The sequence below is a fragment of the Citrobacter sp. C13 genome, from assembly GCF_014596815.2.
Lineage (GTDB): Bacteria > Pseudomonadota > Gammaproteobacteria > Enterobacterales > Enterobacteriaceae > Citrobacter > Citrobacter portucalensis.
This window is the reverse complement of record NZ_CP115027.1, coordinates 1-91,270: the sequence shown is the minus strand read 5'-3', so window position 1 is coordinate 91,270 and position 91,270 is coordinate 1. Positions and strand designations below refer to the sequence as shown.

General features: G+C 53.0%; 72 protein-coding genes and 19 pseudogenes. 59 read left to right on the top strand and 32 right to left on the bottom strand.

Going from position 1 to position 91,270, the window contains the following annotated elements; genetic code table 11:
* Positions 1–750 precede the first annotated feature (750 nt).
* Positions 751–1,917 (top strand): plasmid-partitioning protein SopA, encoded by a 1,167-nt coding sequence (gene sopA / locus IB222_RS26095; RefSeq protein ID WP_000523812.1) that lies wholly within the window; start codon positions 751–753, stop codon positions 1,915–1,917.
* The gene (locus IB222_RS26090) at positions 1,917–2,888 is read left to right on the top strand and encodes a ParB/RepB/Spo0J family plasmid partition protein (protein WP_004206785.1); all 972 of its coding nucleotides are present in this window, start codon (positions 1,917–1,919) and stop codon (positions 2,886–2,888) included. The genes sopA and IB222_RS26090 overlap by 1 nt, the downstream gene beginning before the upstream one ends.
* Positions 2,889–4,170: 1,282 nt before the next feature.
* Here the strand turns inward: IB222_RS26090 and IB222_RS26085 are convergent.
* The 3 genes and pseudogenes from IB222_RS26085 to umuC all read right to left on the bottom strand — a co-directional run.
* Positions 4,171–4,476, bottom strand: coding sequence for a hypothetical protein (locus tag IB222_RS26085; protein WP_008325193.1), 306 nt, complete (start codon positions 4,474–4,476; stop codon positions 4,171–4,173).
* Between the two features lie 53 nt (positions 4,477–4,529).
* Positions 4,530–4,781: a plasmid stabilization protein gene (locus IB222_RS26080; protein WP_004118488.1), complete on the bottom strand. Its 252-nt coding sequence runs from the start codon at positions 4,779–4,781 to the stop codon at positions 4,530–4,532.
* A 78-nt stretch (positions 4,782–4,859) separates the two neighbouring features.
* Positions 4,860–5,912, bottom strand: a pseudogene (gene umuC, locus IB222_RS26075) (translesion error-prone DNA polymerase V subunit UmuC); the annotation flags it as partial.
* Positions 5,913–6,156: 244 nt separating this feature from the next.
* Between umuC and IB222_RS26070 the strand changes: the two are divergent.
* The gene (locus IB222_RS26070) at positions 6,157–8,295 is read left to right on the top strand and encodes an AAA family ATPase (protein ID WP_065945181.1); all 2,139 of its coding nucleotides are present in this window, start codon (positions 6,157–6,159) and stop codon (positions 8,293–8,295) included.
* Between the two features lie 317 nt (positions 8,296–8,612).
* Entirely contained in the window at positions 8,613–10,046 is a 1,434-nt protein-coding gene (locus IB222_RS26065) for a DNA cytosine methyltransferase (RefSeq protein WP_065945180.1), read from the top strand.
* Positions 10,047–10,079: 33 nt separating this feature from the next.
* Here IB222_RS26065 and IB222_RS26060 read toward each other — a convergent pair whose 3' ends face one another.
* Both IB222_RS26060 and IB222_RS26055 read right to left on the bottom strand, forming a co-directional pair.
* On the bottom strand, positions 10,080–11,294 hold the full coding sequence (locus IB222_RS26060; protein WP_148661854.1) for a type II restriction endonuclease: 1,215 nt from the start codon (positions 11,292–11,294) through the stop codon (positions 10,080–10,082).
* A 176-nt stretch (positions 11,295–11,470) separates the two neighbouring features.
* Positions 11,471–12,168 (bottom strand): IS1-like element IS1B family transposase gene (locus IB222_RS26055; RefSeq protein WP_095033700.1). Its coding sequence is split into 2 segments (ribosomal slippage): positions 11,471–11,919 and positions 11,919–12,168, totalling 699 coding nucleotides; the frame shifts between segments, so codons are not numbered across the junction.
* Positions 12,169–12,244: 76 nt separating this feature from the next.
* On the opposite strand from IB222_RS26055, the gene IB222_RS26050 reads away from it, so the two are divergent.
* The 11 genes from IB222_RS26050 to repA all read left to right on the top strand — a co-directional run bounded on the left by IB222_RS26050 (position 12,245) and on the right by repA (position 25,557).
* A complete protein-coding gene (locus IB222_RS26050) occupies positions 12,245–12,676 on the top strand; it encodes an entry exclusion protein (RefSeq protein ID WP_008324118.1) in 432 nt (143 codons plus the stop codon).
* 74 nt (positions 12,677–12,750) lie between these two features.
* Complete coding sequence (locus IB222_RS26045; protein ID WP_065945171.1) at positions 12,751–13,425, top strand: tetratricopeptide repeat protein; 675 nt, start codon at positions 12,751–12,753, stop codon at positions 13,423–13,425.
* A 133-nt stretch (positions 13,426–13,558) separates the two neighbouring features.
* Complete coding sequence (traD, locus tag IB222_RS26040; protein ID WP_149385136.1) at positions 13,559–15,733, top strand: type IV conjugative transfer system coupling protein TraD; 2,175 nt, start codon at positions 13,559–13,561, stop codon at positions 15,731–15,733.
* On the top strand, positions 15,733–20,973 hold the full coding sequence (traI, locus tag IB222_RS26035) for a conjugative transfer relaxase/helicase TraI (protein WP_023307204.1): 5,241 nt from the start codon (positions 15,733–15,735) through the stop codon (positions 20,971–20,973). The genes traD and traI overlap by 1 nt, the downstream gene beginning before the upstream one ends.
* Position 20,974: 1 nt before the next feature.
* Positions 20,975–21,712, top strand: coding sequence for a type-F conjugative transfer system pilin acetylase TraX (traX, locus tag IB222_RS26030; RefSeq protein ID WP_008324912.1), 738 nt, complete (start codon positions 20,975–20,977; stop codon positions 21,710–21,712).
* Positions 21,713–21,778: 66 nt separating this feature from the next.
* Complete coding sequence (gene finO / locus IB222_RS26025) at positions 21,779–22,498, top strand: fertility inhibition protein FinO (protein WP_008324922.1); 720 nt, start codon at positions 21,779–21,781, stop codon at positions 22,496–22,498.
* Positions 22,491–23,282: a DsbA family protein gene (locus tag IB222_RS26020; RefSeq protein ID WP_008324924.1), complete on the top strand. Its 792-nt coding sequence runs from the start codon at positions 22,491–22,493 to the stop codon at positions 23,280–23,282. The genes finO and IB222_RS26020 overlap by 8 nt, the downstream gene beginning before the upstream one ends.
* A gap of 147 nt (positions 23,283–23,429) precedes the next feature.
* Positions 23,430–23,975, top strand: coding sequence for a phospholipase D family protein (locus tag IB222_RS26015; RefSeq protein ID WP_008324931.1), 546 nt, complete (start codon positions 23,430–23,432; stop codon positions 23,973–23,975).
* A gap of 151 nt (positions 23,976–24,126) precedes the next feature.
* On the top strand, positions 24,127–24,405 hold the full coding sequence (locus IB222_RS26010) for a replication regulatory protein RepA (protein ID WP_008324932.1): 279 nt from the start codon (positions 24,127–24,129) through the stop codon (positions 24,403–24,405).
* A 218-nt stretch (positions 24,406–24,623) separates the two neighbouring features.
* Positions 24,624–24,701: a RepA leader peptide Tap gene (gene tap / locus IB222_RS26005; protein ID WP_011201829.1), complete on the top strand. Its 78-nt coding sequence runs from the start codon at positions 24,624–24,626 to the stop codon at positions 24,699–24,701.
* The gene (repA, locus tag IB222_RS26000; protein ID WP_085952537.1) at positions 24,682–25,557 is read left to right on the top strand and encodes an incFII family plasmid replication initiator RepA; all 876 of its coding nucleotides are present in this window, start codon (positions 24,682–24,684) and stop codon (positions 25,555–25,557) included. Before tap ends, repA begins: the two co-directional genes overlap by 20 nt.
* A gap of 1,165 nt (positions 25,558–26,722) precedes the next feature.
* On the opposite strand, the gene IB222_RS25995 is transcribed toward repA, so the two are convergent.
* Together IB222_RS25995 and araD are read right to left on the bottom strand one after the other, a co-directional pair.
* Positions 26,723–27,420, bottom strand: a protein-coding gene (locus tag IB222_RS25995) for an IS1 family transposase (RefSeq protein ID WP_223216367.1) whose coding sequence is annotated in 2 segments (ribosomal slippage) — positions 26,723–27,171 and positions 27,171–27,420 — 699 coding nt in all. Because the reading frame shifts where the segments join, the coding sequence is not laid out codon by codon here.
* A gap of 470 nt (positions 27,421–27,890) precedes the next feature.
* A complete protein-coding gene (gene araD / locus IB222_RS25990) occupies positions 27,891–28,586 on the bottom strand; it encodes an L-ribulose-5-phosphate 4-epimerase (RefSeq protein ID WP_058670805.1) in 696 nt (231 codons plus the stop codon).
* Positions 28,587–29,025: 439 nt separating this feature from the next.
* Between araD and IB222_RS25985 the strand changes: the two genes are divergently transcribed.
* From IB222_RS25985 to IB222_RS25955, 7 genes are all read left to right on the top strand, one after another.
* On the top strand, positions 29,026–29,835 hold the full coding sequence (locus IB222_RS25985; RefSeq protein ID WP_058670806.1) for a DeoR/GlpR family DNA-binding transcription regulator: 810 nt from the start codon (positions 29,026–29,028) through the stop codon (positions 29,833–29,835).
* A 276-nt stretch (positions 29,836–30,111) separates the two neighbouring features.
* Positions 30,112–31,116: a substrate-binding domain-containing protein gene (locus tag IB222_RS25980; protein WP_058670807.1), complete on the top strand. Its 1,005-nt coding sequence runs from the start codon at positions 30,112–30,114 to the stop codon at positions 31,114–31,116.
* Between the two features lie 67 nt (positions 31,117–31,183).
* On the top strand, positions 31,184–32,698 hold the full coding sequence (locus tag IB222_RS25975) for a sugar ABC transporter ATP-binding protein (RefSeq protein ID WP_058670808.1): 1,515 nt from the start codon (positions 31,184–31,186) through the stop codon (positions 32,696–32,698).
* Complete coding sequence (locus IB222_RS25970; protein ID WP_058670809.1) at positions 32,691–33,677, top strand: ABC transporter permease; 987 nt, start codon at positions 32,691–32,693, stop codon at positions 33,675–33,677. The genes IB222_RS25975 and IB222_RS25970 overlap by 8 nt, the downstream gene beginning before the upstream one ends.
* Before the next feature lie 13 nt (positions 33,678–33,690).
* On the top strand, positions 33,691–34,737 hold the full coding sequence (locus IB222_RS25965) for an ABC transporter permease (RefSeq protein WP_058670810.1): 1,047 nt from the start codon (positions 33,691–33,693) through the stop codon (positions 34,735–34,737).
* The gene (locus IB222_RS25960; protein ID WP_058670811.1) at positions 34,737–35,630 is read left to right on the top strand and encodes an L-ribulose-5-phosphate 3-epimerase; all 894 of its coding nucleotides are present in this window, start codon (positions 34,737–34,739) and stop codon (positions 35,628–35,630) included. The genes IB222_RS25965 and IB222_RS25960 overlap by 1 nt, the downstream gene beginning before the upstream one ends.
* Entirely contained in the window at positions 35,627–37,105 is a 1,479-nt protein-coding gene (locus tag IB222_RS25955; protein ID WP_058670812.1) for an FGGY-family carbohydrate kinase, read from the top strand. Before IB222_RS25960 ends, IB222_RS25955 begins: the two co-directional genes overlap by 4 nt.
* Positions 37,106–37,145: 40 nt before the next feature.
* Here the strand turns inward: IB222_RS25955 and IB222_RS25950 are convergent.
* The 3 pseudogenes from IB222_RS25950 to IB222_RS25940 form a co-directional block, all read right to left on the bottom strand.
* Positions 37,146–37,303, bottom strand: a pseudogene (locus tag IB222_RS25950) (IS1 family transposase); the annotation flags it as partial.
* 67 nt (positions 37,304–37,370) lie between these two features.
* Positions 37,371–37,529: pseudogene (locus IB222_RS25945) on the bottom strand (IS1 family transposase); the annotation flags it as partial.
* A gap of 277 nt (positions 37,530–37,806) precedes the next feature.
* Positions 37,807–38,809: pseudogene (locus tag IB222_RS25940) on the bottom strand (IS110-like element IS4321 family transposase).
* Positions 38,810–38,934: 125 nt separating this feature from the next.
* On the opposite strand from IB222_RS25940, the pseudogene IB222_RS25935 reads away from it, so the two are divergent.
* Positions 38,935–39,648: pseudogene (locus IB222_RS25935) on the top strand (IS6 family transposase).
* Between the two features lie 45 nt (positions 39,649–39,693).
* On the opposite strand, the pseudogene IB222_RS25930 reads toward IB222_RS25935, so the two are convergent.
* From IB222_RS25930 to tet(D), 3 genes and pseudogenes are all read right to left on the bottom strand, one after another.
* Positions 39,694–40,116: pseudogene (locus IB222_RS25930) on the bottom strand (alpha/beta hydrolase-fold protein); the annotation flags it as partial.
* A gap of 21 nt (positions 40,117–40,137) precedes the next feature.
* Positions 40,138–41,247: an S-(hydroxymethyl)glutathione dehydrogenase/class III alcohol dehydrogenase gene (locus IB222_RS25925; protein ID WP_000842134.1), complete on the bottom strand. Its 1,110-nt coding sequence runs from the start codon at positions 41,245–41,247 to the stop codon at positions 40,138–40,140.
* Positions 41,248–41,341: 94 nt separating this feature from the next.
* A complete protein-coding gene (tet(D), locus tag IB222_RS25920; protein ID WP_001039466.1) occupies positions 41,342–42,526 on the bottom strand; it encodes a tetracycline efflux MFS transporter Tet(D) in 1,185 nt (394 codons plus the stop codon).
* Positions 42,527–42,621: 95 nt separating this feature from the next.
* Here tet(D) and tetR(D) point away from each other — a divergent pair, with 95 nt between their 5' ends.
* The 6 genes from tetR(D) (at position 42,622) to IB222_RS25890 (ending at position 47,288) form a co-directional block, all read left to right on the top strand.
* Complete coding sequence (gene tetR(D), locus IB222_RS25915) at positions 42,622–43,278, top strand: tetracycline resistance transcriptional repressor TetR(D) (protein WP_000113282.1); 657 nt, start codon at positions 42,622–42,624, stop codon at positions 43,276–43,278.
* A gap of 11 nt (positions 43,279–43,289) precedes the next feature.
* A complete protein-coding gene (locus tag IB222_RS25910; protein WP_060579418.1) occupies positions 43,290–43,994 on the top strand; it encodes an IS6-like element IS26 family transposase in 705 nt (234 codons plus the stop codon).
* Between the two features lie 5 nt (positions 43,995–43,999).
* Complete coding sequence (locus IB222_RS25905; RefSeq protein WP_001044210.1) at positions 44,000–44,140, top strand: hypothetical protein; 141 nt, start codon at positions 44,000–44,002, stop codon at positions 44,138–44,140.
* A 485-nt stretch (positions 44,141–44,625) separates the two neighbouring features.
* Positions 44,626–45,363 (top strand): recombinase family protein, encoded by a 738-nt coding sequence (locus IB222_RS25900; protein ID WP_001446887.1) that lies wholly within the window; start codon positions 44,626–44,628, stop codon positions 45,361–45,363.
* Complete coding sequence (locus IB222_RS25895) at positions 45,360–45,584, top strand: hypothetical protein (protein WP_000743213.1); 225 nt, start codon at positions 45,360–45,362, stop codon at positions 45,582–45,584. The genes IB222_RS25900 and IB222_RS25895 overlap by 4 nt, the downstream gene beginning before the upstream one ends.
* A gap of 210 nt (positions 45,585–45,794) precedes the next feature.
* Positions 45,795–47,288 (top strand): IS91-like element ISVsa3 family transposase, encoded by a 1,494-nt coding sequence (locus IB222_RS25890; RefSeq protein WP_001120888.1) that lies wholly within the window; start codon positions 45,795–45,797, stop codon positions 47,286–47,288.
* A gap of 235 nt (positions 47,289–47,523) precedes the next feature.
* On the opposite strand, the pseudogene glmM reads toward IB222_RS25890, so the two are convergent.
* Positions 47,524–47,766, bottom strand: a pseudogene (glmM, locus tag IB222_RS25885) (phosphoglucosamine mutase); the annotation flags it as partial.
* Between the two features lie 86 nt (positions 47,767–47,852).
* Entirely contained in the window at positions 47,853–48,668 is an 816-nt protein-coding gene (gene sul2, locus IB222_RS25880) for a sulfonamide-resistant dihydropteroate synthase Sul2 (RefSeq protein WP_001043260.1), read from the bottom strand.
* Positions 48,669–48,997: 329 nt separating this feature from the next.
* On the opposite strand from sul2, the pseudogene IB222_RS25875 reads away from it, so the two are divergent.
* Positions 48,998–49,084 (top strand): annotated as a pseudogene (locus IB222_RS25875) (Arm DNA-binding domain-containing protein); the annotation flags it as partial.
* A gap of 271 nt (positions 49,085–49,355) precedes the next feature.
* Here IB222_RS25875 and IB222_RS25870 read toward each other — a convergent pair.
* Both IB222_RS25870 and IB222_RS25865 read right to left on the bottom strand, forming a co-directional pair.
* Positions 49,356–50,360 carry an IS110-like element IS5075 family transposase gene (locus IB222_RS25870; protein WP_000427614.1) on the bottom strand — a complete coding sequence of 335 codons (1,005 nt, stop codon included), beginning with the start codon at positions 50,358–50,360 and terminating at the stop codon, positions 49,356–49,358.
* 78 nt (positions 50,361–50,438) lie between these two features.
* Positions 50,439–53,423, bottom strand: coding sequence for a Tn3 family transposase (locus IB222_RS25865; protein ID WP_149385151.1), 2,985 nt, complete (start codon positions 53,421–53,423; stop codon positions 50,439–50,441).
* A 159-nt stretch (positions 53,424–53,582) separates the two neighbouring features.
* Between IB222_RS25865 and IB222_RS25860 the strand changes: the two genes are divergently transcribed.
* The 4 genes from IB222_RS25860 (at position 53,583) to IB222_RS25845 (ending at position 55,975) form a co-directional block, all read left to right on the top strand.
* Complete coding sequence (locus IB222_RS25860) at positions 53,583–54,167, top strand: recombinase family protein (protein WP_039544742.1); 585 nt, start codon at positions 53,583–53,585, stop codon at positions 54,165–54,167.
* Positions 54,168–54,351: 184 nt separating this feature from the next.
* Positions 54,352–54,909, top strand: a complete 558-nt coding sequence (locus tag IB222_RS25855; protein WP_039544743.1) for an OsmC family protein — start codon at positions 54,352–54,354, stop codon at positions 54,907–54,909.
* 141 nt (positions 54,910–55,050) lie between these two features.
* Complete coding sequence (locus IB222_RS25850; protein WP_149385150.1) at positions 55,051–55,632, top strand: TetR/AcrR family transcriptional regulator; 582 nt, start codon at positions 55,051–55,053, stop codon at positions 55,630–55,632.
* A 4-nt stretch (positions 55,633–55,636) separates the two neighbouring features.
* The gene (locus tag IB222_RS25845; protein ID WP_000888080.1) at positions 55,637–55,975 is read left to right on the top strand and encodes a carboxymuconolactone decarboxylase family protein; all 339 of its coding nucleotides are present in this window, start codon (positions 55,637–55,639) and stop codon (positions 55,973–55,975) included.
* A gap of 29 nt (positions 55,976–56,004) precedes the next feature.
* Here the strand turns inward: IB222_RS25845 and IB222_RS25840 are convergent, their stop codons facing one another.
* Positions 56,005–56,334 (bottom strand): thioredoxin family protein, encoded by a 330-nt coding sequence (locus IB222_RS25840; protein WP_031591986.1) that lies wholly within the window; start codon positions 56,332–56,334, stop codon positions 56,005–56,007.
* Positions 56,335–56,546: 212 nt separating this feature from the next.
* On the opposite strand from IB222_RS25840, the gene IB222_RS25835 reads away from it, so the two are divergent.
* From IB222_RS25835 to IB222_RS25825, 3 genes are all read left to right on the top strand, one after another.
* The gene (locus tag IB222_RS25835; RefSeq protein WP_006687059.1) at positions 56,547–57,653 is read left to right on the top strand and encodes an alkene reductase; all 1,107 of its coding nucleotides are present in this window, start codon (positions 56,547–56,549) and stop codon (positions 57,651–57,653) included.
* Positions 57,654–57,718: 65 nt separating this feature from the next.
* Positions 57,719–58,420, top strand: a complete 702-nt coding sequence (locus tag IB222_RS25830) for a DsbA family oxidoreductase (protein ID WP_042111095.1) — start codon at positions 57,719–57,721, stop codon at positions 58,418–58,420.
* A gap of 65 nt (positions 58,421–58,485) precedes the next feature.
* The gene (locus tag IB222_RS25825) at positions 58,486–59,259 is read left to right on the top strand and encodes an SDR family oxidoreductase (RefSeq protein ID WP_149385149.1); all 774 of its coding nucleotides are present in this window, start codon (positions 58,486–58,488) and stop codon (positions 59,257–59,259) included.
* A 185-nt stretch (positions 59,260–59,444) separates the two neighbouring features.
* On the opposite strand, the gene IB222_RS25820 is transcribed toward IB222_RS25825, so the two are convergent.
* Together IB222_RS25820 and IB222_RS25815 are read right to left on the bottom strand one after the other, a co-directional pair.
* Positions 59,445–60,668 carry an aminotransferase class I/II-fold pyridoxal phosphate-dependent enzyme gene (locus IB222_RS25820; RefSeq protein ID WP_042111096.1) on the bottom strand — a complete coding sequence of 408 codons (1,224 nt, stop codon included), beginning with the start codon at positions 60,666–60,668 and terminating at the stop codon, positions 59,445–59,447.
* Between the two features lie 133 nt (positions 60,669–60,801).
* Positions 60,802–61,671 (bottom strand): DMT family transporter, encoded by an 870-nt coding sequence (locus tag IB222_RS25815; RefSeq protein WP_100848988.1) that lies wholly within the window; start codon positions 61,669–61,671, stop codon positions 60,802–60,804.
* A gap of 241 nt (positions 61,672–61,912) precedes the next feature.
* Between IB222_RS25815 and IB222_RS25810 the strand changes: the two genes are divergently transcribed.
* The 5 genes and pseudogenes from IB222_RS25810 to IB222_RS25790 all read left to right on the top strand — a co-directional run bounded on the left by IB222_RS25810 (position 61,913) and on the right by IB222_RS25790 (position 64,932).
* Complete coding sequence (locus IB222_RS25810; RefSeq protein ID WP_000734115.1) at positions 61,913–62,665, top strand: alpha/beta hydrolase; 753 nt, start codon at positions 61,913–61,915, stop codon at positions 62,663–62,665.
* A gap of 26 nt (positions 62,666–62,691) precedes the next feature.
* Positions 62,692–63,005: pseudogene (locus IB222_RS25805) on the top strand (Tn3 family transposase); the annotation flags it as partial.
* Positions 63,006–63,104: 99 nt separating this feature from the next.
* A pseudogene (locus IB222_RS25800) lies at positions 63,105–64,108 on the top strand (IS110-like element IS4321 family transposase).
* 277 nt (positions 64,109–64,385) lie between these two features.
* Positions 64,386–64,600, top strand: a pseudogene (locus IB222_RS25795) (EamA family transporter); the annotation flags it as partial.
* The gene (locus IB222_RS25790; RefSeq protein WP_348926060.1) at positions 64,597–64,932 is read left to right on the top strand and encodes a protein secretion chaperonin CsaA; all 336 of its coding nucleotides are present in this window, start codon (positions 64,597–64,599) and stop codon (positions 64,930–64,932) included. The pseudogene IB222_RS25795 and the gene IB222_RS25790, both read left to right, overlap by 4 nt.
* A 96-nt stretch (positions 64,933–65,028) precedes the next feature.
* On the opposite strand, the pseudogene IB222_RS25785 reads toward IB222_RS25790, so the two are convergent.
* Positions 65,029–66,266: pseudogene (locus IB222_RS25785) on the bottom strand (IS110-like element ISEsa2 family transposase).
* Between the two features lie 379 nt (positions 66,267–66,645).
* Here IB222_RS25785 and IB222_RS25780 point away from each other — a divergent pair.
* The 4 pseudogenes from IB222_RS25780 to IB222_RS25765 all read left to right on the top strand — a co-directional run.
* A pseudogene (locus tag IB222_RS25780) lies at positions 66,646–67,665 on the top strand (IS110 family transposase).
* A 1,044-nt stretch (positions 67,666–68,709) separates the two neighbouring features.
* Positions 68,710–69,039: pseudogene (locus IB222_RS25775) on the top strand (type II toxin-antitoxin system RelE/ParE family toxin).
* Positions 69,020–69,302: pseudogene (locus IB222_RS25770) on the top strand (helix-turn-helix transcriptional regulator). Before IB222_RS25775 ends, IB222_RS25770 begins: the two co-directional pseudogenes overlap by 20 nt.
* A 277-nt stretch (positions 69,303–69,579) precedes the next feature.
* Positions 69,580–69,831 (top strand): annotated as a pseudogene (locus IB222_RS25765) (transposase); the annotation flags it as partial.
* Positions 69,832–69,847: 16 nt separating this feature from the next.
* Here the strand turns inward: IB222_RS25765 and IB222_RS25760 are convergent.
* Positions 69,848–70,544, bottom strand: a protein-coding gene (locus tag IB222_RS25760; RefSeq protein WP_001390281.1) for an IS1-like element IS1B family transposase whose coding sequence is annotated in 2 segments (ribosomal slippage) — positions 69,848–70,292 and positions 70,291–70,544 — 699 coding nt in all. Because the reading frame shifts where the segments join, the coding sequence is not laid out codon by codon here.
* 252 nt (positions 70,545–70,796) lie between these two features.
* Here IB222_RS25760 and IB222_RS25755 point away from each other — a divergent pair.
* The 5 genes from IB222_RS25755 to IB222_RS25735 are packed head-to-tail and all read left to right on the top strand — an operon-like array spanning position 70,797 to position 75,829.
* Positions 70,797–73,238, top strand: coding sequence for a DMSO/selenate family reductase complex A subunit (locus IB222_RS25755; protein ID WP_050488533.1), 2,442 nt, complete (start codon positions 70,797–70,799; stop codon positions 73,236–73,238).
* A gap of 13 nt (positions 73,239–73,251) precedes the next feature.
* Positions 73,252–73,878, top strand: a complete 627-nt coding sequence (locus tag IB222_RS25750) for a DMSO/selenate family reductase complex B subunit (RefSeq protein ID WP_044268520.1) — start codon at positions 73,252–73,254, stop codon at positions 73,876–73,878.
* Positions 73,871–74,644: a DmsC/YnfH family molybdoenzyme membrane anchor subunit gene (locus tag IB222_RS25745; protein ID WP_044268517.1), complete on the top strand. Its 774-nt coding sequence runs from the start codon at positions 73,871–73,873 to the stop codon at positions 74,642–74,644. Before IB222_RS25750 ends, IB222_RS25745 begins: the two co-directional genes overlap by 8 nt.
* Positions 74,645–74,687: 43 nt before the next feature.
* Positions 74,688–75,284, top strand: coding sequence for a molecular chaperone (locus tag IB222_RS25740; RefSeq protein ID WP_044268514.1), 597 nt, complete (start codon positions 74,688–74,690; stop codon positions 75,282–75,284).
* Complete coding sequence (locus IB222_RS25735) at positions 75,281–75,829, top strand: 4Fe-4S dicluster domain-containing protein (protein ID WP_072011106.1); 549 nt, start codon at positions 75,281–75,283, stop codon at positions 75,827–75,829. Before IB222_RS25740 ends, IB222_RS25735 begins: the two co-directional genes overlap by 4 nt.
* Before the next feature lie 33 nt (positions 75,830–75,862).
* Here IB222_RS25735 and IB222_RS25730 read toward each other — a convergent pair.
* Both IB222_RS25730 and IB222_RS25725 read right to left on the bottom strand, forming a co-directional pair.
* A pseudogene (locus IB222_RS25730) lies at positions 75,863–76,567 on the bottom strand (IS6-like element IS26 family transposase).
* Positions 76,568–76,613: 46 nt separating this feature from the next.
* Positions 76,614–77,195, bottom strand: coding sequence for a hypothetical protein (locus IB222_RS25725; protein ID WP_149385166.1), 582 nt, complete (start codon positions 77,193–77,195; stop codon positions 76,614–76,616).
* Between the two features lie 685 nt (positions 77,196–77,880).
* Between IB222_RS25725 and ccdA the strand changes: the two genes are divergently transcribed.
* From ccdA to IB222_RS25705, 4 genes are read left to right on the top strand one after another with little or no spacing between them, the layout of a single operon-like run.
* Positions 77,881–78,099, top strand: coding sequence for a type II toxin-antitoxin system antitoxin CcdA (gene ccdA, locus IB222_RS25720; protein ID WP_032934863.1), 219 nt, complete (start codon positions 77,881–77,883; stop codon positions 78,097–78,099).
* A 1-nt stretch (position 78,100) separates the two neighbouring features.
* On the top strand, positions 78,101–78,406 hold the full coding sequence (gene ccdB / locus IB222_RS25715; protein ID WP_008322213.1) for a type II toxin-antitoxin system toxin CcdB: 306 nt from the start codon (positions 78,101–78,103) through the stop codon (positions 78,404–78,406).
* 1 nt (position 78,407) lies between these two features.
* Positions 78,408–78,722 (top strand): hypothetical protein, encoded by a 315-nt coding sequence (locus tag IB222_RS25710; protein ID WP_008322211.1) that lies wholly within the window; start codon positions 78,408–78,410, stop codon positions 78,720–78,722.
* Positions 78,712–79,503, top strand: coding sequence for a site-specific integrase (locus tag IB222_RS25705; RefSeq protein WP_008322208.1), 792 nt, complete (start codon positions 78,712–78,714; stop codon positions 79,501–79,503). Before IB222_RS25710 ends, IB222_RS25705 begins: the two co-directional genes overlap by 11 nt.
* A 198-nt stretch (positions 79,504–79,701) precedes the next feature.
* Here the strand turns inward: IB222_RS25705 and IB222_RS25700 are convergent, their stop codons facing one another.
* From IB222_RS25700 to ltnD, 5 genes are all read right to left on the bottom strand, one after another.
* Positions 79,702–81,069: a GntP family transporter gene (locus IB222_RS25700; protein ID WP_008322207.1), complete on the bottom strand. Its 1,368-nt coding sequence runs from the start codon at positions 81,067–81,069 to the stop codon at positions 79,702–79,704.
* A gap of 85 nt (positions 81,070–81,154) precedes the next feature.
* Positions 81,155–81,931 carry an HPr family phosphocarrier protein gene (locus IB222_RS25695; RefSeq protein ID WP_008322204.1) on the bottom strand — a complete coding sequence of 259 codons (777 nt, stop codon included), beginning with the start codon at positions 81,929–81,931 and terminating at the stop codon, positions 81,155–81,157.
* 4 nt (positions 81,932–81,935) lie between these two features.
* Complete coding sequence (locus IB222_RS25690; protein ID WP_008322203.1) at positions 81,936–82,574, bottom strand: aldolase; 639 nt, start codon at positions 82,572–82,574, stop codon at positions 81,936–81,938.
* Positions 82,571–83,833, bottom strand: a complete 1,263-nt coding sequence (gene otnK, locus IB222_RS25685; RefSeq protein ID WP_008322201.1) for a 3-oxo-tetronate kinase — start codon at positions 83,831–83,833, stop codon at positions 82,571–82,573. Before otnK ends, IB222_RS25690 begins: the two co-directional genes overlap by 4 nt.
* Positions 83,830–84,738 carry an L-threonate dehydrogenase gene (gene ltnD / locus IB222_RS25680; protein ID WP_008322199.1) on the bottom strand — a complete coding sequence of 303 codons (909 nt, stop codon included), beginning with the start codon at positions 84,736–84,738 and terminating at the stop codon, positions 83,830–83,832. Before ltnD ends, otnK begins: the two co-directional genes overlap by 4 nt.
* 193 nt (positions 84,739–84,931) lie before the next feature.
* Here ltnD and ygbI point away from each other — a divergent pair, with 193 nt between their 5' ends.
* Positions 84,932–85,726, top strand: coding sequence for a DNA-binding transcriptional repressor YgbI (gene ygbI / locus IB222_RS25675; protein ID WP_008322197.1), 795 nt, complete (start codon positions 84,932–84,934; stop codon positions 85,724–85,726).
* 86 nt (positions 85,727–85,812) lie between these two features.
* On the opposite strand, the gene IB222_RS25670 is transcribed toward ygbI, so the two are convergent.
* Together IB222_RS25670 and IB222_RS25665 are read right to left on the bottom strand one after the other, a co-directional pair.
* Positions 85,813–86,751, bottom strand: coding sequence for an Rpn family recombination-promoting nuclease/putative transposase (locus IB222_RS25670; protein ID WP_008322195.1), 939 nt, complete (start codon positions 86,749–86,751; stop codon positions 85,813–85,815).
* Between the two features lie 255 nt (positions 86,752–87,006).
* Positions 87,007–87,704, bottom strand: a protein-coding gene (locus IB222_RS25665; protein ID WP_095033700.1) for an IS1-like element IS1B family transposase whose coding sequence is annotated in 2 segments (ribosomal slippage) — positions 87,007–87,455 and positions 87,455–87,704 — 699 coding nt in all. Because the reading frame shifts where the segments join, the coding sequence is not laid out codon by codon here.
* A gap of 45 nt (positions 87,705–87,749) precedes the next feature.
* Here IB222_RS25665 and IB222_RS25660 point away from each other — a divergent pair.
* The 3 genes and pseudogenes from IB222_RS25660 to IB222_RS25650 form a co-directional block, all read left to right on the top strand.
* A pseudogene (locus tag IB222_RS25660) lies at positions 87,750–87,866 on the top strand (IS110 family transposase); the annotation flags it as partial.
* Positions 87,867–87,882: 16 nt separating this feature from the next.
* Positions 87,883–88,191 (top strand): annotated as a pseudogene (locus IB222_RS25655) (integrase core domain-containing protein); the annotation flags it as partial.
* Positions 88,192–88,821: 630 nt separating this feature from the next.
* Positions 88,822–89,562, top strand: coding sequence for a tyrosine-type recombinase/integrase (locus tag IB222_RS25650; RefSeq protein ID WP_001515717.1), 741 nt, complete (start codon positions 88,822–88,824; stop codon positions 89,560–89,562).
* Positions 89,563–90,259: 697 nt separating this feature from the next.
* On the opposite strand, the gene IB222_RS25645 is transcribed toward IB222_RS25650, so the two are convergent.
* Complete coding sequence (locus IB222_RS25645; RefSeq protein ID WP_000200070.1) at positions 90,260–91,270, bottom strand: RepB family plasmid replication initiator protein; 1,011 nt, start codon at positions 91,268–91,270, stop codon at positions 90,260–90,262.

Sequence of the window (91,270 nt, the reverse complement as noted above, 5' to 3'; positions counted from 1 at the left end):
CTTGATCCTCAACGGTTATCCACAAAAGGATGTAGTAATACGTATCGCAGTCAACGGATATACATACCTCAGTAAATACCGTTGCATATCACAGTATTAGATTATGCATATAACAGTCAACATTTTACATTCCACAGTCGATCCAGACAGACGTTAAAGCCAGTTACAGCGCATGCTGGAGCGATCCGGGGATCTCTTTTGGATCTCATTATGATCTCCTTGGGATCAATTATTGGATCGAGACCATGAATAACCCAGATACAAGCCCGGAAGCGCCACACCAGATATCCAGAACCCTGGCCTTATTTTCCTGAATACGCTCTGGAAGATTGAGATCTACAGGTACAACAATGAAACATTGACTGCGGTATGCTGAGTCGTCTTTCCTCTTCCTCGACACAGATGCGGTAAGCATCATACCATAGTCAATATATTACATACCGCAGTCAATTTCATTATAACTGGCTGATCCCGAGCCATCTTTAGCAACCCGACGTACGTGCAATCTGTGAATTCTGTGATTTTCCGCTTCCTCGCCGCTTTCTCACTGTGTGAGATCGCTTACTGCGGCGAGCGGCAGTGATTAATATTGACTGCGGTATGTACTCTTTTGTAATCCCCTGCGTTCTTTCATTACCCAATGTGGTTCACTTTGCACTTTTTCGTGCACTTTGCGATTTTATTGTTGCTTTGCAATAAATTCCAAGATTTAATAAAATAATGCAAAGTGATGATTAAAGGATGTTCAGTATGGGACTCATGGATACACTCAACCAGTGCATAAGTGCTGGTCATGAAATGACGAAAGCAATCGCCATTGCACAGTTTAATGATGACAGTCCGGAAGCCCGGAAAATAACCCGGCGCTGGAGGATTGGTGAAGCGGCAGATTTAGTTGGCGTGTCATCTCAGGCTATCAGGGATGCCGAGAAAGCTGGCCGGCTGCCGCACCCTGATATGGAAACCCGTGGGAGAGTTGAGCAACGCGTTGGTTATACCATCGAACAAATCAATCACATGCGGGATGTATTTGGTACACGACTGCGCCGTGCTGAAGATGCGTTTCCGCCGGTGATTGGCGTTGCAGCTCACAAAGGTGGTGTTTACAAAACCTCAGTATCCGTTCACCTGGCTCAGGATCTTGCTCTGAAAGGACTCCGTGTTCTGCTTGTTGAAGGCAATGACCCACAGGGAACTGCTTCTATGTATCACGGATGGGTGCCCGATCTTCATATTCATGCTGAGGACACTCTCCTGCCCTTTTATCTTGGGGAAAAGGATGACGCCAGCTACGCTATAAAGCCCACCTGCTGGCCTGGCCTTGATATCATCCCGTCCTGTCTGGCACTGCACCGCATTGAAACCGAGCTGATGGGGAAATTTGACGAAGGCAAATTACCTGCTGACCCGCACCTGATGCTCCGTCTGGCCATTGAAACTGTCGCTCATGATTATGACGTGATAGTTATCGACAGCGCACCCAACCTTGGTATCGGTACGATAAATGTTGTATGCGCTGCTGATGTTCTGATTGTCCCTACTCCGGCAGAGCTGTTCGACTACACCTCCGCACTGCAGTTTTTCGATATGCTTCGTGACCTGCTTAAGAACGTGGATCTTAAAGGCTTCGAGCCAGATGTCCGTATTCTGCTTACCAAATACAGTAATAATAATGGCTCGCAGTCCCCGTGGATGGAAGAACAAATTCGGGATGCCTGGGGAAGCATGGTCCTTAAAAATGTTGTGCGCGAAACGGATGAAGTCGGCAAAGGTCAGATCCGTATGAGAACCGTTTTTGAACAGGCTATTGATCAACGTTCTTCAACCGGTGCCTGGCGTAATGCCCTCTCTATCTGGGAGCCTGTTTGCAATGAGATTTTTGATCGTCTGATTAAACCACGCTGGGAGATTAGATAATGAAGCGTGCTCCTGTCATTCCAAGACATACCACACATACTCAATCGACTGAAGATACTTCATCACCGGCGCCGGCCGCGCCGATGGTGGATTCATTAATTGCGCGCGTGGGTGCTATGGCCCGCGGTAATGCAATCTCTCTTCCGGTAAGTGGACGGGAAGTAAAATTTACCCTTGAGGTGCTCCGGGGAGACTCTGTTGAGAGCGCTTCACGCGTATGGTCAGGCAATGAGCGCGATCAGGAACTACTTACCGAAGATGCTCTGGATGATCTCATTCCTTCATTTTTACTGACCGGTCAGCAGACTCCAGCTTTCGGCCGCCGGGTTTCTGATGTCATAGAAATTGCAGACGGCAGCCGTCGCCGTAAAGCCGCAATCCTGACGGAAAGTGATTATCGCGTTCTGGTTGGTGAACTGGACGATGAGCAGATGGCTGCATTGTCCCGACTGGGTAACGATTATCGGCCGACGAGTGCTTATGAACGTGGCCTGCGTTATACAAGCCGGCTGCAGAATGAGTTTGCAGGAAATATTTCTGCGCTTGCCGATGCGGAAAACATTTCTCGTAAGATCATTACCCGCTGTATTAATACGGCCAAACTGCCTAAATCCGTTGTTGCCCTGTTTGCACATCCTGGAGAACTGTCTGCCCGGTCAGGTGAAGCCCTTCAGAAGGCTTTTGCAGATAAAGAAGAATTACTGAAGCAGCAGGCTGAGACTCTCCACGATCAGAAGAAAGCGGGACTAATCTTTGAAGCTGAAGAGGTCATTAGTCTTTTAACATCCGTACTGAAACAATCTCCCGCATCAAGAGTTAATCTGAGCTCACGTCATCAGTTTGCTCCAGGGGCAACAGCATTGTATAAGGGCGATAAAATGGTGCTTAACCTGGATAAGTCCCGCATTCCTGCGGAGTGTATAGAGAAAATAGAAGCCATTCTTAAGGAGCTTGAGAAACCAGGAGTCTGATGCGGACACGCATTATTCTACGGTGATCTCCCTTTACTTCATTTCCTTTCTCACAGGCCAGAAAACATAACTGGCCTGAATATTCTCTCTGGGACCACGGTCCCACCTGCGTCATCTGTCAGCTTATCTGCCTTGGACCACGGTCCCACCTGCATCGCCGGTCAGGTTATCTCCCTGGGACCACGGTCCCACCTGCATCGTCGGTCAGCTTATCTGCCTGGGACCACGGTCCCACCTGCATCGCCGGTCAGGTAATCTGTCTGGGACCACGGTCCCACCTGCGTCATCGGTCAGGTTATCTGACTGGGACCACGGTCCCACCTGCGTCGTCGGTCAGGTTATCTCCCTGGGACCACGGTCCCACCTGCATCGTCGGTCAGCTTATCTGCCTGGGACCACGGTCCCACCTGCGTCATCTGTCAGCTTATCTGCCTGGGACCACGGTCCCACCTGCGTCATCGGTCAGGTTATCTGACTGGGACCACGGTCCCACCTGCGTCGTCGGTCAGGTTATCTGCCTGGGACCACGGTCCCACCTGCGTCATCGGTCAGCTTATCTGTCTGGGACCACGGTCCCACCTGCGTCATCGGTCAGGTTATCTGACTGGGACCACGGTCTCACCTGCGTCATCGGTCAGGTTATCTGTCTGGGACCACGGTCCCACCTGCGTCGTCGGTCAGGTTATCTGACTGGGACCACGGTCCCACCTGCGTCATCGGTCAGCTTATCTGCCTGGGACCACGGTCCCACCTGCATCGCCGGTCAGCTTATCGGCCTGGGACCACGGTCCCACCTGCATCGTCGGCACATTATTAGTTTGGGACAACGGTTAAGCAATGCCTGTCACGAACAGGTATTGGCTTGTCGCCAGCAACCTGTTGAGCGGAGTAATCACGCAGCAGGGCGGCTATTACAGGTGATGGTGAAAGCTCTGTTGGGATCTGAACGAAGCATGTTGAGTGAAATTTGCAAAATTTCGCGGGGTGTGCGGCTTAATTTTAAATTTCCGCCAGCATTTTTAAAACCAGCTGCCGCCGCTGCGCGTTGGCCGGTCCTTCGTCCGGCCGGTAACCAGTCCCGGCCGTTCTTACGACCCTGGATGAACATGGTCCCGTCATCAGCGTCTCCAGTGTGATGTCGTTTGTCACGCCGTCCGAGGGGATATCAGGGACACAACATATGGTAGAAAAAGCAGCTGTCTGAGACACAATATATTGATTATCCACAGTAACGGGGGATAACCGTGTGGGTAACATATTGAAAGTCCAACACGTTATCTGATTAACTGACTTTGTAAACGCCGCTGAACCATGAAAAAAATCCGGGGGAATCATCACAGCGCATAAACATACCGTTTTGTTTTTGGGTGACGGCAAGGAGGCCCCTGTTATCACCACATACCTTGTCAAAGGTTTCCATTCCTATCCTTATCAGGCTCTTTTCGTTATTTTCGGGAGAGATCCGGAGATGTTTTGTCAGCCAGACAGGATAGGTATCAGCGTTACGCCAGTACTGCAATTCAATCACTGAAGCCATTCCCCAGATAGTGAAGAATAAGAAAACCACACCTGCGATTTTGCTACCCATATTGTTCCTTAACATTGATTTAATACATTCCTTGCTCCTCGCACCGGAGCACATCACAGATACTGATTGAGATCCACTTCACGCAGCGGCTGGTTTTGACGTTCTGTGATCAATTGCACCAGGTCTTTTTCGTCCAGCGCATCGAGCATTTGTTCATACAGAGCCGCGGGCACACAATAAAAAACAGGGCGGTTGCGGTCAATAATCGCGACCGGGTAGCCGCCGCCGGCACTGGCGGTGGCCACCGGATCGTTTTTAAGTTCGCTGATGCTGGCAGTCACATCACACAGAATGATATTTGTCATGGTTCCCCCCTGAGACAAGTCATCTGTATGATCGGTAAAGTAAGCTCTTGCAGCAAGTCCCGTCTGTCATTTCGACGGTCAGAAACGGGCAACCGGCAGCTCCTTCCAGCGGGTGGTATATGCCGGTGACAGCATCTCCCGTTTCATCTGCCAGTCCGGCGCAATACCCCGTCCGGCAAACCAGACTTTCCCGAGTCCGGAATGATTAATGCCGTCGAGCACCTTCATCAGCGCATCGCTGTGCGGCCGTGGCTGCACGTCATCGAACAGATTCAGCTGCGCGACGCCGTTCGGACTGAAATCATTGAGCATTATCCCCGCTTTTGCGTAGCGGTGGCCATCGAGCCAGATCCTGTCCAGAGACCTGACCGCTGCCGCGATAATGTCCCGGGTGTCACGGGTAGGGGTGTTCAGTTTTTCCGTGGCCACGTTACCGTAATACGGCTCATTAACCGCAAAAGGGGACGTCTTGATGAAGGTGCTGATATGCCGGCAGTACTGTCGCTCACCGCGCAACTTTTCCGCCGCGCGCTCGGCATACTGGCAGACGGCCTGGCGCATTTCTTCGTAGGTGGTGATCCGCTGCCCGAAGCTGCGACTGCAGACAATCTGCTGTTTCGGCGGCGGCGCTTCCTCCAGCGAAATGCAGCTCTCGCCGTTCAGCTCACGTACCGTGCGCTCCAGCACTACGTTGAAGTTTTTCCGGATAAATGTGGGGTTCGTCAGCGACAGCTGCAGGGCAGTGGTGATCCCCATAACGTGCAGCTTTTTCGCTATCCGGTTCCCCACGCCCCAGATTTCTTCCACCGGCTGCAGGCTGAGTAATTTTGCCGTTCTGCGTGGATTTTCGGGCGACAGCGCCAGCACCCCACTGAATTGTGGCCATTCCTTTGACGCCCACTGCGCCGATTTGGCCAGTGTTTTTGTGGCGCCGAAGCCGACACCGATCGTCAGTCCGGTTCCACTGAGAACATGCCCACGCAGCTGCCTGCCAAAATCCTCCAGATCCATACAGTGGCCAATTCCTCGGGCATCCAGGAAACATTCGTCAATTGAGTATTGTTCGACGCGGGGCGACAGCTCTTCCAGCAGGGCGACCACACGGTTACTCAGGCTCGCGTTTATGTGGAATAGAAAATCTACATAAATAATTCATGCTTTAAATAGTTGCTATAAACGCAAAGCAGGTGTCAGAAATTGTTCCCATATACCAAGATAAACGACTAACAATTTCGTATATTAATCGTCGGGGAGTAGGTATTCAGCTATCTGTTTAAGCTTCCCTCATGCGATGGTTAAATGAACAGACTACCGTTATGGGTTTTATAAAATAGATGCATTCTTCTTCATATCAGCACATTAGAAGGATTTTTCAATGGATATTGAAATCAGCTACTGCAATAACATCGATAAAGCTTGCATTACACTATCAGAAAATAAGCTTAACATTAAGTTCGCCCCAAATGGCACGGGTAAAAGCACCATATCCCGTGCCATTATGCACAGTGTTACCCAGGATGCAGACGGTCTTAACAGTCTGCTACCTTTTAAGTTTCGAGCTGCGAATCCTGCTGATTTTCAGCCCAGTGTAATGGGTACAGAGCATATTCAGGATGTAATGTGCTTTGATGAAAAGTACGTATCTCAGTTCACATTTCAACCTGATGAACTGGTCAGTAACAGCTTTGACATTTTTATCAAAACAGAAGCCTACAACCAAACCGAACGAGAGATCGACTCGATGGTAATGGCTATCCGACAGGAATTCAGCGGTAATGATGAGCTTGAGCTCTTTATTACACATCTTCAGGAGCTTAGCGGCGCGTTCAAGCTTACAAGTAAGGGCCTGTCTAAAGCCTCTACAGGGATGAAGGGCTTGGCTGGGGGTAACAAGCTGCAGCATATTCCCTCTGGATTAGAACCTTATCAGCTATTTATTCAGAGCCCTCGTAATGTAGAGTGGATCGAATGGCAGACCAAAGGGTATGAAAATTTCTACTCGCTCTCTGAGGGGTGCTGCCCTTTCTGTACGGGGGATTCTCACGAAAAAGCAGAACAAATTAGTAAAGTGAGCGCTGAATATGACAAGGCCGTGATCAAAAATCTGGTAGGTATCATCTCCGTACTTGATAAACTTGGCGACTATTTTTCCGAAACTGCGCGCTCTCGACTAAGGGAAATTACGACGCTACAGGGGGGATTGCAGAAAAGGCATGAAGACTACCTTGTTACCGTCAAGCAGCAGACAGAAAATCTTCTAGCCATGCTCTCAACATTAAAAACCCTGAACAGTTTTACTTTTAACGACGCCAGAAATATTCGTGCCTCTTTAGCTTCTTTCCGTCTGGACGTGAAGTATTTTTCCGAGCTGCAATCTGATAAAACCCTTGCAACTATCGAGCAACTGAACGCCTCGTTAGATGGCCTCATTTCCCAGGCTGGCCAGCTACAAGGGCAAATCAACAAGCAGCGTGCAGGCATGCAGCGGCTGATTCAGAAACACAAGAAGGATATCAACACGTTTCTGGCATATGCCGGCTACCGCTACCAGGTAGATATCTCTGGCGATGGAGAACAGTGTCGTCTTAAGCTTCGCCATGTCGACTATACCGGCTACCTCAGTGGAGGTAGCCAACATTTGAGCTATGGCGAGCGTAATGCCTTTTCGATCGTCCTGTTTATGTACGAATGTCTGGCTCGTAAGCCCCACCTTATTATTCTCGATGATCCTATATCTTCGTTTGATAAAAACAAAAAATTTGCCATCCTTGAGATGTTATTCCGCCGTGACTCATCCGAGTGTCTGAAAAACCAGACAGTACTGATGCTTACACATGACGTTGAGCCAATCATTGACACCTTGAAGTCGGTGAGAAAGTTGTTCAGTAATCAAGTTACTGCATCCTATTTACGTTATAGCGCCGGCACTATAACTGAATTACCTATTCGCGAAAGCGATATTCTGACGTTTGCTCAAATCTGCAAAGTAGTCACCGAATCCGGCAGCGATGACCTTATCAAGCTCATTTATCTGCGCAGGCATTATGAAATCATGGACAATCGAGGTGATGTTTATCAGGTACTATCTAACTTGTTTCACCGCCGTGAGGAGCCAATAGACACACGTGTGCCTCTGATTGAAGATGCAGGGTATCCGACAATGGATCCGGAGAGCCTTTTTAATGGCTACAATACCATCACTAAACGTATTCCAGGGTTTGATTACGCCCATATGCTGAGCTTGCTTAATGATCCTGAAAAAATCCTTTCGTTATATCGAAGTTGCACTAGTGGATATGAAAAACTGCAAGTGTTTCGACTACTGGAACCTGAGGCCGATAACCGTGTCATCCGGAAATTTGTGAACGAGACCTATCATATTGAGAATGAGTTTATCTGCCAACTCGATCCTACGCGGTTCGATCTTATCCCGGAATACGTTATTGCTGAATGTGACAGGCTGCTCCTTAATGTCGAGGCGTCGAACGATGATGCACAACAGGAAACGGCCTGAGCATATGATCTAGATGTGTGGGTTTGCCCCCCATATATCCAATTCAATTGAGCCTGCTAATAAGCAGGCCTTTTTGACGAATCCAGAAGTGTCTAAAGTTCGGATATGAGTATTAAACTGCCAGATAGCACCTTCCTATCCCTGCCACGATACAAAGCTGCCTTCCTCAACTAAGCCACTTCCAAAAGTATTTTTTTGAATAACTTGAGGATTTAATCAACGCCAGTAATAAATCCTGTTTAAATATCCAGACAAAAAAATTCACTCTGGGTCAAATGAGTGATAGAGTTTCACCAATAAGACCCAATGGAGGCAACATGTCTGAATTTGAATTGCTGGCGCAGAATCTGCTTGAGAAAGCAGCAGCAGAAGAACAACTGCGACAGGAAATTGATAAAAAGCTGCTTGAGCAAGTACTGGAAATCTATGACCAAAAGTACGTGGCTGAACTGCTCAGAAAAGTCGGCAAAAATGAGTGGAGTCGCGAGACCCTTAATCGCTGGATTAATGGTAAGTGCTCACCTAAGTCGCTGACGTCAGCCGAAGAAATGCTTCTACGAAAAATGCTGCCGGAAGCACCTGCACAACACCCAGATTATGCCTTTCGGTTTATTGACCTGTTTGCTGGCATTGGCGGTATCCGAAAAGGCTTTGAAAACATTGGTGGCCAGTGCGTTTTTACCAGTGAATGGAATAAAGAGGCTGTGCGCACGTATAAAGCCAATTGGTTTAACGACGAGCATGCACACACGTTCAATCTCGATATCCGGGAAGTCACGCTCAGTGATAAACCTGAAGTACCAGAAAATGATGCCTATGCTTACATTGATCAGCATGTGCCGGATCATGATGTACTTCTGGCAGGCTTCCCCTGTCAGCCGTTTAGCCTTGCTGGCGTGAGCAAAAAAAACTCTCTTGGCCGCGCACATGGTTTCGAATGTGAGGCGCAGGGAACGCTTTTCTTTGATGTGGCGCGTATTATCCGAGCAAAAAAACCGGCCATTTTTGTGCTTGAAAACGTCAAAAATCTGAAGAGCCACGATAAGGGTAAAACCTTTAAAGTCATCATGGATACCCTAGACGAACTGGGCTATGAAGTTGCGGATGCGGCTGAAGTAGGCAAAAACGATCCTAAAGTCATAGACGGGAAGCATTTCCTGCCTCAGCACCGCGAACGTATCGTTCTGGTCGGTTTCCGTCGTGACCTGAATATTCACCAGGGTTTTTCCCTGCGTGATATCAGCCGTTTTTATCCAGAACAGCGTCCGTCATTTGGCGAGTTGCTGGAACCCGAGGTTGACAGCAAATATATCCTAACGCCGAAACTCTGGAAGTATCTCTATAACTACGCCAAAAAGCATGCAGCTAAGGGAAATGGCTTCGGCTTTGGCCTCGTCAATCCTGAAAACAAGGAAAGCGTTGCCCGTACACTGTCTGCACGTTATCACAAGGACGGGTCTGAAATTCTGATAGACCGCGGCTGGGATATGGCCATAGGTGAAAAAGACTTTGAGAACGAAGAAAATCAGGTGCATCGTCCCCGCAGACTGACTCCGCGTGAGTGTGCGCGTATCATGGGCTTTGAAAAACCAGATGGCAGGCCTTTCCGTATACCGGTGTCAGACACACAGTCGTACCGCCAGTTTGGTAACTCCGTAGTGGTGCCCGTGTTTGAAGCCGTCGCCAAGCTGCTTGAACCTTATATCCGGAAAGCAGTTTCTGCCGATACAGGCAAGATTGAAAGTATCTGATTTATCCTCCCGGCATTTATACCGGGAGATTATTTATGGAAGTTCTGCGTAAAGCCCTGTCAGTTCAGCAATAAATGCACCTAACGTCATTAATTCTGCCTTCACCACTTCCGGGTATTTTTTGTGCAGCGATGATGGGACGACCAGTTTGACCCCTGCTTCCTTCATCTCCCGGTACTGAGCCTGTGATACTCCTTCCTGAAGTGTAAACAGGTGAACCTGATGAATTTTATCAGCTTCATTCAGTATCTGACGCCAGCGGTCTTTACAGGTAGTCTTTACTGCCAGCATGCGCAGATTTTCTGCGGGAAACTCAGCATCCTGGTAAGCCTCTGAGGAAGGGAACAGGAAATCGGGTTTTTTATTACCTTCTGTGACTGCCTGTGTGGCGAAGTGCCGCAGCCCATGCTCAATGAAGAGATGCTCCAGGTGCAGCTCCAGCGACTTCCCGGCTCTCGATTTACGGCGATTGCTGACAGAATTGGCCAACGCAATAAATTCATCCACAGAGCCAAATCCTTTCCGGATGATGTCCAGAACATGTAGTTCCTCAACCAGCAAAAATATGTCGTACTCGACGCGTCGGCGGTCAATGAGTTGCTCATCCGGATCAAGGGAATTTTTCGTATAATGGCCTGCTGCATACTGAATAATTTCACTTCCAGACGGGAAGCGTAGGTGCCAGTCCTCAGGAAGAACATATTTATGATTTACGGACAATTGCTGTAGATGTAGTCCGCCAAGAATCAGCCCCGCGGGTCCGGATATAAGCGTTCCAGGAATAACTTCACCGATAGCGGCCTCAATGATGTCCTCTTCATCAGGACTGGCGCATACCCAAATGTTTACTTCCGTAGAGTCCCCGCCTTGCTCATCAAGCCTGAAGGCCAGTAGCGTCAGAGCCCCTGTATTTTCAGAATCCTGAAGTGGACTACCTTTTCCCCAGCGCGTGATCCTTTTTTCATTCCGTGTTTTACCAAAATGACGGCTGTTATAATAAATAGCCCGGGCTTCGCTGTCGGGGCAATCATGCGATGACACATGCGCTGTGAGAAAGACTGAAGGGTTCAGCTCACGCGTATGGTTGATAGACGGAAACAGCTTTTCAACGATACCGGAAGGGATATACAGCCCAACCTGGTGACCGCCTGTTGCGCCGGTATCGTTGGCGGAAAGGCGCTTGATGTAGACGAAGTAATTCCCGCCAGCGATCTCAAGTAGCCAGTTATGGAAAACCGACATAAACATCCCTCTATTACCCTGAAACTCGACTCGCCATTTTTCCATAATTATTGATAAACAGCCAGAAAGGCTGTTTCAGGTGATTTGATCTGCAGCCTATCGGTAACATGCTCCGATGTTAGCAATGTCCGTTTCACGCATATAGTGGTCCTTTTTATCCTCTGGGTGGTAATGACTCCAACTTATTGATAGTGTTTTATGTTCAGATAATGCCCGATGACTTTGTCATGCAGCTCCACCGATTTTGAGAACGACAGCGACTTCCGTCCCAGCCGTGCCAGGTGCTGCCTCAGATTCAGGTTATGCCGCTCAATTCGCTGCGTATATCGCTTGCTGATTACGTGCAGCTTTCCCTTCAGGCGGGATTCATACAGCGGCCAGCCATCCGTCATCCATATCACCACGTCAAAGGGTGACAGCAGGCTCATAAGACGCCCCAGCGTCGCCATAGTGCGTTCACCGAATACGTGCGCAACAACCGTCTTCCGGAGCCTGTCATACGCGTAAAACAGCCAGCGCTGGCGCGATTTAGCCCCGACGTATCCCCACTGTTCGTCCATTTCCGCGCAGACGATGACGTCACTGCCCGGCTGTATGCGCGAGGTTACCGACTGCGGCCTGAGTTTTTTAAATGGCGGAAAATCGTGTTGAGGCCAACGCCCATAATGCGGGCGGTTGCCCGGCATCCAACGCCATTCATGGCCATATCAATGATTTTCTGGTGCGTACCGGGTTGAGAAGCGGTGTAAGTGAACTGCAGTTGCCATGTTTTACGGCAGTGAGAGCAGAGATAGCGCTGATGTCCGGCAGTGCTTTTGCCGTTACGCACCACCCCGTCAGTAGCTGAACAGGAGGGGCAGCTGATAGAAACAGAAGCCACTGGAGCACCTCAAAAACACCATCATACACTAAATCAGTAAGTTGGCAGCATCACCCAGGATGCCAGAGAGGGTGCGATGAGAAATCTGCTTCAGATATTCATGGTAGTGTTGTTTCAGTCTATTGCTTGTTATCTGGCTGGATGGTTAGTTACGGAGGTGGTATTCATTGGTGCAACTGTGCTCTTATGGCAAGGATTGTTCATCTATTTGTTTTATAAAATATCTAAGAATAAAGGCAGTGTTGAACCCTACACATACAACAGGGTAGTTTGGTATGTGATAATGCCTATATGTTCACTGGCTCCTCCTCTTGTTACTTTTTTTGTATTCATTGTGGGTACATTGATGGATTTATATAAGGTTAGCGGGTGTATAAGCATCAAAGAGTGGCTTGAAAAAAACAAGGTAGATGGCGCCCACTCTATAAATAATGACTTTGAATCCGTGGACTTTGATAATGTTAATTATAATCCGGAAAGTAATTATCCAATGGGTTGGAAGCGTTAGATTGAGTTGTAGGATTTCATAGTCAGTTTCATGGTTGTGTATGGATATAATATTTAGTTTTATGGAGGTAAACAATGCGAGTGTTCTATGGGATGTTGGGAGTTTTTGTTTTCCTGTCGTGTACCTTGAGTGTAAGGGCTAGCGACGACTACTACACTAACTTAAAAAAAGATGCGAATTCTGGAAACGCATTAGCTCAATATAAGCTAGGTGCAATGTATTTGGTCGTATCTGGTGATTATAAAAAAGCTTTTTATTGGACTAATAAGTCGGCGATTCAGGGTAATTCAGATGCCCAAAATAACCTAGGTCTGCTCTATTGTTATGGGCAAGGTGTTGATAAAAATATAAAAAAAGCAGGCTATTGGTGGGGGAAGGCAGCAGATGCAGGGAATGCATCTGCTCAGAATGACTTGGCAATGCTTTATAAAAATGGATTATTGAAAGATGCCCGTTGTGATAAAATAATGGATTTGCTTAACTCCTCAGCTCAAAAAGATTTTGAGTTGGCATATTTGAATATTGGAAACCTGTATTCTACAGGTGAGTGTGTTAATAGGGATATGCACGAGGCGGTGATCTGGTGGGAGAAAGCATCCATTAAAAATAACGGACAGGCTGAGTTTAATTTGGCAGGGGCTTATATGAGAGGTGATGGTGTATTTCCAGGTTCTGGAATGGCAGATATCTATTTGAAAAAATCATGCTCACATGGATATGCAGGAGCGTGTGATTTACTTAAAAAATAACATTCATTATTAATAATCTCCCCGCCTTTAGTTAAATGATGTCATCCTAGTGTTTTGTAACGGATGACATTAAATCAATTGCTTTCTGAAATCATGGTCGCTATACATATAGACCAACCTCTATGAGGCTAATATGAGTTTTAATGCTAAGGATATGACCCAGGGCGGTCAGATCGCGAGCATGCGTATCCGTATGTTCAGTCAAATTGCCAATATCATCGTGTACTGTCTCGTCATTCTCTTCGGCATCATTGTCGCGATTACGCTGTCGGTTAAACTGACCTGGCAGACGTTCGTGAACGGCATGGTTTATTACTGGTGTCAGACGCTGGCCCCCATGCGCGATATTTTTAAATCCCAGCCTGTCTATACCATCCGTTATTACGGCCATGAGCTGAAGTACAACGCGCAGCAAATACTGCAGGACAAATATATCCAGTGGTGCGCCGACCAGGTCTGGACGGCCTTTATTCTTGCTGCCATCATCGCGGCCGTGGTGTGCGTTATTACCTTCTTTGTCACCACCTGGATTCTGGGCCATCAGGGTAAGCAGCAGAGTGAGGACGAGATAACGGGAGGGCGCCAGCTGACTGACGACCCGAAAGCGGTGGCGAAAATGCTCAGGCGCGACGGTCTCGCATCCGACATCAAAATCGGTGAGCTGCCGCTTATTAAGGACTCGGAGATCCAGAACTTCTGTCTGCACGGTACCGTCGGGGCCGGTAAATCAGAAGTTATCCGCCGTCTGATGAACTACGCCCGCCAGCGTGGCGATATGGTCATCGTGTATGACCGCTCCTGTGAGTTCGTCAAAAGCTACTATGATCCGGCCACAGATAAAATCCTTAACCCGCTGGATGCGCGCTGCGCTGCATGGGACCTGTGGCGGGAGTGCCTGACGCAGCCTGACTTCGACAACGTTTCCAACACGCTTATTCCTATGGGCACGAAGGAAGACCCCTTCTGGCAGGGGTCGGGACGTACCATCTTTGCCGAAGCCGCATATCTGATGCGCAACGACAAGGACCGCAGCTACAGCAAGCTGGTCGACACGCTGCTTTCCATCAAGATTGAGAAGCTGCGCTCGTACCTGAAAAACTCCCCGGCGGCGAACCTGGTGGAAGAGAAAATCGAGAAAACGGCCATCTCCATCCGCGCCGTGCTGACCAACTACGTCAAGGCTATCCGCTACCTGCAGGGCATCGAAAATAACGGCGAGTCATTCACCATACGCGACTGGATGCGCGGCGTTCGTGAGGATGGTAAAAACGGCTGGCTGTTTATCTCCTCCAATGCTGACACCCACGCTTCCCTCAAGCCGGTTATCTCCATGTGGTTGTCCATCGCCATTCGCGGGCTGCTGGCGATGGGGGAAAACCGTAACCGCCGCGTGTGGATCTTCGCCGACGAGCTGCCTACCCTGCACAAGCTGCCGGACCTGGTTGAGATCCTGCCGGAGGCGCGTAAGTTTGGCGGCTGCTACGTCATTGGCATTCAGTCCTACGCCCAGCTGGAAGATATTTACGGGCAGAAGCCGGCGGAAACGCTGTTCGACGTGCTGAACACCCGTGCCTTCTTCCGCTCGCCGTCGCGCAATATCGCCGAGTTCGCCGCTGGCGAAATCGGTGAAAAAGAAATCCTCAAGGCGTCCGAGCAGTATTCCTACGGTGTGGACCCGGTACGCGACGGTACCTCGGTCGGCAAGGACATGGAGCGCGTCACCCTGGTGAGTTACTCCGACGTCCAGACGTTGCCGGATCTCTCCTGCTACGTCACGCTTCCCGGACCTTATCCTGCCGTGAAAATGGCGCTGAAGTATCAGCAGCGTCCAAAGGTGGCACCGGAATTCATTCCGCGCACCATCGACGGGAAAGCGGAGGAACGCCTGAATGCCGCGCTGGCTGCACGTGAACATGAATCCCGCAGCATCGCCATGCTCTTTGAACCGGATGCCGATGTTGTCGCGCCAGAGGGCGGTGCGGAGAATGCTGGTCAGCCACAGCAGCCACAGCAGCCACAGCAGCCACAGCAACTGACGCCCGCGCCCCGCGCTGCAGACGCGGCATCCGTAGCAGGTGCGGCAGGCGCCGGCGGTGTGGAGCCTGAGCTGAAGACAAAGGCGGAAGAGGCAGAGCAGCTGCCGCCCGGCATCAGTGAAAGCGGTGAAGTAGTGGATATGGCGGCATGGGAGGCGTGGCAGGCGGAGCAGGACGAACTGTCTCCTCAGGAGAGGCAGCGTCGTGAAGAAGTGAACATCAACGTTCACCGGGCGCCTGAAAAGGATCTTGAGCCGGGAGGATACATCTGATGATGAGCATCGGATCGGTAAAATCCGCAGGCAGCGCGGGCAATTATTACACCGACAAGGACAACTACTACGTTATCGGTAGTATGGGCGAGCGCTGGGCCGGAAAAGGGGCTGAAGCGCTGGGGCTCAGCGGCGGGGTGGACCAGAAGGTCTTTACGAAGGTTCTGGAGGGACGCCTGCCGGACGGCAGCGACCTCAGCCGGACTCAGGACGGGGCGAACAAACACCGTCCGGGCTACGACTTCACCTTCTCTGCGCCCAAAAGTGTCTCCGTGATGGCCATGCTGGGAGGCGACAAGCGTCTTATTGAGGCACACAACCGCGCGGTGGAGACCGCCATTAAGCAGATAGAGGCAATGGCCTCCACGCGGGTTATGACGGAGGGCAGGAGCGAGACGCAGCTGACCGGCAACCTGGTGATGGCGCTGTTTAACCACGATACCAGCCGCGACCAGGAGCCGCAGCTGCACACCCACGCGGTGGTGGCCAATGCCACTCAGCATGGCGATGAGTGGCGAACGCTCAGCAGCGACAAAGTGGGTAAAACCGGGTTTATTGAGAATATCTACGCCAACCAGATTGCCTTTGGCCGCCTGTATCGTGCCGCGCTGAAGGATGACGTCGCGGCGATGGGCTATGAGACTGAGACGGTCGGCAAACACGGCATGTGGGAGCTGAAGGGCGTACCGACGGAGCCGTATTCCAGCCGCAGCAGGACCATCAGCGAGGCGGTCGGGGATGACGCGTCCCTGAAGTCCCGCGACGTGGCGGCGCTCGATACCCGCCAGTCGAAGCAGAAGGTTGACCCCGAACAGCGCATGGCCGAGTGGATGCATACCCTGAAAGAGACGGGGTTTGACATTAAAGCCTACCGTGAGGCGGCAGACCTGCGGGTTGTGCAGGGGAATATTCCCGCAACGACGCCTGAAGCCATTGATATTAACAGCAGCGTCGGGCAGGCCATCGCGATGCTGAGCGACCGGCGGGCGCGGTTCACGTATTCCGAACTGCTGGCCACCACCCTCGGGCAGCTGCCCGCGCGGTCGGGCATGGTGGAGATGGCGCGTGACGGCATCGATGCGGCGATAAAAAATGAGCAGCTCATCCCGCTGGATAAAGAGAAGGGGCTGTTTACCTCGAACATCCACGTGCTGGATGAGCTGTCGGTGTCGGCGATGACCCGCGATTTACAGCGGACGGGGCAGGCCGACATTTTTCCGGATAAAAGCGTGCCCCGCAGCCGGTCATACAGCGATGCCGTGAGTGTCCTGGCCCAGGACCGTCCGCCGGTGGCGATCATTTCGGGTCAGGGCGGGGCGGCCGGCCAGCGTGAGCGCGTGGCGGAGCTGACGATGATGGCGCGCGAACAGGGGCGTGACGTGCAGATTATCGCCGCCGACAGGCGTTCGCGCAGCGCCCTTATGCAGGATGAGCGCCTCAGCGGCGAGCATATCACCGACAGGCGGGGGCTGACGGAGGGCATGGCCTTTACGCCCGGCAGCACGCTGATTGTGGACCAGGGGGAGAAGCTGACCCTGAAAGAAACGCTCACGCTGCTCGACGGTGCGCTGCGCCATAACGTCCAGCTGCTGATTGCCGACAGCGGCCAGCGCACCGGGACCGGCAGCGCCCTCACCGTCATGAAGGAAGCGGGAGTGAGCACGCTCGCGTGGCAGGGCGGTGAGAAGACGCAGGTCTCGGTTATCAGCGAGCCTGACCGGCGGCAGCGGTATGACCGCCTGGCCGCTGACTTTGCCCGAAGCGTCCGCGCAGGTGAACACAGCGTGGCGCAGGTCACCGGTCCGCGCGAGCAGGCGGTGCTCGCAGGCGTAGTCCGCGAGGCGCTTAAGGCGGAAAAGGTGCTGGGCGAGCGGGAGGTCAGTATCACCACGCTGGAGCCGGTCTGGCTCGACAGCCGCCATCAGCAGGTGCGCGACCACTACCGGGAGGGGATGGTCATGGAGCGCTGGAATGCCGAAGAGCGCAGCCGGGAACGCTTTGTCATTGACCGCGTGACGGGCCGCAACAACAGCCTGACGCTGCGCAACGCCCAGGGTGAGACGCGGGTGACCCGCCTGTCTGAACTCAACAGCAGCTGGTCGCTGTACCGCACCGGCACGCTGCAGGTGGCCGAAGGCGACCGTCTGGCAGTGCTGGGTCAGGCGCAGGGGACGCGGCTCAGGGGAGGCGATACGGTGACCGTTAAGGCGCTCGGGGAGGCGGGGCTCGTCGTCAGCCTGCCGGGGCGTAAGGCGGACGTGGTCCTGCCCGCCGGCGACAGCCCGTTTACCGCCGCGAAGGTGGTTCAAGGCTGGGTGGAGTCGCCGGGCCGCTCGGTGAGCGACAGCGCCACGGTTTTTGCCTCGCTGTCGCAGCGCGAGCTGGATAACACCACGCTGAACAAACTGGCGCTCAGCGGCCGGGCGGTGCGGCTCTATTCCGCGCAGACGGCGCAGAAAACGACGGAGAAGCTGTCGCGTCAGTCTGCCTGGAGCGTCGTGTCCGAACAGATTAAGGATGCGGCGGGGCATGACAGGCTCGATGATGCCCTGGCGCACCAGAAGGCCGGTCTGCACACGCCGGAGCAGCAGGCTATCCATCTGGCCATTCCGGTGCTGGAGGGGAACGGCCTGGCGTTCACGAAGCCGCAACTGATGGCCGCCGCGAAAGAATTTGAGCAGGACAGCCTCAGCCTGCAGGCCATCGAAAAGGAAGCGGACCGTCAGGTGCGCAGCGGCGACCTGCTGTCGGTGCCGGTATCGCCGGGAAACGGCCTGCAGCTGCTGGTCTCACGCCAGTCGTACAACGCTGAAAAAAGCATTATCCGCCACGTCCTTGAGGGAAAGGAGGCCGTCACCCCGCTGATGGATAAGGTTCCGGACGCGCAGCTGGCGGGCCTGACCGACGGGCAGCGGAACGCCACGCGCATGATACTTGAATCCCCCGACCGCTTTACCCTGGTGCAGGGCTACGCCGGGGTGGGTAAAACCACCCAGTTCCGGGCAGTCATGTCGGCCATCGGCACGCTGCCGGAACGGGAGCAGCCGCGCGTTATCGGCGTGGCCCCCACCCACCGGGCGGTGAGCGAGATGCGCGATGCGGGCGTGCCTGAAACGCAGACGCTGGCGGCCTTTATTCACGACACGCAGCAGCAGCTGCGCGGCGGCGAACGAACGGACTTCAGCAACGTGCTGTTTCTCGTGGATGAAAGCTCAATGGTCGGTAACGCCGACATGGCGAAGGCGTACAGCCTGATTGCCGGGGGCGGGGGGCGCGCGGTCTCCAGCGGGGATACCGACCAGCTGCAGTCCATTGCCCCGGGCCAGCCCTTCCGCCTGCTGCAGAAGCGCAGCGCCATTGACGTGGCGGTGATGCAGGAGATCGTCCGCCAGACGCCGGAACTAAAACCTGCCGTCTACAGCCTGATTAGCCGCGATATCGGCAGCGCCCTGACGACCATTGAGAGCGTGGCGCCGGCACAGGTGCCGCGCAGGGCGGATGCCTGGCAGCCGGACAGCTCCGTCATGGAGTTCAGCCGCGAACGGGAGGAGGCCATTGCGAAAGCCGTGGCGGCCGGCGACCTGATGCCCGGCGGGCAGCCCGCGACGCTGCTGGAGGCCATCGTGAAGGACTACACGGGGCGCACGTCAGAGGCGCAGGCGCAGACCATCGTTATCACCGCCCTGAACGCCGACCGCCGCCAGGTGAACGCCATGATTCATGACGCCCGTCAGGGTGCCGGCGAGGTGGGCGAAAAAGAGGTCACGCTGCCGGTTCTCACGCCTGCCAATATCCGCGACGGGGAGCTGCGGCGCATGGCAACGTGGGAGGCATCCCGCGACAGCCTGGTTCTGCTGGACAGCACCTATTACAGCATTGAGGCGCTGGACGGGGAGGCGCACCTGGTGATGCTGAAGGATGCGCAGGGCAACACCCGCAGCCTGTCGCCCGCGCAGGCGGCGACAGAGGGCGTCACGCTCTACCGTCAGGACACCATTACCGTGTCGGAAGGCGACCGGATGCGCTTTTCGAAAAGCGACAACGAGCGGGGCTTCGTGGCCAACAGCGTCTGGTCGGTCAGTGAGATAAAAGGTGACAGCGTCACGCTGTCGGACGGGAAACAGACCCGTACGCTCACGCCGTCAGCCGAGCAGGCAGAGCAGCACATCGACCTGGCCTATGCCGTCACCGTTGAAGGCTCACAGGGTGCGAGCGAGCCCTTCTCCATCTCCCTGCAGGGTACGGACGGCGGACGTAAGCGGATGGTGAGCTTCGAGTCAGCCTACGTGGCGCTGAGCCGCATGAAGCAGCACGCGCAGGTCTATACCGACAACCGGGATAAGTGGGTGGCCGCGATGGAAAAATCGCAGGCGAAAAGTACGGCGCATGACATTCTGGAGCCGCGCGGCGACCGCGCCGTCGCGAATGCCGCCCGCCTGACGGCGACGGCAAAAGCGCTGGGTGAGGTGCCTGCCGGTCGCGCCGCGCTGCGCCAGGCCGGGCTGCAGCCCGAGGGCTCGATGGCGAAATATATCTCGCCGGGGCGTAAATACCCGCAGCCGCACGTGGCGCTCCCGGCCTTCGACCGCAACGGCAGGAAGGCGGGCGTCTGGCTGAGCGCCCTGACGTCCGGAGACGGGCAGCTTAAGGGGCTCGCTGGTGAAGGCCGGGTGATGGGCAGCGGGGACGCGGCGTTTGCGGGTCTGCAGGCCAGCCGTAACGGCGAGTCGCTGCTGGCGCGGGATATGGAAGAGGGCGTGCGGCTCGCGAGGGAGAATCCGCAGAGCGGCGTGGTGGTGCGGCTCGAAGGCGAGGCGCGACCGTGGAACCCCGGCGCCATTACCGGCGGTCGGGTCTGGGCCGACGGCCTGCCCGATGCCACTGGTACGCAGCCCGCAGAAACGGTGCCGCCGGAGGTGCTGGCACAGCAGGCCCGGGAGGCTGAGGTGCAGCGGGAGCTGGATAAGCGTGCCGAAGAGGCGGTCCGCGAGATGGCCCGCAGCGGCGACAGGCCGGCCGGAGGGGCTGACGTCGCCGTCCGGGATGTGGTGCGGGATATGGATCGGATAAAAGAAACGCCGGCATCTCCCCTCACGCTGCCGGATGCGCCGGAAGAACGCCGCCGGGATGAGGCGGTGTCTCAGGTGGTGCGCGAGAGCGTGCAGCGGGACCGCCTGCAGCAGATGGAGCGCGAAACGGTGCGAGACCTTGAGCGTGAAAAGACCCTGGGAGGCGACTGATATGCGCGCTGAAAACCATCCGCTCTTCCCCCTTGTGGTGGTGGCCGACTGCTGGCTGCAGCGTCTGCTTGTGTGGACGCCGGGCCAGACCGACCTTATCAAAACCGTGGCGCTGCTGCTGATGGTGGCCGACCACATCAGCATGCTGTGCGGACTGGATAATGACTGGCTGCGTCTTGCCGGTCGGGGAGCGTTTCCGCTCTTTGGCCTGGTCTGGGCCATGAACCTCGCCCGCCATCCGCAGATTCAGCAGCGCGCCCTGAACCGGCTCTGGATATGGGCCGGGGTGGCGCAGGGCGGCTGGATACTGGCCGGGCTGCGCCCGGACCTGGGCAATATTCTGTTTGCCTTTGCGGTCAGCGGACAGGCACTGGCGATGATGCAGCGGCACGGGCCGCGCACGTGGCCGCTCTCCCTGATGCTGGTTCTGGCCTGGCTGCCGTTTTCGGCGGGAAGCTACGGGCTGGCGGGGGTAGTGATGCTGATGCTGGCCTGCGGCGTATGTATGACGGGCCGGCGCACCACGCGCACGGGGCTGGCGCTGTGTCTGGCACTGGCGATACTCGCGCTGAATGCCGCGGACAGCCCCGCCTTTGCCATCGCGGGTCTGGTAATACCCGGCGTTACCCTGACGGTGCTGAGCCGGACCTGTTGCCGCGTGCCGAGGTTCTGGCCGCGCGAATTTTTCCCGCTGTTCTACGCGGTGCACCTTGCCGTCATCGGACTGATGGTGATGTGATATCTGCCGTGTCAGAATAGGGTCAGTCAGGGGAGTATACGTGAAACAGATTTATCCGGAGGCAGGATGACAGAGCAGGGGCGCCCCACGCTGACGCTGCGCCGCAAAGCGGAGCCAGAAGGTCAGCGTGCCGTAAGCAACAGTGAACCGGACGGTGCGGGTCCGGGCCGGGTCACGCGTAAAAAGACCGTGGTGGTGAACACGACGCCTGCCTGGAAGGTCAGGAAGCAGGCGGTGGATGAGAGCGCGAAAAAGGCGCAGGCGGACGAGAAGGCCGCCAGAAAAGCAGAGAAAGCCCGGCAGTGGGCTGAGCGACAGGCCCAGGAGAGGGAGGCCATGCGGGCGGCCAGGCGCAAACCTGCCCCGGAACCGGTGTACCGGAAGGTCATGCCGCTTGCGGACGCGCTCGCGCTCCTGAAGCGTTGCTGGCCAGCCCTGGTGACGGACGGCCAGCCGCAGCTCCTGGCGGTCAACATCCGGGAGGCAATGGTCAATGACATTCGCCGGCGCGGGCTGGAGATTTCCGTGAAGACGCTGAAACGCTGCCTTGCCGCCGTCACCCGCTCGGATGCGTATCTGGGCGCCATGACGGTGGGCGCGTGGCGTAAAAACCTTGCCGGTGAACCGGTCGCAGCGGTGAGTGCGGAGGAGGCGGCGTATGCCGTGGAGCGCAGGGCTCAGGAGCACGCTAAACGACAGCGCAGGGCGGTCAGAAGCGTCGCCACCCGTGCACGGAACGAACTGATAACAACCGAGAAGAGAAAAACACAGGATGAACATGAATAAAACCCTTTCAGTCATGCTTGCCGCAGGCCTTCTGGTCTCCGGCGTGGCGGGGGCAGCAGAGAAACCTGCCGTTGCCTTTACCCCGGAACAGGAAGCCCGCATTGGTGAAATCGCGAAAGACTACCTGCTGGCTCATCCGGAAGTGCTGGTTGAGGTCAGCCAGAAGCTGCAGGCCCAACAGCAGGAGAAGCAGCAGCAGGCGATGACGGCCGCCGTGGTTCAGAATCAGGCAGCGCTGCTGAACGATAAAGGCACACCATCATATGGTCCTGCTGATGCGAAAGTGACGGTCGTTGAATTCTTTGATTACCAGTGCATCTACTGTGCCCGCCTGGCGCCGGAACTGGAGAAGGTAATAAAAGCTAACCCGGACGTGCGCTTTGTGTTCAAGGAATTCCCGATATTTGGCCAGCGCTGGCCGGCGTCGCTCAGTGCGGCGAAAACCGGGCTTCAGATCTGGAAGCAGAAGGGGGCCGATGCTTACCTTAACTATCACAACGCGATTTACGCTACCGCCCACAACGAGGGTAAGCTGACCGATGCTGATATCAGCGCGGCCGCAAAAGCCGTGAAGTTCGATGCGAAAACAGCCCCAGATGTTCAGGGGACCCTGGATGGCATAAACACACTTGCGCAGCAGCTGGGCTTCAGCGGTACCCCGGCCCTGGTGGTTCTCCCGTCAGCCGGCGCCAGTGCTGATAACGTGACGGTTATTCCGGGATACACCAGCGCGGAGGCCCTGCAGCAGGCCATCAGTCATGCTGCCGGTGATACCAAAAAATAATCAGGCGTCCGCCAACTGATACCGCTAAAAGAGACTGACGCCTTCGCCGTGCTCAGTTGTCCAACCCCGGAGAAGGGTAAAAGCAAGTTTTCCCCGTCTCCGGCGTTTCTGGTTAACACATCCGAACAGTATTTCTGAGGTTATTTAATGCGTAAGTTCACCTTTCGCCAGCTGGCCGTGTCCGGTCTGGTATGTCTTTCGCTGAGCTGTATTCAGCCCGCAGCAGCGGCATCCTCCGTTCAGGTCGGCTTTTCACCTGAAGGCAGCGCGTTGCAGCTGGTCCTTAAGACGATTGAGTCAGCACAGCAGGAAATTCGGCTGATGGGCTACTCATTTACGTCTCCGGAGGTGGTTAGTGCGCTTGTCAGGGCAAAACGTCGTGGTGTGGATGTGAAGATAGTGCTTGATGAAAAGGGCAACCGGAGCAAAGCCAGCCAGGCGGCGATGAACATCGTGGTGAACGCGGGAATTCCGCTGCGCACCAACGGTCGCTACGCCATCATGCATGACAAAGTCATTATTGTTGATAATCATACAGTTGAGGCTGGTAGCTTTAACTACACTCGCTCTGCTGCATCGCGGAATAGCGAGAATGTGCTGGTTATTAATGAGGTGCCGGAAGTGGCACAAACCTACCTTCAGCACTGGCAGTCGCGCTGGGACGGAGGAACGGACTGGCATTCTTCATACTAAGTCGCATCGTCATTTGATCCGCAATCTACATCTATCCTGGTGAACCATGCGCCAACATGGCTCACACCTTCGCGTAAAGTTAAGTCGCTGATTTCAGATATCTGTAGTATTCTCTGCAAACGATCCAAGTTTGATCCTTGAGGAGGCAGAGATGTCGCAGATCGAAAATGCAGTAACTTCCTCATCGAAAGAAAAGCGTTCTTACCGAAAAGGTAAGCCGATGTCGGCGAGTGAAAGACAGCTTGCCGCGATTGCGCGTAAACGTGAAACACATAAAGAAGTGAAGGTTTTTGTTAAAAATCCTCTTAAAGATTGGATGATTACGATCTGTGAAGAGGAAGGGCTCACTCAAGCTCAGTTTATTGAGACCTTACTCGAACGTGAACTTTCTGAACGCGGCGTTCTCGATGTAAAGACTTCACATTCTTGAACGTTTTCTCATTGGATGCTAGATTACTGATCGTTTTAGTGAATTCTTGGTTGGCCACGCCATAAGGTGGCAGGGAACTGGTTCTGATGAGGTGTCTACCCGGGACCAGAAAAGCAAAAACCCCGATAATCTTCACCAGGTTTGGCGACTAAGAGAAGATTAACGGGGCCTACTTAAACTGTATAGAAGCTGTTGCTCTATGCAGGGAGTATAGTTTTATGCTCAGAAAACTGCAATACCCGTTTCTGTGCCATTTACTCCTTCCGTGCAACATAAGTGCGGGAAGGTGTGACTGACGCCCAGACCCTGTTCTCCCATTACCGTCAGGTCAAAAACCCGAACCCGGCATTCACGCCGCGTGAAGGCAAAAAGACACTGCCGTTCTGTCGTAAGCTGATGGCGAAAGCCGAAGGCTTCACGTCCCGTTTTGACTTTTCCATCCATGTGGCGTTCTTACGCTCGCTGGGTAAACGTCACCGGATGCCGCCACTGTTGCGCCGCCGGGCCATCGATGCCCTGCTCCAGGGGCTGTGTTTCCACTATGACCCGCTGGCCAACCGCGTTCAGCGCTCCATCACCAATCTGGCCATCGAGTGCGGTCTCGCCACCGAGTCGAAAAGCGGTAATCTGTCCATCACCCGCGCCACGCGGGCGCTGACGTTTATGGCGGAGCTGGGGCTGATTACCTATCAGACCGAGTATGACCCGCAGATTGGCTGCAATATCCCGACCGATACCACCTTCACGCCGGCACTGTTCTCCGCGCTCGACGTCTCTGACGTGGCCGTTGTGGCCGCGAGGCGCAGCCGTGTGGAATGGGAGAATCAGCAGCGTAAGAAGCAGAACCTGAAGCCGCTGGAGATGGACGAGCTGATAGCGAAGGCCTGGCGGTTTGTGCGCGAACGGTTCCGCAGCTACCAGTCCGAACGTAAACAGCATGGCCTGAAGCGCGCCCGCGCCCGACGTGACGCGGACAGAGCCCGTAAGGACATTGTGACGCTGGTGAAACAGCAGCTGACGCGTGACTACGCCAAAGGGCGTTTCGTCGGCGACAGGGATGCTCTCCAGCGTGAGCTGGAGCGGCGCGTGAAAGAGCGCATGCTGATGTCGCGTGGTAACAACTACACGCGGCTGGCCACCGTCCCCATATAACCCTTCCTGTGTGAAAAATCCGGCTGGCGCCGGAGGGTTTCGCACGTCTGCAGTCCATCGTTGACGGTTTTCTGCACGAAATGACGGCCGTCCTTCCTGACATTCACCCCATTCCGCCATCAGAATGGCCAGAAATTGCATCAGAGTGGCCACATCTCGTCGCCAGATTCAGTTACCCACAAATAACTGCAAGGGACCTTTCCATAAGGTTACAACCGTTATGCTTACAGAGCGCCAGCCGACCTGATTTCAAAGTGCGTGGTTTCCTTTAAAAACCTGCTCTGTACTTCTTTTAAATATCTTTTATTTCATTCATATAAATATATAACCTGTTCGTCGCCTGACCTGTGGACAGGCTCCTGAAAATGCCCGCCCTTGCAGCGGACTCACGTCCGCGCCGGTTCGGCAACTGCCTAAAGTAGCTCCCATCGCTACGCGACGGGCCCCGGCACGGCACATATAGTTACAACATTCAAAATACTCACTCAAAAGCAGGAACAGTGCCTGCCTGAACCCTCACAGCCCCTCCCCACCACTGAAAAGCGAGGCCGCCCCGGGCCGAAGGCCCGGAACAACATCGCTTTAAATGCTGGATGATGTAACTAAACATTTAAGTTGCTGCCAGTAACATCGCGGCAGGTTCTCAGTACAGCCCCCGGGCACCGGCTTCGCCGGCACCACGGCTCCGGAAATCACGCCCTGTACGTCGCAAGCGCCGTACAGCCCGCTCACCGGAGTTAAAAGGGCTTAATGAAACCACATCATGGCTATCAGCGGGTTATGGCTTAGCAGGGCGAAGGGATGGATTGGTGGAACCTGTCAACAGCGTAACCGGCTGCGCCGGGCTACGGCGCCATTAACAACCGTGCTCTGGTCAACTTCTGAGGGCGCCTCTATGCGCCTCTGGCGCATTCCCGGAATGCCTGCGCACTGCTCGGCATTCTTAACCCGAATATTGAAGCTGCATTTCCGGCTACGCCGGGTCCCGGCGCCACTCACCATCAGTATTCTGTTTACCACCTGATGGCGCCTCCATGCCGCCTCGCGGCATTCGTGACCACCGCTTATGCTCAGCAGTAGAAATACTGACGTTAAGCCTCTGCCGTAGTATATTTTCGCGATTATCCTTAGCTACGGCTAAGGCTGGCCGGGTAATGACTCCAACTTACTGATAGTGTTTTATGTTCAGATAATGCCCGATGACCTTGTCATGCAGCTCCACCGATTTTGAGAACGACAGTGACTTCCGTCCCAGCCTTGCCAGATGTTGTCTCAGATTCAGGTTATGCCGCTCAATTCGCTGAGTGTAACGCTTGCTGATTACGTGCAGCTTTCCCTTCAGGCGGGATTCATACAGCGGCCAGCCATCCGTCATCCATACCACGACCTCAAAGGCCGACAGCAGGCTCAGAAGACGCTCCAGTGTGGCCAGAGTGCGTTCACCGAAGACGTGCGCCACAACCGTCCTCCGTATCCTGTCATACGCGTAAAACAGCCAGCGCTGACGTGATTTAGCACCGACGTAGCCCCACTGTTCGTCCATTTCAGCGCAGACAATCACATCACTGCCCGGCTGTATGCGCGAGGTTACCGACTGCGGCCTGAGTTTTTTAAGTGACGTAAAATCGTGTTGAGGCCAACGCCCATAATGCGGGCGGTTGCCCGGCATCCAACACCATTCATGGCCATATCAATGATTTTCTGGTGTGTACCGGGCTGAGAGGCGGTGTAAGTGAACTGTAGCTGCCATGTTTTACGGCAGTGAGAGCAGAGATAGCGCTGATGTCCGGCAGTACTTTTACCGTTACGCACCACGCCTTCAGTAGCTGAGCAGGAGGGACAACTGATGGAGATGGAAGCCACGGGAGCACCTCAAAAACACCATCGTACACTAAATCAGTAAGTTGGCACCATTACCTAAATCCCCGGGACAACCACAGAATCCCACAATTATCTCGCTTATCCCTGTTCATTTATCTCACTTCTAATCACCAGGCAGCTCAACGAGAGGCCACGAAAAACACCAGACTATGAATCACCCGCAGAGCGGTTCAATGAGTGTGTTGCATCCATCGGTTGAACTCACAGCCGAAAGCGCAAAGTCGGTCGGCGCAGGTGAATCTGGCGGTGGCGTTCAGTCATTACAACGAGCATCATCCCTACCGTGCGCTGGGGTAGCGCTCACCACGGGAATATATACGCAGGAAGTTATCGCAACCGTAAGGGAGAAAAAGCGTCTGGATATATAGGGTCAAATCCACATTACATAAAACTGGCATGGCCGATCCACCATACCAGAACGAATAAATTCTCTCTTCCTGAGTAGAACGCGATTATTGCCCGTAATACGCATTCACCCCGTGCTTACGCAGGAAGTGTTTATCCAGCAGCGTCTGCTGCATACTGTCAACGCCGGGCTGTAGCTGACGGGTGAACAGATTCATATAGGCGATCTCTTCCAGCACTACGGCATTATGCACGGCATTATCCGCATCGATGCCCCAGGCAAAGGGACCGTGGCCGTTGACCAGCACCGCAGGGATATCCTTCGCGCTAATCCCCTGCTGATTCACCGTTTCCACAATGACATTCCCGGTTTCATGCTCATACTGACCGTTAATTTCCTCATCGCGCATCAGCCGGGTGCAGGGAATCGTGCCATAGAAATAATCGGCGTGAGTGGTGCCCAGCGCCTTCAGCGGCTGACCGGCCTGCGCCCAGATCGTCGCGTGGCGAGAATGAGTATGTACCACGCCGCCGATATGCTCAAAGGCACGATACAGCACCAGATGCGTCGCGGTATCGGAAGAGGGTTTTTTATCACCCTCTACCACTTTCCCGGTTTGCAGATCGACCACCACCATATCTTCCGGCCGCATATCTTTATAATCCACGCCGGAAGGTTTAATCACCACCAGACCGCATTTACGATCGATTCCGCTGACGTTTCCCCAGGTAAAGGTAACCAGCTTGTGGGCGGGTAATAATAGGTTTGCTTCAAATACCTGTTGTTTTAATTTCTGCAGCATAGTTTAACCTCACGTAATAAAAAACTTATTTGCAGATGACGAATAAATCGCTGCAAATATTCATTTCATCAATTAAGAAGGAGTGAATGGTTTATTACGTTACGTCTAATACTCCGCGGCGAAAAGCCTGTGGGAATGGCAAAATTAGCCAAACAAACGAAAACGGTCGAATTTGGTCAAAAACGGGCATTTATGACTTGACCGTTTATGTTGATTTAAAGCTGTTAATGAATTTTTATCTGCAATAACGCCCGCTTTTAAGTGATAAAAATCACATTAAAATGCAAAAAATAAATAAAAACATCAATGTATTGTGATATTTATCACGTTATGGTATATGAAAAACCCAGCGATCAGGTTTCTTGAAATCAGTCACTTTAAAAATAACTGAAAAGTATGAATATTAGGCCATGTGATAAGCAATGGAATCGGGCTATTTATGTTACAGGCTGAGCGTTATAAGATGATTTGTAGCTATGTGCAACAGAATGGCTCCGCGCTGGTTGCTGAACTGTCGGCTATGTGCAGCGTTTCGCAGGAAACTATCCGCCGCGATTTAAATCTGCTGGAACGTAACAAGAAACTGATTCGCAGCTTTGGCGGCGCAGTGTCACTTGATGACTATGATGACCGCACCCGGCCCGTGCAGAATGCTTTCTACAAAGCGGATACTATTGATTGGGCAGAATCGTTACGCAAAAGAACGGAAGAACATCCCGATATCAAGATGAAACTGGCCAAGGCTGCGCTGCAGTTTATTCAACCCGGCGACTGCATCCAGCTGGATAACAGCAGCACCTGCTGGTTCCTGGCACGACAGATCCCGGATATTGATATCACCGTCGTAACCAACTCGCTCAAAATCATCCAGGCGCTGGCCTGCCGCGATAAAGTGCGTATTATTGGCTGCGGAGGTGAATACTCTGAACGCCACGAGGATTTCCACGGCCCGGTGGCGGAAAGCGCGATTCGTAACTTTCAGATCAATACTTTCTTTTTCTCCTGTCAGGGACTGAATCTGGAAAATGGCATTCGTGACGGCAGTGAAATTAACGCCCGCTTAAAGCAGGTGATGCTACAGGTTTCCGGCAAGAAAATTCTGCTGGCCGACTCCAGTAAATTCGATCAGTTCGCATTTTGTAAGATTTGCATGCTCGATGACATTGACATTTTAATCACCAATAAAGTGGCTGAAGAAAGAAACTGGGGAGACAGTCCTGAATTTAGTGTGATTGAAGTTGATAAATAAGTTCTTTAGCAAAAATAAAACCCGTCCGTTCTGGCTCAATTAACCAGAACGGTTTTATTACCGTCAATAACAGTAAAAGTTGTAATAAACCGGAACCGAAATACACTATCACCATTGTTTTATTCAATGGCTAAAGCGGATTAATGCATACTTTGCGTTAGCCGTTGCCGCTCATTTTATTTAGCAACGCGCGGTGTAATGGCGAAGGGGAAACCAACCAAATAACGAACTATTAGGCAACGATGAAAATTAAAATAACCTTCTGAGGATCTAATAATGAAAAAATTACTCTTACCCTGTGTAATCGCCTCACTGATCGCTTCATTTTCCACCTGGGCTGATGACGCAGCGGTCCCTCAAAAAGCCAACAAGCCTTTTACCATGGGCGTGGTGGTGAAAGTAGGTGGGATTCCCTGGTTTAACGTGATGGAACAGGGGATTAAAGAAGAAGGTAAAGCCCTGGGTGTGAACGCCTGGCAGGTGGGGCCAACCACCGCCGATCCGGCCGAGCAGGTGCGCGCCATTGAAGATTTGATTGCCAAGAAAGTGGATGTGATTGGCGTGGTACCAAACGACGCCAAAGTGCTGGAACCGGTACTGAAACGCGCGCAGGAAGCGGGTATCAAGGTTATTACCCACGAATCACCGGCACAGGCCAATGCGGACTGGGACTTTGAATTGCTCGACACCCAAACCATGGGCGCTAACCATATGAAAGATATGGCTGCCTGCATGGGTGAAGAAGGCAAATATGCCATGTTCGTTGGCAGCCTGACCGTTCCGCTGGTAAACGACTGGGCCAACGCGGCCATCGCCTACCAGAAAGAACACTATCCGAAAATGCAGCTGGTTGAAGACCGTTTTGGCGTCGCCGAATCGGTAGATGACTCCATGCGTACCGCCAACGACCTGATGTCAAAACACAAAGATCTGAAAGGCATTATGTCCTTCGGCTCGCAGGGCCCAATCGGCGCAGGCCGCGCTATCGACAAGCGTAAGAAAAACAATGATATCTGCGTCTTCGGTACATTTACCCCGGGTCAGGGCATCAAGCTGCTGGAGAAAGGAGCGATCGATGGCGGCTATATCTCTAACCCGATGACCGCCGGCAAGGTCTTTGTGCAGGTGGCGACGGCGATGATGAACGGAGAACCGATCAAAGACGGCGTCAAACTGGGCGACATGGGCGAAATCAAAATAAAAGGCAACACCATCCTCAGCGATAACCCGGAAAAACTGGATGTGGAAAACACCAAACGTCTGGTGAAACTGGGCCTCTGACCCTGAGCCGTATCGCCGGAGCCTTTGCGCTCCGGCTTTATTCACGTCTAACACCAGGGCAAGAACGATGCTTAATAATAACAATGTCGATAATGCCGCCGCGCTGATCACGCTGAACGCGCTGTCAAAAAGCTTTGGCGGTCATCAGGCATTAAAAAACATCACGCTGACCTTAAACCAGGGCGAAGTCCACTGCCTGGCCGGAGCCAACGGCTGCGGTAAAAGTACACTGATTAAAACCATCAGCGGCGTCTACGCGCCCGATGCCGGCAGCGAAATCATCATCGACGACAAAACCCATGCTCGCCTGACGCCCGATCGCGCCAGGGCCTTAGGCATTCAAGTGATTTATCAGGACCTGTCGCTGTTTCCGAATCTGACCGTCGCCGAAAACATTGCCTTCGAATACAACCTTAAGGGCTATTTCGGCTGGTTTAAGCAAAAAAAACTGAAAGAAAAAGCGCAGCAGATCCTCAACGAACTGGCGTTCAATATCGATCCGGACGCGCTGGTGCAGCATCTTCCAATAGCCCAACGTCAGCAAATCGCCATCTGCCGCGCGTTGGTTGCAGATGCCCGGCTGGTGATTATGGATGAGCCCACCGCCTCGCTGACACGAACCGAAGTGAACCAGTTGCTGCGCACAGTGAACTACCTGCGTGATAAAAACATCACTGTGGTCTTCGTCAGCCACCGTCTGGATGAAGTGAAAGAAATTTCCGACCGCATTACCGTGATCCGCGACGGCGAGAAGATCGGCACCTGGGACGCCGCCGCCCTATCCACCGGCAAAATCACCGAGCTGATGACCGGATTAGTCATTGAACACCAGCAGAAGCTGCCGAACGCCGAACTGGGTAAAGTGGTGCTGGAGCTGAATCACCTCAGCCGCAAAGGCCAGTTTGACGATATTTCCCTCCAGCTACATCGTGGCGAAGTACTGGGTCTGTGCGGCCTGCTGGGCTCCGGCCGTACCGAGCTGGCGCTGAGCCTGTTTGGTATCACTCATCCCGATAGCGGCAAGATCCTCCTTGATGGTAAACAGGTACAGATCAAAGACAACACCCAGGCACGAGAAATGGGCATTGCCTATGTTTCAGAAGACCGTCTGACGCTGGGTGCCATTCTGCCGCAGTCGGTTGCCGACAACATGGTGATTTCCATTCTCGATGAGATCAAAACACCGTGGCATATGATCGATGAACAGCGCAAAGACGCGCTGGTGCAGGAGTGGATCAAAGATCTGGATATCAAGGTGACCAACCCGGATAACCCGCTTTCAACCCTTTCCGGCGGCAACCAGCAGAAGGTGGTGCTGGCGAAATGGATACTCACCCGGCCAAAAGTGTTGATTCTTGATGCGCCCACCGTCGGCGTGGATATCGGTGCGAAAGACAGTATCTACAAGTTGATCCACCGCCTGTCCGGCGTCGGTATTTCGGTGCTGCTGATCACTGATGAAGCCCCGGAAGCCTATTACAACTGCGATCGCGTGCTGCATATGAAGCAGGGAAAAATCATTAACGAGTTAATTCCTTCAACGCTGAGCGAACATCAATTCGCGGAGGCCATCAATGGCTAACATTTTTAAAATGCCACGTTCGGTCGAAGGCTGGCTGGGCTGGGTTATCGCGTTAATGCTGGTGCTGTTTTCAACCTTAAGCAGCGAGTTTTTGTCGATCCAGAATCTGCTGGATTTGACCGAAAGCTATGCCGTAACCGGGATTTTCGCGCTGGGTTTATTTGTGGTGCTGGTGACCGGCGGCATTGATATTTCCTTCGCCGCCGTGGCTTCCGTAGCGCAGTATTTTATTGCCTCACTGTTGCTCAACGATGTGATTGCCAGCCCACTGCTGTGCATCGTGCTGGCGATTGTCTGCGGTGTGGTCTTCGGGCTGATTAACGCCGTGCTGATCTACTACCTCAATATCGTCTCGATCATTATCACCATCAGTATGCAGTCGCTGCTGTTCGGCATGCTGATGTGGATTACCAACGGTCATAGCATTTACGACCTGCCCGACTGGTGGATCAGCCAGCGCACTATCCTGCCCTTCGAATACGGCGGCGAAAGCTACCAGGTGGGCCTGCCGGTGGTCGTGATGCTGGGCATGGCGCTGCTGACCTGGCTGCTGCTGAATAAAACCCATATCGGTCGGCAGCTCTACGCCGTCGGCGGCAGCAACGAATCCGCCCGTCGTATCGGCATCCGCGTCTCCGTTATCTATCTGTTTGCCTACGGCTATCTGGGCGCGTCGGCGGCGATTGGCGGCATGCTGCAGGCGTACCGCATGAGCGAAGTGGTGCCTAACGCGCTGGTTGGCGGCGAGCTGGATGTGCTGGCTGCGGCGGTGTTGGGCGGTGCCAGTCTCTCAGGGGGCAGAGGCTCGGTGATCGGCACGCTGATGGGCGTATTCCTGATCGGCATTCTGAAAAACGGCCTGAACCTGATCGGCGTTTCCAGCTATTTCGTCAACATCGTGATTGGCGTCGTTATCGTCGCCGCGATCTGCGTCACCCACTACAAGAAACGCAAAGAAACCGATGTCGGCTTCGTCTGACGGAGACTGTTTAATGAAAAATAAACCCTTTTTACCTCTGGACGGTACCAGCACCGGTCTGCTGGCTATCTGCCTGATTGCCACGGTGGCCTTTTCACTGGCGATGCCGGGCCGCTTTCTGACCGAAAACACCTTTCTGAGCATTGCGTTTCAGTTGCCGGAACTCGGCCTGCTGACCTTTGCGATGTTTGTACCCATGCTGAGCGGCGGCTTGAATCTGTCGATTATCGGCACAGCCAACCTCACCAGCCTGTTTATGGCCTGGCTGCTGATCAACTACATTCCGGTTGATGCCAGCATCGGCATTCAGTTGATGTGGCTGGTACTGGCGCTGCTAGGCGCGGCGGGGATTGCGGTGCTGATTGGCGTACTGACCGGGCTGATGATTTCCCGCGTGGGCGCGCACCCGATTCTGGTGACCCTCGGCAGCATGACCATTATCAGCGGCATTGGGGTGTACCTGACCAAAGGCGCGGCGCTGAGCGGCATGCCGCCGATCGTGCGCAGTATGGGATCGGAAGTGATATGGGGAGTCCCGGTTCCGCTGATTATCTTTATCGTCGCCACCGTATTTTTGGCCTTGCTACTGGGCAGAACGCGCCTCGGCAAAAATATCTACATGTGCGGCAGCAACATTAACGCCACCTGGTTCAGCGGCATCCGCACCGACCGAATCATGATGGCGATTTACGCCATTTCCAGCCTGCTGTGCGTGCTGGCGGGGCTTATCATGATGGCCCGCTTTAACTCGGCGCGCATGGGCTACGGAGACTCCTATCTGCTGCTGACGGTGCTGGCTATTGTGCTGGGCGGAACCGATCCGTTCGGCGGCGTGGGCAAAATTATCCACGTCTTCTGTGCGCTGCTGGTGCTACAGGTTATTGCCACCGGGCTAAGCCTGGCGGGTGTCAGCCTGCACTTCAATCTGGCGGTATGGGGCATCACGCTGATTTTCGCCCTGGCGTTCAAATTCTTTAAAAACAAATGGCAGGCGCAGCGGGCAATGAAGCTGAACCAGAAAAAGCACCGGCAGTTGCTGGCAACACGTGGGGAAAGATAATGCGTAAGCATCCATTAGGGATTTACGAGAAGGCCCTACCGAAAGGGACCAGTTGGGTGGAGAAACTGGCCGTGGCGAAATCCTGCGGGTTTGATTTCGTCGAGATGTCGGTGGATGAAAGCGATGAACGCCTGGCGCGCCTGGACTGGACGCAGGCAGAGCGCATGGAGATCATCCAGGCGATTCAGCAGACCGGCGTGCGTATTCCCACCCTGTGCCTGTCGGCACACCGCCGCTTCCCGTTCGGCAGCCGCGACGCGCAGACCCGCCAGCAGGCGTATGCCATTATGGAAAAAGCAGTGCGGCTGGCGCAAGATTTGGGCATCCGTACCATTCAACTGGCAGGCTACGACGTCTATTACGAACCACAGGACGACGACACTATCGCCCGCTTTGAGGACTCCGTGGCCTGGGCCGTTGAACTGGCCGCCGGGGCACAGGTGATGTGCGCGGTGGAAATCATGGACACGCCGTTTATGAACTCCATCAGCAAGTGGCAGGCGCTGAATCAGAAAATTAACTCGCCATGGTTCACCGTCTATCCCGATATCGGCAACCTCAGCGCCTGGGGAAATGAGGTGGACAGCGAGCTGACCGGCGGTATCGATCGCATTGCGGCTATCCACTTGAAAGATACGCTGCCGGTCACGCCGGACTCGCCGGGCCAGTTCCGCGATGTGCCGTTTGGCGAGGGCTGTGTTGATTTCGTCCAGTTCTTTAAAACCCTGCGCCGCCTGAACTATCGCGGCACCTTCCTGATTGAAATGTGGACGGAAAAAGCCGACGAGCCACTGCTGGAAATCATTCGCGCCCGTCGCTGGATTGAAGACAAAATGGCCGCAGCCGGCTGGGGTGAAACTCGCGCCGCGCTGCTCAGCCCGGAGGCAGTATGAGCCACTACTTTATGGGAGTTGATTTAGGTGGGACGGTAACCAAAGCGGGGATTTACACCGCGGACGGTCTGGAGATCAAAGTCGTTGAGCTGGCAGTACCGCTGCTCAGTGAACAGATGGGGTTCTGCGAACGCGATATGGCAGAGCTGTGGTCCGCCACCAGCCAGGTGATTCGCCAGGTGTTGAAAGACAGCGGTATTGCGGCAGATGCGATTCACGGCGTGAGCTTTTCCGCCCACGGTAAGGGTCTGTACCTGGTGGATAAGCAGGGCCAGCCGGTGCGTAACGGCATCGTCTCCTCCGACTCACGCACACAGCCACTGGTCAGCCGCTGGAAAAGTGAAGGCCGCGACGCCGAAGCTTACGGGCGCAGCCTGCAACAGCTGTGGCCGTCGCATCCGGCGGCGCTGCTCGGCTGGCTGAAGGAGCATGAGCCGGACAGCTATCAGCGCACGGGCTATATTCTGATGGTCCACGACTATATCCGCTACTGCCTGACCGGCAAGTTCGCCTGCGAAGAAACCAATATCTCCGGCAGCAATTTGTTTAACCAGCAGCAGGGGGCATTCGACCCTACTCTGTTTAACATCTTCGGTATTGCAGAGATGGCGGAGAAAGCGCCGCCGGTGATCGGTTCCGCCGAATGCGCCGGATACGTCACCGAACAGGCCGCCGTGCGGTGCGGTTTAAAAGCCGGAACGCCGGTGTTCGGCGGGCTGTTTGACGTTGTCGGCGCAGCGTTGGCCTCGGGCGTACACGACAGTTCCTGCCTGAGCGCCGTAGCAGGCACCTGGAGTATTGCCACTCGCGTTTTCGACTGTATTGAACCGTCTGACTATCCCTACGTGTGGGGGAAATACTGCATTCCCGGCACTTTCTTTGTTCATGAAGGCAGTCCGACCTCGGCCAGCAACCTCGCCTGGTTTGTGCAGCAGTTCTTCCCGGATCTGCCGGACAGCTATCGCCAGCTTAACCAGTGGGCGAAAGACGGCTACGAAAAGGATCTCAACATCCTGTTTTATCCGTGGCTGTACGGCTCCAACTTCCACGATAGCCTGCACGGTGGCTTCCTTGGCTTAAGCGGCCACCACAGCCGGGAAGACATTATCTACGCCATCTATCAGGGCATCGTCTTCTCACATCTGCTGCATCAGGATCGCGTGCAAGATCTGGGCACAGGCAGCGACTTCATCCGCTTTACCGGCGGGCCAACTCATTCGAATATCTGGATGCAAATGTTTTGCGACGCCAGCAACCTGCCGCTGGAAATCGTCGACGTGAAGCAGTCCGGCTGCCGCGCGGCAGCGATTTGTGCGGCGGTGGGGGCCGGTGAATACAGCGATTTCCAGACGGCAATGAAGCACTGCCAGCCGCCCACCCTTCGCCTGGAGCCAAACCCGGCTAAACACGTAATGCTGAGAAAACGCTTCGAGCGCTTTAAGCAGATTGCGCAGGCATTAAGTGAAGTGAAGTGAAGTGAAGTGAAGACTCCCGTCTGACGGTCATGACTCCAATTTATGGGTAATGATTTATCGTCAGATAATGTCCAATGACTTTGTCATGCAGTTCCACCGATTTTGAGAACGACAGCGACTTCCTGCCCAGCCTTGCAAGATGCTGCCTCAGATTAAGATTATGTGCTGCGTATACCGATTGCTGATAACGTGCAGCTTCCGCACATCGATTTTTGCTATCACGGCCGAAATTCAGGAAATGAAAAAAATGGGTAATGCTGCCAACTTACTGATAGTGTTTTATGTTCAGATAATGCCCGATGACCTTGTCATGCAGCTCCACCGATTTTGAGAACGACAGTGACTTCCGTCCCAGCCTTGTCAGATGTTGTCTCAGATTCAGGTTATGTCGCTCAATGCGCTTAGTGTAACGCTTGCTGATAACGGGGTCCGCTTGGAAAACGGAATCTATGGTCACTCCCGTTTTTGCAACACCGATTTTGACGACAAGTTGGCTTGCTTGAATCTATCCGGCGTCTGAATGGGATTTTATTCCCGCGCCTTGATGAGTTCCGCGCCTGATGAACCTCCAGAAAATATACGGCTTCAATGAGCCTTTCCGTTTTACAGGTTCCTCAACAGGCCGGTGGGCCGTTAGTATCATCAATATCAGTATTCGCAAAACCAGATCAGTAATTCTTTAAACCGGTGTATTTCTGCCGTTATGCTACATAAGTTTGCTGTCGTGCCGTTAGGGCCCGGCTATTCTGGCCAGCTTGTTTGCCAGAGCACAAGTGACGACAAAGTTGCTTTTCCGGCACAGTAAATCCCTGACCCAATCGGCCAATTTGCCAGACTGGTGTTCCAGTTTTTGTATGAATACCCCGCACATTGAACCAACAAAGTTCGGATCTTTTTATTACCTCGCTTACTAATTCCCAGCAATGTCGTCCTACCTCCCGTGCTGTACTGCCGAGGTACAAGCCCTGTTGCCGCCGCAAAGTCACGGCTGCTGGCGTACTGCTTCCCGTCGCCAATCTCAGTTGAAATAGTACTCGCTGTCAGTGTTCCGACGCAGGGAATGCTCAGCAAGCGCTGTCCAACCTCATCTTCGTCCAACTTTCGTTTCAACTGGGATTCCAAATCTTTAATCTGCTCAACAAGATAGTGATAATGCTGTTGTAATTTCAGCAATAACTGGCTGAGGTAAAGAGGCAAACTATTATCCTCAAGAATGGTACTCAGTCGGCTAATAACGGCAGCTCCTCGGGGAACGCTAATGCCAAATTCCAGCAGAAAAGCATGCATTTGATTGGTTGTTTTTACCTTATCCTGAACCGAGGATTCACGGACACGATGCAGAGCCCGCATTGCCTGCTGAGATTCCGTTCTGGGCTGCACAAAACGCATAGACGGACGCGATGCAGCTTCACAAATAGCTTCGGCGTCGACAAAGTCGTTTTTATTGCTTTTAACGAACGGGCGGACAAATTGTGGTGATATCAGCTTTGGGGAATGCCCCAACTCTTCCAACTTGCGTGCCATAAAGTGAGAACCGCCACAGGCTTCCATTGCGATGGTTGTAGCGGGGCATGTCGCCAAAAATTCGATCAACTTTGGCCGGGTAAATTTTTTACGGTAAACAGCCTTCCCGCGACGATCCTGGCAATGAATATGGAAAGAGTTTTTACCCAGATCGATACCAATGAGCGCAATGTTTTCCATGATAGTTCTCCGAATGAAAGCCTGTCCTCAGCATAGTACCGGGAAGGAGGGAGTGACCATCTCATTAAATAAAGGGCACTGTTGCAAATAGTCGGTGGTGATAAACTTATCATCCCCTTTTGCTGATGGAGCTGCACATGAACCCATTCAAAGGCCGGCATTTTCAGCGTGACATCATTCTGTGGGCCGTACGCTGGTACTGCAAATACGGCATCAGTTACCGTGAGCTGCAGGAGATGCTGGCTGAACGCGGAGTGAATGTCGATCACTCCACGATTTACCGCTGGGTTCAGCGTTATGCGCCTGAAATGGAAAAACGGCTGCGCTGGTACTGGCGTAACCCTTCCGATCTTTGCCCGTGGCACATGGATGAAACCTACGTGAAGGTCAATGGCCGCTGGGCGTATCTGTACCGGGCCGTCGACAGCCGGGGCCGCACTGTCGATTTTTCTCTCCTCCCGTCGTAACAGCAAAGCTGCATACCGGTTTCTGGGTAAAATCCTCAACAACGTGAAGAAGTGGCAGATCCGCGATTCATCAACACGGATAAAGCGCCCGCCTATGGTCGCGCGCTTGCTCTGCTCAAACGCGAAGGCCGGTGCCCGTCTGACGTTGAACACCGACAGATTAAGTACCGGAACAACGTGATTGAATGCGATCATGGCAAACTGAAACGGATAATCGGCGCCACGCTGGGATTTAAATCCATGAAGACGGCTTACGCCACCATCAAAGGTATTGAGGTGATGCGTGCACTACGCAAAGGCCAGGCCTCAGCATTTTATTATGGTGATCCCCTGGGCGAAATGCGCCTGGTAAGCAGAGTTTTTGAAATGTAAGGCCTTTGAATAAGACAAAAGGCTGCCTCATCGCTAACTTTGCAACAGTGCCCGTTTTTCCGATGTGCCGAAATGCCCGCTTACCAGGGTGTGCAGCTCATTCAGAATATAATCATACATCTGATAATGCGCTTTCCACGGCTCCTGTGTGGCATTGACATAAAACCCGGCACCCTGGCCGAGATCGTACTCTTTATCATCCGCCACCTGACTGCCGCGCGGACTGGTATCCGGCGCGACAATCACCAGGCCGTGTTCCGCTGCGTAACGCTGTGCCCCGGCTTTGGTGATAAAATTCTGCTCGTTGCAGGTCAGCCCGGAAAGCCAGTACAGCACAGGACATTTCTCTGTTTTTGCCTGCGGCGGCAGAAACACGGAAAAAGTCATCGGCGTGCCGGTCACCGCAGAGTGGTGACGCCAGACTTCCTGGCTGCCGCCGAAACAGACGTGATGTTCAATCCGTTCCATAGTATCTCCCTGAATACGTTATCAGTAATGAATGACTGTGCGGATGGATTTGCCGTCGTGCATCAAATCAAAAGCTTCATTGATTTTATCCAGTTCCATGGTGTGCGTGACAAACGGCGCCAGCTCGATTTTGCCGCTCATGGCATCTTCCACCATTCCCGGCAACTGGGTACGCCCTTTCACGCCGCCGAACGCCGTGCCTTTCCAGACCCGGCCGGTCACCAGCTGGAACGGACGGGTTGAAATCTCTTTTCCGGCACCCGCCACCCCGATAATTACCGACTGCCCCCAGCCACGGTGCGCACTTTCCAGCGCCGACCGCATCACATTGACATTGCCGATACATTCAAAGGTATGATCCACACCCCATTTGGTCATTTCGACCAGCACCTGCTGAACAGGTTTGTCATAATCATTGGGATTAATGCAGTCTGTGGCGCCGAACTGTTTTGCCAGCTCAAACTTGGATGGATTGGTATCGATGGCAAAGATGCGCCCCGCTTTTGCCTGACGTGCGCCCTGCACCACGGCCAGCCCGATACCGCCGAGGCCGAATACCGCCACAGAATCCCCTTCCTGTACCTTCGCGGTATTGTGTACCGCGCCGATCCCGGTGGTCACGCCGCAGCCGAGCAGGCAAACCTGCTCCGCATTGGCCTGCGGATTGATTTTCGCCAGTGATACTTCCGCCACAACGGTATATTCGCTGAATGTCGAGCAGCCCATATAGTGATAGAGCGGCTGACCGTTATACGAAAAACGGCTGGTGCCGTCCGGCATCACGCCTTTGCCCTGGGTTTCGCGGACGGCAACACAGAGGTTGGTTTTACCGGAGGTACAGAAATCACACTCGCCGCACTCGGCGGTGTACAGCGGGATCACATGGTCGCCCGGTTTCACACTGGTCACGCCCTCACCGACCTCAACCACCACCCCGGCACCTTCATGGCCGAGCACCACCGGGAACAGACCTTCCGGATCATCACCGGAAAGCGTGTAGGCATCGGTATGGCATACCCCGGTGTGACTGATTTTCACCAGCACTTCACCTTTCTTCGGCGGTGCCACATCAATTTCAACAATTTCAAGGGGTAAACCCGGCCCGAAGGCGACTGCTGCGCGTGATTTCATAACGGTTCCTCTGTGTCTGAGGCTTATCATGGCAGGCGATAAGCACGAATGCCGTCCACCATACCGCACAACAGCGCTGCCTGTATAGCGCCGGTCAGCAGGTGGCCGCCACCGGTGCCGGTTTTCTGATCAGCAGACAGATTGCCAGCAGCAGACCGTACAGTGCCGTGCCAATCAGCCACACCGTACCGTCCGCACTCTGCTGTGTCTGACTGAAAATAAAAGCAAACAGCAGCGGGCCCGCCACGCCGGTCAGATTGGTCAGGCTGACCAGCACACCCTGTAGTTTTCCCTGATTTGCCGCCGATGCCCCGGCAGAGATAATGCCCTGCAATGCAGGCAGTGCAATTCCGCCGCCTGCCAGCAGGATCAGGACCGGATACACCATCCATCCGGAAGTGATAGCAGACATCAGTAAAAACGCGGTGGCATCGGCAATAAATCCGGCGAAAATAATGGTTTTCTCACTCAGCCGTTTTGCCAGCGCCCCGGCAACCACCGCCTGAAACAGTGCATGCATCGCCCCGAGTCCCGCCAGTGAAAAACCGACCGCCGCGCTGTCCCAGGCAAAGCGGCTCTCCGTAAACAATACCCAGACAGTGGCCGGGATCTGCCCGATAAGCTGCGCGGTAAAAAAGACAAACAGCAACAGCGCCAGAGGTTTAAGCAGTGTGATAAAGCTGATACCTGCGCTTTCTTGTTTCTGCTCCGCCGGTTTTTCTTCTGTCTGTACCGCCGGTTTAAAGATAAAAAAGACCATCAGAAAGGTGCAGGCATTCAGTATTGCCGCAATGACAAACGGCAGATGCGGTGAGATATCCCCCGCCAGTCCGCCGATAGCCGGCCCGGCAATCAGCCCGGCACCAAAGGCCGCACCGAGACGGCCGAACCAGGCGGTACGCTCGCTGACCGCCGTGCTGTCCGCCACTACCGAAGCCGCAACCGCGCCGGTGGCACCAGTGATCCCGGAGATAATCCGCCCGAGATACAACATCCACAGCACATTGGACAGTGCCAGCAGTGTGTAATCAAACGCGGCACCCGCCAGGGATAACAGCAGCACCGGTCTGCGCCCCAGCTTATCTGACCATCTGCCCAGCAGCGGAGCAAAACAGACCTGCATCACCGCATACAGCGCCAGCAGAATGCCGTAATGGTTTGCCACATCCGCTTCCGGGAGATATTCCCGCAGCAGTGACGGTAATACCGGCATGATCAGACCAATTCCCATCGCGTCCAGCAGTGTAATCACCAGCGCGATGACAGCGGGTTTATTCATTTTTCAGATCCTGTGTTAATTCCCTATCATTGATAGAGTTGGAATATATCCCTATCAATGATAGAGTGTCAATCTGAAAATCGGAGGAGACGGTCATGGCACGGCTGAACAGAGAATCGGTTATTGATGCGGCACTGGAACTGCTGAATGAGACAGGGATTGACGGGCTGACGACCCGCAAGCTGGCGCAGAAGCTGGGAATAGAACAGCCGACACTTTACTGGCATGTGAAAAATAAACGGGCGTTACTGGATGCGCTGGCGGTGGAGATCCTGGCGCGTCATCATGATTATTCACTGCCTGCGGCGGGGGAATCCTGGCAGTCATTTCTGCGCAATAATGCAATGAGTTTCCGCCGGGCGCTGCTGCGTTACCGTGACGGGGCAAAAGTGCACCTCGGCACCCGCCCTGATGAAAAACAGTATGATACGGTGGAAACCCAGTTACGCTTTATGACAGAAAACGGCTTTTCACTGCGCGACGGGTTATATGCGATTTCAGCGGTCAGTCATTTTACCCTTGGTGCCGTACTGGAGCAGCAGGAGCATACTGCCGCCCTGACCGACCGCCCTGCAGCACCGGACGAAAACCTGCCGCCGCTATTGCGGGAAGCGCTGCAGATTATGGACAGTGATGATGGTGAGCAGGCCTTTCTGCATGGCCTGGAGAGCCTGATCCGGGGGTTTGAGGTGCAGCTTACGGCACTGTTGCAAATAGTCGGTGGTGATAAACTTATCATCCCCTTTTGCTGATGGAGCTGCACATGAACCCATTCAAAGGCCGGCATTTTCAGCGTGACATCATTCTGTGGGCCGTACGCTGGTACTGCAAATACGGCATCAGTTACCGTGAGCTGCAGGAGATGCTGGCTGAACGCGGAGTGAATGTCGATCACTCCACGATTTACCGCTGGGTTCACCGTTATGCGCCTGAAATGGAAAAACGGCTGCGCTGGTACTGGCGTAACCCTTCCGATCTTTGCCCGTGGCACATGGATGAAACCTACGTGAAGGTCAATGGCCGCTGGGCGTATCTGTACCGGGCCGTCGACAGCCGGGGCCGCACTGTCGATTTTTATCTCTCCTCCCGTCGTAACAGCAAAGCTGCATACCGGTTTCTGGGTAAAATCCTCAACAACGTGAAGAAGTGGCAGATCCCGCGATTCATCAACACGGATAAAGCGCCCGCCTATGGTCGCGCGCTTGCTCTGCTCAAACGCGAAGGCCGGTGCCCGTCTGACGTTGAACACCGACAGATTAAGTACCGGAACAACGTGATTGAATGCGATCATGGCAAACTGAAACGGATAATCGGCGCCACGCTGGGATTTAAATCCATGAAGACGGCTTACGCCACCATCAAAGGTATTGAGGTGATGCGTGCACTACGCAAAGGCCAGGCCTCAGCATTTTATTATGGTGATCCCCTGGGCGAAATGCGCCTGGTAAGCAGAGTTTTTGAAATGTAAGGCCTTTGAATAAGACAAAAGGCTGCCTCATCGCTAACTTTGCAACAGTGCCGCGCGACGAGCAGCAGCACCAGGAGCAGAAGCACGTCGAGAAAAAGCAACAGCAGATCGAGCAGCGCCCACGGCGGGCCGCTCGCATCGGATAAGTCGAAAAATCCGGCTAAAGTGGCCGAGCTGCACATCAGGCCGCGCGGTTTTCCTCCCTGATCGCCGGCGCGGTTTCTTCCTCCCTGAACCGCATGCAGACTTGCCGCCTCGGACACCCCGAGGCGGTTTTTTTTCGCCTCGCTCGAGCATCGCCGCATCCGACGATGCCGAGACGACCAGGCCGCGCACGTCGAGCTGCAGCATCGCCATTGCCGACGATGGCACCAGGTCGCCGGCGGTGGCCACCGACCTCGAGCTCGCATCGCCACATCCGACGATGCGCGCCGGCGTCGACCATCGCCAGGTCTGACGATGGCGGCCGCCCTGCCCTGGATCTCGCATCGCCATTTCTGGCGATGAGATCCACGGAGCGGCCATTTAGACCCGCCAATAACGACCCGGCCAAGATAAATCGCATGACGGCCTTTTTGGCCGGGGGTAGCATGACCGGACACTTTGCGTATGCCCAAAGGAGCCCGCAAGTATGCGCAGGACGAAGCCAGTAGCCGCGCCGATGGTGGCGCGGGTCTATCTGCGCGTCAGCACCGACGCGCAGGACTTGGAACGCCAAGAGGCGATCACTACGGCCGCGAAGGCCGCCGGCTACTACGTCGCCGGCATCTACCGTGAGAAGGCATCCGGCGCACGCGCCGACCGGCCTGAGCTGCTGCGCATGATCGGCGACCTACAGCCCGGCGAGGTGGTCATTGCCGAGAAGATCGACCGCATCAGCCGCCTACCTTTGCCCGAGGCCGAGCGCCTGGTGGCCTCGATACAGGCCAAAGGCGCAAGCCTGGCCGTCCCTGGCGTGGTCGATCTATCCGACCTGGCGGCCGAGGCCCAGGGCGTCGCCAAGATCGTGCTGGAAGCCGTGCAGATCATGCTTTTTCGCCTGGCCTTGCAGATGGCCCGCGACGACTACGAGGACAGGCGCGAACGCCAGCGCCAAGGCATTGAGTTGGCCCGCCAGGCCGGGCGGTACAAGGGCCGCCGTGCTGATCCGAAGCGCCGCGCCCAAGTTGTCGCGCTGCGCAAGTCCGGCTACAGCATCAACAAGACCGCCGAGCTGGCCGGGTACAGTGCGGCCCAGGTGAAACGGATATGGGCCGAGGTCAGCCAGGCCGAAGCGAAGCAGCACGGCGCGTTCGTGGAGGACGCATTGACGGAAGCCGATGCCCTGGCCGCTGTCGGCCAGGATGAGCGCCAGGAGGAAAGGGCATGAAGAAGCCGAACCAAGACGACGAGCCGTTTTTCATCACCGAGGAGATTGCGGCCGAAATGATCGCCGGCGGCTATGAGTTCGAGCTGCCGCCCATTCCTTGCACCATCCGCCTACGCGACGTGCTGGAGCGCATGACCGATGCTGAGCTAGCATTGCAGCCGGGCGAGATCGCCGACCAGGAGCGTGAACGCTGCCGGCGCAAGCCGTGTTCAACCTCATGATCTGGTCATGGTATTTTTCATGGCACTGAGCCTGATAGTTCTTGCAAATTGTTGTCACTAAAGGGTTTTGTGTGCTTGTTTACAATCGAGTGGGAGTGACGGGCACTGGCTGGCAATGTCTAGCAACGGCAGGCATTTCGGCTGAGGGTAAAAGAACTTTCCGCTAAGCGATAGACTGTATGTAAACACAGTATTGCAAGGACGCGGAACATGCCTCATGTGGCGGCCAGGACGGCCAGCCGGGATCGGGATACTGGTCGTTACCAGAGCCACCGACCCGAGCAAACCCTTCTCTATCAGATCGTTGACGAGTATTACCCGGCATTCGCTGCGCTTATGGCAGAGCAGGGAAAGGAATTGCCGGGCTATGTGCAACGGGAATTTGAAGAATTTCTCCAATGCGGGCGGCTGGAGCATGGCTTTCTACGGGTTCGCTGCGAGTCTTGCCACGCCGAGCACCTGGTCGCTTTCAGCTGTAAGCGTCGCGGTTTCTGCCCGAGCTGTGGGGCGCGGCGGATGGCCGAAAGTGCCGCCTTGCTGGTTGATGAAGTACTGCCTGAACAACCCATGCGTCAGTGGGTGTTGAGCTTCCCGTTTCAGCTGCGTTTCCTGTTTGCCAGCCGGCCCGAGATCATGGGGTGGGTGCTGGGCATCGTTTACCGCGTCATTGCCACGCACCTGGTCAAGAAAGCGGGCCATACCCACCAAGTGGCCAAGACGGGCGCGGTCACCCTGATCCAGCGTTTTGGATCGGCGCTCAATCTGAATGTTCACTTCCACATGCTGTTTCTCGACGGTGTGTATGTCGAGCAATCCCACGGCTCAGCGCGTTTCCGCTGGGTCAAGGCGCCGACCAGCCCAGAGCTCACCCAGCTGACGCACACCATCGCCCACCGGGTGGGTCGCTATCTGGAACGGCAAGGCCTGCTGGAACGGGATGTCGAAAACAGCTATCTGGCCTCGGATGCGGTGGATGACGACCCGATGACACCCCTGCTGGGGCACTCGATCACTTACCGTATCGCTGTCGGTTCACAGGCGGGGCGAAAGGTGTTCACTTTGCAAACTCTGCCGACCAGTGGTGATCCGTTCGGTGACGGGATTGGCAAGGTAGCCGGGTCCAGCCTGCACGCCGGCGTGGCGGCCAGGGCCGATGAACGCAAGAAGCTCGAACGGCTGTGCCGGTACATCAGCCGCCCGGCGGTATCCGAGAAGCGGCTGTCGTTAACACGAGGCGGCAACGTGCGCTACCAGCTCAAGACGCCGTACCGGGACGGCACCACGCACGTCATTTTCGAACCATTGGATTTCATTGCAAGGCTGGCCGCCCTGGTACCGAAGCCCAGAGTCAACCTAACCCGCTTCCACGGGGTGTTCGCACCCAACAGTCGGCACCGGGCGTTGGTCACGCCGGCAAAACGGGGCAGGGGCAACAAGGTCAGGGTGGCTGATGAACCGGCAACACCAGCACAACGGCGAGCGTCGATGACATGGGCGCAACGGCTCAAGCGTGTTTTCAATATCGACATCGAGACCTGCAGCGGCTGCGGCGGCGCCATGAAAGTCATCGCCTGCATTGAAGACCCTATAGTGATCAAGCAGATCCTTGATCACCTGAAGCACAAAGCCGAAACCAGCGGGACCAGGGCGTTACCCGAAAGCCGGGCGCCACCGGCTGAGCTGCTCCTGGGTCTGTTTGACTGACGAGCCTGAAGGCCAACGATACCAATCAAAATGCTGCGTTCACAGCGCCGCGGCAGGGATCCGCCGTGCTGGTTGTCGGAAAAGGAGCCGCTAGTGGGAAAGAGGAGGGTAAATTTTCAGCGTTGCTGGCTCCCCGTCAGCCGGATTGGGTTGCATCGCAGGGGTGTCGAAAGAGTCAACTGCGGTCCAAAGCTGTTGGACTTGGGTGAAAAGGGCGTTTATTCTTCCTATACGTTGTCGGCAGCGGGCCAAAAAGGAATACGTCCATGCCCATCGAGGTGAAACCGGCTGTGAGCGCGGGTTCAAGCATATAGCCCGACAGGCGCGTATCCTTGCCGATCACGACACGATGGCGGTGGTCACCGCGACGAAAGACACGGCCAGCCGCCATGCCGACGCGCAAGGCGGTTTCCGCCGTCATCGCGCCTTCGTTGGCTTTGCCACGAATACCGTCTGTGCCGAAATATTTGCGCACCATAAGGTCGATTATCCTGTCGTCGGGTCGCCCTCAAAGGGGACATGCCTGCTGAACCGCGAATATAGAGAAATATCCCGAATGTGCAGTTAACGAATTCTTGCGGTTTCTTTCAGCGCCGCCAATACCGCCAGCCCGTCGCGCAAGGGGCGCGGCTCGTGTGTGCGGATGAAGTCAGCTCCACCTGCGGCGGCGGCAAGCTCTGCAGCGAGTGTCGCGGCCCCGACATCCCCCGGACCACGGCCTGTGAGCGCGCGCAGAAAGGATTTGCGCGAAACAGACAGAAGCACCGGCAAATCGAAGCGCAGCCGCAATTCATCGAACCGCGCCAGCACCGAGAGCGAGGTTTCGGGAGCAGCCCCCAGAAAAAACCCCATGCCGGGATCAAGGACAAGGCGGTTGCGTTTGATACCGGCACCCGTCAGCGCCGCGATGCGCGCGTCAAAGAACGCCGCAATGTGATCCATGATGTCGCCAGCGGGTGCCTCGCGCCGATCTGCCTGCCCGTCTTGCACCGAATGCATAACGACGAGTTTGGCAGATGATTTCGCCAATTGCGGATAGAACGCAGCGTCTGGAAAACCGCGAATATCATTGAGATAGGCCACACCACGCGACAAGGCATAGGCTTGCGTCGCGGGTTGATAACTGTCGAGCGAGACGGGAATGCCATCTGCCTTGAGCGCGTCCAGCACCGGCGCGATACGCGCGATTTCTGTGTCGGACGAAACAGGCGCGGCGTCGGGATTGCTGGATGCCGGACCGAGGTCGATCACATCTGCCCCCTCGGCCATCAGCTTACGCGCCTGCGCAATGGCTGCGTCTGGCGCCAGATACCGGCCTCCATCGGAGAAACTGTCCGAGGTTATGTTGACGATGCCGAAAATGATGAGCGATTTATTCATGGGGGCTTCTATAATAATAATAATCGAGCATGAGTCTCATACGGATGCTCGGGTCGAAAGGGAATCCCCAGGCGAGTAACCTGTTTGCGGTGATCCATTAGCTGCAGGAGCAGAATAGCATACATCTGGAAGCAAAGCCAGGAAAGCGGCCTATGGAGCTGTGCGGCAGCGCTCAGTAGGCAATTTTTCAAAATATTGTTAAGCCTTTTCTGAGCATGGTATTTTTCATGGTATTACCAATTAGCAGGAAAATAAGCCATTGAATATAAAAGATAAAAATGTCTTGTTTACAATAGAGTGGGTATCGGAGACGAAGAAGGACAAGGTACATGCTGACCGATACCAAGCTGCGCAATCTCAAGCCCAGGGACAAACTCTACAAAGTGAATGACCGGGAAGGTCTCTATGTGGGGGTCGCCTCAGAAAACGGAATCTATGGTCACTCCCGTTTTTGCAACACCGATTTTGACGACAAGTTGGCTTGCTTGAATCTATCCGGCGTCTGAATGGGATTTTATTCCCGCGCCTCGATGAGTTCCGCGCCTGATGAACCTCCAGAAAATATACGGCTTCAATGAGCCTTTCCGTTTTACAGGTTCCTCAACAGGCCGGTGGGCCGTTAGTATCATCAATATCAGTATTCGCAAAACCAGATGAATGATTGTTTAAACTGGTGTATTTCTGCCTTTATGCTTCGTAAGTTTGCTGTCGCGCCGTCAGTGCCCAGGCTATTCTGGCCAGCTTGTTTGCCAGAGCACAGGTGACGACAAAGTTGCTTTTCCGACACAACAACTCCCTGACCCAGTCGGCCAACTTGCCAGACTGGTGTTCCAGTTTTTGTATGAATACCCTGGCACACTGAACCAACAAAGTTCGGATCTTTTTGTTGCCCCGCTTGCTAATCCCTAACAATGTCGTCCGACCTCCCGTGCTGTACTGTCGGGGTACCAGCCCTGTTGCCGCCGCAAAGTCACGGCTGCTGGCGTACTGCTTCCCGTCGCCAATCTCAGTTGAAATAGTACTGGCAGTCAGCGTTCCAACGCAGGGAATACTCAGCAAGCGCTGTCCAACCTCATCTTCGTCCAACTTTCGTTTCAACTGAGATTCCAGATCTTTAATCTGCTCAACAAGATAGTGATAATGCTGTTGTAATTTCAGCAGTAACTGGCTGAGATAAAGAGGCAAACTACTGTCCTCAAGAAGGGTACTCAGTCGACTAATAACGGCAGCACCTCGCGGAACGCTGATACCAAATTCCAGCAGAAAAGCATGCATCTGATTAGTTGTTTTCACCTTATCCTGAACCAGGGATTCACGGACACGATGCAGAGCTCGCATTGCCTGCTGAGATTCGGTTCTGGGCTGCACGAAACGCATAGATGGACGTGATGCTGCTTCACAGATAGCTTCAGCATCAACGAAGTCATTTTTGTTGCTTTTAACGAATGGGCGGACAAATTGCGGTGATATCAGCTTTGGAAAATGCCCTAACTCTGCCAGCTTGCGTGCCATAAAGTGAGAACCGCCACAGGCTTCCATCGCGATGGTTGTTGCCGGGCATGTCGCCAGAAATTCGATTAGCTTTGGTCGGGTGAATTTTTTACGGTAAACGGCCTTCCCACGATGATCCTGACAATGAATATGGAAAGAGTTCTTACCCAGATCGATACCAATAAGCGCAATGTTTTCCATGATGGTTCTCCGAATGAAAGCCTGTCCTCAGCATAGTACTGGGAAGGAGGGAGTGACCATCTCATTAATTATCCTACGCTAAGCCTGTTTTTTGTACATATTACTATTCACTGAGCGTAATGCGCGGTATTTACCCTGTCCCAGTTTGAGGTTCGTTCTCCAGACGTAATCCCCGCTCAGGTTGATATGTTCCCATCCCAGTGGTGACAGATGGGTAATCAGTTGCTCATTAATCGGGATCCCTTTTCGTCTCAAAGAATCTATCGCTCTTTCTATATATACCGTATTCCACAGTGAGATCGCCGCAGTCAGCAACGTCAGACCGCTGGCTCGATAGCTCTGATTCTCCAGCCCCCGATCTCTGATTTCACCCAGCCGATGCATAAAGACCGCTCGCGCAAGGGCATTGCGAGCCTCACCTTTATTCAGCCCCGCCTGTACGCGTCGACGCAGTAAAGGATCCCTGAACCAGTCCAGCATAAACAATGACCTTTCGATGCGGCCAATCTCTCTCAGCGCCTTTGCCAGACCATTCTGCTTCGGATAGCTTGCCAGCTTTTTCATCATCAGTGATGCTGTTACCGTTCCCTGCTTTATAGAACTTGCCAGACGCAGCACCTCATGCCAGTGGGTTTCAATTTCCTTTAGATTCAGGCTGGTTGTCGAGATGATTGACTGAAGCCCCTGATACAACTCAGCTTTTCCATGAATAAACAGCCGTTTGTCATGAAGATCCCGGATCCTTGGCGCAAAAGCGAATCCGAGCAGATGCATTAGCGCAAAAACATGCTCAGTGAAACCTGCTGTGTCGGTGTAATGCTCTGTAATTTCCAGATCAGTTTCGTGGTACAGCAGACCATCAAGTACGTGTGTTGAATCCCGCACGCGGCTGATAACTTTGGTGTAAAACGGGCTGTATTGGTCCGAAATATGCGTATAAATCTGCACGCCTGGATCCTGACCGTATTTAAGATTGACCTGACCAGCATAACGCCCGTGACTCCCCACCCGAAAGTTCTGTCCATCAGACGATGACGTTGTTCCATCGCCCCAGAATGCCGCCAGAGGGCTTTTTTTCTGGGCATTGACCAACTCGGCCAGCGCAGCTGAATAGGTTTCATCCCTGATGTACCAGGCCTGAATGCCCTCGAGTGACGATTTGGTCGTTCCCGGACAGGATTCGGCCATTTTTGTCAGTCCAAGGTTGATACCATCGGCCAGGATGGTGGTCAGTAACAACTTTCTGTCTTTAGGTCTGACGTGATTGTTTTTGAGATGTGTGAAATGGCGGGTAAAACCAGTCCAGCCGTCCACTTCATCCAGCATTTCAGTAATTTTAGGGTGAGGGAGCATGCCATAAACCAGATCGCCAAAAGGGGATGCTGCTGAAGGGACACTGTTATCCAGCGGGGTAATTTTCACGCCTTTATCCGATATATCAACATCGGGTAAATCACCGGCCAGCGCCATCGCGTTAACTTCTTCCAGACGCGATGCAAGAAGCGTCAAACGGCTCTTGATGTATTCATGGCAATCGGCCGGAACAGCAAGGGGTAACTGGTTATCCCGGAGTGATTTTTCAAAATCGTCTGACGGGATCAGATAATCATCGAAATTCCTGTAGCGGCGTGACCCCTTTACCCAGATGTCACCTGAACGTAAGGCTCCCTTCAGTTCATTCAGCACGCAAAATTCGTAATATTTTCGGTCAATGCCGGTGGGGGTGATCACAACCTTTCTCCAGCTTTCCGGGATGAACCCGATTGGCGCGGAAGGCGGTACTTTTCGGAGTTGTTTTCTATACATATCTCTGACGGTATCCAATGCGTCACTGAGCTGCATTGCGGCGGGCGCAGCCCTGAACTGCAACACGGACAGCATCCGGGGGGCGTATTTACGCAGCGTACTGTATTTTTCTGTGATCAGATGCAACGGGTCGAAGTTGTCCTTACGTGACAGGAACCGCGTCTCTTCCACGCTGTTGATGAATTCCTGCCAGGGAAGGACGTCTTCTATTGCGGCCCAGGGATCTTCCCCGGACTCTCTGGCGTTAAGTAATGCCTGTCCGACGGTAACGTATTGCTTCAGTTTACTCTGAATCAGCTTTCCCGTTTGCTGGAGCCGCTCGGCCTGAGTACGTTTTGCCCTGCTGAACAGACTACTCAGAATACGCTCGTGCAGATCAATAACTTCGTCAGTCAGGGTGGATCTGGCCTCCGATATGATACAAACCAGCGAGGCATAACGGCGAACATCCGTGAATCTTGCCAGATCCCGGCTACTCATTTTCCTGCCTTCGCGTGCGAGTTTCAGGAGTCGGTTCTGGTGAACGGAAAGTGCAATGCCGTCAGGGAGTGCCAGCGACTCAATCGCATTTAACCGGTCGATATGTTGCAGGACATTTTTACCATTAATTTTTCCCGGAGGCTGGAGCAGCCAGGCCAGCCGTGAAGGTTGCTCACCCTCAGATACCAACAGACGGTCCAGTGCCGCTTTATGCCCTGGTTCAAGCTGCGCGGTAAGCGCAGAAAAAACCGCCCTGTCGGCAAGTGTTGTTGCTTCGGCCAGGGTTCGTTCGATCACTTCAACAGAGGGGAAAATAACCTTATTATTGTGGAGCCAGGAGAGCATTTCCTCCGCAAGTAAAAAACCTCTGTCTGTCCGCATGGCGTGGGGATAAAGGTGGCGAATACAGGTTTTTTGCAGCGCCCGGTTAAAAGGGGATAATTCCAGGTAGCGGTAGAGTTCAGCCAGATGTTCCCAGCGGGTGACCTCTCTTGATGCATACTCGGCCCACAAATCAGACTGGACTTTCAAATGAGCCGCCAGCCTGAAGACAACACAGTCGTGAGGTGAAATACTTTTGTCGGGAGGAAACCCTGGTCCTCGCAAATAACAGAGTAAAACTGCAAAGCCCAGACGGTTAGCTGGCCTGCGGTGTTTATTAATGAGCGCGAGGTCATGTTCACTCAGAAAGCACATGCGCGTCAGAAATACGTCATCATCCGGCACAATCAACAAGCGTTCTTTTTCTTCACTACTGAGTATTTGTCTCCGTGGCATAAATGCTTCCCTCGCGTATAGTTTTCATCTGTTATTTGTTCGCTGTGACCGAAACCGGTCGGTTTCGTACACCGCTTACAGCACATGTCCGAAACTTAGTGAAATTAATTTCGGACACACGTTATAATTCGGACACCTATTTCGTACGGAAAGTTTCCCATGTCACGTGTTTTTGCCTACTGCAGGGTCTCAACTCTGGAACAGACCACAGAAAACCAGCGTCGTGAAATTGAAGCGGCGGGTTTTGCCATCAGATCCCAACGACTTATTGAGGAGCATATCAGTGGCTCGGTTGCTGCCAGCGAACGCCCCGGATTTATACGGTTGCTAGATCGCATGGAAAATGGGGATGTACTGATTGTCACCAAACTTGACCGACTGGGTCGTAATGCGATGGATATCCGAAAAACAGTAGAGCAACTGGCGGCTTTAGATATTCGCGTTCATTGTCTCGCACTCGGAGGCGTTGACTTGACCAGCCCGGCCGGAAAAATGACTATGCAGGTAATTTCTGCTGTAGCGGAGTTTGAGCGGGATTTGCTGCTTGAGCGAACGCATTCCGGTATTGCGAGGGCAAAAGCGGCTGGAAAACGCTTCGGTCGCCCTCCCATCCTGAGCGAGGAACAAAAGCAAACAGTGACAGAACTCCTAAATGCTGGCATCAGTATCAGTGCTATTGCCCGGGAATTTAATACCACCCGCCAGACTATCCTTCGGGTAAAGGCTGGATTGCTGCAAGAGTGAGCGACCGAGAAGATTATAAAAAAATCAAAGGGTTATTATGAAATAAAACAGCCTGCTGGGTTCTTTTCCCCCTATTTTTTATAAAAGAGTAGACAAAAGAGGTTCGCGATACTAATCTACCAACTAGATGGTTGTTTCTGATTGCACCGACTATACCTTTTATCAAGAAATTACAGGAGCCATTATGTCTACTACCGTTAAACCTTCTGCAGACGCAGCTGCGATCCACAATACCCGTGAAGCAGTTCGCAGCCAGCCTGGCCTGGGTAACCTGACTTTCCAGATGAAAGCCCGTTCCAGCGGCGGATTAACCGTTCGCACAGAGACCGGCGCCACAATCCAGAACGGCGTTATCGATAACAGCCGCGTAGGGAAATTTTCTAATATCGGTGATGAACCTGCAGGTTTACTCGGCACCGATACCGGCATGAGCCCGACTGAATACATCATGCAGGCGCTGGCTGGCTGTTATACCGCCACCCTCACCATGATGGCTGCTGAAAAAGGGATCGACCTGGACGGTATCGAGTTAGATCTTAATTTCGATATCAACCTCAACGGCTTCCTTGGGTTGGACAGCAACGTGCGTAAAGGTGCGAAATCTATTCGCGTCGATGTTCACCTTACTAGCAAGACCGCCAGCCGCGAGGAGTTAGAAGCGCTGGTCAGCGAAATGCAAAAGAATTCGCCAATCCACGATACTCTGGCTAATCCGGTTGAAATGATTACACGCCTGGCGTGATATCAGAGATGTAATGCTGCCATCCAGAAAGCAGGATGGCAGTGACTTTCAGCTCTGCACAATACTGAGTCAGTGATACAACTTGCTACGGAAAAATAGCAACAATATAATCTATCAACTAGTAGATTATATGGAGTAATTATGACAATCATGACACGGGAACGGCTGCTCAGCGAAGCAGAACACCTGATGCGCGAAAAAGGGTATTCAGCATTCAGCTATGCTGATTTATCAAAAATAGTGGGTATCACCAAGGCCAGTATTCATCACCATTTCCCGACCAAAGATATTCTGGGTGAGCAGGTGGTAATACAGGCGTTCTCTGATACGCAACGCGTATTTGAGCAGATAGAGGCTACTGAGAAAAGCGCGGAGAAAAGAATTGCGGCCTACATCGATATCTTCGCGCAAAGCCATAAAGCTTCACTACTGCCACTGTGTTGTGCGTTGTCAGCGGAGACCGCCAATCTGCCTCAGGCAATTACTGTACAGACATCACTTTATTTCGATATGCAAATCGAGTGGCTCACAAAAGTCGTCAGGGCGGGCATGGAGTCAGGTGAGTTTTCATCCCATGCCGAACCATCAGATATTGCTTTGATGATCATTGATGTCTGTGAAGGCTCAAGCGTAGTGGCGCATGCAACGGCCAGACCCGAAGTCTTCACCAACAGCCTTAAGTATATAAAACTGCTTCTTAATACCCCACATTCAGGAGAATGACACTATGCTGGACTGGAACAACTATCGCTCAGAGTTAATGCAACGTTTAGGCGAGTTGGGCAAACTGACCCCCGAGACCATGAAAGGCGTGGTTGCCCTGGGCAACGCAGGTAACAAAACTGACCTTTTAGGCGCAAAAGTGCGTGAACTCATTGCCCTGGCGTGCGCAGTCACAACTCGCTGCGACGGCTGCATTGCTTTTCACGCCGACGCCGCTGTGAAAGCCGGTGCAACCGACGCTGAAATTGCTGAAGCGCTGGGCGTGGCGATTAACCTCAACGCTGGCGCGGCGGTCATTTATTCAGCCCGCACTCTGGATGCCGTCGGTCAGGCACGCGGTTAAGTATTAATAAATTCCACGTTAAAAGGGCATTACTGCCCTTTTTTTATGTCCGTAATCGCCTGAGCATATACCGATGCAGGTTTCACACCCGGTATGCGTTTAACTAATTGCCCTTCATGAAATATCAGCACAGACGGTAGCCCCCAGATCTCGTATTTGGTTGTCAGCACCGGTGCCTGATCTACATTGACTTTCCCCACCTGTATATCTCCATCGAGCCGGTCTGCAAACTGGCTGAACATCTCTTCGCTGGCCTGACAGGGCGGACACCAGGGCGCAGAAAAACGTACCACCGATATACCCTTGTACTGTTCTATCTGGCGAAAATTATCTTCGTTATAGGATGTTAACGTACGCATGGTGATGACCTCGAAAAATGAGTGACGATTCAGAAAAGGCAGCATTAAGACAAAAAAACACGGCATGCCCATTGACCTACCTACTAGATGGTTGGTATATTGCCACCCATCAGATGTTTATGCAACTCCAGTGCGCGACGTCCGGTCGGTGATACTGCCGGGCTGTACAAATCCCTGTCGGGATACTCCTTTTTGTTTCTGTGAGGTATACGATGAGTAAGCTTTTCACCCCCTACAATCTGTCTGGCCTGGCGTTAAAAAACCGTGTAGTCATGGCACCGATGACCCGCACCCGCACCATGAATGACGTGCCGGATGAGGTCGTGGCTTTGTACTATGCACAGCGTGCTTCTGCTGGCCTGCTCATCACCGAAGGGATGCCGGTTTCAGAAGAAGGCCGGGGTTACCTCTATACCCCTGGTATCTACAACGACGAACACGTCCAGGGCTGGCGTAAGGTGACACAAGCGGTTCACGCCAAAGGTGGCCGTATTTTCGCGCAGCTCTGGCACGTCGGCCGTATGTCTCACGTCTCTCTTCAGCCAGGCCACATAGCGCCGGTTTCAGCGGGCACCGTTCAGGCGGTCAATACCACCGTTTTTGCGCTGACCGAATCCGGAGAACCGGGCCCGGTTGTACCAAGCCAGCCACGCGCGCTGGAAACGCATGAAGTGAAACGCATCACTGCAGACTTCGTGCACTCCGCACGCCTGGCGATGGAAGCCGGCTTTGACGGTGTGGAAATCATGGCTGCAAACGGATTCATCTTTGACCAGTTCCTCAGTAGCGAACTGAACACCCGCACCGACGAATACGGCGGCTCGGTGGAAAATCGTCAGCGTTTCCTGCTGGAGACCATTGACGCCGTGGCGGAAGCCGTGGGTAACAGCCACGTTGCCGTGCGCCTGTCACCGTTCGGCCGCATTTATGACCTCGCGCCGTATGAAGGTGAAGAGCAAACCTGGTCAGCCATCACCGACGCGCTCGGTCAGCGGGAGCTGGCCTACGTACACCTTTACTATCAGCCGGTGTACACCAAAGCGCCACTTCCGGAAGGATTCCGCCGCCGTTTTCGCAACACGTTTAAAGGCACCATCATCGCTGCCGGCGGTTTTACCCGTGATATCGCAGAGCAGGCTCTGGAAGATGATGAGCTGGATCTGGTGGCATTTGGTGTGCCCTACATCGCTAACCCGGATCTGGTTGAAAGAATGCAAAACGGCTGGCCGCTGGCTGAAAGTGACCGCGCCACCTACTACGGCGTCAGTGGTTCCCCGGAAAAAGGCTATACCGATTACCCGGTCTGGCAGGCGCAATAAATCCCATACGGTCGCGGTTCTCTGATAAGTGAGATCCGACCGCCCAAGGTCTTTGAGGAATCATTATGCAAACGCTGAAACCCACCCTTACCATCGATATCTGGTCAGATTTGGTCTGCCCGTGGTGCTGGATTGCTAAAAAAAGATTTGAACAGGGTCTGAATCGCTTTGAATTTCGCGACCAGGTGGTGATCCGCCATCACAGCTACCGTCTGGCCGGTGGTACTCCCGCGATGCCTTTTAAGGATGCCATCGTTAAAAAGCTGGGCAGTCAGCATTCAGCGGATCTGATGATGAATCAGGTAGGTACTGCCGGTAGGTCTGAAGGCCTGATCTACAACTTCGACGGCATGATGTTTGGTGATACAGAAGATGCACATACCCTGCTGGTTGCTGCGCGTAAGGCCGGAATTGCGGACGCGGTGGAAGAACGTTTTTATCACGGCAGTATCACCGAAGGTCGCTCTCTCTTTGATCGTCAGCAGCTCGTTGCAATGGCCGTAGAAGCCGGTATGCCGAAAGCTGACGCTGAAGCCGCCCTGGAAAATGATGATTTTCGCGCCACCGTTTCCGACGATGAAGCGCATGCACAGTCTATTGGCCTCAGCGGTGTTCCGGTTTTTGTGATGAACGAAAAATATGCCATCAGCGGGGCTCAGGCAGCAGATAACTTTTTGAATGCCCTGCGTCAGGTATGGGATGAACAGCAAACCGAATTTTCAGCCACTGCGGGTCAGACCTGCGGAACGGATGGCTGCAGTATTTAATCCGTCAACCGCCGGCAGTTTCACTATGCCGGCAACGTCTTACCCACCAGTAATGGAGTCAGAAAATGAACACTTTTTTCAAAGGTAAAAAACTGCTCGTCGTCGGCGGTACCAGCGGCATGGGTCTGGCCGTCGCACGTATGGTACTGGAAGCGGGCGGCAGTGTCGTGCTGACCGGGAATAAAAAAGACAAAGCCGAAGCGGTGCAAAAAGAACTGAGCCCTCTGGGACCGGTTGCGGTCATCGCGGCGAACCTGATGACCGAAGAAGGTATGGAAACTATCCGTCGGGAAATTAATGCCCGCCACCGCGATATCAGCCTGATGGTGAATGCCGCCGGGATCTTCATGCCGAAAGGCTTTACCGAGCACAGCTTTGCCGATTATGACATGTATCTTGCGCTGAACCGCGCCACGTTCTTTATTACGCAGGATGTCGTGAAGAACATGCTTGCCGCGAAGATCGAAGGGTCTATCGTCAATGTCGGTTCGATTGGCGCCCAGGCAGCACTCGGTGACTCGCCGGCCTCGGCCTATTCAATGGCAAAAGCGGGTCTGCATGCCCTGACGCGTAATCTGGCGATTGAGCTGGCCAGCGCGGGTATTCGTGTCAACGCTGTGTCTCCCGGGATTGTTCATACGCCGATATACGAAGGCTTCATGGACAAAGCGGGTATCGCAGATGCTATGAAGTCGCTGAACGATTTCCACCCGCTGGGACGCGTCGGAACTGCCGAAGATGTGGCAAACACTATTCTCTTCCTGTTGTCTGACAAAACCTCATGGGTGACGGGCGCTATCTGGGATGTCGATGCGGGCATCATGGCGGTCAGACGATAACCCCGTGACGCTGGCATAAGCCGCCCCTTAAGGGCGGCATTTTTTTGTCGCCAGAAATGTCATCAGCAGGCTTCACTAAGAATATTCACGATCTGTTCATCCGTGCCTTTTGTGTTCCCGGCACAGGGTGTTATGCCGGGTTCTGACGACATCCTGACAGGACAAAACGGCCAGAGAGAAAGGGGTTATACACGATGAGGAGCCGGTATCCGCAGTACCTGTGAAATTCTTTTCATCCCTGCTGTCAGCATACTCCGTGGGCAGGCCAGATTTAACCGGATATATCCGTCCCCATTGTCGACAAACAGCAAGCCCCCTTCAAGAAGGACCCCTGACTCCCGGGCAAAATACAGCGATAAATCCTCACCTGCGGTGTCGGGCAGGTAGCGGCTAATATCTATCCAGGCCAGATATGTCCCTTCGGGGATCGAGAACCTGGTTTCGGGTAAATAGCTTTTGAGATAGTCGTGCAGGTACTGGAAATTTCCGTCAATATATTCCCTCAGATGGACAAGCCAGTCATCACATTCACTCCACGCCGCTTTGTTTGCTGCCAGGCTCAGCGGAGAGATGAACTCGTCGTGTCTGAGACGCCACTCGCTTCTGACACCGGGATCCGGAATAATGATATTTGCCAACAAATTCCCGGCCAGATTGAATGTTTTACTCGAGGACATGCAGGTAATAATGCGTGTGGAATCAGGGAAAAGAGAGGCGGCCGGTGTATGACCGATGCCGCTTCGGGACAGGTCGCAGTGAATTTCGTCAGATACCACCCAGATGTCATTGGCCAGGCAAATTTCAATAATCCGCTTAAGTTCATCAGGCCGCCAGACTCGTCCGGTCGGGTTATGCGGATTACACAGGAAAAGAATTTTCACACGTAAATCGGCCTGACTGGCTTTGCGTGCAAAGTCTTCCCAGTCAGGTTCCCAGCCGCCTGCTGATTTTTTTAACGCCGAGTACACCACGCGACGCTGACTGTATTCACCCGCCTTTTTAAACGGGCCATATGAAGGCGTCATGATAAGAATACTGTCATCCTTGTCGGTCAGAAGCGGGACGAGACGGTTCAGCGCGGGAATAATGCCCGGAGACAGCACAATGTCTTCCGTTTTGAAACGGTGACCATATTGTCGCTCACACCAGCTGCCAAAGATCTCATAGTATTCTTCGTCGTAGATTTTAGTGTAGCCGAGTATTTTTCTATCCAGACGGTCTCTGATGGCCTGAAGAATCGGCTCTGGTGTGGCAAAAGCCATGTCAGCAACCCAGAGGTTGATTAGCCCTTCTGCCGGATACCGCATTGCAAATTCGGACTGTCCCGAAAACAGGTATTCCCGCCAGCCGTCCACGGTGAGACTGTCTGTTTTCTCTCTGCTTACGTACCCATCAAAATCATATTTCATTTCATAAACCTGCCTTAGGTGTAGTCAGAAACGTCGACCTCAGTATTCCTGTCAGTCTGATGCCGGAGCGGGAAAACTGGCTCGTGTGATTAACATAAGAGAATCATCACAACTGCATGAATTAATTGCGTTATTAAGGTTTTCTCGCCTTTGTCATCGGCTGACGGGGGGATTTCTCGCGTGTCACCATCACAATGCCAGTCAGCACCGCCAGGGCAGAAAATATCGTTCTGACCGTCAGTGATTCATCCAGGAATACCACCCCCCCTAGCATTGCCAGACAGGGAACGCTGAGCTGAAGGGTACTGGCGGTGATAGAGCCGAGAGAGGGTAAAAGGGTATACCACAATACATAGGCACCGGCTGAGGCGGCGGCACCGGACAGCAATGACAAAGCAATGCCCGCAGCATCATAGTGACCCTGCTTCATAAACAGCAACGAAAGAGCGAGAGCCATCGGCGTGGCGAGTACAAAATTTGCCGCCGTTGAAGCCCCGGCCGCCTGGCCCGCCCTCCCCCTGACGGAATAGGCGGCCCAGGCTAATCCGGCAACGATCATCATAAGTGCACTGTAAAGCGGCGGTGCCTTCGCCCCGGGTAACAGCAGGGCAGCAATTCCCGTCAGAGCCAGAACTAAACCGCCAGCCCGCATAGCGGAGAGTGATTCTCCTTTGAATAATCCGTGGATCACCATCGCAAACTGTACGGCACCAAAAAGTAACAGCGCACCCGCCCCGGTATCGAGATGGATATAGGCGACAGAGAACAGCACCGCATACGCCATGAGGTAAAACCCGCTCAGCGGACGCCACAGGGATAATGTGGTCCTGGCGTGATAAAAGAGGAAGGGGGACAGGACGAATGCACCACTGGCCAGCCTGAGGCTGCTGAATGAAAGGGGATCAATGTGACCTCCCTGCAGGGCCAGACGACACAGAATGGAGTTTGCCGCAAATGCCAGCATTGCCACTGATATTTTAAGAATGAGCGCGCACCTGGCCATTCGAGAAGTCCTCACAAAAGCCTTGTAACCTACCATCTAGTTGGTAGCATAGCGTAAGTGATCGCCGAACAGGAAGCAATAACCAGCTTCCAAACTGGAAGGTGAGGACAGGCATTCGGAATGAATTCTGTTTCACATCCCCAGTGGAGGACGGAAAACGCGTTATGCCAGATGCAGAGCAGAAGATTATTTTTCTCCTGCGATCAAACAGATGACATCAGTTTAAGGCCCGGAATATCCTATGAAAAAACTAAAATTTACGTTCAAAAATGCGGCGGGTGAAGAACTGGCCGGATTGCTTGAACTTCCTGAAAATCCTAAAGCGTTTGCGCTGTTAGCTCATTGTTTTACGTGTGGCAAAGACCTCAAAGGCGCGGCGCGTATTGCGCGGAAACTGACAGAGAAAGCTATCGCCGTTCTCCGGTTTGATTTTACTGGTCTGGGAAACAGCGAAGGGGATTTTTCCAACACCAACTTCTCATCCAATATTTCGGACCTGCTTTGCGCGGTAGATTATCTCCGCCGACAGTACGAAGCGCCTTCTTTGCTCATCGGTCATAGCCTGGGGGGATCGGCCATCCTGTCTATCGCCGGCGAAGTTCCTGAGGCAAAGGCCATTGTCACCATAGGATCACCCGGAGAACTGACACACGTAAAACGTCTTTTTAAGGATGATGTTGAAAACATTAACCAGCATGGAGCCTATCCGGTTGAGCTGGCCGGGCGGGTATTTACGTTAAAGAAACAGATGCTGGACAATATTCAGGAACACAAAATCGCTCATAAGGTGTTCGCCATGAACAAACCTCTGCTGATTTTTCATGCGACTGAAGATGATACCGTGTTAATTGAGCAGGCCGAGAAAATATTCAAAGCAGCTAAGCATCCCAAGAGTTTCATTTCCCTGGGTAAGGCTGATCACCTTCTGACACATGCTCAGGATGCTGAATACGTTGCCGATATCATTATATCGTGGAGCGAATGTTACCTATAAACAGAGTAAATGCGTTCAAACTCGTAGCGCTGAGGGCGATTTTCTGCAGAGATCGGACGCTGTTTATGCTGGACTGATTTTGCGATAAAGGCTTAGGCCGATGCATACAGGCGGGGCTGAATAAGGGTGAGGCCCTTGGGCGAGCATCCTTCATGCACCGGCTGAATGAAATCAGGGATCTGGGGGTGGGAGGATCAGCGTTACCACGCCACCGGCGCTGACACTACATACGGCGGCGATAACACTCTGGAATACGGTTTATATAGAAAGAACCATTGAGCCGCTTAAGCAAAAAGGAGTCCCTGTTAATGAACTGCTGGTCTCTCATCCTTCTCCACTGCTGTACAAAATATAGTCTTAGCGTGGGATAATTAATGAGATGGTCACTCCCTCCTTCCCGGTACTATGCTGAGGACAGGCTTTCATTCGGAGAACTATCATGGAAAACATTGCGCTCATTGGTATCGATCTGGGTAAAAACTCTTTCCATATTCATTGCCAGGATCGTCGCGGGAAGGCTGTTTACCGTAAAAAATTTACCCGGCCAAAGTTGATCGAATTTTTGGCGACATGCCCCGCTACAACCATCGCAATGGAAGCCTGTGGCGGTTCTCACTTTATGGCACGCAAGTTGGAAGAGTTGGGGCATTCCCCAAAGCTGATATCACCACAATTTGTCCGCCCGTTCGTTAAAAGCAATAAAAACGACTTTGTCGACGCCGAAGCTATTTGTGAAGCTGCATCGCGTCCGTCTATGCGTTTTGTGCAGCCCAGAACGGAATCTCAGCAGGCAATGCGGGCTCTGCATCGTGTCCGTGAATCCACGGTTCAGGATAAGGTAAAACAACCAATCAAATGCATGCTTTTCTGCTGGAATTTGGCATTAGCGTTCCCCGAGGAGCTGCCGTTATTAGCCGACTGAGTACCATTCTTGAGGATAATAGTTTGCCTCTTTACCTCAGCCAGTTATTGCTGAAATTACAACAGCATTATCACTATCTTGTTGAGCAGATTAAAGATTTGGAATCCCAGTTGAAACGAAAGTTGGACGAAGATGAGGTTGGACAGCGCTTGCTGAGCATTCCCTGCGTCGGAACACTGACAGCGAGTACTATTTCAACTGAGATTGGCGACGGGAAGCAGTACGCCAGCAGCCGTGACTTTGCGGCGGCAACAGGGCTTGTACCTCGGCAGTACAGCACGGGAGGTAGGACGACATTGCTGGGAATTAGTAAGCGAGGTAATAAAAAGATCCGAACTTTGTTGGTTCAATGTGCCGGGGTATTCATACAAAAACTGGAACACCAGTCTGGCAAATTGGCCGATTGGGTCAGGGATTTACTGTGCCGGAAAAGCAACTTTGTCGTCACTTGTGCTCTGGCAAACAAGCTGGCCAGAATAGCCCGGGCCCTAACGGCACGACAGCAAACTTATGTAGCATAACGGCAGAAATACACCGGTTTAAAGAATTACTGATCTGGTTTTGCGAATACTGATATTGATGATACTAACGGCCCACCGGCCTGTTGAGGAACCTGTAAAACGGAAAGGCTCATTGAAGCCGTATATTTTCTGGAGGTTCATCAGGCGCGGAACTCATCAAGGCGCGGGAATAAAATCCCATTCAGACGCCGGATAGATTCAAGCAAGCCAACTTGTCGTCAAAATCGGTGTTGCAAAAACGGGAGTGACCATAGATTCCGTTTTCTGAGACGTCCCCAGTATGGCAACCACGATCAGTCTGCTGGAGCCGGTTATAGCCGCACTGCTGGCCGTTGTGCTCGTCGGTGAAAGGCTGCCGCCTTCCGGATGGGCAGGCGTCGGACTGATAGTTGCGTGTCTGGGGCTCATCACCGTTCCGGCTGGAAAGTTACGTTTCAGCTGTTCCGGCAACGGAAAGAAAACTTTGAAATCGCAAAAAGGAAAGAATTATGAAAGATAAAGCGTCATTTGACTCATTTACGGCTCTCGATATGCGTGCCGGTACCATCATCAGGGTTGAGGAGAGTAAAACATCAAAGCCCACCCGGCGCATGACTATTGACCTAGGACCAGAACTGGGAACAAGGGTGTCATGCGGTGCGTATACTAACTATGCAGCAGAAGACCTGCAGGAAACGCAGGTAATCTGCATCGTCAATCTGGGTACCATGAAGATGGGACCTGAAAAGTCAGAGGTGCTGGTACTTGGTGTGTCTGATGGTTCAGGCGGGACGATCCCGCTGACGACAGAAAAGCGCGTCGATAACGGTGAATGCGTTTTCTGAAAATCGGCAGATAAAGCCACGTATGGGCAAGAAAATGCTTCCTAAAAATTTCAGTGAATATGTCTGCTTCACGCCCTGAGACATTCGACAAGCTTTTTATGGCTTCAGTAAGGGCGAGTGTCTCGCTTCGAGAGCCAGCAAATATTTCGCTTCGTCATAACAGGTTCTGGCCTTCCAGCAGCGGTAAATGATCCTTATCCATTTGAACGCCAGTGCCCGGATCGCAGACTGATGAGATTTGCCCTTTTCTCTGAGGCCCTGATAATACAGTTTGGCCCAGTATGATGAATTAACCGTCTTGGCAGCCCATTCAACAAAGGTCTGCCTGACGAACTTGGCACATTGCCATCGCCAGTGAACCCGTGATTTTTGGCCGCTTCGTTCGGTCACCGGTGCTATACCTGCGTAGTTTTGAATTTCTTCAGCGCTGTTAAACCGGTCACGGTTATCACCAAGTGCAGCAAGCATCCGTGGGCCCATGCACGGTCCCATGCCCGGAAGTGATTTGAACAGCCCCGCATCTGGCAATGTGTCAAACAGCGTTTCGATTCGTTCGTCATAGGTTTTGATGATTTCACTCACGACTTTAATTTGTGTCGCCAGTGCTGCTGCCATCAAAGCATTAGCCTCTATAACACTCTCGGTCTGTAGTCAATGGGATCGCATTATCAATACTCGCAACACGTTGCTCGGTAAGGGCCATAGCGCGACCACCTTTGGCATTCAGAAAGTTGCGGATCGTGTCGCGTCTGGCTCGTTTCAGTTGTTGCAGACTGGGCCACCGGATAATCAGCTCACACAACAGTAAGCTACCCCGATGTGAGAACCACTCCAGTGGCTGAGGATAATACTGTTTAAGCGTGTTGATTATCCGGTTCACAAAGCGTCGTTTATCTTCAACCAACTGACGACGTTGCTCAACCAGTTGCTGAAGTAAGCGAATATCCGCATTGTCGGGTTCAATAGCTTTTATCTTCTGGGGGTAACGCAGCATTAACTCTAATGCCAGCTCGGCATCCTGCGGATCATCTTTAGCGCCGCTGGGCGAGAAGGCTTGCCGATAACGAGCCGGGACAATGCGTGGACGGGGAAAACGGTGATAAAGGGGTATTTTTGAAGAGCATATACCACGGGGCCCTTCTTCAGTTCGAGAGCTATTGCGATTCTACCTTTTACTTTCTGGTGTAACTCAGTAAGCCGGGCATCAAGCGCTTCTGCTGTATGTTCAATCACATCGAATACGCGTTCACCGTTTTTAAACTGAACACAGACATCGTGTTTTTATCAGCCCAGTCCAGACCAACGTGCGCAGCAAATTGATTAGTCACAGTCATCACCAACTCCTTTTTATCGGGGATTGGTATGCATTCCACGCTCTTCGAAAGAAATATAGCCAGCAGTTTATCTGCATGCCCTGAGTATTCGTTAGCGAACGTGGAGCACCTACTGGCTCGAAAGAAAAGCGGCGATCATCACATGATTCTCGCTCAATATTCGTAACCAGTAAGCGCATACCCTGAATCACTTCAAAGTGTAATTCTCAGGGTACGAATGACTATATATCGCTCAAAGCTGCCTGTCAAAGTGGTCAAGCTTCACATAGCTCAGAGGTACAAAAAATAACCTTAACGAATGGAAGGGACTTCCCACGGATATGCGCCTGATTAACTCTTGTGCAATCATGGGGTAAACATAGCCCCGGAGGGATTCGTTATGACCATCACGACTGTCGGTATCGATCTTGCTAAAAATGTGTTCGCTGTTCACTGCGTTGACCAACACGGTAAAACTGTTCTGGTTAAACCCAAAGTATCGCGTGCTGCCCTTCCTGAGCTGATTGCCAGTTTACCTCCCTGTGTTATCGGGATGGAGGCATGCTCCGGGGCTCACTACTGGGCAAGGTTGTTTCGGCAATATGGTCATGAACCACGGCTGATGGCTGCTAAATTTGTATCTCCTTACCGCATGGCCGGTAAATCAGGCAAAAATGATGCAGCTGATGCTCAGGCTATCTGTGAAGCAGTTCGTCGCCCGCATATGCGGTTTGTACCAGTGAAGGATGAGAGCCAGCAGGCGATGCAATGCCTACACCGTATCAGACAGGGTTTTATCGAAGAGAAAACAGCAACATATAACCGATTGAGAGGTTTGATATCGGAATTCGGTGTCATCGCCCCACAAAGTACAGATGCCCTGCGTCACATGGTTTCTGAGCAGAAGAGTTCTTTGCCACTTCAGGTTCAACAATGTGTTAATGACCTGCTGGAACACATTGATCGTATTGAAGATAATATTACTGAATATGACCGGATTTTGTCCCGCATGGCAAAAACAGATCACCGCAGCCAGCGATTGATGGAACTGAAAGGGATTGGTCCCACAACGGCCTGTGCGCTGGTCGCCAGTATCGGTAATGCACACGATTTTAAAATGGGCGACAACTGGCAGCCCGGCTGGGACTAACGCCATCGCAGTACAGCAGTGGTGGGAAATCAAAGCTTGGCAGGATAACTAAAGCTGGCGATTCGTATCTGCGAACGCTACTGGTTCAGGGGCTCGTTCGGTTCTGATTGGTGCCGAGAAAAGGACTGATTTATTCAGTCGTTGGGTCTGTTCACTGGTCGATCGCAGAGGATACTGGCGTGCCGTTGTAGCCATCGCCGCCAAAAACGCAAGGCTGTGCTGGCATCATTGCATTACGGTGATGATTTCAGGCTGTACTCAGCCAGCTAAAGCACGAAACAAAATAACCATCTGACCTGCAATTCGTTGATGATAAAGGGTTAGACCCCGTGAGGCCTATCTGGCTATTGTACAGGATATACGTATCCGCTTAACGAACAAGAACCTCACGCGCGTCTTTCATCAGGGTCCGAATCGATGACGATTCATCATGGCCGTTTATAGTACCGCAGTCTCTCCCCTTTATTTTTACTGAAGAGCAGACAGAAACCATAAACACCGGCGTTGACACGCTGGGGAAGCCCTTATAGTACAATAATTTTCGAAATCCAACCCATCCCGCCTACAGGAATGACGGATTTTTCGGCGGTTCCGGCGTAGACCCACCACAACTGCTGTATAGCTTGTGGGTAAGTGATAATGAAGTGCAAACGAGATGGCGCAAATACTTTTTGGTTTATCTTTTAATTACTTACGTATTAAAAGATAAACCAAAAAAAAAAAGACATTACTGTTATCCCCTTTAAAAAGTGGATAACCGAACAGCATCGGCGCGAGCGCCTCAAAAGTAGCTCCCCACGCTAAAGCGCGGGGCATTCAGAACGGAATCCCTCGATGGCTAACAGCTCGCCTGTTAGCCATCGAGGGATTGGACAAATCCGGCCACGCCGGATACGTCAGCAAATATCGCTGAAGAATTAGCTTACACGCTCGTAAGCGGCTCTTACGACCCGCTAACGCGGAGATACGCCCCAACTGCGGCTTCGCCTTGTTGTGACCACTCCGACCGCGCACAAAAGCCTCTGAGCCGCTTTTAGCGGAATATGGCTTTGCAAGGTGAAGGGATGGATAGGCGATCCCTTTCGATCCCTCACTGGTATCGGCGGCTAACCCTCGGTGCTACCTGTCATTTCATCCTGCCGCCTTACATGCGCTAACGCGCATAAATCCCCGTTCCTCAGTGGAACGAAAACTCACGCTAACAGGGTAGTGACCGGGTAGCCACGATAACTGCCAACAAAATTAGCTTATAGGTTAATTCTACCTTGTCTGAAATTAGCCTATAGGTTAATATTAATAGAAATGGGAGGTCACATGTTTAGCGTTGTTTATCACCCGGAAGCCGTGGAAGAAGCCACAGCATTACCCGTAAAAATCAGGGTGAAGTTTGACCGTCTCATCGGCAAACTGGAGTATGACGCCCGATTACTGCGGGAGCCGGACACGAAGCCCCCGGCGATGGACTTTTTGAGATCCGCACGATGGGGACGGACATAGCCGGGGGGAATCTGGGTATACCACAAAGGCAATACCATCATCATGCTCCGTGTTTTCATCAAGAAGTCACAGAAAACGCCAGCGAAAGAAATCGATCTCGCCAAAAAGCGGTTAGCGGAGGTACTTAATGAAACTGGTAAGCCATAAAGAACTGCATAACGAGTGGATGCAGGACGATGAATATCGCGCTGCATGGCAGGAAGAAGAACGTAAGGAAAAAGCTCAGGGAGCTGCTTGCTGAATGGCGCAAGCATGACAACCTGACAAAAGCGCAGGTTGCTGAACGCATGGGGGTTACACCTCCGGTTATTTCTCGCCCGGAAAACAACATCACCAAAGCCAGCATCGACACACTGACCCGCTACGCTCACGCCTGCGGCATCAAGAAACCTGTCATTGCCCTGTACTGAATAGCCAGCCCTCCGGGGCTGGCCTTTTTGTTTCGGTCAGTCCCAAAATTTTGTTAAAGCAAGTTTAAAATGTCACCTGTTTCTCCAAAGTTGAAATGTCACTTCTAAGCCAATCTATTTATACATAATCTTTACATCTTTCCCCGGTGACAAAGTGCTAATTGGTCTGTAATGTTCAATGTGTGGCAGGCAAGCCGCCGGTGACTTAGGGAAGGTGCGAACAAGTTCCTGATATGAGATCATCATATTCATCCGGAGCGCATCCCAGAGGGACATCATGAGCCATCAACTCACCTTCGCCGATAGTGAATTCAGCACTAAGCGCCGTCAGACCCGAAAAGAGATTTTCCTCTCCCGCATGGAGCAGATTCTGCCATGGCAGAATATGACCGCTGTCATCGAGCCGTTTTATCCCAAGGCGGGCAATGGCCGACGGCCCTATCCGCTGGAGACCATGCTGCGTATTCACTGCATGCAGCATTGGTACAACCTGAGCGACGGTGCCATGGAAGATGCCCTGTACGAAATCGGGTAATGACTCCAACTTATTGATAGTGTTTTATGTTCAGATAATGCCCGATGACTTTGTCATGCAGCTCCACCGATTTTGAGAACGACAGCGACTTCCGTCCCAGCCGTGCCAGGTGCTGCCTCAGATTCAGGTTATGCCGCTCAATTCGCTGCGTATATCGCTTGCTGATTACGTGCAGCTTTCCCTTCAGGCGGGATTCATACAGCGGCCAGCCATCCGTCATCCATATCACCACGTCAAAGGGTGACAGCAGGCTCATAAGACGCCCCAGCGTCGCCATAGTGCGTTCACCGAATACGTGCGCAACAACCGTCTTCCGGAGCCTGTCATACGCGTAAAACAGCCAGCGCTGGCGCGATTTAGCCCCGACGTATCCCCACTGTTCGTCCATTTCCGCGCAGACGATGACGTCACTGCCCGGCTGTATGCGCGAGGTTACCGACTGCGGCCTGAGTTTTTAAATGGCGGAAAATCGTGTTGAGGCCAACGCCCATAATGCGGGCGGTTGCCCGGCATCCAACGCCATTCATGGCCATATCAATGATTTTCTGGTGCGTACCGGGTTGAGAAGCGGTGTAAGTGAACTGCAGTTGCCATGTTTTACGGCAGTGAGAGCAGAGATAGCGCTGATGTCCGGCAGTGCTTTTGCCGTTACGCACCACCCCGTCAGTAGCTGAACAGGAGGGACAGCTGATAGAAACAGAAGCCACTGGAGCACCTCAAAAACACCATCATACACTAAATCAGTAAGTTGGCAGCATCACCGTATCGCTAAACCCGAAAAAAGAACGCTGGGTAGTATGAACATACGACAACTACTTTGAAAGTTACCGGTCTGTCTTTCTCAGTAATAAAAATTATATCTTCGTGATTGTGTATTAATTGATCATTGTCAATAACACTCTTATAACCCAATGTAATGTCATATATCAGGAAGCTATTTCAGAGGTTATGGGAATTACATGAAAACAATAATTAATGAGCTATTACAACAGGACCTGTCCCGCAGACAGGTTATTGTGAACACAACCAAAATTAGTGCTGCGGTTGCAGCATCAAGCACACTGCCCCTGCCGTTTACTCTCAATGCAGCTGATACTGCATTGGTTTCGGGGAAGGAGGGGGTTGAAATCATAAGACATAGTGCCTGCTTAGTAAACTGTGGCAGCCGCTGTGCACTGAAAGTCATAGTTAAAGATGATCGGATTGTGCGAATTGAACCGGAAGATGCTAAGGATGATTCGGTATTCGGTGAACACCAAATCCGTCCCTGTCTGCGAGGTCGTTCCAGCCGCTGGCGAGTTTACAGCCCTGACCGGATTAAATATCCGATGAAACGTGTTGGTAAACGCGGAGAAGGGAAATTTAAACGTATTTCATGGGATGAGGCCACAGCCTTTATTGCCGCTGAATTAAAGCGCGTTTCTGAAAAATATGGAAATGAAGCAATCTATTTTAATTATCAATCTGGCGCGTATTATCATAACCAAGGAACACCCGCATGGAAAAGGTTATTGAACCTGAATGGCGGTTTTCTGCAGTATTACAATAATTACTCAAACGCTCAAAACTTTACCGCCACATCTTACACGTATGGTGCTACAGGAGTACAGTTTGCCAGTCATTTTAGCCAGATTGCGCATTCTGATCTTGTGGTTTTTTTTGGTCTGAATTTATCTGAGACTCGGATGTCCGGTGGTGGGCAAGTTGAAGAACTGCGCCGTGCGCTGGAAATATCAGGCGCCCGGGTGATTATCATCGATCCGCGCTATACAGACTCTGTTGTTACAGAACATGCTGAATGGTTACCAATTCGCCCTACAACCGATGCTGCACTGGTAGCAGCTATTGCACACACGTTGATAAAAGAAAATCTGATCGACGAAGAACGAGTCAATACTTATTGTGTCGGTTATGATCGTAGCACCCTTCCGGAAACGGCGAAACCAAATGCCAGTTATAAAGACTATGTTCTGGGTAACGGTGATGACGGCGTCGAAAAAACACCTGAATGGGCGGCAGATATCTGTGGCATCCCGGCTATTCGTATTCGCCAGTTGGCACGTGAAATGGCCGAAGCTCGGGCCTGTTTCATTGCCCAGGGATGGGGGCCACAGCGTCATGCAAATGGTGAACAGACTTCCAGAGCGGTTCAGATACTTCCTGCCCTGACGGGTCATTTTGGATTGCCAGGAACCAACAATGGGAACTGGACATACGGAACACCTTATGGTGTTCCTGCTCTGCCGATTGGTGAAAATCCCGTTAAGGTGTCAATCCCCTGCTATCTGTGGACAGATGCGATTCAAAGTCCGGAAAAAATGACAGCCACCACTATGGGGGTTAAAGGCGCGGATAAACTGAAAACCGGTATTAAACTGTTCTTCAACCAGGCCGGGAATGCACTTCTGAATCAACATGGAAATATCAATCGTACACGCAAAATACTTGAAGATGACAGCCTGTGCGAAACTATCGTGGTTATTGATAATCATATGACTGCCAGTGCCCGCTTTGCCGATATCCTTCTTCCAGAAACTAGCTACTTAGAAGCCGAGGATCTGGTGGACAGTTCCTATGCAGCCGGTTCTCACCATTACATGATTGCAATGCAAAAAACGATCACACCGATGTGGGAAGTACGCAGTACCTATGATATCTGTGCAGATATTGCGGGGCATCTTGGGGTAAGAGAGCGTTTTACTGAGGGGCGTACTCAGGCAGAGTGGATGGCGAAGCATTACGGACAAGTTAAAGAGAAGCGATCATATCTGCCTGAATGGGAAGTTGCAATGAATATGGGGGTTATCGATCAGCAAGGTACTCGTGATGAGGACAGTATTATCCTTGCTGATTTCCGCCATGATCCGGTTGCCAGTCCACTGACGACACCTTCCGGGAAGATTGAGATTTACTCGCACACTCTGGCGGAACTGGCTAAAGCCTGGACACTACCGGAAGGAGATCGCATTCCGGCTGTTCCTGAATTTTGTATAGTGACAGAGTCCCATCTGAACAAGAGTCTGACAGCAAAGTATCCGCTACAGATGAGCGGTTTTCACACCAAAGGTCACACGCACTCAACATATGCCAGTGTGCTGATGCTGCATGAAGCGGTACCGGATGAAGTCTGGATCAACCCGATAGACGCCAGCGTGCGTCAGTTGAAATCAGGCGATATGGTCCATGTATTCAACGATCGCGGTGTGGTGGAGATCCCCTGCAAGGTGACACAGCGCATCCTGCCGGGCGTGGTGGCAATGCCGCAAGGCGCGTGGACCCGACTGGACAGCAACGGTGTGGACGTGGGTGGATGTATTAACACATTGACCAGCCACCTGCCGTCGCCGCTGGCGAAAGGGAACCCGCAACATACCAACCTGGTTGAAATCAAACGCGCTTAGGGAGTGATCCGCAATGAAACAGTATGGCTTTTATGTTGACTCCTCGCGTTGCTCAGGCTGCAAAACCTGCCAGGTCAGTTGCAAGGATAATAAAGATCTGGACGTGGGCCCGAAATTCCGTCGGGTATATGAATATGGTGGCGGAAGTTGGGCGAAAGAAGGAGAAAGCTGGCACAACGACACTTTTACCTACTACCTCTCTATTGCCTGTAACCACTGTGATGAACCGGTTTGTGTCTCCGGATGTCCTACCGGAGCGATGCACAAACGTGAAGAGGACGGACTGGTGCTGGTCGATGACAATATTTGTGTCGGATGCCGTTATTGCGAAATGCGCTGCCCGTATGGCGCGCCACAGTTTGATGCTCAGGCCAAAGTGATGCGTAAGTGCGATGGTTGCCTTGATCGGCTGGAGAAAAATCTGCAACCAATTTGTGTAGACTCTTGTCCACAGCGCGCGCTGGATTTCGGGCCGATCGATGAGTTACGGAAGAAGTATGGCACTGAGAATGAAATCGCGCCGCTGCCCGCCGCGTCGTTTACTCATCCTAACCTTATTATTAAACCCCATCCGAAGGCTCGCCCGACAGGAGACAAGGAAGGGGCCATCGTGAACATGAGTGAGGTCCGCAATGCATGAGTTACCTCTGGTCTTTTTTACCGTCTTTACTCAGAGCGCAGTTGGCGCGTTTATTCTGTTGCTGATTGGCGGCACCCTGGGGCAGATTGACAGGCAGCGTATGGCCGTTGGTCTTTTCTCTGCGATGTGTCTGTTTGGCGTTGGGGTCTTGCTGGGCATTTTCCATGTAGGCCAGCCTTTACGAGCATTGAATATGTTGCTGCAAGTGGGCCATTCACCGATGAGCAACGAAATCGTGTTATCGGCGGTGTTTGCGACACTTGGCGGGCTGGGCGCACTGGGGTTGCTTCTCAATCGTGGAGCAGCTTCGTTATGTAAAGGACTGGTGTGGCTGGCGGCTGCGGTGGGGGTGGTTTTTATCTTCGCCATCCCGCAAATCTATCAGTTGCCGACGGTGGTCACCTGGCGGACATCTTACACTACGGTGATGATGGTCCTGACTCCGATGATCGGTGGCGGCATTCTGGCCGGACTGTTTGGTCTGCGCCTGGGGTTGCTGGTGAGCGTGCTGGCGATTCTGGTCAGCTTCTGCCTGCGTCCAGGTTATATTTTGTCGCTTATGGATGCTGATGGGGTGCTAACTGCGGCTCAATCCAGTTGGTTCACTGCTCAGGTTGTACTGCTGGCTGTCGGCATTGTCGGTGTGGTGGCCTGGGTACGACTCAAAACTAATGTGGCCGTTCTGGCGACCACATCACTGGTGGTTATCGCTGCGGAACTGGTGGGTAGGATCGCATTCTACAATCTGTGGACGTTGCCGATGTAATCTGTGAGCGGCTGTAGCCGCTCTGTTTTCAGGAGAATTCAGGATGTCCCCCAATATTGTATTACCGAGGATCCTCGGTGCACTGTTTTACTACTCTCCAGAACGATCAGAGGTGAAAGCACTTTTCGATTGTCTGCCCAATCTGTCGGAGCTGTACCCATGGAGCGACCCTGCAGGAACAGCTTCACTGTGCGCAGACTGGCCGTTTCCCGATAATGACGAACTGGCATGGCAATTCTCCGTGCTGTTTGAAGGACAGGGCGAGATGCCCGTGCCACCCTGGGGATCTGTCTGGCTGGAACGCGATAACCTGCTAATGGGCAATACCACCGCTGAGTACCGGGCGTTTCTGCAGTCTCAGGGAATGACTTTTAATTCGGGTCAAAATGAGCCGGAAGATCAGTTTGGGCTGATGTTGTTAGCCTGCAGTGCGATACTTGATGCTGGAAAAGATGCGGCAGTTAATCAGCTGTTAGAGGTTTATTTGTTACCGTGGGGATATCGTTATCTTGAACGTCTGCAGGGCAACAGGGTGAGTCCGTTCTATGCTCGCCTTGCCGCCGTGACCACGCGCTATTTGCAGGATTTGCAACAGCAACGGGCGTTGCAACCTGCGGTGAAGCGGCTGTATTTCGGATGAACAAATCAGAGAAATATTATCATGAATTGATGGCTCACCGGCACGTCAGTCGGCGCGGACTGTTTCGTGCGTTTGTCAGCGCGGCAAAGCACACAACGCCAGAAGTACTGTCTACCCGGCTGGGACATTCGCTGCCGCCAGGGGCGGTTCCTGATGCGGAGTTCATTACCCAGTGTACCCAATGTAGTCAGTGCATTGATGTCTGCCCAATGGGCGTCCTGTTCAGACATGAAGACGGTTACCCGCAACTGATGATTGAATATGCCAGTTGTGATGGCTGTGGTTTGTGTATCGCAGCATGTTCGAGTGACGCGCTGCGCGTGCAGTCTCGTTTTGATACCGGACTGCGCCCGGTGTTCTGTAACCCTGCCTGTGTGAATCCTGTCAGACAGTGTAAACAGTGCGTGGATGTATGCCCACGACAGGCTTGCTTTATTAATGTGTCTGGACTGGTGTCGGCTGACAACGAACGCTGTGATGGTTGTGGCGAATGCGTTGTCCAGTGCCCTCACAATGCTGTGACAATGGCACTGTTGCAAAGTTAGCGATGAGGCAGCCTTTTGTCTTATTCAAAGGCCTTACATTTCAAAAACTCTGCTTACCAGGCGCATTTCGCCCAGGGGATCACCATAATAAAATGCTGAGGCCTGGCCTTTGCGTAGTGCACGCATCACCTCAATACCTTTGATGGTGGCGTAAGCCGTCTTCATGGATTTAAATCCCAGCGTGGCGCCGATTATCCGTTTCAGTTTGCCATGATCGCATTCAATCACGTTGTTCCGGTACTTAATCTGTCGGTGTTCAACGTCAGACGGGCACCGGCCTTCGCGTTTGAGCAGAGCAAGCGCGCGACCATAGGCGGGCGCTTTATCCGTGTTGATGAATCGCGGGATCTGCCACTTCTTCACGTTGTTGAGGATTTTACCCAGAAACCGGTATGCAGCTTTGCTGTTACGACGGGAGGAGAGATAAAAATCGACAGTGCGGCCCCGGCTGTCGACGGCCCGGTACAGATACGCCCAGCGGCCATTGACCTTCACGTAGGTTTCATCCATGTGCCACGGGCAAAGATCGGAAGGGTTACGCCAGTACCAGCGCAGCCGTTTTTCCATTTCAGGCGCATAACGCTGAACCCAGCGGTAAATCGTGGAGTGATCGACATTCACTCCGCGTTCAGCCAGCATCTCCTGCAGCTCACGGTAACTGATGCCGTATTTGCAGTACCAGCGTACGGCCTACAGAATGATGTCACGCTGAAAATGCCGGCCTTTGAATGGGTTCATGTGCAGCTCCATCAGCAAAAGGGGATGATAAGTTTATCACCACCGACTATTTGCAACAGTGCCCAAAAGCGTCCATGCGCATTGCCTTTCGCAGTTCATTAATCATTTCCTGAAAAACAGTTTCCGGGAACATATTAAAAAGTGACCGGTGAAGCGCCTGTACCGTCTCTTCATCCCGGGACGCCCCGTTGACCAGCAGTGCGGCATACAGGGAGTTCCCCCTTGCCAGGCTGTCAATCCCTCTCAGCTGTCCGGCGCGGATCTGAAGGTATGGCATCCCCGCGAGCATAATGCGCTGCAAATCATCGTTGTTTTTTATCCCGAGAATACGGCAGAACTCCCGGTGGCCGGCCTGAGTCATCTCCAGATCATAAACATGCTCGCTCAGTACTGTTCCGGCCATCCTCGCCATTTCCTGGTCCATCAGGGCAACCAGTTCACTGGTGCGGATGAAATTGCCGATCAGATCGCCAAATGTTGCCGTCAGAAACTCCTGCACAAAATCACTCTTTGATTTGCCGGCGACTTTAGCCTGCCGCGTGATAGCTTCATCCACATCAGCTGGCACATTACGCACCGTAATGGTGTTAAACAACTCAGAGAGGTCTTTTGATTTGGCATCTTTCATTACGGGCACCCTGTTAACGACTACTGACTGCATTCTGATATCAGCATCTCACACGCGTAAGTGTGATGCAATATTTTATATATGCATTTTTCATGATGAATTTGATGCATATGATGAGTTATGATTCCAGAATCACTCTCTTCATTTTGCACAGATCCGAAAACCGGTAGTCCCGGATCTTCCTGTACCACTCCGGCGATCTTCGGCCCGGAAACACAAAATGCACTACTCCGTAAGACGGATTATCTACTATATGTTGTGTTACTCCCTCTTTTCCTGACCCGTCGCACAGGGCCGGAAAAGACCGCTTTGCTTATTCCCTGCCCGTGGTACACTTCCGGAAAGTCTTAAATACTCCAGAAATCGGATCACCAGAAAACTGCCATCCGGTAATTCAGGGGTGTTTTTATAAGTTGAGTTGTAATTGCATCTGGTGAAAGTTGCTATGTGTAAAATATGATTAGGTTACTAGTGGCTGGCTAACAGTATGCGTTTTAAGGGGCGAAATCCGGCATCAATAAGATGCGCATCAAAATGCATATGCGAGGTATGTCTATAACAGCAGTGTACAGTTAACTCAGTCACTGTAAGCCGGTTTACAGTATTCACAGAGCGGAGCAGATTTTTGCTTCAGCAGAATGTATACTTTATGGCATACCTGAAGTATGTAAAAAAGAGGTGCATTGTGAAGCAGCGTATTACAGTGACAGTGGACAGCGACAGCTATCAGTTGCTCAAGGCATACGACGTAAATATCTCCGGTCTGGTCAGTACGACCATGCAGAACGAAGCCCGCCGTCTGCGCGCCGAACGCTGGCAGGAAGAAAACCGGGAAGGTATGGCTGAGGTGGCCAGCTTTATCGAGGCTAACGGATCGTTTGCTGACGAAAACAGGGACTGGTGATATGCAGTTTAAGGTTTACGCCTATAAAAGAGAAAGCCGCTACCGTCTGTTCGTCGACGTGCAGAGTGACATTATTGACACCCCGGGACGCCGGATGGTGATCCCGCTGGTCAGCGCCCGCCTGCTGTCCGACAAAGTCTCGCGTGAGCTTTATCCGGTGGTGTCAGTCGGAGGTGACCCTTATCGTCTGATGACCACGGATATGGCCAGTGTGCCGGCCACTGTCATCGGGGAAGAAGTGGCCGATCTCAGCCACCTGGAGAATGACATCCAGAACGCCATCAACCTGATGTTCCGGGGGATCTGACATGCGGATCAGCGAACAGGTGCTGCTCAGTGTCCTGAGACAGGGGGGCTGTATCCGCAGTTTCTGGCGCCGCTCTGCCAGACTGGCCGGCACGCCCGGCCCGGTGGTACCGGATGGTCTGGTCCTGGAAACGCCTGGCGAGCGTGGCGACACCCCGCTCAGCCATGTGGATTTTGCGGTGGTGGCGAAAAGCCTGGCCTGCAGTGACGAATGGTCGCAGGTGGTCGGGGGAACCGAGTTCGGCGGGGCCGTCTGGCGGATGGCTCCGGATACTGATGGCCCGGTGCAGGGCAACGGAGAACGGGATGAACAGTAACCTGCCGGTACAGCGACCGGCATTGCATTCGCCGGTTCAGCCCGTTCATCTGCCGGTGGCCATTGATTATCCGGCCGCGCTGGTCCTGCGTCAGATGGCGCTGGTGCAGGATGAACTGCCGAAATACCTGCTGGCCCCGGAAGTGAGTGCCCTGCTCCACTATGTGCCGGACCTGCACCGTAAAATGCTGCTGGCGACGTTGTGGAACACCGGGGCACGCATCAACGAAGCCCTGGCCCTGACAAGGGGGGATTTTTCGCTCGCGCCGCCTTATCCGTTTGTGCAACTGGCCACCCTGAAACAGCGCACGGAGAAAGCAGCCAGAACGGCAGGCCGTGCCCCTGCAGGCAGTCAGGCGCATCGCCTGGTACCGCTTTCTGATCAGCAGTATGTCAGCCAGCTGGAGATGATGGTTGCCACGCTGAAGATCCCGCTTGAGCGGAAGAATAAACGCACCGGCAGAACGGAGAAGGCCCGCATCTGGGAGATCACCGACCGGACGGTCCGGACCTGGCTGAATGAAGCGGTTGAAATCGCTGCGGTCGACGGCGTGATGTTCTCCGTGCCGGTGACACCGCATACGTTCCGTCACAGCTACGCCATGCATATGCTGTACGCCGGTATCCCGCTGAAGGTGCTGCAGAGCCTGATGGGCCACAAGTCAGTCAGTTCGACAGAGGTGTACACGAAGGTGTTTGCACTGGACGTGGCGGCGCGGCACCGGGTGCAGTTTCAGATGCCGGAGACGGATGCGGTGGCCATGCTGAAAGGGTCAGTGTGAGTCCTTTGATAACGGCCTGACGCGCCCGGCGGGCTTGCCCAACCCGTCGTCTGCTCAAAAACAAGTTTTGAGCAGACATCAGGTTGCAAAGGTAAAGCGATGTGGCTCACCAGCGGTGACTGTGACCGGAATGCCCATCCCCTCACCATTCCTGGTCAGGGCGTGAAAATTCTGACTGGTGTCTGATTTTTACTGACGCTAAACCACTGCCCATATGCCCCAGGTAATCAGGAAGCCTGTGAAGCCGAGGATCGTGGTTAATACGGTCCAGGTTTTCAGTCCATCTGCCACACTTAATCCCAGGTATCGGGTCACGATCCAGAAACCAGAGTCGTTGATATGTGATGCCCCAAGTCCGCCAAAGCAGGCAGCCAGTGTAACCAGCACGCACTGGATCGGATTTAGCCCCACAACAGCTTCAGAAAGTAGCCCACCGGTAGTAAGAATAGCCACTGTCGCTGAGCCCTGTGATGCCCTGAGAGCCAGTGAAATGATAAAGGCGGCAGGCAACAGAGGCAGGTCCATCATATGGAGCATACTGGCAAGGGCCTTACCCACGCCGGACTCCACCAGAACCTTACCAAATACGCCCCCCGCCCCCGTCACCAGGATGACAACTGCTGCAGTGGGTAGCGCCGACCCCATAATGTCGCTGGTATGTTGTAAACCCCAGCCCCGACGTAAAGCCAGCAACCAGAATGCCAGTATCAGCGCAATCATCAGCGCCACCATCGGGGAGCCAAGCAGTTGTAGCGTGCCCAACAGCGGATGCGATGCCGGCATTAACGTGGCAGACACGGTTCCGGCCATAATAATGGCAATTGGAATGACAATCAGAGCGGTAACCAGCGCCACACCTGGGGGGCTCATTTTGTCACTGATTTTCGTGGTTTCCCCGGAACTGGCCGCGGGAGTCAGTTGCATCTGTTCCAGCACGTCAACGGACAGCGCGTACTGACGTTTATTGATCATTCTGGCTGCAATGTAGCCGACAATACCGACCGGAATGGAAATGGCGATACCGAGAATGGTCAGCCAGCCAATATCTGCATGGAGTAACCCTGCGGCGGCTACCGGGCCTGGATGAGGAGGTACCGCCACGTGAACGGTCAGCATAATCCCGGCGACCGGCAAACCAAATTTAAGTGGGGACAGCCTGGCTACTTTGGCAAAACCGTAAATAATCGGTGCCAGAATAATAAACCCGACATCAAAGAACACGGGAATACCCAGGAAAAATGCGGCCAGGGTGAGTGCAGCAATGGTGCGTTTACTTCCCAGTTTTTGGCTGAAATAGTTGGCCAGAGATTCAGCACCGCCAGAATGCTCTATCATCCGCCCTAACATTGCGCCAAGGCCGATAATAATCGTGACGGAGCCGAGAACACCTCCCATTCCGGCGATCATGACTTTGCTGACGTCACCCGCCGGGATCCCCGCGGCTAGTGCAACGACCAGACTGACGAGCAACAGTGCAATGAAAGGCTGAACTTTTGCCTTAATGACCAGCAGTAACAGCATGATTACGCCGGCTAACGCAATGCATAACAATGTGATAGTGGACATGAGAAACCCTGTCTGAAAGTTATAGTTAACCTGCCCCATCCGGAGATGGGGGGAATGTAGAGTCGTTGTGATAATGAATTAAGCGTTATCGCCAGGCGTTAAACCAGCCAAGCCCAGCTTCGGTATGGGTTCGGGGGGTGTACTCACACCCAATCCAGCCCGGGTATTCCACCTCATCGAACAGGCGGAAAAGCCATGAATAGTTAATTTCTCCGTCGTCCGGTTCATGCCGGTCAGGAAGTCCGGCAATTTGAACGTGGGCATATTTTCCGGCGTAATCGCGGATTAACCGGGTCAGATTGCCATCCACTTTTTGAGCATGGAAAGTATCCAGCTGGATAAAGACGTTCGGACGCGAGACCTCTTTAACAATCGCCAGTGCCTGATACTGGCTGGAGAAAAGATAGTCAGGTTTCACACCAGGGCTGAGCGCTTCGATCAGGACGCGTTTACCGTGTGGTGCAAAGCGTTCGGCAGCATAGCGAAGGTTGTCGATAAAGACCTCACGACACAGGCCTGCATCTTCACCGGTGGGGACGACCCCTGCCATGACGTGGACCTGCTCGCAATTGAGAGCCAGCGCATATTCCAGTGCCCGATCGATATCCGTACGGGCCTCCTTCTCCCGCCCTGGCAGGGCGGATAATCCCCATTCTCCTGCATGGATATTTCCTGCTGCAGTATTAAACAGGACAAGCGTCAGATTGTTTTGTGTCAGTTGCTGCCGGATTTCATGCGGGGAGTGATCATAAGGAAACAGAAACTCCACAGCATTAAATCCTGCATTTCGCGCGGCAGCAAAACGTTCAATAAAGGGGATCTCAGTGAACATCATGGACAAATTAGCGGCAAAACGTGGCATGGTATCAGCTCCTTAACTCAGCAATTTCATCGGTGGTCAGATACCGGATCGGACGGTCATTGAGGATGAAGATCAACTTTGCCGTTTCCTCCAGTTCTTCCATATTGTTAGCGGCCTCCTGCAGACTTTCCCCACAGACAACCGGTCCATGATTTGCCAGTAAAAAAGCCTGATGATCGGCGGCCAGTTTAGCCAGATCCTGAGCGATGCGTTTATCTCCGGGACGGTAATAGGGTATCAGTGGGATATTTCCCATCCGCATGACGACATAAGGCGTAAAAGGGCGGATGACATTGCTGCTGTTCAGCCCCTGTAGGCAGGAAAGTGCCGTTGACCAGGTGCTGTGCAAATGCACCACCGCTTTGCAACCCGGATTGTTTTGATACAGCGCCAGATGGAAGCGCACCTCTTTGGACGGTTTGTCACCACTCAGCCATTCCCCCCCGGGCGTCACTTTGGAAAGCCGTTGTGGGTCAAGATTACCCAGACTCGACCCTGTTGGCGTTGCCAGTAAGTTGCCGTCGGGTAAAAGCAGGGACAGATTGCCGGCCGAACCTGTGGCATAGCCGCGCTGAAAGAAAGAGCCGGCGATCCGAATCATTTCCTCCCGCAGGAATTGTTCTTTTTTTGCGGCATCATTCATGGCTGAAACTCTCTCTGGGCACGCGAAAAAAAGGCTTCATCCCCGAAATTCCCGGATTTAAGGGCGAGTGAAACCGGTTTATCAAGGGCATTGACCCAGGGCACACCGGCGGAAATTGTCGGGCCGATGTGAAAACCTGTGACTGAGAGGCTCTGCGTGACCACGCCCGAGGTTTCCCCACCGGCGACAATAAAACGTGTGACACCGTCTGCAGCCAGTTGGGCAGCCAGCTGAGAAAACAGGGCTTCCACCGCCTGGCTGGCTTTCCGGGCTCCATATTGTTGTTGGATGGCAGCCAGAGCGGTGGTACTGGCGGTGGCAAACACCAGTGGGGCAAGATCGCTTTCCTGATGTAATACCCATGCAGCCAGTTCACAAACGTATGGCGCCAGTGTTTCTGCGGAGAGACAACGGGAAATATCCACTTCACGGGATGGGGCTATCCGGCAATAATGAGCCACCTGCAGGTTCGTCATCTGCGAGCAGGAGCCGGAGAGCACAACACCGCGCCCGGTGAATGGCCGGACCGTTTCGTGTACAGAGGAATGACCAGGTATGGCCCATTGTCGTGCCAGGCCAATCGCCAGACCGGAACCGCCGGTCACCAGCGGGGCGTCACGCAGGGCTTCGCCCTGGATCTCCAGATGGTGTTCTGTCAGGGCATCAAGAACGGCATAGCGACAGCCTGCCTGCTGTAAGCGAGCCAGTTCCTGACGAATGGCGTCAGCACCCTGTTCAAGAATGCTGACCGGAACCACGCCACAGCGCCCTTTTGACTGTGCTTCGGCCAGCCGGGGAAGATAGCTGTCGGTCATGGGATTTACCGGGTGGTGGCGCATTCCGGATTCAGCCAGCAGCTGACTCATTACAAACAGGTAGCCCTGATACACTGTGCGACCATTCACAGGCAGCGAGGGAGAGAAGACGGTAAACGGTGTTTCGAGTGCGTCCATCAGGGCATCGGTAACCGGTCCGATATTACCCTGTGCTGTGCTGTCAAAGGTGGAGCAGTATTTAAAGTAGATCTGGCGACAGCCATGCCGCTGTAACCACTCAAGAGCCTTAAGCGATTGCTGTATGGCTTCGGTTACTGGACAGGAACGTGTTTTCAGGCTGATAACCACCGTGTCGGTGTCTTCCGGCAGTTCACCCGTTGGCACCCCGTTCATTTGCACGGCAGATAACCCGTTTTCCACCAGAAAACTGGCGATGTCTGTCGCGCCGGTAAAGTCATCGGCGATAACACCAATCTTGATCATGATTTTCTCCCAGGAAGAGTGATACCGGAGAAAATTTTGATGACCGCACTGTCATCTTCTTTGCCGTAACCGGCGTTACTGGCTGCAGTGAACATATTGAATGCGGTTGATGCCAGGGGCAGCGGGAAGTGGAGTGATTTAGCGGTATCGGCCACTAACCCTAAATCTTTTACGAATATATCAACGGCAGATTTAGCTGTGTAATCACCATCAACAACGTGGCGCATCCGGTTTTCGAACATCCAGGAGTTGCCGGCAGCGTGGGTGACCACGTCATACATCACATCCAGTGGAATGCCCGCGCGTGCGGCCAGTGCCATTGCTTCTGCCCCTGCGGCAATATGTACACCCGCTAAAAGCTGGTGAATTATTTTCACCGTGGCACCCAGGCCCGGTTCTTTACCAATGCGGTAAACTTTGCCTGCAATAGCATCCAGGACTGGTTCGAGACGGGCGAAAGCGTTATCACTGCCGGAAGCCATGACGGTCATTTCCCCGTCAGCCGCTTTGATCGCGCCACCGGAAACAGGTGCATCCAGCATATCCAGATCGAATGCCGCCAGGGCTGTAGCAATTTCCTGTGCATCAGCACTGGCAATTGTGGAGGAAACCATCACAACGGTTCCGGGTTTCAGATGCCGGGCAACACCGTTATCGCCAAACAGTATCTGCTTCACCTGAGCCGCGTTGACCACCAGTAACAGCAGCGCATCCAGTTTTTCTGCAAACACTGCTGCGTTATCAGAAACGCCGCATGCCCCTGATTTTTTGAGGGTTTCGCATGCTCTGACGTTCAGATCAGCCCCCCAGGTGGACAGACCGGCGCGCACGCATGACAGTGCCGCTCCCATCCCCATTGAACCTAAACCAACAACACCGACATGATACTCTGAGCCCGTTTTCATCTTCTTTCCTTGTTAATTTAAGTGTTATTTTGTTCTATATTGTTAATATATACAGTTAACTAAAGCTGGTTGGTGAATCGCGTCACATAAATTAACATATGCTGTTAATTTATGTGAATCCAGAATACGGGTCATACACGTATAACGAACAAATAACGTAGAATGACCGCAGGTCAAAAGGAAGGAGCTGAAGTTGATACCCGCAGAACGTCGACAAATTATCCTGGGGATGATTGCTGAAAAAAGCGTTGTCAGTATTGCTGAGCTGATAGACAGGTTAAATGTGTCGCATATGACCATTCGCCGGGATTTGCAAAAACTGGAGCAGCAGGGGGCCGTGACGCTGGTGTCTGGTGGTGTTCAGTTATCCGGGAGAGTGGCGCATGAGCCTTCCCATCAGATGAAAACAGCACTGGCAATGAAGCAAAAAACAGCGATCGGAAAACTTGCAGCCAGTCTCATTCAGCCCGGCAGTTGCATCTATCTGGATGCAGGAACGACCACTCTTGCCATCGCTCAGCATCTGGTTAAAACAGAACCTCTTACCGTGGTCACCAATGATTTTGTCATCGCAGATTTTCTGCTTGATAACAGCAGTTGCACAATTATTCACACCGGGGGGGCTGTTTGCCGGGAAAACCGTTCATGTGTGGGGGAAGCCACGGCAACCATGTTGCGTGGGCTGATGATTGATCAGGCATTTATCTCTGCCTCGTCGTGGAGTGTCCGGGGCATTTCCACCCCGGCAGAAGATAAGGTGACGGTAAAACGGGCGATAGCCGACGCCAGCAGGCAACGGATACTGGTCTGTGACGCCACAAAATATGGCCAGGTGGCGACCTGGCTGGCATTGTCGCTGGACGCCTTTGATACAATAATTACAGATGATGGTTTGTCGGAAAACGCCAGAGCCGAACTTGAAAAGCAGGAGGCTTCGCTTCTGATGGTAAGCACACATTATCCCCCGACATCACTGCGGACAGCGTGAGGCTGGCAGGCAGAGCCTGAGTCTGGTGCCTCCCTGCCCCACCAGTATTCGCTGATGGCCGGACAGGGAGTGCCGGGAAAGGGGGATTAGTGGCGGATCTGCGCCAGATCGTCTTCAGTCAGACCGGTCATTTTCATGACGGTACTGCGGTCGATACCGTTCTGGAGCATGGTGCGGGCAACTTCGAGTTTGCCTTCATTGCGGCCTTTTTCAATACCGCGTTGCTCACCTAACTGCAGGCCCTGCTGCAGGCCCTTCTCGATGCCAATCTGTTCAAGCTGTTGTGCGATGGTCATCAGTTCATCCTCGTGTTGCGGCAGACGCTCTGCCAGCGCCCGCATAAATTCCGGTGCAGGCGCTTCGCCTGCATTTAACATGTAGTTTATCAGAACGCGGACCTGTTCGGGGGAAATCCATTCCACCATCACCCGGGGTAGCCTGTCCAGCAGTTCCATCATGTCCCGCTGGCGGATATGTTTCATCAGCAGGGTCAGTGCGGCCATCCGTCTGTGGTTCATTATCTCATCATCATCGATGACGGTGACATCAACCAGCGGGAATCCTGTCGTGTATACTTTTCCGGCCTGTTCCGGGTTACTGAAACAATCCAGCCAGTTCGTGGAGAACGGGTACGGACTCCGGCTGCCGTGGTAAAACAGAACCGGGATGACCAGCGGCAGTTTTTTATGACCCGCTTCAAGATGACGTTGCATGGCGGCGACAGCATATCTGAGCTGACGAAAGGCCATATTTTTATCCGCCGAACTCTGGTGTTCCAGAAGCAGATGGATGTACCCGTCATCGCCGGTGGTGGTTTTCATGCTCCAGAGAATGTCGCTGGCGTACTGACGTAAGTCGTCCTCAACGAAGGTACCGGACTCCAGCTTCAGCGTGGTCAAATCGCACAGCGCGCGTAATTCAGCCGGGAGATGTAACATCATGAAGTCACGGGCGACATCGGGATTCGCCAGGAACTGGCGAAATGTCGCGTCATGGGGTGTGGGTGTACCGGGTTTCTTCTTCATCAGTCCTGAGCTCTGAAAAATCACCCGGATATGTTATCACAGCCCGGAAAAAGCTAATATTGGCGGTGAACGGAATTGCCATTCCTTCAGGGGATCGTTCCGGGGTGGTTCGGTCCCCTTTTTCCCATGCTGATCTTTAAGCGTTACCTGGTTTAAAAAGATATGCTGCAAATCAGCAGCGGTTACATCAAACTCAATTTGCTTCATTATGTCGGACAGCGCTTTCTGCGCCGCATCACGGGTAATGACTCCAACTTACTGATAGTGTTTTATGTTCAGATAATGCCCGATGACCTTGTCATGCAGCTCCACCGATTTTGAGAACGACAGCGACTTCCGTCCCAGCCGTGCCAGGTGCTGCCTCAGATTCAGGTTATGCCGCTCAATTCGCTGCGTATATCGCTTGCTGATTACGTGCAGCTTTCCCTTCAGGCGGGATTCATACAGCGGCCAGCCATCCGTCATCCATATCACCACGTCAAAGGGTGACAGCAGGCTCATAAGACGCCCCAGCGTCGCCATAGTGCGTTCACCGAATACGTGCGCAACAACCGTCTTCCGGAGCCTGTCATACGCGTAAAACAGCCAGCGCTGGCGCGATTTAGCCCCGACGTATCCCCACTGTTCGTCCATTTCCGCGCAGACGATGACGTCACTGCCCGGCTGTATGCGCGAGGTTACCGACTGCGGCCTGAGTTTTTTAAATGGCGGAAAATCGTGTTGAGGCCAACGCCCATAATGCGGGCGGTTGCCCGGCATCCAACGCCATTCATGGCCATATCAATGATTTTCTGGTGCGTACCGGGTTGAGAAGCGGTGTAAGTGAACTGCAGTTGCCATGTTTTACGGCAGTGAGAGCAGAGATAGCGCTGATGTCCGGCGGTGCTTTTGCCGTTACGCACCACCCCGTCAGTAGCTGAACAGGAGGGACAGCTGATAGAAACAGAAGCCACTGGAGCACCTCAAAAACACCATCATACACTAAATCAGTAAGTTGGCAGCATCACCCAAAAATGGAAGCGCTGCGCTGCCTGAAACGTTATATCGCACGCGAGGTCTTCACACTGCTTCGCAATCAAAATCGGCAGATTAACAGCACTCAAATAACGACTTGACACTTAGAAGGGCGTCCAAGGCAGCCATTATACGAGCAGGCAGTTCCGGCAGTTACTGTGGCGATACCGGATCAGGCAGAGTATGAGTCGGCGTGGAAACTGCTGGGATAACAGCCCAATGGAGCGCTTCTTCAGGAGTCTGAAGAACGAATGGGTGCCGGCGACGGGCTATGTAAGCTTCAGCGATGCAGCTCACGCAATAACGGACTATATAGTTGGATATTACAGCGCACTAAGACCGCACGAATATAATGGTGGGTTACCGCCAAACGAATCAGAAAACCGATACTGGAAAAACTCTAACGCGGTGGCCAGTTTTTGTTGACCACTTCAGACGCTAAATTTTTTCCTTCTGGCGAACCAACAAACAGCCCGTTTATAGATAGATTCTGCTGACGACAAAAGGATTAACCCCTGAAATTGCACTGGATTGTCACCTGAAGATGTGCAGGACAAGCCAGATTACTCTGACAAGGGATACCATCGTAATTTAGCAAAAACACCTAAGACCTAAACGACAGCTAAGTACATAGTGCCGGACGGATCATGATTTTTTATTTAACTTACGGACTTCATTTTTCAGCAAATATCTTTTCTCTTCTGTTGTAAACTTATGAAAGCGTTACGCGAAATCCCGCAAGGTTACAGGGGTATACCAGGCCGGAAATCGCGTAGCGCTCTCTTCTCTTCTTTTTCCTGCCTAACATGTACATCCTGGCATTACTCCAATTCTCCCAAAAACCGTAAAACAGCCATCAACCCGCGTCATTACTGGCTTCATGGAGGATCTGAGCAGAAAAAGGATCCTTTACGTATTTGGTTTTACCCGCAATAATGCGGGATAAGACAACAAAAGGATCCGCGCGCTGCGATTTATTGTCATGGCAGGATCGGCCCGTCAGGTGCAAAATACCTGTATCCATAAACAGTGCGTGCGCTACGTGAAAAATAACTCATGAACAGCATCATTCCCTTGCAGAATTCACCAGAACGCGTCTCCCTGCTGCCGATCGCCCCGGGCGTTGATTTTGCGACCGCGGTGGCACTCCGGCGGATGGCCACCTCAACAGGTGCCACGCCGGCTTACCTCCTGGCGCCGGAAGTGAGCGCCCTCCTCTGGTATATGCCTGACCAGCGTCACCACATGTTGTTCGCCACCATGTGGAATACCGGGATCCGTATCGGTGAAGCCCGGACGCTCACCCCGGAATCGTTCGACCTGGATGGTCTGCGCCCTTTTGTTCGGGTGCTGTCGGAAAAAGTGCGGGCACGTCGTGGCCGGCCGCCAAAAGATGAAGTGCGTCTGGTACCGCTGACGGATGCCAGTTTTGTGCGTCAGATGGAAAGCTGGATGGTCACCACCCGCCCCCGCCGGCGTGAGCCGTTATGGCCGGTCACGGATGAGACAATGCGCAACTGGCTGAAACAGGCGGTGAAGCGGGCTGAAGCTGACGGCGTGCATTTTTCGATCCCCGTGACGCCGCATACTTTCCGTCACAGCTATATTATGCACATGCTTTATCACCGGCAGCCCAGGAAGGTCATCCAGGCACTGGCCGGGCATAAGGATCCGCGCTCGATGGAAGTCTATACCCGGGTATTTGCGCTGGACATGGCTGCCACCCTGGCCGTTCCCTTTACCGGTGATGGGCGAGATGCCGCGGAGATCCTTCGCTCCCTGCCCCCGGCCGGCTGAGATTGACGGCCCTGGCATGACGTCCTGTATTCCGCTAATACGAAATACAGGAGCAGAGCGCATTCAGTGCCCCTCCCTGCTCCAGCACACCAGGACATCATTCGGATGACTGAACAGCCGTGGTCTTGCACGGTGACCTGCAAGCCTGCAGGCATCGACATACCGCAGACAAGACAGGACACAGGCCGTACATCCCACAGTGTATTGTTTCCTGAAAGCTCAGTGAATCATCCCGTTAATTGCGAAAGTCATTCACCCCTGTGGCTCACTCCCTTCTGCCATCGGTCTCCTGTTCGCATTTAGCAGTGTGAAGCTGGCGCCGGGTTATACAGACAGCTGCAGTCTCATCCTGCCGGGCTAAACCTGCAATACACAGGGGAACGGATACCGTCAGGTAACATGACCGTCTCAGCATCCGATTGAGATTTTCGTAAGGGGTATAGAGCTTTACTGAAAAATTGACTGTGGCATGTTAACACGTGTGGAGCAGTGCACAGACCTGGGAATATCGCCGTTAAACCCGCATACCGTAGTCAATATCTGCGTATCACGGCCTGAAATCACATATGACAGTCAATATTGTTCGATCATGGCAGACATGATGGAGAACACATATTGACTGCGGTATGCGTGATGCATATCACAGTCAATGGAATGTCCTTAGCGGCATCCGGCAGTCATGTTATGCATATCGCAGTCAATTTTCTGGCTTCATCGCTGAGAGAGCTTCGGCCAGTTTAAGGGGATCGATGCCAGCAGCCTTCAGCGCCTTAATGACTTCGTCATAATTTTGCTCTGGCGCCTTCTCTTCTTCCTCTTTGCGCGGAACCTTCACAGGACCACTGATGAGTTTGGGGTTGCGATAATGCACGCTGAAATAGGTGGCTCGGCCACGTTTAAACTCAGTGTAATCCAGATAACCAATATCCCGCAGCTGCTCCATCGCCTTACGTACCGTGTGGTTCTGCGTATAGACATTTGAGGTGAGATTCAGCCGGTCACGCATCCGTTTCATGGAAATAGGTGCAGGATTCTGGGGAAGACTTTCGATGTAGGTATAAAGCGCCTGGGCTGATTCCTTGCGCTGCAGGGCGTCAATGGCTTTCAGCCGCAGCAGTACCCTTCTGTCCATGTGGTAAAGCTCAAACAGCTTAGGTTCAGCCTTGATCTCAACGATATCCTCGTTGATGTCATAATAGGCTGACTGCACCAGATGTGTGGTCCATCCTTTGGTCTCGCTCTGGAACTTCAGCGTAACCGAGGCGAGTTTAAACAGGGAATTACTGATGCGATCGCGCATTTTTTTGTTTGAACGACGGGAGTCAAATCCGCACATCTTAACGAATTCGACGAACGACAGTTCCAGGGTGTCACTTTTTACCCCATACTCCGACATGGAGCGAATTATCCCCAGCCAGACTTTAAAATCCGTGTCCATATCAAGACGCGAACCGGTGATCTTAACGTCAGTGTATCCTTCGCTTTTGGCAATGGACAGCTGTACAAGCTCCTCAGTCGCGTCTGTAACGTTTTTCCGGTTCGCCTTGCTCTTCCCTGTTGATTTCAGAGTTGGGACGAAGAGACCGAGTCTCATGAGCGCTACTGGCTGCACGGTACTGGTGCTGTTGACATCCAGCTTAACAACTTCACCGGTTGTCTTATCAACCTCCTGAAGGTTCAGAAGTAAGCTGTTATTTTCGCTCGTCAT

Bases quoted from the DNA above. Each gene is read 5' to 3' on its own strand.
- otnK (WP_008322201.1), bottom strand. From the start codon at position 83,833: ATGATCAAGATTGGTGTTATCGCCGATGACTTTACCGGCGCGACAGAC.
- IB222_RS25820 (WP_042111096.1), bottom strand. From the start codon at position 60,668: ATGAAATATGATTTTGATGGGTACGTAAGCAGAGAGAAAACAGACAGT.
- IB222_RS26010 (WP_008324932.1), top strand. From the start codon at position 24,127: ATGTCGCAGATCGAAAATGCAGTAACTTCCTCATCGAAAGAAAAGCGT.
- IB222_RS25830 (WP_042111095.1), top strand. From the start codon at position 57,719: ATGCAAACGCTGAAACCCACCCTTACCATCGATATCTGGTCAGATTTG.
- IB222_RS25790 (WP_348926060.1), top strand. From the start codon at position 64,597: ATGAAAGATAAAGCGTCATTTGACTCATTTACGGCTCTCGATATGCGT.
- IB222_RS25960 (WP_058670811.1), top strand. From the start codon at position 34,737: ATGCGTAAGCATCCATTAGGGATTTACGAGAAGGCCCTACCGAAAGGG.
- finO (WP_008324922.1), top strand. From the start codon at position 21,779: ATGACAGAGCAGGGGCGCCCCACGCTGACGCTGCGCCGCAAAGCGGAG.
- IB222_RS25985 (WP_058670806.1), top strand. From the start codon at position 29,026: ATGTTACAGGCTGAGCGTTATAAGATGATTTGTAGCTATGTGCAACAG.
- IB222_RS25975 (WP_058670808.1), top strand. From the start codon at position 31,184: ATGCTTAATAATAACAATGTCGATAATGCCGCCGCGCTGATCACGCTG.
- IB222_RS25895 (WP_000743213.1), top strand. From the start codon at position 45,360: ATGAAGAAGCCGAACCAAGACGACGAGCCGTTTTTCATCACCGAGGAG.
- traX (WP_008324912.1), top strand. From the start codon at position 20,975: ATGCGCGCTGAAAACCATCCGCTCTTCCCCCTTGTGGTGGTGGCCGAC.
- IB222_RS25980 (WP_058670807.1), top strand. From the start codon at position 30,112: ATGAAAAAATTACTCTTACCCTGTGTAATCGCCTCACTGATCGCTTCA.
- IB222_RS25970 (WP_058670809.1), top strand. From the start codon at position 32,691: ATGGCTAACATTTTTAAAATGCCACGTTCGGTCGAAGGCTGGCTGGGC.
- IB222_RS25670 (WP_008322195.1), bottom strand. From the start codon at position 86,751: ATGAAGAAGAAACCCGGTACACCCACACCCCATGACGCGACATTTCGC.
- IB222_RS25845 (WP_000888080.1), top strand. From the start codon at position 55,637: ATGCTGGACTGGAACAACTATCGCTCAGAGTTAATGCAACGTTTAGGC.
- IB222_RS26045 (WP_065945171.1), top strand. From the start codon at position 12,751: ATGCGAGTGTTCTATGGGATGTTGGGAGTTTTTGTTTTCCTGTCGTGT.
- IB222_RS25810 (WP_000734115.1), top strand. From the start codon at position 61,913: ATGAAAAAACTAAAATTTACGTTCAAAAATGCGGCGGGTGAAGAACTG.
- IB222_RS25745 (WP_044268517.1), top strand. From the start codon at position 73,871: ATGCATGAGTTACCTCTGGTCTTTTTTACCGTCTTTACTCAGAGCGCA.
- IB222_RS25890 (WP_001120888.1), top strand. From the start codon at position 45,795: ATGCCTCATGTGGCGGCCAGGACGGCCAGCCGGGATCGGGATACTGGT.
- IB222_RS25840 (WP_031591986.1), bottom strand. From the start codon at position 56,334: ATGCGTACGTTAACATCCTATAACGAAGATAATTTTCGCCAGATAGAA.
- IB222_RS25925 (WP_000842134.1), bottom strand. From the start codon at position 41,247: ATGAAATCACGCGCAGCAGTCGCCTTCGGGCCGGGTTTACCCCTTGAA.
- IB222_RS25755 (WP_050488533.1), top strand. From the start codon at position 70,797: ATGAAAACAATAATTAATGAGCTATTACAACAGGACCTGTCCCGCAGA.
- araD (WP_058670805.1), bottom strand. From the start codon at position 28,586: ATGCTGCAGAAATTAAAACAACAGGTATTTGAAGCAAACCTATTATTA.
- IB222_RS26065 (WP_065945180.1), top strand. From the start codon at position 8,613: ATGTCTGAATTTGAATTGCTGGCGCAGAATCTGCTTGAGAAAGCAGCA.
- IB222_RS25700 (WP_008322207.1), bottom strand. From the start codon at position 81,069: ATGTCCACTATCACATTGTTATGCATTGCGTTAGCCGGCGTAATCATG.
- IB222_RS25740 (WP_044268514.1), top strand. From the start codon at position 74,688: ATGTCCCCCAATATTGTATTACCGAGGATCCTCGGTGCACTGTTTTAC.
- IB222_RS25955 (WP_058670812.1), top strand. From the start codon at position 35,627: ATGAGCCACTACTTTATGGGAGTTGATTTAGGTGGGACGGTAACCAAA.
- IB222_RS25965 (WP_058670810.1), top strand. From the start codon at position 33,691: ATGAAAAATAAACCCTTTTTACCTCTGGACGGTACCAGCACCGGTCTG.
- IB222_RS25825 (WP_149385149.1), top strand. From the start codon at position 58,486: ATGAACACTTTTTTCAAAGGTAAAAAACTGCTCGTCGTCGGCGGTACC.
- traI (WP_023307204.1), top strand. From the start codon at position 15,733: ATGATGAGCATCGGATCGGTAAAATCCGCAGGCAGCGCGGGCAATTAT.
- sul2 (WP_001043260.1), bottom strand. From the start codon at position 48,668: ATGAATAAATCGCTCATCATTTTCGGCATCGTCAACATAACCTCGGAC.
- tap (WP_011201829.1), top strand. From the start codon at position 24,624: ATGCTCAGAAAACTGCAATACCCGTTTCTGTGCCATTTACTCCTTCCG.
- IB222_RS25855 (WP_039544743.1), top strand. From the start codon at position 54,352: ATGTCTACTACCGTTAAACCTTCTGCAGACGCAGCTGCGATCCACAAT.
- traD (WP_149385136.1), top strand. From the start codon at position 13,559: ATGAGTTTTAATGCTAAGGATATGACCCAGGGCGGTCAGATCGCGAGC.
- ccdB (WP_008322213.1), top strand. From the start codon at position 78,101: ATGCAGTTTAAGGTTTACGCCTATAAAAGAGAAAGCCGCTACCGTCTG.
- IB222_RS25735 (WP_072011106.1), top strand. From the start codon at position 75,281: ATGAACAAATCAGAGAAATATTATCATGAATTGATGGCTCACCGGCAC.
- IB222_RS25645 (WP_000200070.1), bottom strand. From the start codon at position 91,270: ATGACGAGCGAAAATAACAGCTTACTTCTGAACCTTCAGGAGGTTGAT.
- IB222_RS25690 (WP_008322203.1), bottom strand. From the start codon at position 82,574: ATGAATGATGCCGCAAAAAAAGAACAATTCCTGCGGGAGGAAATGATT.
- IB222_RS25870 (WP_000427614.1), bottom strand. From the start codon at position 50,360: ATGGAAAACATTGCGCTTATTGGTATCGATCTGGGTAAGAACTCTTTC.
- IB222_RS26070 (WP_065945181.1), top strand. From the start codon at position 6,157: ATGGATATTGAAATCAGCTACTGCAATAACATCGATAAAGCTTGCATT.
- IB222_RS25695 (WP_008322204.1), bottom strand. From the start codon at position 81,931: ATGCCACGTTTTGCCGCTAATTTGTCCATGATGTTCACTGAGATCCCC.
- IB222_RS26020 (WP_008324924.1), top strand. From the start codon at position 22,491: ATGAATAAAACCCTTTCAGTCATGCTTGCCGCAGGCCTTCTGGTCTCC.
- IB222_RS25725 (WP_149385166.1), bottom strand. From the start codon at position 77,195: ATGAAAGATGCCAAATCAAAAGACCTCTCTGAGTTGTTTAACACCATT.
- IB222_RS25850 (WP_149385150.1), top strand. From the start codon at position 55,051: ATGACAATCATGACACGGGAACGGCTGCTCAGCGAAGCAGAACACCTG.
- IB222_RS25910 (WP_060579418.1), top strand. From the start codon at position 43,290: ATGAACCCATTCAAAGGCCGGCATTTTCAGCGTGACATCATTCTGTGG.
- IB222_RS25710 (WP_008322211.1), top strand. From the start codon at position 78,408: ATGCGGATCAGCGAACAGGTGCTGCTCAGTGTCCTGAGACAGGGGGGC.
- IB222_RS26080 (WP_004118488.1), bottom strand. From the start codon at position 4,781: ATGACAAATATCATTCTGTGTGATGTGACTGCCAGCATCAGCGAACTT.
- IB222_RS25835 (WP_006687059.1), top strand. From the start codon at position 56,547: ATGAGTAAGCTTTTCACCCCCTACAATCTGTCTGGCCTGGCGTTAAAA.
- IB222_RS25650 (WP_001515717.1), top strand. From the start codon at position 88,822: ATGAACAGCATCATTCCCTTGCAGAATTCACCAGAACGCGTCTCCCTG.
- IB222_RS25815 (WP_100848988.1), bottom strand. From the start codon at position 61,671: ATGGCCAGGTGCGCGCTCATTCTTAAAATATCAGTGGCAATGCTGGCA.
- sopA (WP_000523812.1), top strand. From the start codon at position 751: ATGGGACTCATGGATACACTCAACCAGTGCATAAGTGCTGGTCATGAA.
- IB222_RS25900 (WP_001446887.1), top strand. From the start codon at position 44,626: ATGCGCAGGACGAAGCCAGTAGCCGCGCCGATGGTGGCGCGGGTCTAT.
- IB222_RS25750 (WP_044268520.1), top strand. From the start codon at position 73,252: ATGAAACAGTATGGCTTTTATGTTGACTCCTCGCGTTGCTCAGGCTGC.
- IB222_RS25860 (WP_039544742.1), top strand. From the start codon at position 53,583: ATGTCACGTGTTTTTGCCTACTGCAGGGTCTCAACTCTGGAACAGACC.
- IB222_RS25865 (WP_149385151.1), bottom strand. From the start codon at position 53,423: ATGCCACGGAGACAAATACTCAGTAGTGAAGAAAAAGAACGCTTGTTG.
- ltnD (WP_008322199.1), bottom strand. From the start codon at position 84,738: ATGAAAACGGGCTCAGAGTATCATGTCGGTGTTGTTGGTTTAGGTTCA.
- IB222_RS26015 (WP_008324931.1), top strand. From the start codon at position 23,430: ATGCGTAAGTTCACCTTTCGCCAGCTGGCCGTGTCCGGTCTGGTATGT.
- IB222_RS26050 (WP_008324118.1), top strand. From the start codon at position 12,245: ATGAGAAATCTGCTTCAGATATTCATGGTAGTGTTGTTTCAGTCTATT.
- IB222_RS26085 (WP_008325193.1), bottom strand. From the start codon at position 4,476: ATGGGTAGCAAAATCGCAGGTGTGGTTTTCTTATTCTTCACTATCTGG.
- IB222_RS25705 (WP_008322208.1), top strand. From the start codon at position 78,712: ATGAACAGTAACCTGCCGGTACAGCGACCGGCATTGCATTCGCCGGTT.
- IB222_RS26090 (WP_004206785.1), top strand. From the start codon at position 1,917: ATGAAGCGTGCTCCTGTCATTCCAAGACATACCACACATACTCAATCG.
- IB222_RS26060 (WP_148661854.1), bottom strand. From the start codon at position 11,294: ATGTTTATGTCGGTTTTCCATAACTGGCTACTTGAGATCGCTGGCGGG.